This window comes from Prosthecobacter sp. (assembly GCF_044226605.1).
Classification (GTDB): domain Bacteria; phylum Verrucomicrobiota; class Verrucomicrobiia; order Verrucomicrobiales; family Verrucomicrobiaceae; genus Prosthecobacter.
Genome location: NZ_JBGAGS010000008.1, coordinates 57100 through 172442 on the forward strand (window position 1 = coordinate 57100; position 115343 = coordinate 172442).

The window sequence follows — 115343 nt, forward strand, 5'->3', positions numbered from 1 at the left end:
TCGGCCAGAGCTTCCTCGGTCTGGGCATCGGCTGCGCACGCTGCCATGATCACAAGTTTGATCCCATCACCTCCAAGGACTACTATGCCATGCAGGCGTTTGTGGCGGGAGTGGAGTATGGGGATCGTGATCTGCACACGCCGGAAGCCGAGGCTGCGCGGGTGGAGGAGGCCCGGCTCAAAATTCGTCTCTCACAGATCGACAAAGAGCTCGCGCGCTTTGTGCCGCTCGCGAAATCCGGAGCCGAGCGCCCGATGATCAACGCGCGGGAAAACGCCGACCGCTTTGCCCCGGTGAAAACAAAGCGCGTGCGTTTCAACATCAAAGCCTGCACCAACCTTGAGCCCTGCATTGATGAACTCGAAGTCTTCAACACGAGCGGAGAAAACGTGGCGCTCGCCACCGCCGGCACAAAGCGCAAGTCCTCCGGAGACATCGGCGTGGCCGAACGCCATGAGCTGCGGTTCATTCATGACGGCCGCTACGGCAATTCCAGAAGCTGGCTGTCCAACAAGATCGGGGAAGGCTGGGTGGAACTGGAGTTTCCCGAGGAGCAAAACATCGAGCGCGTCGTCTGGAGCCGTGACCGGGAAGGCAAGTTCACCGACCGCCTGACGACGGAATACCAGATCGAAGTGTGCGATGCGAAAGGCGCATGGCACACGGTGGCGGACGCGGGCGACAGGCAGAAGTTTGACCCCAAAAACAAAAAGCAGGCCAGGCCCACGCTCAGCGGACTCAGCGCCGGGGAGGCCGCGCACGCCAGACCGCTGATCCAGGAAAAAGCGCGCACGGAGTCGGCGCTCAAACAAACGGTGAACCTGCAGAAAGTCTTTGCCGGCACCTTCCGCGCACCGGATGACATTCACCTCCTCAATCGCGGCGATCCCGAGCAGCCCAAGGAAGCCGTGGCCCCGGCGGTGCTCAGTTCTCTCGGCACAATCAAACTGCCTGCCGACACGGCCGAACAAGACCGCCGGCGGGCGCTCGCGGAGTGGATCGCCAGTCCAGAAAACCCACTGACCGCGCGCGTGATGGTGAACCGCATCTGGCAGGGCCACTTCGGCACCGGACTTGTGCAGACGCCGAGCGACTTTGGCCACATGGGCATGAAGCCCACGCACCCCGAACTGCTGGACTGGCTGGCCGCGGAATTCATCCGCAGCGGATGGAGTGTGAAGCACCTGCACCGGATGGTGGTGATGTCCGGGACGTATGGGCAGAGGGGGCAGATTGATGATTTGCCGGAAGGCGAGGCCCAAGGTGGCAAGGCAGGTGGGCGCGGAAACGAAGGAGCCTTGGTTGATGCGGATGTGCGTTACTACTGGCGCTTTCCCTCGCGGCGTCTCGAGGCCGAATCGATCCGGGATTCGATGCTGGCGGTGAGCGGTCGTTTGAATCCGCAGATGTACGGGCGCGGCTTCAATTTCTTTGACCAGCGCGGCGGCCTCAGCGGCTTTGATCCGATTGAAACATTCACGCCCGAAAACCAGCGCCGGATGATCTATGCCCACAAAGTGCGCCGTGAACCGGAAACCGTATTCGGAGCGTTCGACTGCCCGGATGCCGGACAGAGCACCGCGCGGCGGATCGAAAGCACCACGCCGATCCAGGCGCTGAACCTCTTCAACAGCCGCTTTACGCTGGAGCAGAGCGAGGCCTTTGCCGAACGCGTCAAGAAGGAAGCGGGAGGCGACGTGCCGGGGCAGATCACCCGCGCCTACCAGATCGCTCTCAGCCGCGCGCCCACGGCGGAAGAACTCGCGGAAACCACGCCGCTTGTGCGCGAGCATGGCCTCGGCGCTCTTTGCCGTGCGCTGTTCAACAGCAATGAGTTTCTGTTTGTGCCGTGAACTCCTGAAAGCATTCAGAGCTCAGCGTGAATGGAAGACCAGAAGCCGCACAAAGGACTGTGCAGAACACCCTGCTGGCGTCCCGCCATGCTTTCTTGCGGGTGCGGCTCTCAAGGCGCATCGCGATTTCCTGACTCGTGCAGTTCCTTCGTCAAAGCTCCGCTCGGATCCGGGGCCACGTAGTCGAAGGAACTGCCGGACTTCATGCCGCTGAAGGTGTTCTCCTGCACCCGCACGTTTACGGGCAGCAGCGGAAATTCCGGGCGCGCATAGATGCCTGCGGCAATGCGTTTGTCGCAATGCTCAAAGCGGTTGCGAATGATGAGAATGTTTTTTGCGCGGCCATAGCCGCCGAGTTCATCGGTTTCACCAAAGGTTTCGACATCGGCCGCCATGAGGGAAACGGGCCAGGCGTAGTAATCGGCGGGCTTGTTGAGGTTGCGGAAGGTGTTGCCGAGAAGGATGTGGCCGTCTCCCTGCAAACGAACGCCACCCGTGTTTTCCCGGCCCTGACCGTCGAAGACATTGTCCTGCACCAGAACACGGCGCGCCGTGCGCAGGCAGAGCACCCCCTGGCTGCCCACAAAGCGGTTTCCGCGCACGACGATGTCGGAGGCTTTCAGGGTGATCAATTCGTTCTCGCCATCGCATTTCTCAAAGGTGTTTCCCTGAATGAGCGAGCCGGTGGGAGCCGCACGTGCACCGCTCCAGCCGATCTGGATGACCTCGTAGCCGTTCTGTCTGTCCACATACGGGCGGCTGGAGAAATGGTTGTTGAGAATGTGCAGGCGCTGCAGGCCCTCCGGTGGCAGTTCGGCAGCACCCAGCATCTGGCCGATATTGTGCAGGTGGGCGAAGGTGCTGTTTGCCACGGTGTTGTCGCTGCCACGCATGGACATGAGCCAGACGTGGTTCCTGGCGCGGTCCTCGGGATTCGGCGATCCGCAATCTTCAATGCGGATGCGGTTGAAAAGGCAGTGGCGGGCCGGCCTGGCTTCGCCGTTTCCTGCGGCGAAGATGGTGGTGCTGTCCCGCGTGACAGTAATACCATGAAATGCCAGACCATGCACCACGAGATGATCCCCATGGAACCGGACGCTGGAGGCGCCGCTGAAAACGACGCCGCCCGGTTTTTCCGGGCACACCAAAATGGGAGCGTCCATGGTGCCGTGCCCTTCAAACACAAAGGAGGCGTCCTTCCACTCTCCCGCGGCCAGCACGAGCTGGTCTCCCGGAGCCAGCGTGCCCGAGAGCCGCCGCACTTCCGCTGCATTGTGCACGAGATGCGCCTTCCCGGGGAAGAGGCCGCAGCGCAGGATGTCGCCACTCTCGATCCTGGCCAGCCGGGGATCAATCGGACGCTGAAGTTCAAGCCGCAGCGAGCTGGTCCATTTTGCCGCGTTGAGAGCTGCTGCGAGTTCTTCATCAAGGGCAGCGCTGAAAGATGGCGCCGGGGCAAGCAGCCATGCTGCGGTGAGCCAGAAACACGTGAATGGTTTCATGATGAGTGGAATGATCAGGGGCGGAGCATGCTCTTCGCTTCAAGCTTGCACATCCATTCATGCTCACCAAAACGCACGGTTTGAGATGGTGACGTCATCCATGTAAAGGGTGTGCTCCTGCGCGGTGCTGCCGTTGGCGGTGATGCCGACTTCGAGCCGGTCGTAAACCGTTTTTGCAGTGGGCAGCGTCTGGCCACGGGCATCAATCACCTTGATGTCGTCCTGCCAGATCTCCATGATGCCGTCGGATTTTTCCGACAGAAACAGGTGCACACGCAGCCGCACCCAGCGCTCGGTGGGAAAGGGACTGCTCCGGCCATGCGGCTGCCGAAAGATGTGGGAGGAGAACCATTTGCCGAGATCCGACGCGATGATGTCTCCCTTCTGCAGATAGACGCGACGCCCGGGCGACTGCCATTTGCGGGTGGTTTCCAGATCCCAGAGAAAGACATGCTCGGAGCCCGCCCCAGCTTTGAGCCAGAACCAGGCCTCGGACCAGACGTGATCGCCTTTGACGAAATGGAGCTGTTCGCGTTCGACATCTGACTTTGAGGTGACGTCATTACGCTTCACGCTGGCGAAGCACTTGACCGACTGCTGTCCCGAGTGCGCCTGCTCACGGGAGATGTCGATGGTGTTCTGCTCAGGAACGAGCTGGCGGCCATGCCAGCGTGAGAGATCCTTGGGGTAAAGGTCGAGAAACGTGGCCGCGCCTTCGAAGTCGTCATGAAACGTGAAAGGCTTTTCATCGCGCACCGGATATTCCGCGAACCAGTCAAGCCTGACAGCAATCAAAACACCAAGCGCGATGAACGCGAGAACAGCCAGAGAGAGAAGCAGACGTTTTATTTTCATGGAAACATTGGGAGCCTTGTGGAGCTTTCAACGGCGGGCAAGCCGCGAATCACTCGCCGCCGCGATGTGTGGAGGCCTGGAGGTGATAAGTTTTTAACTGTTTCTTTTGAAGCAGCGTTAAATTTCGCCGCGTTGTGGAGAGTGCCTGATGAACCCTTTTCATTTTAAGCCGATGCACTTCCCCGCCGAAAACCTCAGCCCAGCCGGCCATGCGTTGCTGGACCGCCGCCGCTTTCTCTCGAGCAGCGCCACGGGCCTCGGCTCCATCGCGCTGACGAATCTCCTGGGCATGGACGGCCTGCTGGCGGCGGACAGACCGTTGATCGATCCCGCGCGGCCCTATGCGCCCAGGCAGCCGCATTTTCCAGCGAAGGCGAAAAACGTGGTGGTGATCTTTTGTGCGGGGGCGGTGAGCCAGCTGGAGACGTGGGATTACAAACCGGAGCTGATCAAGTGGGATGACAAGCCGCTGCCCGGCGGGCCGGCGGTCACGTTTCAAGGGCCTGCGGGAAATCTCGCGCGTCCGCAGTATGCCTTCCGCCAGCGCGGGCAGACGGGCAAGTGGGTGAGCGACATGATCCCGCATCTCGCGGAACTCACGGATGACTTTGCGTTTGTGCACTCGCTGACGAGCAAGTCGAACACGCATGGACCGGCGGAGAATTTTCTCTCCACGGGGTTCAATCTCGACGGCTTCCCTTCCCTGGGCGCCTGGACCACCTACGCGCTCGGCAGCGAGAACCAGGACCTGCCCTCCTACGTGGCCATTCCCGATCCGCGTGGTGTGCCGCAGAATGGCGCGAACAACTGGGGGCCGGGTTTTCTGCCTGCCGCGTTTCAAGGCACCACGATGAGCTCCAAGGCTCCGGTGCGCCACCTCGCCGCGCCAGGCATCTCACCCGCCACGGATCAAGCCGCACGCACCCTGCTGCAGCGCATGAATGCGCGCCATCTGGCGGCGCACCCGGGCGATGGGAAACTCGCGGCACGCATCGCCAGCTACGAGCTCGCCGCGCGCATGCAGCTCAGCGTGCCGGAGATCAGCGACCTGAGCACCGAGCCCGCGCATATTTTGAAACTCTATGGTGCCGACGACACGCAGAATGCGGAGAAGGCCGCGTTTGCAAAGAACTGCATTCTCGCCCGGCGTCTGATCGAAAAAGGAGTGCGCTTCGTGCAGCTTTTCAACGGCGCCTATGCCAGCGGCGGCAAGCTCAACTGGGACGGCCACAATGCACTCAAGGAGCAGTATGATGTGCATGCGCCCATCCTTGACCAGCCTGCGGCGGCGCTGATTCGTGATCTTAAAGCACGCGGCCTGCTGGATGACACGCTGGTCGTCTGGTGCACCGAATTCGGCCGCATGCCCTTCTTCCAAAAAGGTGCGAAAGGCCGCGATCACAATCCGGACGGCTTCACCTGTTGGATGACTGGTGCAGGCGTGAAGCCTGGAGTGAGCTGTGGAGAGACGGATGAACTGGGTCAGAAGGCGGTGAAGGACATCCATCCGCTGTATGATTTTAACGCGACCATTCTGCACCTGCTAGGACTGGATCACGAACGGCTCACCTTTGAGCACAACGGCGTCCAGCGCCGCCTCACGAACGTGGAGGGGCATGTGATCAGGCAGATGGTGGCATAAAAGATTCGATCTCGGCCCGTGCGGGAATCGCAGGCTGGGCGCCGGCTTTCAAAGTTGCGAGTGCGCCGGCCGCGTTTGCAAAACGGATCGCATCCGCTCTGCCTTCGCTGCTTGCCACGGCAAACGCACCCGCGAAGGAGTCCCCGGCGCCCACGGTGTCCACGGGCGTCACTTTTGGAGGTGCGGTCTCCACCACGCCGTGCGCCGTGATGCTCAGCGTGCTCTCCTCTCCGCGGGTGATGAGCAGATGACGGCAGCGGGCTTCCTGCAAATTTTGATTTGGAGTGATCTGCTCCGCTTCGCCTTCATTCACGATCAAGACATCCACCTCAAACCGCGCCGACAGATAGCCGGCGCTCAGGGGCGATGGATTGAGAATGACACGCACCCCGGCTTCGCGCGCTATTTCGGCAGCACGCCGCACCACGGGCAGCGGACACTCAAGCTGCAGCAGCACCGCGTCCGCGCCACGGATCAGCTCAGCCTGGTTTTCAATATCCTTCAGAGTGATGGCGTGGTTCGCCCCCGCGTTTACGATGATCGAATTTTCACCGCGGTCATCGACCGCGATGAAGGCCGATCCAGTGGGCGCAGCGGAACGGATGATGCCCGTGGTGTCGATGCCTTCGCTGTGAAGATATTCCACATAGCGCGTGCCGAAGTCGTCCTGGCCCACGCAGCCGATCATGCACACAGCGCCTCCCGCACGTGCCGCAGCCACGGCCTGGTTTGCGCCTTTGCCGCCGAAGCAGGTGAGCATCCCGCTTGCCGAGAGGGTTTCTCCCGGAGCGGGGATGCGCGGCACACGCAGGGTGTGGTCCACATTGAGCGAGCCGACGACGACGATTTTGGGGCGCTGCACAGGCATCACTTTTTGGCGGGCGGGGGTTCCACGCTGAGCTGCACGATGGCCTCGCGCACACGCGCGGTTTGCTCCGGACTCATCACCAGAAAGCGGTGCCTGCCTTTGCCGTCCTTGCTTTTGCGGAAGAGCGTGGCGGAATCGTTTTCCACCACGACATTCCCTGGTGGTGAAAGCTCAAAGTAGCCGCGCTCTGGCAGCACGGCATACAGCACCGCCGTGGGATCCCATGTGGGGCGGTCGTGCGGTGGTGGATTGTAAAGATAGTAGGCTTCTTTCAGCGGATGGTGCGGCAGGTAGTCGAGATCCTGCTCGATGACCACGTGTGGAAATGCTGCGGCCACGCCGATCTCGTAGCCGCTCCACACCACCGGCGTGGGCCACTCTTTGGCCAGCTTTTGTGCAGCGGGCACATCCAGTTTCACATTGTACTCCAGGTGGCGGGTGTCCCACTGCACCGTCTGAAACGCACCTGCCATGATGCTGAGAAGCTTCACTTTTTTGGCGATCAATTCCTTCCCGCCGGGCGAGTCGAGCAGGCGTGAGAGATTGGTGAAGAAACCCACCTGCGCGATGACCACGCTGCCGTCCGGCTGCCTCGCCAGGATGTCCTTGATGAGGCCCACCGCCTCCGGCGCATCCGCACCGCTCTTGAGATCATGCGGATACCTCTGGCTGCCGTCCGCGTTCTTTTCATCTGCCAGCAGGTTGAACTTTCCCGCCTCTTTCGCCGCGCCATCGCGCACCACGCCGATGGGTGTGTCCGGGTAGCCATAGAGGGTGTTCACGGCATCCACAAAGGCCGCGGCCTGCGGATGGTCCTTGGTCACGGTCACGGCCAGCAGTTCACAGACGCCGCGTTTTTGCAGGTTGTGGATCATCGCCAGCGCCATGAGGTCATCGACATCATTGCCCATGTCGGTGTCGAAGATGAGTTTGACCGGCGCGGCCTGGGACAGGCCGCAGAGCGCGCAGAAGAGGAGGGTAACGAGCTTTTTCATTTCTTGGGTGGTTGAACGGTGGTTTGGACAATGGCCTCCAGGACACGGGCCTGCTGAACGGGTGTCATGGTGAGAAAACGATCACGCCTGCCGCCTTTGCCATCCTTGCCGGGCGGGGTGAAGCGCGTGAAGCCATCAGGTCCCACGCTCACATGCCCGGGGGCGGACAGGCCAAAAAAGCCACGCTCAGGAAACACGGCCTGGAGCACGCTGCTTTCATCCCAGCACGGACGATCATGCGCCGGACCACTGTGGAGCAGGTAGGCCTCCTTCACGATGTGGTGCGGCATGTAGCCGAAATCTTGCGCGATGCTGGCGCGCGGAAACGGCAGCGCCTCGCCGATCTCGTAGCCGCTCCACACCACTTGCACTTCCTCCGGCCATTCCTTCGCCACCGTCTGCATGAAGGCGATGCCATTGATCACATTTGCCTCCAGGTGGTAGTTGGTGCGATTGCAGAAAGCAAACGCGCCCGCCATGATGGAAAGGGTTCTCACCTTCTGCCGGATCAGCGCAGGGCCATCGAGCGGAGAATGCGCATCCGCCTTTGATTTGAGAAGGTTTGCCATGTTCGAGGCGATGCCCACGCTGATGATCGAGACACTGCCGTCAGGCTGCTTGGAAAGCAGTTCGCGCAGCAGGTCCACCGCCTCGCGAGCGGCGTCGTTGCTTTTCAAATCGTGCGGATATTCGGGGGAATCGGCGAGTTTCAAATAACTGCTTGGGCGCTTCTGCGCGGTGGGATCGCGTGTGACGCCGATGGGCAGGTCCGGCCTGCCATAGAAGGTGTTCTGCGCATCCACAAAGCTCGCGGAGAGAGGATTGTCCTTCGATATCGTCACTCCGAGAAACTCGCACGCTCCCCGGTCCGCCAGCGTGTGGCACATGGTCAGCGCCAGCACGTCATCCACATCTCCGGTGATGTCCGTGTCAAAGATGATGCGCGGCTTTTCAGCGAAAGCCGATGCGGCAAGGAGCAGCGAGATAACAATGGATTTCATGCAGTTCATTTTCTTCTCCAGGAGTCCGCGAGCACGGCAGCGACGATCACGAAGCCAGTGACGACGCGCTTGACCGGCTCGGAGGCTCCCACCTGGATCAGGCCGGCCTCCAGCGTGGCGATGATGAGCACGCCCATGAAACTTTTTACCACCGAGCCACGTCCGCCCATCAGGCTGGTGCCGCCGACGACGACTGCGGCGATCGCGCCCAGCTCGAAACCTGTTCCGGCATTTGGATCTGCGGAGCCGAGGCGGGAGCAGTTAAACACCGCTGCCAGCCCTGTCAGCGCTCCAAGCAGCGCATGCGCAAAAATGCGCGGACGATCGACAGGCAGACCGGAGACGAGCGCCGCCTCCCGGTTTGCACCGATGGCGATCAAATGCCGCCCGAGAGCCATCTGCGACAGCATCACCTGCCCTGCCGCCACCACCCCAAGACTGATGACAAACGCAGGCGAGATGACCAGCCCGCCAAAGGGGGCGCCGAGAGATTCAATGTCGGCGCCAATGTACTTCGTCTGCGAATCCGTTGTCAAAAACGCCAGCCCGCGCGCGATCTCCAGCATCCCAAGTGAAACGATGAATGAAGGCAGCCGCAGCTTTACGCTGACTGCGCCCGTGGTGCCGCCGAGAAGAGCGCCGACAGCCACGCAGGCGGTCATCGTCAGAGCCAGGCCCCAATGCATGTCCGCCATCAGCACGCCGGCCACGGCACCGCAAAAGCCCAGCAGCGAACCCACTGAGAGATCAATGCCACCCGTCACCATGACCAGCGTCATGCCCGTGGCCACGAGCGCCAGAGCGGGGATGCGGTTTGCCACCGTGCCCAGAGTGCCCAGGCTGAAGAAGCTTTCCCGCATCAGCCCAAAGAACACAATCATGGCCGCGAGCACGGCGATGAGGATGAAGAAGTCGGTGAAGCGGCGCATGTGGAAACAGAATCACTTCGTGATCACATCCACCGGCGTCTGCTGGTCTGCCGGTGTCGTCTGGTCCTTCAGAACTTTGAGCGCCGCCTCGATGCCAAAAACGGCAAGCTGATCTCCATGCTGGTCGCAGGTGGCCAGCACGCGGCCATCCGCCAGCAGAGGCTTCATTGCGGCGATGTTGTCAAAGCCCACGATCTGCACCTGCCCGGACTTTCCGGCAGACTGCACCGCAGCCGCGGCGCCGAGCGCCATGTTGTCATTCGCACACAGCAGCGCCTTCACATTGGGATTTGCGGCGAGGATGCCTGCGGCGATGCCATTGGCCTTCTCCATTTCCCACTGACCGCTCTGGGACGCGACGATCTTTGCGCCCGCCGCGTTCATGGCATCTTCAAAGCCCGCCTTGCGCTGCTGTCCGTTGAAGGCGGTGGTCACGCCTTCGATGATGGCCACTTCATCGCCCGCTTTGAGTTTTTTCGCGAGCACTTCTCCAACGGCTTTGGCGCCAGCGCGGTTGTCGGGTCCGACAAACGGAATGCTCAGGCCGGCCTGCTTCAGCGTGTCCGCATCCAGCTTGTTGTCGATGTTGATGACCAGCACGCCCGCCGCCTTCGCCCGCTTCAGCACGGTGACCAGCGCCTTCGAGTCCGCCGGTGCGATAACGATGGCCTGCACGCCCTGCGACACCATCTGGTCCACCAGGCCCACCTGCTCGGTCAGGTCGGTTTCATTTTTGATGCCGTTCACGATCAGATCGTAGTCCGCCGCATGCGCTGCCTGGTGCTTCTTCGCGCCTTCGGCCATGGTTTGGAAGAACTCATTCGCCAGAGACTTCATCACCAGCGCCACCTTCGGCCTGCCTGAGCCAGAAGACGCGGGGCCGCCCGCAGGCTTGCAGGAAAGCAGCGCCAGGGAGGCAAGCAGGAGGGGAATGAGGCATTTCATGGCTGGAAAATGTGGTTTTGCGCAAACGATTGTGCAGCAGGAACTCTTTCGGTCAATCTTTCTTCCTTCGTCCGATGGAGGCACGCTCGATCAGCCGCATGGGCAGCGTCATGAGAGCCTTTCGGGAGGTCTTGGCGCCGCGCTTGATCTGCGCGCACAGGCTGTCCACGGCCATCGTGCCCATGTCCTCCACAGGCTGCGCCAGGGTCGTAAGCGGCGGAGAGAGCAGCGCCGCCCAGGGCTGCTCGTCAAACGCGATGAGCGAGAGATCGTCTGGAATCGCCAGGCCCAGCTCGCGCACCGCCTCCAGGGCGCCCAGGGCGAGTTGATTGCTCAGCGCCAGCACCGCGGTGGGTCGCGGCCGCAGTCCGAGCAGATGCAGCGTATGCTCACGCGCGATGACCTGCGAATGCTCGCCGCCAGCCAGGAGCTTTGGCTCAAAGCGCAGGCCGGCTTCGCTCAGTCCCGCGCGGTAACCACGCACGCGCTCGGCGATGACGGAGCTGTCCTCCCTGCCCTGCAGGCAGGCGATTCTTCGGTGTCCCAGTTTTGCCAGCCTCGCCACCGCTTCGCGGGCCGCGGAGAAGTTGTCGGCCACCACGGCGGCTGTTTTCAGCGCGGTGAAAACGCGGTCCACCTGCGTGAGCGGCAGCTTCGAGGCAATGAGCGGCTGCAGGTGCGCGCTGTCCCCGCCCACCGGCGCGAGAATGAGGCCGTCAATGCGGCGGTCCAGCAGCGTGCGGATGCATTCGGCCTCCACTTCGGCGGTCTCCTGGGAATCCGCCAGCAGCACCGTGTAGCCCTGCGCACGTGCGCGGCGCTCCACCGCCCGGGCCAGCGTGGCAAAGAAGGGATTTGAGATGTCCGGAATCACCAGCCCCAGCGTGCGCGTGCTCTGCAGCCGCAGGCTGCGGGCGAGTTCATCCGGCCGCACGCCCATCGCCGCCGCTTCATCCAGGATGTGCTTCTGCGTCTCCTTCGCGATGCGAAACTCATCTCCCCGGCCCGCCATCACACGCGAGACCGTGCTGGCCGAGATGCCGAGATGCTGGGCGAGAGATTTGAGATTCATGCAAAAGCGGGAGCGCTGATTTTTGGCACAAACTGGCGATAAACAGGGATTACCGCAACGTCCCCTTCCGCATGTTCCCTTCACGTCATCTTCTGCTCGCCCTGGCTCTCGCCCTTCAGGCGGCCGCGGCACCGCCCAATGTCATCCTCATCAATTGCGACGACCTGGGCTATGGCGACCTGGGCTGCTACGGGTCAAAGGTCATCGCGACACCGCAGATCGACCGCATGGCGCGCGAGGGCGTTCGGTTCACAAACTTCCACGTGGCCTCCTCCTTCTGCAGCCCTTCGCGCGCAGCGCTTCTCACCGGCCGCCTGCCCGCCCGCTGCGGTGTGCCATACGTGCTCTTCCCCAGCGAACATACTGGCCTGCCACCAGAGGAAATCACGATCGCCGAGGTGCTGAAGCAGGCCGGATACGCCACGGCTTGCGTTGGCAAATGGCATCTCGGCTGGCGCAGGGAATTCCGTCCGCAGCAGCAGGGCTTCGACGAGTTTTTCGGCCTCCTTCACACCAATGACACCGAGGAATGGAGAACAGGCCTTTCCTTTCATCAGCTCAGCATGTTTGAGCCGTCGCAGCTGCGCGACGGCGATCACGTGATCGAGGCGCCCGTGGATCTGGCGATGCTCACGCAGCAGTACACCCGACGCGCGCTCGACTTCATCCGGCGGCAGCATGAGCGCCCCTTCTTTCTCTACCTCGCGCATACCATGCCGCACATCCCCCAGTACGCCTCCCCTGCCTTTGCCGGAAAATCTAAAAACGGCGTTTATGGCGACTGTGTGGAGGAGATCGACTGGAGCACCGGCAGCATTCTCGATCTGCTCCGGGAGCTGCACCTGGACGAGCGCACGCTTGTCATCTTCACCTCAGACAACGGCTCGGGCGTTCACGGCGCCAAGGCCAGAACGGTTGACCGCTTCCCCGGCCACTCTTTCGCCGGCAGCAATGGCGCATTGCGCGGTGGCAAAGGTTCGACCTTTGAAGGCGGCCTCCGCGTCCCCTGCATCGTCTGGTGGCCGAAGACGATCGCCGCCGGTCGCGATGACGACACGCCATGGTCGGCCCTCGATTTCCTCCCGACGTGCGCTCAGCTCGCACACACGTCCTGCCCTGCCGGTGTCACGCTCGACGGCATGGACTCCAGCAGACTGCTGCTCGGACAACCGCCGCCCGCCGAACCACGCACTCTCTTCCACTACTTCGGTGTCCAGCTTCAGGCGGTCACCGAAGGCCCATGGAAGCTCTTCGTGCCGGTCGCAAGTCCGCCTGAAATGCGCGTCCCAAGCCTCTGGTTTGAGCATCAGCCCGGCTTGTTCGAGCGCCAGCACCGTCTGTGGCCCAGCGCCACTCTTTACCATCTCTCAGAGGACATTGGCGAGGCAAAGGACCGCTCCTCAGGGCATCCGGAAATCGTTGCCTCCATGCTGGAAAAGGCCCGTGCGTTTGATGCGGCGTTTCAGAAACAACTCCAGCCTGTGCAGTATCTTCCCGGCCCCAAACCGCCCGCCCCTGGGCAGATACGATCAGCGGCCGATGACATCGACGCATGGCTGAAGCTCACCCGATAAAACCCTGCGGCGGCCAGTGTTTTTTGGCACTGCACCGCCCAGCACGGGGAATACACTGTGGACATGTCAGACCCGCCCTCCAACACCGAAACCCTCGTCCTGCTGCTCACGCAGCACCAGGAGCCGTTGTTTCGCTACATCTTCAGCCTCGTGCCAGGTGAGGCGGATGCGCGGGACATCCTGCAGGAGACGAGCCTGGCGCTGTATCGGAAGTTTGACCAGTACGACCCCGCCCGCCCCTTCCTGCCCTGGGCCTACCGCTTCGCATATCTTCAGGTGCAGAAGCATCGTGAAAAGTCGGCACGCTCACCGCTGCTCTTCAGCGAAGACGTGATCGACCTGCTCTCCAGCGAGCGCAGCCACATCGAACCCCAGCTCGATGAGCGTCTGCGCCTGCTGGATGCCTGCCTGCAAAAGCTCACGCCGCAGGATCAGGAGCTGGTGACCAGCCGCTACGCCCAGCGCCAGAGCGCGGAGGAAATGATGAGCCGCTTTTCCCTGACACGCCGCACTCTGTTTCGCAATCTGGAGCTGCTGCGCCAGCGCCTGCACGAGTGCGTCACACGCCAGCTTCAAACGGAGGGCCTCGCATGAATCTCGAATCCCTCATCCATGCCCGGATCGACGGCGAGATCACCCCCGAGCAGCATGCACAGCTGGAAGATCTGCTGCGCTCGGACTGGCAGGCGCGCCGCCTTTACCTCGAGCTCGTCGATCAGCACGCGCGGCTGCTGCAGCAGCCCGCTGTAAATACAGGCCGCCTGCAGGCAGCCGCGCCCAAGCGCCACTCGCGGAAGTGGTGGCCTTCTCTCACCGCAGCGGCAGCGGCCATCGCCTGTGCCTTCCTCTTCTGGCCGCGACATCCTGCTGAAACCGAAGCGACCTCCACCGGCGTGGCCATGCTCAGCCAGACCCTGGGAGCCAAGTTTGCGGACAGCTCCCTGCGCAGCGGCGATACGCTGAGGCCCGGCAGCATCAGGCTCAGCGAGGGCCTGGCGCAGATCGAGTTCTACAGCGGGGCCACCGCTTTGATCGAAGGCGCCGCCGAACTGGAAATCGTCTCCGCCTGGGAGGCGCGCTGCCTGGGCGGCCGCGTGCGGGTGCATGTGCCGCCTGCGGCCAAAGGCTTTCTCGTGCACGCCCCCGGCATGAAGCTGGAGGACCTAGGCACTGAGTTTGCCCTCAATGTGAAGGAAGGCGCCAGCGCTGTTCACGTTTTTGAGGGCGAGGTCATCGCCCACACGGATGCCCGGACCGCCGCGAGCCTGAAGCAGGGCATGTCCCTTTCCTCGGTCAAATCCGCCAGCATCTCGCCGCAGGATTTCCTCTCCATCAATGAGCTGCATGGCCTCGTGCAAAAACGCGAAACTCAGCGCTACGATGAATGGCAGCAGTGGTCCCTCGCAACGCGCAAGGACGCGCGCCTCATCGCCTACTACACCTTCAAGCACTGGGAGGACGACCGCTGGGATCGTCTCGTGAACAACTTCACCGAACCCCGCCGCCCGAGCCGCTCCGGCGGCGCTGTCGGCGCCAGCTGGACGCAGGGCCGCTGGCAAAAGAAGGAGGCGCTGGAGTTCAAACGGCCGGGCGACCGCGTGCGCCTCAATCTCGACGGCAGCTACAAGGCGCTGACCTTCGCCTGCTGGGTGAAGGTCGATTCCGTGGATAAAAAATACAATTCCCTGCTCCTCACCGACGGCTATGACAATGGCGAACCGCACTGGCAGATTTACGAAGATGGCAGCCTCATGTTCTCCATCATGTATCGTCCGGCGGAAGCTGCGAAGAGCGCCAGGTACAACCAGATGCACTTCAGCAGGCCTGTATTCAAGGCCGACAGCCTCGGCCGCTGGCACCATCTGGCCGTGACCTATGACAACGCCCGCGGTGAGGTCATCCAGTACTTCGATGGCCAGGAAGTGGGCCGCGATATCTCCAATCTCCACCAGCCGGGCCGCGACATCACCTTTGGCCCATGTGAAATCGGCAACTGGGGCCTGCCCACCCAGGGCCACCAATTTCCCATCCGAAACCTCAACGGTGCCATCGACGAATTTGCGATCTACAGCGCCGCATTAACCGCCTCCGAAGTCCGTACCCTTTACGACCACGGCAAACCCGAATGACAACCCGCCCCATCCTTTTCATCTGGCTGCTCGCTGCATCTTCGCTCCATGCTGCGGATGCCGAGGCTCTCTTCGTGCGCCGCGTGTGGCCGCTGTTTCAGGACAAGTGCCTGGCCTGCCACGGCAATGACGAGAGGAAGATCAAAGGCGGGCTCGACATGCGCACGCTGGAGACCACCCTCAAAGGCGGCGAAAGTGAAACGACTTCCATCATTCCCGGCAAGCCGGAGGAAAGCCCGCTCTACCTCGCCTCCACCCGCCAGCACACAGACGACTGGGAACCCATGCCACCCAAGGAGGCGGACAAGCTCTACGCCGAGCAGCTGGGCTGGATCAAAGACTGGATCTCCGCCGGTGCGCCCTGGCCGGATGAGGCCAGGCGCAGCACCATCGCCAAAGCCAACGCTGAGAAATGGAGCGCCGAAGACGGCATCGTGGTGAAAACCACCGGCGCGCTTTCGCCGGAGTGGGCGGGCCGCCGCTACAAGCCGGAAGGTCTGTGGGCGTATCAGCCGGTGAAAAAGCCGGACGTCCCTTCTGGCACACATCCCGTGGACGCGCTGCTGGATGTCAAACACCCCGCACCCGCCGCCGATGCCCGCACCTTCATCCGCCGCGCCAGCTTTGACCTGACGGGTCTTCCTCCAACTCCTGAAGAGACCGCCACCTTCGAAAAAGAGTTCATCCAGGATCAAGCATCCAGCATCCAGCGTCTCGTCAACCGACTGCTCGACTCCCCCCACTACGGCGAGCGGATGGCCCGTCACTGGCTGGACGTGACGCGCTATGCCGACAGCAGCGGCTTTGCCAATGACTACGAGCGCGGCAATGCCTGGCGCTACCGCGACTATGTGGTGCGCAGCTTCAATGCGGACAAGCCGTACGACGAGTTCATCAAAGAGCAGATCGCAGGCGATGAGATGCAGCCCGGCAACCCCGAGCACCTCATTGCCACAGGCTTCCTGCGCATGGGACCTTGGGAGCTCACCGGCATGGAGGTCGCCAAGATCGCCCGCCAGCGCTTCCTCGATGACGTCACCAACAGCGTCGGCGAAACGTTTCTCGCGCACTCGCTGCAATGCGCGCGCTGCCACGATCACAAGTTTGATCCCGTGCCCACGCACGACTACTACTCCATCCAGGCCTGTTTTGGCACCACGCAGCTGGTGGAGCAGCCAGCGCCGTTTCTGCCTTCGGAAAACACCTCGGGTTTTTGGGAAAAAAAATACCTGGAGGCACGGCAGGCCGTACACATGGCCATGCTGGCAAGCCTGGACAACAAAATGCTCGCCAATGCTGTGAAGTGGTATGAAGAAAAGAAGCTCGACCGCGGCGCCTGGGACAAGGCGGTGGCTTCGGCACGCGCCTTCATCGCCGGTGGCGGCAAAATGAAAAAGGGCCGCTCCTTCACCGGCGTGTTTGAAATCGCCCGCGCCGCCTTGCAAAAGCAAAACCTGCCTGAGGACCAGTATCCGCCCAAGCTCGTCGGCTTTGAGCCTGAAGACTACGGCAATGAGCGCGTGGCCCGGAAGGGCCTTGAGCGCCTGAAGTGGGAGCTGGAGCGTTACGAGCCCTTTGCCTTCAGCGTTTACGACGGCCTCACTCCGCAGGTCACCAGCATCAACCAGCCCATCCGCATGCCGCAGTCTCCCATGACGACGGGCGAGCTGGAAAAAACTGCGATCCTCGGTGGCGGCGATCCGTTTTCACCGACTCAGCCAGTGAAGCCCGGCGCACTCTCCGTGCTCGGCAGCGTGGAGTTTCCGGACGCGATCGAGGGCCGGCGCACCGCGCTGGCAAACTGGATCGCCCGCAAAGAAAATCCGCTGACCACCCGCGTCATCGTGAACCGCCTCTGGCTCTGGCATTTCGGACAGGCCCTCGCGGGCAATCCCAACAACTTCGGCAGCACTGGCAAAAAACCCACGCACCCTGCCCTGCTCGACTGGCTGGCGGCCACGCTGGTGGAGAAAAACTGGTCCGTCAAAGAGATGCACCGTCTCATCATGACGAGTGATGCCTATCGCAGAAGCTCAGCGCTCCAGGAAGGTTCAAAGCTCAGCCATGAAGAAGCGGAAAAGTCCTACGCCGTCTTCAAGCCACGCCGCCTCATGGCCGAAGAAATGCGCGATGCCATGCTCAGCATCACCGGCGAGTTGAATCCCGCTCTCGGCGGCATTCCGAACCGCCCCGAGATCAACATCGAAGTCGCCATGCAGCCACGGCAGGTCATGGGAACCTTCGCCGCGGCATGGGTGCCAAATGCCAGGCCTGAGCAGCGCCACCGCCGCAGCCTCTACGCTTTGAAGATTCGCGGCGCGCGCGATCCCTTCATGGAGGTTTTCAATGAGCCAGGCCCCGACTTCTCCTGCGAAGCGCGGGAGGTTTCCACCGTGACACCGCAGGTTTTCAGCCTCTTCAACGGCCAGTCCATCCACGCCCGCGCGCTGGCATTGGCAAGCCGGGTGATGAAGGAGAAGCCGGCGGACGCGATCGCGCGCGTGTTTCTCCTTGTGCATGGCCGCGCTCCCTCCGCTGAAGAGAAGGCCGCGTGCGCCACGCACTGGCAGGCCATGGAAAAGAAACAGGCCGGCCTCACTTTCACCAAATCATCTCCGCCGCTCACCGTGAAGCGCGACGCCGTGGAGGAAAACACGGGCGAGAAATTCAGCTTTCAGGAAACGCTGCCCGGCTATGCCGACTTCGTGCCCGATCTCCAGGCCGCCGATGTGGACGCCCGCACCCGCGCTCTGGCAGACGTCTGCCTCGTGCTGCTGAACTCAAACGAATTTGCCTACCTCTACTGAGCCATGAACACGCCCCTCTTTCCCTGTGCAGGATCACGCGCGCTGCATGCGCCCACGCGGCGTGAGTTCGTCTATGGCATGGGCGCGTCTCTGGGCAGCGTGGCGCTCACCTCCCTGCTCGCAGCCGAATCTCAGGGGCCGCTCGCGCCCAAGGCCCAGCAGGTTCCCGCCAGGGCCAGGAACTGCATCTTCCTCATGATGGAAGGCGGCCCCAGCCACATCGACACCTTTGATCCCAAGCCCGCCCTCGAAAAACTGCACCTCAAAGAATTCATCCGCGAAGGCAGTCAGAAGTCCGCCATGGAAAGCGGCAGGCGCTACTATGTGAAGTCCCCCTTCAAGTTTGCGCAGCACGGCCGGAGCGGCGCCTGGATGAGCGAGCCATGGAAGCACCTCGCGGGCGTGGCGGATGACCTCTGCTTCTTCCGCGGCTGTCAGGTTGATTCGGTGAATCACCCCACCGCCATGTATCAGATGAACTGCGGCAACCGCTTTGGCGGAGATCCGGCCATCGGCGCCTGGGTCACGTATGGTCTGGGCTCGGTGAATCAGGACTTGCCGGGCTTCGTCGTGCTGCCGGAGATCAGCTATCCGCAGGGCGGCAGCGCAAACTGGAGCAATGGCTATCTGCCCGCGCAGTTTCAGGGCACGCCGCTGCGTCCCAAAGGCTCACCGATCCTCGACCTGCAGCCGCCGCAGGGCATCGCGGCAGATCACCAGCGCGCGAATCTTGACCTGCTCGCGCAATTGAATTCGCGGCATGCCGGGGACCACCCCTGGCACGATGAACTCAAGGCCCGCATGCACAATTACGAGCTGGCTTTCCGCATGCAGACGCAGGTGCCGGAAACGCTTGATCTCAGCAAGGAAGACGAAAAAACGAAGGCGATGTATGGCATCGGCACGGATGCGACGGACGCGTTTGGCCGCAAGTGCCTGCTCGCGCGCAAGCTCGTGGAAAAAGGCGTGCGCTTTGTGCAGCTCTACGCCGGCACCTGGGACAGCCACGACTACATCGAGCGTGCTCATGGAAATCTCATCCGCCAGGTGGACCAGCCCATTGCGGCACTGATCAAAGATTTGAAACAGCGCGGCCTGCTGGAGGATACGCTGATCGTCTGGTGCGGAGAATTTGGCCGCACGCCGGACAATGGGGTGCGCGGCGGCACCGCCTACGGGCGCGATCACAATCCGAAAGCGATGACCGTCTGGCTGGCCGGCGGTGGCTGCAATGCCGGGCATACCATCGGCAGCACGGATGACCGCGGCATGGAGGCCGTGGAGGAGGTGCACCATGTGCGCAATCTCCACATCACGCTCCTCCGTCTGCTCGGCCTGGACGACAACAAGCTCACCTTCTACCACGCCGGACGCTTCAAGCAGCTCAGCCAGTTCGGCGGCCAGGTGATCGAGAAATTGATCGCATAGCCCGGTGCGTCTGGCACGTTTAGAGATCATGCTGAAGAAACTCATCATCGTCCTCTGCCTTTCCGCCCTCGTAGCCGTCGCCTGGGTGGCGCTGAAGCCTGCAAAGGCCCGCTCTGCGCAGCTGACTGTCTTCTGCGCCGCCGGCATTAAAAAGCCGATCGAGGAAATCGCCGCCGCCTATCAGAAGGACACCGGCGTGGAGGTGCGCCTGCAGTTTGGCGGCAGCGGCACCTTGCTGAGCCAGCTGAAAATCGCGAAGCAGGGGGATCTCTTCATCGCCGCCGATGACGGCGCGCTGGCAGACGCAAAAAAACTCGAAGTCACACGCGAGGAGTTTTCTCTCGTCGTGCAAAAACCCGTGCTGGCTGTCGCCAAAGGCAATCCCAGACACATCGACGGCCTCGCCGCTCTGAAGTCGCCCGAAATCAAACTCGCGCTCGCCAATCCGGAGGCCGCCAGCATCGGGCGCGTGGTGAAAAAGCTTCTTGGCGCGGACTGGGATGCCCTCGCCGCCAAAGCGGCCGTGATGAAGCCCACCGTCACCGAGATCGCCGCCGACCTTTCTCTCGGTGCTGTCGATGCAGCCATCGTGTGGGATTCCATCATCCCGCAGTTCAAGCTCGATGTCGCTCCGCTGCCGGAGCTCGACAAACACGAGGAGCGCGCCACGGCAGCGGTGCTCTCCTTCAGCCAGCAGCCCGCCGAGGCGCTGCGCTTTGCCCGCTACCTCACCGCACCGGAAAAAGGCGGCGCCATTTTCCAGAAGCAAGGCTTCAAGGCGGTGCCGGGAGACAAATGGGCCGCACGCCCTGATCTCATCATTTACAGCGGCGGAGTGAACCGTCTGGCCATCGAAAAACTGCTGCAGCAGTTCGCCACCCGCGAAGGCATCACCATGACCACCGTCTTCAATGGCTGCGGCATTCTCTGCGCGTCCATGAAGACCATGGAAGACAGCAGCAATCCCAAGTTCCCCGACGTTTATTATGCCTGCGATGTGTGCTTCGTGCCCCCGGTGGCGGAGCAGTTTCCGGAGGCCGTCCTCCTTACCGAGGCGGAGATCGTCATCGCCGTTCCCAAAGGCAATCCGCAGGGGATCCACACGCTCGCAGATCTCGCGCGCCCCGGCCTGCGCGTGGGCCTGTGCAATGCCGAGCAGTCCACCATCGGCTTTCTTACGCGGTCCATCCTGAAGTCCATGAACCTGCTGGAGAGCGTGAGCAAGAATGCCTCCTCCCAGGTGCCAACGGCGGACTTTCTGGTGAATCAAATGCGCACGGGCTCGCTCGATGCCGCCGTGGTTTACGGCATCAATATCAGCAACGACAAGGAGCACTTTGAGGCCATTCCGCTTCCTGCCGACAAATCCAAAGCCGTGCAGCCTTTTGCCGTGCGCAAGGATTCGTCCTATCAGCAGATGGGCCATCGGCTCCTCGCCTTTCTGCGGGAAAACCGCGCCAGCTTTGAAGCCGCCGGGTTCGCCTGGAAAGGCGAGACGGCTCCCATCAAAAGCGCGGACATCGTCCTCCCGGAGTGGCTGAAGCAGAAGTAGGGCGCTGCCTACTCCGCTGCCACGGCCTGCTGCAGCACCTGCTCCAGCCCGCCTGCCATCAGATCGTGCTGCCAGCTCATGAGATGGCTCGCCGGACTGCCGTCGATGACCAGGTCCTCAATGGTCGCGCGTGAACCGAGCAGCGAAGGCTCGATCTCCAGTCCCTGTGCGACCTTTTCACGGTACGCACACAGCTTGTCGATCTGATCCCTCTGCGCATCGCTCAGGCGGCCCTTGGTCTTCTTGGCACGTGCGGGCCAGTCGGCCGGCGCCGAGGCCATGATGGCGGCCACGATGTCGAAAAATTCCTTCTTCCAGCGCGGACGCCAGCCATTCGGCGGGTTCAGCGGCTGCCCGGCTTCGAACTGCTCCGCATAGGCCACCATCTGCTTGTTGGACATGATCTTGAAGCAGGGCGTGTCGCGCTCCTTGGCGATGCCTTCACGCCATTCCCACATGGCTTTCAAAATGGCCAGGCCCTTGGGGTGCAGCCTGCCGCAGCCCTGCACACGCCAGGGATCTTCGCGCGAGACATTGTCGCGCGCGGCCACATCTTCCTGGAGCGAGCGGCAGCTCTGGTGAAACCAGTCCTCACGCCCCTTGGCTTTCAGTTCCGCCACAAACTTGTCCGCGATCGGGAGCAGGTAGCGCACATCATCCACCGCATAGGAGAGCATGTTCGGCGGCAGCGGACGGCGGCTCCAGTCGGCCTTCTGAGAGGCTTTGCACAGGTCCAGGTCAAAGGCGTTCTTCACCAGCGCAGCCAGGCCAAACTGGCGGGCTCCCAGCAGGCGCGCGGCGATCTGCGTGTCCCGGATCACCTTGGGATTCCAGTCATACGTGCGGCGCAGCATGGTCAGGTCATAGTCCGCGCCGTGGAACCACAGTTCATGCGCGTCCAGCAGCTCCAGCAGTGGGGAAACATCCGCAATGGCGAGAGGATCCACCAGCGCGTACCTGCCGGCGCAGTTCACCTGCAGCAGGCAGAGCTTCTCATGGTAGTGGTGCAGGCTGTCCGCCTCGGTGTCCAGGCAGCAGCGCTTGTCGGCGCTGACTTTCAGCCAGGCACGCATCTCATTGACCCAGCGGTCAAGATGCGCGGGGGTGTCGATGAACTCGTAGTCCGCCGCAGGTGCCGCCGGTGTTGATCCTGAATCGCTCATTTCAGGCCCATGAGAAGGATTTCGGCGTTGTTGCTGGTGCGGTTGATGTTGCGGATCAGCATCTCCAGCGCTTCGACCGCAGGAACGGCCGCCAGCTGTTTGCGCACCTGTGTGATGCGGCGGAACTCGTCCGGATGGTACAGCAGGTCATCGCGACGGGTGCCCGATTTGAGCAGGTGCAGCGCAGGGTAAATGCGGCGCTCCGAGATCTCACGGTCCAGCGTGGCCTCCATGTTGCCGGTGCCTTTGAATTCCTCAAAGATCACTTCATCCATGCGGTTCTCTGTTTCGATCAGCGCGGTGGCGATGATCGTCAGGCTGCCGCCTTCCTCCACATTGCGGGCGGAGCCAAAGAACTTGCGCGGCTTTTGCATCGCCTTGACGTCCAGGCCCCCTGAGCCGGTGCGTCCTTTGCCGCCCATCATGGCGTTATGGCCACGGGCCAGCCGGGTAATGCTGTCCAGCAGGATGACCACGTCCTTTTTCAGTTCCACCAGACGGCAGGCGCGCTCACGCACGATGTCGGCCACCTGGCCGTGGCGTTTCGGGCTTTCGTCAAAGGTGGAGCTGTAAATCTCACAGCCCTGCACGGTTTCCTCAAAATCGGTCACTTCTTCCGGACGCTCATCCAGCAGCAGGACGATGAGGGTGATCTCCTTGTGATTTTGCGCGATCGACTTGGCGATGTCCTTGAGGATCACGGTCTTGCCGGAGCGCGGCGGGGCGCAGATGAGGCCACGCTGGCCTTTGCCCAGCGGCGCCACGATGTCCAAAATGCGGGAGCTCACCGCGCAGGGTTTGGCCGTCTCCAAAATGATGCGGTTGGTCGGGAAGGTGGCGGTAAGCTTGTCAAAATCCTGCGGAGTCTCCCATTTCTCGATGGGGGTGCCTTCGACTTCCGTGATCCGGTCAATCGCGAGATATTTGTCCCGGTCTTTCGGTGCCTTGGCCAGGCCGGCGATCCTCTGGCTGGGACGCAGGTTGAATTTACGGACCAGGAACAGCGGCACAAAAACATCCTCCGGGAGAGGCATGAAGCTGTATTTCGGGTAGCGGATCAGGCCGTAGTTGTCCGTGCCGATTTCGAGCACCCCCTCCACCTTCAGGCGGGTTTTGTGCTCGGCCATCCATGAGCAGAGGTCGTAAATCAGCTGGTGCTTGGTGCGGCTCGCATTCAGGCGGTAACCCACCGTCTCCGCGAGCTCCAGGAGCTCGGCCAGGGAGGCGTTCTGCAGATCGTTGATGGAAACTTCCTCCGGGAAGGGCGGCTGCGCGCCGTCGGACTTCTGCGCTTCTCCGGCAGGCTCGGCCCCCTCGGCGGCAGGCTGCGGCTGGACCGAGCCTTCAGGCTGCTGCGAAGATGCCTCCGGGGAAGTGCTGGTGACGGGAGGAAGGTCCGACACTGGGAGGTCGGGAGAGGCCGCAATCGTGGCGGCGGATTCAGTGGATAGGTCGTTCATGCTTGCAAGAGTGGACTTGCCAGCGTCAGCACTTGGGCTTCAAGAGAGGCCAGAGAGCCATCATTCCAAATGACGGCGTCTGCTCTATCAACTTTGGCTTCGATGGGCCATTGGGCATCCAGGAACTTGTGAACGGTCTGTTCGTCGAGCCCCCGGGTTTCCATCATCCGCCTAACCTGCACCGACCGGCTGGAAGCCACCACGATGACAAGGTCTGCTGAAACTGTGCCTCCAATCTCATAGTGGAGGGGGACTTCCGCAAGGAAAAGATTCACCCCCGCCTTTTCGGCATCCCTACGGGCGGCCTCAAGAGCCACAAGCACCTGGGGGTGCAGCAGCCCCTCCAGCTTTTTCCGCATAGCCTCGTCCGGCAGCACCACCTCCCGCAGCCAGGCCCGGTTGACTTCTCCCGGTCCGGCCAGCGCCTTGCTGCCAAAGGCGGCCACCAGCGCAGAAACCGTGGCCGGCATCTTCAAAATCTCCCCCACGGCTTGATCGGCTGAAAAATGCCGCACCTGCGGGGAAAGCTGCTGAATCAGCAGATTCACCAGCGAGCTCTTGCCGCATCCCGCCCCTCCCGTGATTACCCATGATTTCATCTTCGTTTTCGTATGTCCTTGTCTCGTCTTGCCAGGCTCATGCCATCGACCCGTCTCCAAAAGTAGTCACTTCGACTGGCGAGCGCAACCGCCTCAATGGCTGGACGGAAGCGCTGTCTGCTACTTTAAATTAAAGTCACAGGCAAACGACCAGCGCAGCCACTGGGACCCGTCGTCCTCCGCGCAATGTGACCACATTTCTGCGTATTGGTCTAAAACAAATCAGGCAGGATGCGTAGAGCAATCCTGCCTGAAATGGTTCACGTTAGGAAGACCTTTGCGGCCCTGTTATGGGTTAGGTCCGGGCACTGGTGGAAGCAGAGGAGTAGGTCCAGTAGCTGTCGGCGGCGTGTCCGAGGGAGCCTGGCCTGTCGCTGGCTTGATGCGCTGACCCGAAGGGTCGATCAAGTGGGCGGTCACGAAGATCATCAGGTTGCGCTTGTAGTGCTGCTCAGACTCGTTCTTGAACAGACGGCCCACGAAGGGAAGGTCGCCAAGGATCGGCACTTTGTCCTGCACGTCCTGCACGTCTTCGCGGATCAGACCGCCAAGGGCCACTGTCTGGCCATCCCAAACCGAGACGCCCGTGGTGACTTTACGCACCGAGAACACCGGCTGGTTGATGATGTTCGGGGTGATCAGACGCTCAGGCTGGCTGATCGGCACATAACCCGTGGTTCCCACCACCGTGCCGCCCGCGGCACCCAGCTGAATCGGAAGCACCGACTGGCTGGAAGGCGAAAGGATCGGAGAGCCGTAGTTGATGAATCCGTCGAACTCCACCACTTCAGGGGCCAGAGTGAGGTCGATGGTGTTGCCATCAGCACCCACGGTCGGCTCGGCTTCAAGGCGGACACCCGTCTGACGCATTTCGAAGGCCGTCGGGGTCGTCGGTGTGGCAATCTGCTGCTGACCGCCGCCGCCGCCACCACCCACGTTAAGACCGCCACCGCCCTGAGGCAGACGAGGTGGATCGAATTCCGTCGGATAGATGAATTCGCGAGTCACTTCCATCGTGGCACGGGTGCCGCTCTTGGTGGTCACGCTCGGGGCGCTCATCAGATCCACGCCTTTTTTCTGGCTCAGACCACGGATCACGTTCTGGAACTGGGGATCGGTGAAGATGCCAGCGGTGGAGAAGATGCCAGGAGCAACACTTGTCGTGCTGGTGGTGGAACCGGTCGTCAGAAGGTTGTCAATGCTGTTGTTGGTAACAGCGAAGCCACCGCTGCGAAGACCGGAAGTGATCGAGCCTGCGCCGTAGGGGAACGGAGCCGTGGTTCCCGTGGGCACCGGACCGGCAAAGGCCCCGTTCACCGGGATGGCAGGGAAGACCGTGAGGCCGTTCACCACCTGGGCTGGAATGGTGTAAGGAGTGGTGAAAGGATAGTTGCCCGAGCTGAACGGCACGCCGTTGCCAGCGCTGCCGCCGCCAAAGAAGACGTTGTTGCCATTGGTGCCCACGCTGCCAAGGAGCCAGTCAAAGCCGAGCTCTTCGGTGTTCTTCTGCGTCACTTCAACGAACTTGGAAGTGATGACCACCATCTTAGGCGCCAGCTTCGTGATGGACTCCACATAGGCTTCCACCAGGTCCAGGTTCGGCTGGGTGTTTCTCACGACCAGCTGCGAAGTTGCTGCATTGTAGCTGGCGGAAGAACCTTCCGGGAAGAGAATGCCGGCACCTTCAAGAATCTGACGGGCAGTCCTGCGGGCGATCAAACCACCGCCACCACCGCCAGCGCCACCAGCCGGGGCGAAGGGATCTGCTGCGGGAGCAGCACCACCTGCGGGAGGAGCGTCGCCACCCTGGCCGCTGAGGAAGTCCGGCGGCACACGGTAGGTCTTGGTATACTGCTCGCTGGCATTTGCGGAAAGCGGCACCACCAGAACGGCGTGGGCTTCCACCTTGTATTTCATCTGCGCCAGCTCGGTCACATAGCGAAGAGCTTCCGACATGGGCACATCCTTCAGGTCAAGGCTGATGGAGGCGTTGCTAGGAGCATCGCCCGTCTGCAGGATGATGTTCACGCCCTTGACTCCACTGCCTTCGGTGAAGGTGTCGAGGTCACGGCTTTTCACGCGGAGGTACTCGATGGCTTCCTCAATCGTGGCACCCTGGAAGGAAACCGTTGGGAAAATGATCTTGTTCATCTTTTCCGTCAGGTAGGCGCCCGGGCTGCGGCCGACTCCGTACTCAAACTGCACCTGCTGCTGCTTCACGGGAACCTTGTCTTCCCAAGTTTCCGCCACCTGGGCCAGCATTCTGGCGCGCTGATGGTCGTAGGCGGACTTGAAATAAGCGATGCGCTTGCGCTCGGCATTCTCCATGCCACGACGTGCGGCACTGTTGTAAGGGTCCGTGCGAAGAACGTCCTGATAGGTGGAAATCGCCTTGTCGTAGTCGCCGATTTCAACCGCGCTGTTGCCGAGCAGCAGGCCGGCCTGCACCTTGCCCACGTTGGTCACGTGATCAGCGGTGAGCGCTGGCGGCCAGCGGTCCGGATCGTCCAGCTGCTTGGAGAAAGCGATGGCGGCTTTGTGACCGGGAATGTAGGACAGCGCCGCATCCAGCGCCTCACGGGCAGCCGTGTAATTGCCCACCTTGGCACGCTCCTTGGCCACCACCACGCTGCAGTCTGCATACTTGAGCTGCGCCAGCTCAAGCCAGTCACGGGTCAGCGGTGCATTCGGGAGGGATTCAATGGCAGCTTTGTACGAATTGAGTGCGCCATCGTAATCTCCATCGGTGAACAGCTTGTCACCACGATCCATGGCAGTGCGAGAGTCCTCAATGCGGGCATAGCGGCGCGCGATTTCGCGATTGGCCATGCCAGAGGGACTCTGTGCCATCACGGTGGGCGAGGCCGCAGACAAGACGATTAGAGATAAATTGAACGCCAGACGAGAGTGGTGGGTCATAGGGCAAACTGACAGTATTTTGTGGTAAAGAGAGATTACTAACAGAAGAGGGCGAACTTTGGCGAGTTAATTTTTCAACGGGCTGAAAATAGAGTTTCAGCCCTGCTTGATTTCGATGATTTCAGCTGCGGGTTTGCCATCTGCACCCAGGGGAGAAATCGTGGCCTTGTTTTCTTCCAGGGTGCGGATGTAATAGGTCTTGGCGAGGCCGGGAAGGACGAAGGTGCCGCCCTCTTTGATGCCCGAAATAATCTTCCGTTTCTTCCAGCGGAATTCGAATTCCGCCTCGTAGTCCGCCAGGTTCACAGGCGTGCCCTGGATCATGTCAAATTCCTTGTTGGTGGAGAGATCGAGCACTTTCAGGATGAAACCCTTCTGCGGCCCAAGCGTCGGGTGCTGGATCGTGTCCTCGCGGCTGGTCAGGATTTTGAAACGGTTGGTGCCCTTGTCGAAGCCGAATTCTTCGTTCACCTTCGGGAACACGTTGACAGGCTTGCCCGGCACCGTGCGCTGGATCTGGAAGGAACCTTCCGAGCCGTTTTTCAGCAGCACGATGTAGTCATGGCTGATGCGCTTGGTCAGGAACAGCTTGTTCGTGTAAGCCGGGTGGGATTCAGGATCACGCGGGTCGGTCTTGCCGGTAAATTCCTCCAGGTTGAAGAAGCCGTCGTCGTCTTCATCCAGATCTCCCACGTTGGGGGAGTAGATGCCCTTGAGCTGTGCCTCTGGCGGCACCTTGGTCTTGTCTCCGGTGAGGAAGATGTTCGTCATCGGCGGGCGCAGCATCGGCTCTGGCAGCATGAGGTCGAACAGCGTGTTGTCCTTCATGACGATCAGCACCGACTTGTTCAGAGGCACCGGCTTGCCGACGCGCACGGGTGCGATCCACTGGTACTTCTTCTGAATGGTCGCGATGGCGTCCGCCACCTTCGTCTGGTCGGGCGCATTCAGTTCATTCCTGGAGGTCGCCTGTGCCAGCACAAGCCCCTCTTCGAATGATTGGGATTCCAGGATCAAAAAGACCGCCACGCCGATGGCAATGATGGACGAGATGATCAGGATGGTTTTTTCGTAGTTGCCCTTTCGGTTCTGCATGATGCTTTGAGGCTGCGGGATTGGGAGGTAAATGAATCAACGACCGGCTGGAGCCTGGGCCGCAACGCCTTTGGCGGCATCGAGAAATTTCACCAGATCGATCTCCATTCGTACTTTCAGAGGCTCACTGCCAAAAACCTGCCGGGTATCTTCGTAAGCAGGGGCCGGGGGCTTGATGTCATCCGAAGCCACCTCCTCCTTTTTGGTGGTATCCTGCACAGGGGTGCCACTGAGCACGTTTTGGTCCTGCGGGGCAATTTTCACATCTTTGCGCAGCGGCCCGTCCTGCTTCTCGTTTTCGATGCGCAGCAGTCGCAGCGAGGTGAAGTACTTCATGTCCTCAGGATTCGTGAGCCTGCTCACCAGCAGTTGCAGCGGTCCCTGATCCAGCGTCAGGTTCAACACGATCTGCCTCTTTTCCGAGATCGGTGCCGGTCCCTGCACCTGACGGCCAAAGTTGTTGTTGTTGTTGTTCGCTGGCTGCGGCGCAGTGGCCTGCGATTCGATCGGGAGCTTGGAGCGCTGGAACAGATCCACGGACTGCACGCCAGACTTCATGAGCAGCTGCACCAGTTCGTGCAGAGCGTCCAGGTAGCCGGAGAGCTCGGTGGCGGCAGCGGCTGAGACAGGCAGCTTGCCGGTGTATTCCTCAAACCCGAAGGCAAAATCCGCAGGCAGCTGCATCTTCTTCTCAGCCGCCTGGGTGCGCGTTTCAGAAATCTTGGTCTTCAGCTTGGCCTGAAAGTCGATTTCCTTGATCGGCTCCGCCGGCGTCTGCAGGAAAAGCAGCGCAGCGCCGAGCTTGTTCACCTGCGCCGAATACTCGGCCACGACAGCTTGCTTGCTCTTCAGGTTGGCATCCGTCGGGGAGAGGCGCTCTCCCTTGAGAGCGCCGATCTGCTGACCGACGGCCTGGTAGGTCTCACTTGCTTCCGTGTATTCGCTCCAGGAGGCAAACAACAGATAGCCCAGGGCCAGGGAGCCGAGGAGGGTGACGCCAAGAATGGCTGCGAGGGGTTTGTTATCACGTATCCAGTCCATGGTGCTTTATTGAAATTGAATGGGCTTGCGCAGAGGCAGGGTGATGTCGAAACGATAGGCGAAACTCTCGCCGCCCACGCCGCTGTCCACTTTGACGTATTTTTCGCGTTGCTTCTCGAAATCCGGCATTTCGAAGAGCTCCAGCTTGGCCAGTTTGGCGGCAAAATCATACACCACCTTCTGTTCACCTTCCTTGTTGGTGCGGTACAGGCCCCGCAGGTGCAGCTTGTAAACCGGTGCCACCTGGGCGCCGCCCTTGGTGTTGTTGTCCGGAGGACTGACTTTCCTCTCCTCCGCATTGCCCCACAGCGGAGCGGTGATCGGCTTGTCGTCCCTGAGGACTTCCACCGTGGGCAGCCAGATCAGGTCATTGTCATACTGCTGATTGAGCTCGTTGAGCAGCCGGACCCACCAGGAGCGGTCGGTCACCGCCTGCTCCAGCTGCGCACTGCGCACACGCAGCTCCTCCTGCGTCGCATCCAGCTTGCGGATTTCTCCGCTCAGACGCTGCAGCTCGGTAAGCTCCACCTGCATGGTGCCCACGCGCGTGTTGATGGCTTCCTTGGCAGTGCTGAACCAATGTCCAGCGGCACCCAGGGTGCCCAGGATGCAAAGGCCGGCGAGCACCAGGGCGGGCGCGCGGCGGGAGGCATCCCGTGCTGCAGCCAGTGAATCTGGGATCAGCTCGATCTCGCACGGGCAGGAGCCCATGCCACGCAGGGCCAGGCCTGCCAGCTCCCCGAGCGCCGGCGCGTCGATCTGGGCTGCGTCCGCGCTCACGCCACGGTCCAGCTGCACGCCACGCAGGCCATTGAAGACCTCCACGGGCAGCTTCAGTTTTTCCGTGAAAAATTCCGCGACGTATCCGGCCGCCGAACCACCCCCTGCGAGGAACACGCGCTTTGGCGCGCTGCCGCCCTGCTGGCTGCGGTAGAAGGTGATCGTGCGCATGATCTCGGCATGCAGACGGGTCATCGAATTGCGCATGACCTTGGACATGGCGTTCACGCCTTCGTCCGGATGGTCCTCCACGGCACCGCCCAGCGCGATGAAGCCCTGGGAACGCTTCTGATTTTCCGCCTCGGCAAACTGAATGCCAAATTCCTTGGCGATCGCGTTGGTGACGGCTCCGCCGCCCACAAGCAGGTTGCGGGTGAAAAAGCGGTCTCCGTCGATGAATACCAGGTTCGTGGAGCGTGCGCCCATGTCCACCACCAGAGACGGCTCGTCGACGTCAGGATAGCTGTAGCGGAAGGAGTTGTAGAGCGCCAGCGGGCCCACGTCCATGCCCACCACCTTGATCCCGGCGGAGGTCACGCTTTCGTGCATTTCATTCAGCAGCTCGCGTTTCATCGCTGCGAGCACGACTTCGATCTCACCGACGTCCGTTTTGGCCACCACCTCGTAGTCCCAGGAGACTTCATCCAGCTGCCATGGCACGTTCTGGCGTGCTTCGAACTCGACGATTTGGGCGAGCTTGTCCCCCTGCACCGGCGGCAGCTTCACAAAGCGGCTGAACACCGGATGGCCAGGGACACTGCACCAAGTGCTCTGCCCCTTGATCTTCAGCTTCGCGACGATTTCATCGAGACCAGCCTTGAGCTGCGGCATGCGATTGCTGTCCAGCGTCGGGTCGCCGTCCAGGTCAACAATTTCATAACGCTTCAGGATGAGATCTCCTCCTGCTGTCTTGCCGAATACCGCTCCGCCGACACGTTGGGAGCCAAGACTGATAACTGCAATGCTAGTGGGGTCTGCCATGCTGAAAAAGGTGAAAATCGCTGATCAAAAGAAACTTGCTGAAGCCGGGGCGGTCACTCGAGCCCGGGCGGTCACTGGAGCCGAGGCGGTCACTTGACCCGCACTGGCACGTCATAGTCGCCAAACACCGCTGCAAAGGGGGTCTGCATCTTGTTGAGGACCATGTTTGGCATCATCGCAAAGGCGTCCTTGTTTTCTTCCCACCAGGGCTTGCCGGATTTCATGGGGATGCTCGACTTGGTGGCAACGACCTGGCCTTCAGCGATGAATTCCACGCCCCAGCCCTGGATGTCCGAGGAGGCGGTCACAAAATCCTTCTGAAAAATGGACTTCAGGGTGGCGGGGGAGATGTAGGCCAGCGCATGGCAGGGTTCGTCCGCTGGAATGTCCAGCAGTTCCAGGGTGCCCGTCAGCACCTCGCGCTTCGGCGGGCTTTCCTTGGTCATGTGCTGCAGCACCACGTAGAGGTTCATCGTCATGCCGCCATAGGTGCCTTTTCTTCCGCCTGCGGACTCGGGCAGCTTGATGTCAAACTCCACATCGATCTCGATCCAGTTCTTTGGATTCCAGCGCTTCATCTTCACGTTGCTCGCCTGAAGCATGGGGGTCTGCTGCTCCTCCACTTCGACACCTTTGACGCGAACTTTGACACCCGGCAGTTTTTCACCCGTTGCCGGGGCCTGTGCCTGGACGGCACCAGTGACGAGGAGGGAGGCGAGAAGCAAGCTGAGGGATTTCATAATTGGGCTGGTTGTTCCTGTTATTTTAAAGTTTTATCAGCAAAACGCCCCGCGCATCAAGCAGGGATTCTCAGAAATTCGCGAAATTACTTCTCCACCAGTGAAATCCTTTCGAGCGATGGTCGTCGTTTGATGATTCATTGCGAAAGGCTTGCAAGCGGGGAGCGCGGAGTTTGGGACAATCCCACCAGAGTGCAAGCAAAAGACTGCCGGGCTTTTCATGAACATCTCAGGCTTGTGCTTGTCTGGCATTGGAGCCTAAAATGCCCCTTAAACATGATGTCCTCCCGCTCCCGTCTCTCCGCATTGTTTTTTGTTCCTCTGATCTTGGCCGCCTGCGGCCCTTCGGATGAGTCCGTCGTGGAAAAAGCCGCCGCCGATCTGAAAAAAGAAGGCGCGCAAAAAGCACCTCCGCCGGCGGAGTCAAACGGCTCCTCCCCCACCGGTCTGCTGGCCGCCACCGGCCTCGCCGCCAAGGACGAGCGCGCAGAAATCGTCCTCCTCCTGCCAGACACGCGCATCCCCATGCAGGAGTTTCAGCGCAACGGCCTCGCCATGCTCATCGGCAGGCAGGCGGGCTATCAGCTCACCCCTCAGGATGCCGCAGGCAGCAGCGCCCAGCAGATGGAGCAGTTCCGCCAGGCCATCGCCGCCAAGCCCGCCGCCATCTTCATCAGTCCCATCGATCCTCCGGCCATGGCCGCACTCATCGTCGAAGCCCAGACCCATGGCATCACCGTCATCGGCCTGGACAAACGCATGATCAATGAGGGCTGCGCCAGCGTCGTTTACAGCGATCAGCGCCGCGTCGGCCGCATGGCAGCGGACACCGTCATCGAGGCCCTGAAACGCAAGGCCGCCGAAGAAAAGCGCACCGATGTGACCGGCCGCGTCGTGCAGCTCCGCGGCGCTGCGGACAGCTTCGCCGCCAATGAACTTGCCGAAGGATTTACAGAAGGCCTGCACACCCAGCCCGGCGTCATCCTCGTCCACGATGCCCCTGCGGACTGGAGCACCGAGACCGCCTCCAAGCGCACCGCCGAAGCCTTCGCCCTGCAGAAGAATTTCGACGCCATCTTTGCCCACAATGACGCCATCGCCTCCGGTGCTGCCAAAGCGGCTGAAACCGCCGGCCAGCGCGAAAATATTTTCATCCTCGGTGCTGACGGCCTCTCCGGTCAGAAGCGCGGCCTGGAGCTCGTCCGCATCGGCGAGATCGATGCCACGATCGTTCAGCCCGCCCTCGTGGATCTCGCCCTGCAGATCCTCATGAAGCTCCGCACGGACAAGACTTTCAAGCCTCAGCCGTCCTATGAAATCGAGCCTGTGGTCGTTCTCCCCAAGAATGTGGAGCACTCCATCCGTGTAGGTACTTACAATTTGCCCAAATTGTAAGCCTTCACCCCCCTTCCACTCAGCCTCCCATGCCAGCCCTCCCCTCTCCCGCCATGCTGCGTTCGTTTGCCACCACCGCCCTCCTGTTCTTCTCCCTGGCAGACCTCCACGCCCAGGCCCCCGCCGCCCCCCAGCCCAACGACAAAGGCAAGCCGGATGCCAAGGCGCAGTTTGAAACCGAGCAGAAGCTGGTGAAGCTGATTTCCCCCGGAGTGTATGATCTCAACGGCATCCAGATCACCGCCGCCACCCGCGAGATCCGCATCCCCTGCGACGTGCTGCACCAGAAGCTCCCCATCGAGTACGCCCTCTGCCATGAGGCCGGAGAAAAGGTCCACGAGACCATCCTCGAAACCAAGGTGAAACCCATTCAGGTGCAGCTCGCCCTGCTTCTTGCCAACTACCAGCCCGGCACGCTTGGCATCCTCGACAAGCTCGATCCCAAGGAGGAACGCCCCTATCGTGCGGAGGACACCAAGCCCAAAACCCCGGGCGCCAACCGCCTCGCCATCCACATCGAATGGAAAGACGGAGACAAAACGAAAAACGTCCCCCTTTCCGACTTCATCCAGAACGTGGACACGCGCAAAACGCCCCCGGATCTCGACACCTGGATCTTCAATGGCTCGTTCATCGATGAAACCGGCTTCGCCGCCGAGCAGACCGGCTCCATCATCTCCACCTACGTGGACCGCAGCGCCATCATCAACTCCACCGCCAAGGGCAACCACCGCGACGACCTCTGGATCAGCATGCCCGCCAACATTCCCGCCGAGGAGACCAAGGTCACCATGATCATCACTCCGGGGAAAGAGTGAGGCAGTGTTTGTGGCGCAGGGATCGGCACCTCAAAAATCAGCAATCCCTGGGCTCACCTTTTGATTGAGCGGTTTGGACAGCCCTCTTTCCGAGTGTTCCGTGGGCCGTCCATTCCGGTTTTTCAGGTTCATGCGCCCCCGAAGATTGGGAGCCCTCGGCAACGGTCTCCTGGTCAAAAAGCGCCCACCACCCCCACCCCATGGTCAAGAATCGTCCGGCCTCCAAGACGTCCCCCTTGCCCGTTGACGCGGACCTCTTTCCATATCCAGTTCTCTGCATCATGAAAATCCCAGCCCTTCTCCTCACCCTCGCGCTCGGCACCACCGCCGCCTTCCCGCAGGCCGCCACCCAGGCCTCGCGCAATGAATCCCTCAAGCAGGAGGTCCGCCTCAGCGTCGAGCGCGGTCTCAATTTCCTCCGCACCAAGCAGAACCCCACCACCGGCCAGTGGGGCGAAGCCGAGCCGGTGGCCATGACCGCCCTCGGTATCATCGGCTTCATGCTCGACCCCAACCGCAAGGCTGGAGACCCTGTGCCCGCCGAAGTCGAAAAGGCCACCAAATACCTCGTGAGCCTGGCCCGCCCAGACGGCGGCATCTTCACCAAGGGCCGCGGCAACTACAACACCGCCATCGCCCTCACCGCCCTCCTCCTCAACAACAAGCCCGAGAACGAGGAGGTCATGCTCAAGGCCCGCCGCTACCTCGTCCACTGCCAGGTGGACCTCGATGAAAAAGGCAAGCAGGACAATCCCCTCGATGGCGGCGTCGGCTATGGCGACGAAAAAGGCATGCACGCCGACATGTCCAACCTCACCTTTGCCCTCGAAGCCCTCTACTACTCCCAGTCCCTCCTCGCCGACAAAGGAGACGCCGCCAAGAACGAGCCCCAGCTCAACTACAGCGCCGCCATCGACTTCATCCAGCGCTGCCAGAACCGCCCTGAGAGCAACAAGTCCGCCTGGGTCAGCAAGGACCCCGACGACGCCGGCGGCTTCATCTACAACCCCTCCGAAACCCGCGGCGCCAAAGTCACCAACCCCGACGGCAGCGTCGCCCTTCGCAGCTACGGCAGCATCAGCTACGCCGGCCTCCTCAGCTTCGTCTATGCCGGCGTGGACAAAGACGACCCGCGTGTGAAAGCCGTCATCGAATGGCTGCAAAATCACTACAACCCCGATGAAAACCCCGGCCTCGGCGCCGCCGGCCTTTACTACTACTACCAGACCATGAGCAAGGCGCTCAGCATCGCCAAGATCGACTTCATCAAGACCAAGGACGGCAAGCTCATCGACTGGCGCGCCGACATCTCCGCCAAGCTCCTCGGCCTGCAAAAAGGCGACGGCTCCTGGTCCAACACCGAAGGCCGCTGGATGGAAAGCGACCCCGTCCTCACCACCAGCTACATCCTCATGGCCCTCGGCCGCATCCACCAGACCCTGTAAAAAGTTGCCCCGTTGCGCCGCAACGGGTGCAGTGCTTTCCAAACGCCGCGCTGCCCCCAGCGCGGCGTTTTTTTGTGCCCTTCCGCCAGCATGCCCGCCAGCAAATTCAATCTTCCCCAACGAATAACAAAACCTCGTAGAAGCACTCTCGACATCTCGCCGCCCTTTCCGTTATCCTACTCGGCATGCCGCTTCGCATCCGCAGCTTCTGCCTGTTTCTCGCACTCGCCCTGCTTGCCCTAGCTCTGCAAGGACAGGACCCCTTCGCTCCCCAATGGCCGGCTGCTGCCAGTGATGCACGAAAGATCGACCGGATCATCATCCCTCACCTTCAGTTCAAAGGAGCCACCCTTGAGCAGGCGGTTGATCTTCTCCGCGCCAAAAGCCGCGAGTTTGACAAATCGCCCTCTCCAGCCGGCCAAAAAGGCTTCAAAATCATCCTTCGCCAAGGCAAGACTCCAAACCATTCATCCATCAGCCTGGAATTTAAAGATGAGCGGCTATCCGAAATCCTCCGTTACGTCACCGAGCTTTCCGGCACCCACTACAGAGTCGAGGGAGACACCATTCTCATAGTCCCCATCTCGGAGAAGTTCGACGAGATTGATCCCACCCTCCACACCCGCACGTTCAAAGTGCCGCCGGATTTCCACTCCAATCCTGCCCTGGCGGCGGCTCCTCCTAGCACCGGTTCAGATCCATTCGCCCCGTCGTCTCCGGCACCAGCGCCTTTAGCAGATCCTTTCGCACCTCCTGCTCCCGAGGCCTCGCCATCTCCAGTGCCCGCCAAATCTGCCCCCGCCTCGCCAGCAAAACCATTGCCCACCCGAACCCAGCAAGTTCTCGAAGACATGGGCATCCCCTTCCCCGAGGGAGCCAGCGCCAGCTTAAATCCGCTCACCAATCTCCTCACCGTCACCAACACATCGCGAAATCTCGACCTCATCGAGGCCTGGGTGGACTACGAAAAGCAGCAGGCGCCCGCCACCGTCGCATTCACCCTCACCATCATCGAAGGTCCTGGAGATCGGATCCGCCAGGCCAATGCCGCAGCCACAAAATCCGCCGATGCCTCCCAAGAACTGGCCAGACTGCTCGAATCAGCCAGGCAGCCCGGCTCGACCGTTCGCGTCACCGGCGAAGCCTTTCTCGAAACCAAATCCGGTGCGAGAGCCTCGGTGGAAGTCGTGCGCAGCAACAAACTTCCCGCCCTCAGCAGACCCGACGTTAAAAGCGCCCCTCAGCCCCCTATGGCTGAACCCCAGATCGGCCTGCGCCTGGAACTCGAACCCACGGTAAGCAACGACAAAAGAAGTCTGACCGTCGACCCATCCCTCTGGTTCGCAGCCATTCCCACTTCACCGTCCCCTCCCACGGCGGGCGAGTCTCCCGCCGTAAGTCATTCACCGCCGCCATCGGCCGCAACAACTTTGGCCTCTTTCTCATCCACCAGTGTCAGCCTCAAAGCAGGCGGCACCAAGCTCATCGCCGTCACCAAATCCGTCAGTGCGCCGCAGGAAAATGCAGACATCCTCTGCGCCGCTTTTCTCACCGCCACCCTGCGTCACGTCATTCCTTTACCGGAACCTGCTCCCACAGCCTCCGCCTCTTCCTCCATCCCGTCAGGCATGATCTTCACCTCCTTCCCGGTGCCAGAAGGCTTGCTTGACGAATTACCGGACCCCGCAACACCTGAAGACACTCTGCAGACTTCGCTGGCCCAGATGGGCCTCACCACCATTCCAGGCTCATCGTTCGATCATCGCGAGGGCATCCTGCGCATAGTCAACACACCGGACAACGTCGCTCTCATCAAAACGCAAATCACTCATTGGCTCAACTGCACACCAAAATTCGTCTCGTTCACCCTTCACACTCTGGAGGCTCCGGCCCCCTTCCTCCGTGATCTCGCGCAGCGGTCCCTCGCCATGGCGGATGATGCCGCCATGCTCGCTGCCATCGAGGCCGCGGTCGCCCGCGGAGAGGCCCGGTTCATCAGTTCCAGCTTCTTGAACGGCAAGTCCGGTTTTCGCACTTCTTTCCACTCCGCCCGTGAGCACTCCCGTTTGGATGAAATCAAGATCGATGCCCGCGGAAATTCCATCCCCCATTTCACCACACGGCTCGTCGGTTCCATCATTGAAATCGAACCCGCCATCGGTGCAGACAGCCGCACGGTGGATCTTTCATTGAGTCACGAGCTTCATACCAACGCACCGCTGGCACACCGCCACGAGCTTCGGCTTCCATCCTCTCCTCAGCCCTTGGATGTGCCCGTCGTCGATTTCAGCACCCAAAAAATCTCCACCTCACTTTGTCTCACCAAAGGCAGCACCAAGCTCATCTCGCTCAATGCTCCAGCGGGCGTTAACAATCCCGGCATCCTCTGGGCCACATTCCTGAAGTGCGATCTGAACCACACCTTCAAAGCCACAAAAAAAATCGCCCAGGTCCAGCCGCCAAAAGCACCCTCTTCCCCGCAGCATGAAAAAATGATCGTTCGGCGTTTTGGTGCCGAAGAGAGATGTCCGGAGCTGTTGAACCATCCGGGCTTTCAGACCTCATATTTTCTTCCGAAACCACCTCCCCGGTCAAACAACGGTCTGGTGGTGCATGGTTACCGCCAGCCCACTTCCGAAACACTTCGGGCATCCTTTGTGTCAGCCGGCGTGGAGTTTCCCCAGGGAGCCTACGTGCGACTTCTGGATGACTCCGTTAGTTTCATCGTTCGCAACACCCCGGAAAACATCGCCAAAATTCAAGCCACTTTCCAAAGGCCTGCCGTACCCACCACCGCCGCTTTCACCTTCCACATCATCCAGGCTCCCGGTCCCTTGCTGCGTCGAATCACCGCTCAAGCAGCCACCACAAGCGATCACAGTGCCGTGCTCGCAGAACTCCTTGCTGCCGTAAAATCAGGCACTGCCAAGGCGCTCGATATCGCCCGTATCGAGACTCAATCCGGCTTCCGTGCCACGTATCGAGTCGGGGCGGAACGCCCCTCGCCTCCGAATGACAAAAGCACTCCAAAAGGCACACCAGCCCCCCGCACCATCGGCCTCAACCTCGAACTCGACCCCACCATCGGCGCCGACAGCGTCACCGTTGACCTCACCCTCGATCCCGAATTCCACACCGCCCCACCCTTGGAGCACCGCGAACACATCATCGACACCCAGGGCCGCCGCCTCGAATTCCCCCGCACCGATTATTTCACCTCGAAGCTCACCACCGGCATCTCCATTCCAGACGGCACCGCCCGCCTCCTCTCCCTCTACAAACCCACCGGCAGGCCCGAGTTCGAAGCAGAAGACATCCTCCAGGCCATCTTCATCACCTGCGACCTCCTCCGCGCAGAGCCTTAAACCCATCGCAGACCCCCGCAGGGCGGGATCATCTCGCCCCCCGCCTCAGCCATTCAACCAGAATACCACATAATACCATTAAATAAAATTACCACTCCACCAGCGCAAACCACCTGAAGTACGACTGACACTCCTGTCTGTCGATCAGCGCTCCCTCCCTCCACAAACAAACCTTTCGCCCACAGCATCCAGCATCACTCACCAAACTCCGTATAATGCCTCCTTCGCGGCGGCTCCGTCACCATCGCCTTCTGTTTCCAAAACGTCGCCTGGGTCGCATCCTTCTCGCATCCCACCCCTTCCAGGTAGCACTGGGAAAGATTTTTCATCGCCTCCACCACGCCTTCCTCTGCCGCGGCCTTGATCGCCGCAAATCCCGTCTTCCTCTCCTTCGTCGTCTGCCCATGGTTGAGGAGCACCATGCCCGCCAGATTCTTCGCCGGCGGAAACTGCGCCACCACTCGCGAGAGCGAGTCATACACCTCCTGCCACAGCGCCGGATCATGCTCCGCCTTCCGCCACAGCAGATGCGCCGCCAGGTAGGCCTCCAGCGGATGTTTGGAGCGGCTCATGAAGGCCAGCACCAGAGCCCCCGCCTTCTCAATGTCCTGAGGCACCCCCTTCCCCTGAAACAGCGCCTCCGCATAATAGAACCGCGCATCGCGCCGCTTTCCCGCTTCAAACGCCTTCTGATACATCGCCACGCTGCGCGCCGGATTTCGCTCGTAGCCGTAGCCCGCCGCCAGCAGATGCCCCTCCAGCAGCATCGCAGACACACACCCGCGCTCCGCCAGCTGATGCACCGGCTCCGTCCACGCCACATCCAGCCACTTTCCCTGCATGAAAAGCTGCCGCGCCATGCGGTCGCACAGCTTGTCCGCAAACGGCTGCCAGAAGTTCTCCCCGGGAAATTCATACACCGCGTTCATCACCACGCTCAGCGCCGGCTTGAAATCCTCCGTCGCCTCCAGCCCGCGCATCTGCTCCAAGATCTCCAGCCGCGACTCCTCCACCTGCTCCTCCTTGGTAAAGGCCGGCTTCAGTTCATGCAGTGACGCCACGTTCACAAACTGCTCCTTCCCCGGCAGCAGCTCGCTTGCCTCGATCTTGTCGCTCGCTCCCGTGATGCGCCACCGGTCCTCACCATCGCGCTGCACCGTGCACACCAGCACGCCCTTCCCACGGGCGATTCGTTCTCCCCGCTGCACCTCAAACTGAAACGGCTGCGTCACATGGATGAGGTCAAACGTCTCCACCTCCGCCGACGCTCCCGCCGCCACGCTGATGCGCCTCAGCGGCCACCGCGCGCGCATCTCCTCCTCCATTTTCAGCAGCACCTCCATCGGCGGATGGTCCAGCATGAAAAACTTCCCCTGCCCCGCTGCCACCTGCTCCAGCAGCGTCGCCACAGACACCTCATTCCATGACCTCACATACGCCACCACGCGGTCCATCGCCTCCTGCTTCGCCGAGAGCTTCGCCTCCGCCCGCTTGTCTCCCGCCCCGCGCGCCTTCTCATACGCCGCCAGCGCCTTCTTCACATCTGCCTGCGTGCCATTGCCATGTTCGTAGCGTTCTCCCAGCGGCATCCACGCACTCTTCTCCCCCATCTCCGCCGCCATCTGCAGCTGCTTGAAAGCAGCCTCCGTATATCGCGCCGGATTTTCAGGATCATCCACCACGCTCACAAAATCAGCCAGCGCCGCGCGTCTTCCGCCCGCCACCGCCTGCTGCAGCAAAACGACCACCTCCTCCCCGTAGCTCCCCGAATTCCGCAGCGCGAGCGCCAGCCGGTGCATCGCCGCCAGGTTCCCCCGCTCCGCCAGCGGCATCAGCACCTGCGCCGCCAGCTCCGGCGCTCCCAGCCGCAGCAGATCTTCGCACGCCAGCACCTTCTCCTCCGGCGTGAGCTTCGGCATCGCCTGCTCCGTTTTCACCACCGCTTTGCCTTCAGAAATCCGGTCCAGATGATGCGGCCAGTACACGATCGCTGCGATCATCGCGCCACAAAAGAGCAGCCCTGACATGAGCAAAACAGACGCACCCTCCTCTTCACGCTGCGGCTCCGTCTCCACAGCCGCAGCCGTCACCACGGCTGGCGGCGCATCACTCTCTGGCGCTGGAGTGGCTGGAGCAGATCTCTCCGTCAAAGTCACCACCGGTAAAATCACCTCCCCCAGTCGCTCTCCACCTCGCGGCTTCAGCGTGATCGGCTTCAGCAGATAACCCCGCTTGCTGGTTCGCGGCAACGCCACTGTCGCCGTCGCCATCGCCGCGCTCTCTCCTTCTCCGCCGCTTCTTATCTCAGCTCCTGGCACCGCTTCCATCACCATGGCCTTCTCCTCCACCGGCGCCTCCTCTTCACCCTCCACCAGATCCACATCAAACACGTCCCCGCCAATGCCAAACTTGAACGGCACATTCACCTCCAGCTCGCTCGAGATCACGTCATTCACCGAGAACAGCGCCGCCGCAAACACACCGATGATCTGAAACGTCCGCTCTCCCGTCCGGTACAGCACGCAATGCTTTGGCATGATGCCCACGCCTTCAAACCGCACGTCGCACTCCGCGCCGCTGCCCAGCGTCAGAGATCCCAGCATCGGGCATGAAATTCGGTGCTCACCATCCGGGGTGCGCAATGTCAGAACCGTGAGGGCCATCGCTTCAGTATGCTAAACAACGCTTTAGCGTCGAGTCGGCATTCCACGAAAAAAACCTCACACATCCTTACTTTCCAGCACCCAGTTCCTGGTAGTAGCGCTTCACCAGATCACGGAATTCCGCCGGCACCGGATCGCGGTCCACTGGTGCCAGATTTTTGCCCGCGTCCTTCTTCGAGAGCTCCTCCACCACCCGGTCCCGCAGCTCGATCAGCGGCTGCGTGATGCGCGTGTTCAAGTGCGCCACCTGAGGCGCATCATTGCTGCGTTTGAGTTCGATGCGCAGCGACCGCGCGCGATCCAGCACCTTCGCCGCATCATTCCGCAGTTCCGGATTGTTGAGAAGCTCCTCCACATTGCGCAGCCGGTCGCTCCACTGGTCGTAGCCGTTGCCTGTAAACACTCCCGTGTCAGGCTGCTCCTTGCTGTCTTCAAAAAACAGCGCTTCAGGCACCGCGCCGCCATTGATCTGCGGACGCCTGCGGTCGTTGTCAGAATCACGATCGCCCGTGCGGCCCCTTCCCATGTCGGTATCTGCGGTTTGCTGCGCATCACCGCCGCCCTGTCCAGTCCCGGCATTGCGCCCCTGCTGCCCCCGCCTTTGCCCGTCGGCCGGCTTGCCGCCGTTTTCCGCAGTCTGAGCTTCACCCTGACCCTGGCCCTGACCCTGGCCCTGCCCCGGCTGCATGCCCTTCCCCTGGCCTTGTCCTTGGCCCGGCTGCTGCCCTTCCTCGCCCGGTTGCTGGCCTGGTTGCTTTCCCTGTCCCTGCTGAGCTGAAGCCTGCTGCGGCATGCCCTGTCCCTGCCCCTGTCCAGGTTGCTGCCCTTCCTTGCCTTCACCCTGCCCGGGTTGCTGGCCTTCCTTCCCCTGGCCCTGTCCCGGCTGCATGCCTTCGGCAGATGCCTGCTGCTGCCCCTTGCCCTGGCCTTGCTGGCCCTCGGCACCCGGCTGCTGTCCGTCCTTGCCTTGCTGCCCAGGCTGCTGGCCTTGGCCCGGCTTCTGCCCCTGGCCGTTCTCCGCTGTCTGCGCATCCTTGGCGTTACCTTGGCCGTCTTTCCCCTCCTGTCCTTGCCCGGGCTTGTCACCCTTGCCGGCCATCTTGGGATCTTGCGCTTCGCCCGGGCCATCCTTGCCCTCCTCACCGGCCTTCTGGCCTTGTCCTGGCTTGTCGCCTTTCTCTCCATTTTGCCCCTTTTCAGCCGTTCTGGCATCTTGCGGCTGGCCCTGGCCATCCTTGCCTTTCCGCCCTTCGCCGGCCTGCTGCTTCTCGGCTTCCTGTGAATTCTCCGCACCTGCCATCTTCTGGCCGTCCTGTCCCTTCTGCCCTTTTTCACCCTTCTGGCCATCTGCCGCAGCTTCCTGCTCCTGCGCTTCCTTGATCAGCTTGTCCAGTTCGTTCTTCGCCACGCGCAGCGCCTCGCTCTCGCTGCCCAGCACGCTCTCGGCAGCTTTCTCGGCGTCCTTCTTCAGCTCCTCCACCGCGTTCGCCGCCTTGCGCTCGGCATCCTTCGCCTCCGCCTGCGAGCCATACCTCAGCTGGTCGCGTGCCTCCTGCAGATTCTCCTCCAGTCCGCTCGTCTGCGCCTTGCGCACGGCATCGTACAGCTTCCGGTGCAGCAGCGGCTCGCTCTGCTCGGCCTGCTCGCTCAGCTGGCGCATGTCGTTCAGCAGTTTTTGCACGTTCTTCTGCTGCTCGCCCATCTGCCGGCTCTGCGCCGCGCTCTGCATGTTCTTCTCGATGTCAGACCCGGCCTCCTTCTGATTCTCCAGCGCCTCGCTGATCTTCTTCTCGTTCTCAACCGCATCCCTCGCCTGCTGGCGGATCTGCTTCACCTCATCCGCAAACTTTTTCGAGGTCTTCTGCCGGAAATCCTCCTGCATCTTTTCCAGCTCACGCTGCGCGCGTGTGGCGGAGTTCGCAGCATCCGCCAGCTTTTCATCCTTCAGCTGCTCCGCCGCCTCACGCACTTTCTCACGCGTCTGCTCCAGCTGCTCCTTGGCCTCCGCCATGTTCTGCGCGTTCTCGGGCTTCTCCATGCGGTCCACCAGTTCGTCCGCATCGCGCAGCAGCTGTTCCTGCTCGGCCTGCAGGCGCTTAAGCTGGTTGTCCAGCTCCTGCTTTTCCTCCTCCGTCTTGGCCTGCGCCATCTGGTTTTGCAGTTCCTTGATCTTCTCCGCCAGCGCCTCCTGCCGGCGTGCCAGTTCCTTCAGCCGGTTCAGCACCTGCAGGTTCTCCTGCTGCTCGGCCGTTTTTTCTTCGGCCGCCGCCTTCTCCTCTTCGTAGCGCTGCTCCTTCTGCTTCAGTTCCAGATCCATGATCTGGTTCTTGTTTGCCTGCTGCCCCGCTCCCGGTGGTGGCGGGCTGTTCTGCCGCATCACCTGGTGCTCCCGGCTTTGGGCGCGGTGCAGCCACTCCAGCGCCGTCTGCTCAAACGTCAGCGCCTGGTTCAGCGGCGAGCGTTTCTTCTCCTCAGACGCCTGCTTCAGCGGCACCTGCGCATCCTTCAGGCTCTTCCACGCTTCCGTCAACGACTGCTTCACCTCCGCATCCTCCGTCTTCTCCATTCCCTCTTTCACCTTCTCCATCGCGATCCCTGTGGACTGATGCACCACGTCGATGTCCGGGGTCGCAGCCTCGATCACGCGCCCCGCATTCGTGTCACGGATGATCTTCCACGTCGCGTTCACCAGTTGCTTCACCAGATCCACCAGCTCATCGCTCTGCGCCTTCGGCTGCCCCGGCTCGCCCGGCGGTGCCTCCATCTCTCGGAAGATGTCTTCAAAATGCCGCACATCGGCAAAGAACATCTCGCTCATGTTCCGCCGCACCTCACCTTTCGGCCCCGTGTCCTCCGCCCACACGTAGTAGCTCACCAGCTGCCGCGGCTCCGCATGCTCCTGCTCCAGGGCCAGCTCCGCCTTCACCGCTTCTTTCTTCAGCGGCGCAGTCACTCCATGCTTGAAGAGGATTTCCTTGCTGTTGCCATTGATGCTGAAGACCGCGCCCGATTTCGTCACCCCCAGGTCATCCGAAACCTTCGCCTCCACCGGCAGCTGCTGAATGCTCGACACCTGCAAATCGCGCTTCGGAAACACCATTTCGATCTTTGCCAGCTGATTCGACTGCACCGTCACCGTGAACCACGGCGGATTCTTGTTCCCGCGCTCCGCCTCATCCACCAGATGCAGCCGATACTTCTGCGTCTTCTCCGCCATGATGACCCCTTCAAGCACCGTGGCATCTTCCGCCGTGGGAGTCAGCGTCACCACGCTTTTGTCTTCGCCAAAAAGCTCCGCGGCAGTCAGATGCGGCACAAAAGGCGAGACCGCCCTGCCACTTGCGGCGCCCTCTTCACCACCGGCCATCAGCGGCTTGTTCACCTTGATCTTCCACACCACCTTCGAGCCTTCCAGCGCCGTGACCTTCTGCGTGTTCTTCGTCTCCTTCGCGGGCAGCTTCGTGTACTCCGGCGGCGTCACCAGCACGTCGCTGCGCACCAGCTTCGGAAAATCAAAAACCGAGATCGTGTGTGTGTCCGATTTCTGGCCCCCGAACTCCACGTGGTATTTGGTGTCACGTTCCACTTTGTTGATCATCCCGCCGTACACCTGCGCATCCACCGTCAGCTTCATCGGCATTTTCTCCCGCACCTTGCCGTCCGCCTCGCTCACCACCAGCACGGCATCCGCCGGCACCGGTCCGTTGAACCTCGCCTCCACAATCAGGTGCGTGCCGCGCTCCAGCTCCGTGTCACCCGGCGTCAGCGTTGCCTTGAATTCCGTCGGCTTCTCCGGCTCATCCTTCTGCTTTTCGACCACCGTGGTTTTGCGCGGCCACGTCTGCACCCGCAGCGCCACATCCGTCACCAAAAACGCGATCACCGCCATCCAGGCCGTGGCCAGCGCCCGCATGTACGGCTTGTGAGCCACCGTCACCGGCCAGTTCTGCGTGGCCGCACGCGCCAGCGCATGGTCGATCAGCCTCTCATGCATGAAACCGTTCGGCACCTCCGCCTCACGCTCATGCTCGATCGCCGTCAGCAGCAGCGCATCGAGCGAGGGATGCTTCGTTTCAATGACCCGCGCAATGTCATGATCGCTCCAGATGTTCCGCCGTCCCTTCAGCCACGCGATCAGCCCCAGCGCCAGCAGCACCAGCATCGACCACCGGTCCACCTTCTTGGAAACAGGCAGCCCGTTCAGCGCCGCCAGCAGAAAGCTTCCCCGCACCAAAATGCCGATGGCAAACACAGCCGCCAGATGTCTCAGCAGCCGCGCGCGTCTCAGCGCCTCGCGGACTTCAGCAATGCGGGCTTCGAGGATGTTGCGTGCGATCATAATGAGATGGTATTACGTCGGTTGGAGGGTCGTCTGTCTTGCGCGGCCTGCAATCCACGTTTCCAGCACAAGAACGGCCAAAAGAACCAAAAGCACATACCACCACGTCTGCTGCCGCTGCTCCGTGTCCGTGGAGGTGAGGCGCTGGTCCGTGGTTTCGCCGCTACCTGCGCTGTCCTCGCCGCTGGCCAGCTTGATCCCATATTCCGCCAGCTTTCGCGGCGCCAGCGGCAGGACTCGCCCCTCGTCCGGCGGCAGATTCACGGCCACCGTCCGCGTGTGCGAGCCGCCTTCGATCTTGTAAAGCCCCACCTCGGCGGCGGTAAAACTCTCGCCCGCCTTGAGGCTGTGCGTTTTGTTTGCAGGATCCGTGACTGTGTGCGCCGCAGTTGCATCCAGCGGCAGCGCATCCCCCACCAGCAGCGTTGCCGCAGGGTCATGGCTGAACCCCGCCGCCGCCAGCCAGCCATACAGCAGCGGCACAAACTTCGTGCTGAGCGCAAACTGGCTGTCTCCCGGATGCCAGCCCGAGGCCAGGACAATGAGCGTCCCCTTGCCGATCCGTGCGCTGAGGATCGCCGGCTGCCCGTTGTCAAACTTCGCCAGCGTTTCCAGGTTGTCGTTCGTGTCCTTGATCTCGATCTGCCTGTACCTCCAAAAGCGCAGCTTTGTAAAATCGCGCAGCTTTGGATCTCCAAACGGCTTGAGCAGCGGGTGCTCGGTTTTTACATCCGCCAGCATTCGATAGTCCTCGTTTTCGGCCCCGTCTTTGACGGCGATGCCCGGAATCCCGGTGAGTGTTTGGAGCAGAGGCGCATCGGCTGCGGAGGTGGCGACTTCGATCAAAAACCCGCCAGCCTTCACAAACTCGCGCAGTCCCGCGTGCATCCCCGCCGCCGGAGTGCTGCCGGAGATCACCACCAGATCGGGACTTTGCGCAGGCATTTCTTTGCCCGCCGTCAGCACAGGTGCCAGCGTCGCCGTTGGCTGCAGCGCACGCGCCAGATAGTACAGCGGCGCCGCCGCCTCATCCCGCGTCGCCTCATCGCCCAGGAAATGGATGCGCACCGCGCGCGGCTGTGGCGGCGCGATGTAGAGGCGGTTGTCAAAATCGTACTTGTCCCCGCTCAGCGTCAGCAGCGTGGCTTGGGTGGAATTCGGCGGCGCTGTGAGAATGCGCGAAGCCCCGGCTGGCATCTGCGCCCGGATGACATCGCTCGCCGGTCCCTTTTCCCACGCCAGCGTGAAGTCCCTCAGGGCGGTGTCGCGTGTGCTGCTCAGCCGCAGGCGCACTCCTGCATCCGCCTTCCCCTCCTCATCCCGCGCTGCCAGCGCCATCGAAAAATTGTCATTCGTCACCGGCTCCAGCCGCTGCACTTTCAGCGTCAGTTCCGCCGGCCACGCGATCGTGCGCAGGGCATCCAGCCGCGTCCCCTCCTGCAGATCGGAGATCAGGTGAATGCGCTTCTTCAATGCCGCCGTGCTCGCATCAAAGGACGGCACTGCGGCGATCAGCGCGCGGCCCAGCTGCGTGGCGCCCCACCCCGGCGCCAGTTCCGCCAGCCGTGCTTTCACCGCCGCACTCCGATTCGCCGGCGTATTACGATCCTCCTCAAACGTCCACACCGGCGTCAGCCCGCCATCAAACACCGCCAGCGCCATGCGATCCGTGATCTTCGCATCTTTAAACAGCCTCTCCACCTCATCCACCCCGCGCTTCCACAGGTCATCCCGCCGCATCGAAGCACTGCGGTCCAGCAGAATCAGCGTCGCCTGATTCCCCGACTTGGACGTCGTACTTTCGCTTTGCATGAAGGGCCTCGCAAACATCAGCGCCAGCAGGATCAGCGCCAGGCAGCGCAGCGCCAGCAGCAGCCAGTTCTCCAGCCGCCTCTTGCTCACCGGCACAGGCGTGCTCGCGTCCAGAAACATCAGCGTGCTAAACTCCACCCTGTCCTGCGGCGGCCTGCGCCTCAGGTGCAAAAGAATCGGCGCGATGATCGCCGCAGCGCCAGCAAGATAGATGGGAAAGAGCCAGGACATGCAGAATAGATAATCAAAATATCACAGTGAACTCAGGCGAAAATCGTCCTCGATCATTGAGCGACGCAAACAGAAGGCGCTGACGATTCATCAAAGATGTGTTGGCATGGTTTGAAATGTCATGGGTGATTGCGATGCAGTAGAATCGAGAACGAGTTCGAGTGAGTGGTGAGTAGGACTATGCGGCCACCCTCGCCGCCGCAGACTTGGAAGCCTTCTTCCTCTGCCGCGCAGAAAGGAAATCAAACAGCACCTCCTCCAGCGGCTGATCCGTCGGGCAGAAATGATACTCCACATTGTGCCGCTCCGCCGCCGCCACGATCGTCTCCCGATGCGCCTGCAGCCGCTTCAAATAGTTCTCCCGCACCAGCTGCGGATCAACAAATCGCTCCGCCCCCGTCTCCGCATCCCGGAAGTGCGCCGATTTTTCAAACGTAAAGTCAATCTCCGCGCGGTCCATCAGGTGAAACAGCACCAAATCGTGGCCCATCGCGCTCAGCAGCGCCAGCTGCTTCTCCAGATGCTCCACCGGCGCCAGCAGATCCGTGATCAGGCAGATCATCCCTCGCTTGCGCAGCAGATCCGCCAGCTGTCCCACCGACACAGCCAGCGATGTCCCTGCCGCCTTCGCCGGCCGCTCCAGCTCGGTAACAATCCGCCGCAGATGCCCCGGCCGGTTCCGCGGTGGCAGATGCTCCTCAATGCCATCCGCAAAGGTCGTCAGCCCCGCTGCATCCCCCTGCTTCATCAGAAACGAAGCCAGCGTCGCCGCCAGCGTCGCCGCATAATCCGCCTTCGTATAGCCCGTCGATCCAAACGTCATCGACTTGCTGTGATCGATCACCATCTGACAGCGCAGATTGGTCTCATCCTCAAACTTCTTGATGTACGTCCGGTCACTCCTCGCCAGCACCTTCCAGTCAATGTACCGCGGATCATCCCCCTGCACATACGCCCGGTACTCGCTGAACTCGACCGAGAACCCATGATACGGACTCCGGTGCATCCCCTTCCAAAGCCCCTCCACCACCACCTTCGCCCTCAGCTCAAGCGACTTGATGCGCATCAGCGCGGCAGGATCAAGGAACGATGTCTGCGAACCGCGGGGTGTTGATTGGACAGAGTTCACAGCAATTTTGAAAAGTAATTTACACAGTACGACTTAAAAACCCGTCGCTACATGCGAACGAGAACTGAGAATTTTTGAACCAACAGCCAAGCAAAGATGCCAAAACCGATCAAACCCAAGATCGACACTTGTTTTGAAGCAGCACCCATCGCGACTGCACAAAGAGTCACCGAGAAAAAATCGCCTCGGCATCGGTACCACGGATGAACCCAGGCAGACCTTGCCACATCTCCCAACCAGTTGAAGGTGGCCAGTCCCAAGCAAACCTTTGCCAGCCAATTGGGAACAGATGGGAGCTTCCGGCACATATTCATTTCGGTGTTTTTGTTTATGACTTCACACTCTCAATCAGCTTCCCAATCACCTTCTCCACCGTGACTCCCTCGGCCTCCGCCTTGTAATTCACCAAAATACGATGCCTGAAAACCGGCAGCGCCATCGCGCGAATATCCTCCACCGTCACATGCGTGCGGTTATGCAGCAGCACCCGCGTCTTCGCCCCCAGCACCAGGTTCTGGCTCGCACGCGTCCCCGCGCCCCAGCTCACCCACTGGTTCACAAAATCCGGCACGCCCTCGCGCCCCGGCCGTGACGCCGCAGACAAGCGCACCGCATACCGCGCCACATCTTCCGCGATCGGCACCTTCCGCACCACCTGCTGAAACGCCAGCAGCTCCTCCCCGCTGAACAGCCGCTGCACCGGCTCGCCCTTGCCTGCCGTCGTCTTTGTCACCACCGCCACCTCATCATCTTCACTGAGGTAGTCGATCACAATGTTCAGCATAAAGCGGTCCAGCTGCGCCTCCGGCAGCGGATACGTCCCCTCCTGCTCGATCGGATTCTGCGTCGCCAGCACAAAGAACGGCTCTGGCAGATGCATCGTCTTCCCGTTCACCGTCACCTGATGCTCCTGCATCGCCTCCAGCAGCGCCGCCTGCGTCTTCGGCGGCGTGCGGTTGATTTCATCCGCCAGGATCATGTTCGCAAACACCGGCCCCTGGCTGAACACCAGCTTCCGCCCCTCCGGACTGTCCTCCAAAATCTCCGTCCCCGTGATATCGGACGGCATCAAATCCGGCGTGAACTGAATCCGCTGAAAGCTCAGGTGGCACACATCCGCCACCGTTTTGATGAGAAGCGTCTTCGCCAGCCCCGGCGCCCCCGTGATCAAACAATGCCCCCCGCTCAGCAGCGCGATCAGCATTTCATCGATCACATGCTTCTGCCCCACGATCACCTTCCCCACCTCCGCAAAAATCCGCTGCCGCGCCGTGGAGAGCAGTTCGACGATCTGACGTTCAGTGAGAGAAGAGGCGGAAGTCGGCGGAAGGTCGGGAGGGGCGCTCATGAGAAAAAGGTTTCTATCAAACAGCGCCCACGATGCCAAGTTTTCATCCACCCCGCAGGAAGCGAAGATTGATCCCCGCCCCACGCGCCAGCATCCCCGGACCACGACGCTTTAGCGCCGTCCTCGACCGCCTCTCCCCCTGGCATCCCCTACCGTCCGCCAGCGCACGGCTCCGGCTAAATTTACAATTCTCAGTTTTCAGTTCCCAGTTTGCAATGCATCCCACCTTGCCATTCAGCGCAGCCCTCACTTCGACCACGCAGGCTCCGGCTCCCATTCCTTCTTCCCCGCACCCACGCCCACCAGCTCCTCTTCCTCCACCTCCTCCGTCTGCTCCAGCAGCGGCGCAAACCTCTCCGAGCGAAAACCCAGCTCCTGCTTCACGCTCGAGTGCGGATCATCCGGATTGTTCAGCTCCTTCAGCAGCAGCAGGATGTCAAACTCCGCCCCCGCCAGCTTGATCTCAGCATCGTCATTCACCACAAACTGCGGATTCGACCGCCCTGCGCGGATCGCCCGCACCGTGTAGATCTCATCCTTCTTCGGCAGGGACTTGTACAAATCAAAGACCCACGGGTCGAATTGATCATCAATGCAGACAACTTGCTGGCCGGTTTTAAACATGGCGGTGAAAAAGAAAGCGAAACGAGAACGAAAACGGAAAAGGCAGGGACTACGGTTGTACAAAATAGATGCCGTGCTCGCCGGCCATTTCGACAATGCGTCCCATATCAGGCCCGCCCGTTTTCGCAAACTCCGCCTCACACCGCTCGAAAAACGTTTCAAACCCCGACGGCACCGTCGTGATCAGCATTTTCAGCGGCGTGCTTCCCGCATTGCGAAACGCATGCACCACGCCCTTCGGCATAAACACCGCCGTCCCCGGCGCCACCGCCTTCCACTGCCCGTCCTGGAAAAACTCCACGCTCCCCTCGATCACATAAAAATTCTCATCCTCCCGCGTGTGATAATGCGGCGGCGGCCCGCCCCCCGGATGCGTCGTCTCTATCCACTGCGTAAACCTCCCGCCCGACTGCGCCCCCGTCACCACAAACTCCACCGCATCACCAAACACATTCATCCCCCTGCCCTCCCCAGGCTGGGTGATCACCGGCACCGCATCATTTTCAAAACTCATAGGCCGCCGATCCTAGCGCACCGCCCGGAAGTCGCAACTTTGCCGCGCCGCTGACGTTCAAGAGCCGCAATCATCGCTCCACACCATGAACCGCCGCTCAGTCCTCGCACTCGCCCTCGCACTCCTGGCCCTCACCTCTTTCGGCCACGCCCAGCTCCAGCTCCCCGAAGGCGTCTCCAAGCTCGAACTCACCGTCGATGGCACCGCCCGCACCGGTTTCCTCTACGTCCCCTCCACCGCCAAAGACACCCCCGCCCCCGTCGTCTTCGTCTGGCACGGCCACGGCGGCACCGCGCTCAGCGCAGGCCGCAGCTTTGCCATGTTCAAACACATGCCCGAGGCCATCTCCGTTTATCTCCAGGGCCTCAATACCGCCGGCCAGCTCACCGACCCCGAAGGCAAAAAATCCGGCTGGCAGCACGGCGCAGGCGCAGAAGGCGACCGCGACCTCAAGCTCTTCGATGCCGCACTCGCCCACCTCAAGGAACACTACAAGGTCGATACCAGGCGCATCTTCTCCACCGGCCACTCCAATGGCGGCGGCTTCACCTACCTCCTCTGGCAGACGCGTCCGGACATCCTCTGCGCCGTCGCACCCTCCGCCGCGGCCTCCATCCGCCTTCGCGACACCCCCTTCAAGCCCAAGCCCTGCATGCACCTCGCCGGCACCGCAGATCCTCTCGTCAAATACGAATGGCAGCAGCTCGCCATCGCCAAAGTCAAAGAGATCAACCAGTGCGAACCCGAAGGCAAATCCTGGGCTCCGAACTGCACCCTCTATCCCTCCAAAGTCAGCGCCCCGCTCGTCACCTTCATCCTCGAAGGCGGCACCCACAAATTCCCCGAAGAAGCCCCCGCCCTCATCGCCAGATTCTTCAAAGAACAATCCGCCGCCGTGAAGTAAAAAGCACGACAGACACTCCAGTCTGTCGATCAGCGCTCCGCAAAAAAAACAGCCTCCGCCCTCCTCTGCCGCCCCGCCTTCACCCAAAGATGGCACAGACTGAAGTCATGTTCTCGCGGCTTCATCAATACCACAAAATACCACACTAAAATATCCAGTTCCCGGTATTCAATCCCCAGCCCGCCCTCACTTCCCCAGCACCTTCTCCCACTCCCCCTCCTTAAACCCCACCAAAAACACCCTCCTCCCCGCATCCACCACAAACGGCCGCTTCACCAGGTTCCCATTCCCCGCCAGCAGCCCCAGTGCCTCACCCTCGCTCATCCCAGGCAGAGTGTCCTTCAGCCCCAGACTCCGGTAGTCCATCCCCGACACATTAAAAAGCCGCCGCACCTCCCCGCCACAAGCCTCCAGCGCCCCCTTCAGCTCCGCCACGCTCGGCGGCGTCTCCCGGATCGCCAGCTCCTCAAACGCCACCCCGTGTCCCTTCAGCCACTTCATCGCATTCTTGCACGTCGAGCATCCGGAGTAGGCATAAACTTTGAGCATAAAATAAAAGGGAAAAAGGTTCTCAGATCAGTCCCCCCACAAAAGCCCCGCCACCACCAAAACCAAACAAAAAACCACTCTCACATCACACCACATCCAGCCCCATCGCATTCCGGCTTCTTCGTATTGTAGTACCGGCTTTAGCCGGTCCGGAAGCTCCCAGATATCCGCACAGCCCCTTACTCCCGGCGCCAGCAACCGCAAACCACCGTCAACAACGTTCAGCCACCGTCAACTCTCCACCGCCTTCATCCACTCCCCAAACTCCTCCGGCACCTTCGCCTCAAACGCCATCGGCTGGTCATGAATCGGGTGGTTAAATGAAAGCTTCCACGCGTGCAGCATCAGCCGCGGCACCCGCACCCGCTGCTTGTTCGGCTGCGCATAAATGGGGTCCCCTAAAATCGCGCACTGCAGCGCCTCCCGCATGTGCACCCTTATCTGGTGCGTCCGCCCCGTCAGCAGCCGGCACTGGATCAGCGCGCACCCGTCCACCACCGCCAGCCGCTTCCACTCCGTCACCGCCTCCTTGCCCGCACCATCCAGCAATATGCTCATCCGCTTCCGGTCCACCGGATGCCGCCCAATAAAATTCTGGATCCGCCCGTTCTCCTCCTTCGGAACCCCGTTCACCACCGCCAGATAGATCTTCGTCAGCCGCCTCTCCGAAAACGCCTCCGTCAGCCGCCGGTGCGCCACATCATTCTTCGCCACCACCATGCAGCCGCTCGTGTCCTTGTCCAGCCGGTGCACGATCCCCGGCCTCATCTCCCCGCCGATCCCGCTCAGGTCCTCAATGTGGTGCAGCAGCGCATTCACCAGCGTCCCGTCGGGGTTTCCCTCCGCCGGGTGCACCACCAGCCCGGACGCCTTGTCCAGCACCACGATGTCCTTGTCCTCATACAAAATCGTCAAAGGAATGTTCTGGGCCTTGATCTCCACCTCCGCTACATCCGGCACCGTCAGCCTCACCACATCCCCGTTTTTCAGCGCCACCCCCGCCTTCACCGCCTTCCCGTTCAGCGTCGCATGCCCCTCCTTGATCAAATCCTGCAGCCGCGACCGCGACATCTCCGGCAAACGCCTCGTCAGGTGTTTGTCGAAACGATCCCCAATATCCAGTGTTTCAGTAATGCTCCATTCCACCCCACAAACTCAACATTCGAATTAATAAGGCAAACTGTAATTTCTGGCATATCGAATGCGTCCCGTGTAATCACATAGCCATCTTTCCTTGATCCTCGCCCCTCCAGAACAGTCGTTCCTGAGCACCTGCCCGGTGTGCCAGCGGCAGATCGATGTCACCTCGCTGGAGCCCTTCACCAAGCTGAAGTGTCCCTTCTGCGGCCAGATGGTCCGCGTCCGCCGCCGGTTCGATCAGTTCATGATCGTCCGCCAGATCGGCGAAGGCGGCATGAGCCGCGTGTTCGAAGCCGAAGACGAAACCCTCGGCCGCCGCGTCGCCCTCAAAATCCTCAACCGCCAGTACTCTCGCGACTCCATCCGCCTCGAGCAGTTCCGCCGCGAGGCCCACATCACGGCCAATGTGACGCACCCCAACGTCATCAAGCTCTACTCCGTCGGCTATGACCAGGGCTACTTCTACATCGCCATGGAGCTCGTCGGCGGCGGCTCTCTCGAGCAGCGCATCCGCCGGGAGGGCCACCTCAAGGAAGCCGAAGCCCTCCGCATCGGCCGCGAAGTCGCCGAAGGCCTCCGCGCCGCCCAGCAGCTCACCCTCATCCACCGCGACGTCAAGCCCGCCAACATCCTCTTCACCGAGACCGGCACCGCCAAAGTCGTGGACTTCGGCCTCGCCCTCTTCGTCGATCGCGGCGGCGATCAATCCGGCGAGATCTGGGCCACCCCCTACTACGTCGCTCCGGAAAAAGTCATCGAAAACAAAGAAGACTACCGCAGCGACATCTTCTCCCTCGGCGCCACTTTGTACCACGCCATGACCGGCAGTCCGCCCCACAAGGCAGACACCTCCGCCATCGAAGACCTCCGCCGCATCAAGTCCAAGCGCGTCACCCTCGGCGAGTCCGGCCTCCGCTTCTCCCCCCGCACCGAGCACGTCATCAATGGCATGCTCTCCTTTTCCCCTGAGGACCGTTTTGCCAACTACTCCGAAGTCGTGGAGGAAATGCGCCTGGCCGAGGGACTGCTGGATCGCGGCGGCATCCGCCGCCGCCTCTTCTCACGCCGCGCACGCCTCATCGGCTCCATCGCCGCCGCCATCGTGGTAGCTTATGCCATGGGCTGGCTCCTGCGTGAAGGCGGAGAGCGCCGCAATGTCCGCGCCATCCAGCTCGCCACCGCCAATGAAAGCGATCTCAACGGCAGCGGCGTCACGCTCACAGCCGAAAAGAAAGACAAGAAGACCGTCACCACCCGCTTCACCGAAGCCCGGCAGTTGATGCTCAAAGAGTTTCGATTTGCCGATGCCAGACACGATTTCCTCAAGCTCGTCGCATCCAAAGACCTCCTCCAGCCCACCGAAAACTGGGCACGCTTCAATGCCGCCCTCTGCTCCATCATCCTGAAGGAAAGAGAGGAAGCCGGGCAGCAGTTCGCCCATCTCGCCACCACCCCGGACCTCAACGGCCTCGCCCCCTTCTTCACCCGGCTCAAAGCCCGCATGGCAGACGGCTTCGGCCTCGGCATCCCCACCGCCTCACTCGGTTATAACGACACCGACGAAGAAGTCCTCGGCTACCTCGTCCACGGCCTCGCCGAGTGGCACCATGGAGATGCGATCCGCGGTGGCGAGCACCTGCTCGAATTCCAGCGCGGCCTCGAAAAAATCCGCTCCACCACCGCCACCACCCCAGCCTCCCCCCTCGGCTGGCTCCTCCTCTACACCCCCCTCATCCAGCGCTACGCCCCGGACGTCCCCCTCGTCCGCGCCGCCCTTCAGCAGCAAAAATACAGCAGCATCACCGAGCTCCGCGCCGCCCTCGCAGACCGCCAGCAGAAACGCCGCGAAATCAAAACCAAAGGCCCCTTCCTCGACACCATCAAAGCCTTTGAAACCGGCCTCCAGCGCGAGATCTCACGCATGACCCTCGAGGCCCAGCACCAGCAGATGGAGGAAGACCAGAAGCACCGTCAGGCAGACCTCGAGCTCCTCGGCGAAGTCAGCACCATCGTCCCCTCCCTCGTTCAGGGCTACGACTACTCTCGCGCCATCGAAATGCTCACCAGCACCCATCTCGAGACCGCAGACGTTCGCAACGCCCTCGACGGCCGCCTCTACCTCTACACCCAGTCCCGCGACTTCATCCGCCAGATCACCACAGACCTCGCCACCAAAGGCGGCTGGACCGGCACCATCACCCGCCGGGAAGGCGGCCAGCTCACCGGCCGCATCACCACCAATCCCCAGGGCACCACCATCACCATCACCATCACCCTCGATCGCGGCACCCTCACCCTCCCCTTCGAAAGCCTCACCCCCGAGACCCTCGTCGAGATCGCCCAGTCCCTCATCGCCCAGGTCACCGACTCCACCGACTACTACCGCCGTCTCGAGTCCACCGCCGCCTTCGCCCGCCTCAACGGCCTCACCCAGCTCTCCACCACCATCGCAGCCCAGCTAAGGGAAGAAAACGCCTCCTTTAACATGCGCTGGATGAAAGTCATGGCCGCCGGCATCTAAAGTACGACGGACACTCCTGTCTGTCGATCAGCGCCCCCGCCCACTCCTCGGCCCCCAAATACCCCTGGCCATTCGCAGCGCTAAACCCCAGCGCCCACCAGCAGCCCCGGCAAAACGCCCCGCCGCACCAGAGCGCCCTCTCACCACCCCACGCCCCCAAAAAGCGCGCCAGCGTCCACGGGACCGAAGCGCAGCGAAGGTAGACAGCCGCAGGCTGCCCGAAGGGTCAGCGCAGCGAGTCAATGCGGCGTCTTCAGCGCCGCTCTCGAACGTCCCCGCCCCTCTCCCAATCCCTTCCACCCCCGCTCCTCCCAGCCCCTCCACCTCAGACATCCGCGTCAGTCCATGTGATCCGCGGTGAAACCACAGAAGAACCACCCCCACCCATTCATGCATACGTCGGAGCCCACCCCCCTCCCATAAAGGCCAACAGCCTCCCTTCCGTGAGCCCAAAAGTGCCACGTATCCCCCATCTCTCCCCACCTCACCGCTCCTCAATCACCACCCTTCGCACCACCCGCGTCGGTCCCTCATTCACATACTCCACCCGCACCGGCAGTCCCGCCCGCATCCGCGTTTGCACCTGGGCAGGCGTCAAAATCACACCCCGGGGAGTCGCATACACCACTTGCGGCCCATACGTATACGTCACCGGCCCCGTCGTCTCCCTCACCACAAACCGCGTCCCCGGCTCGTACACATCCACGATCCCATTCGCCGACACGATCTGCGTATTCGGCGCCACCGCACTTCCCGCCGGAGCCACCACCGTCACGCCACCCGGCACCGGTGCCGGCACCACCACCGGCACATCCGGCACCTGCGCATTCGCCCCTTCAGGCCCCAGCACAAGGCTCAAACACTCCAATGCCACCAGCCCACACGCCGCCATCCAGGAAAAAGAGAAGAGAAAAGGTTTTGTTTTCATACCCTCCACTTCGCCCCCCGCTCCCTCCTCGACCGTCAGGGACATCCCTGAACCATCGCAAGTCATACCGTAGACAGTTCAAAACGAGTCTGTTTTCAATGAGGACACAAGGATAGAAACCGCAGAGCAGACGCAGACGCGCCAGCGTCCTGGAACCGTAGCACAGCGAAGATAGACAACCGAAGGTTGCCCGGAGGGTGAGCGGAGCGAATCAATGCTCCAGTCCTCTGGAGCTTTGCGCGGACCACGAGACTTCCGAAAGCGCCGCAGGTCCGGCGCATTGACTCGCTCTGCTCGCAAAAGGGGGTCAGGGTGCAAATAATTGACAAAATATCCCTGCGCTCCCCTTTCCGCAGCGAAATCAAACTTCCACCTCTGATTTTACCAATCACTCAACACCCCAACCTCAGCGCACTCACCCCGCCATTTCCCATCCCAGATCCATCGCTCTGCCTTCTCCTCATCTCTTCGGAGCAAAAACTTCAGCTCCTCGGCCTCTGCACCTCAGCCCCTCTGCGGCAAAAATCGAACGTCTCATCATCCCCTCGTGGCATCTCCTCTTCCTCGCATTCATAGAGACTCAGAACCGGCATTTGCCTCTCACCCTCGGTTCCAGCAGCACAAACAGCGCCCCGGTTTTGTGTTCCGGGGCGCTGCTCAATCACAGAGAGCAATAAGGCGTTCAGATCTCAGCCGTTCGGGTCCGCTGATCGTTCGTGTCCGCGGATCGAATCAGGCGGCATCCAATCACTTCTTGCTGGCATCGTCCTTCTTGTGATCGAAGTCCCGATCACGGGGAGAGCGATCTTCATTGTCCTTCTTCACCTGCCCGGGCGCATTCCCCCTGCCTCGGGGCGGGTTGGTGTCACCACGGCCGGGCGTATCGCCGCTGGAGCCTGGTGGGGTGGTCGTCGTGGAACTTCCGCTCTTCGCGCCCGCGCTGCTGTTTCCCGAACCAGAAGCCGTTCCGCTCCCGCTGCCGCCGGTGGCCGTCGCAGTGCCTCCAGTGCCCGCTCCGCCGGTCGCTGTGCCGCCTGTGGTCGCACCGCCCGTGGCAGAGCCACCTGTCGTCGCACCACCGGTGGTGTTCGAGTTGATCGTCGCATGCGGCATGATCTTGGCCTTGCCGTCCAGGGAGATGCTGCTGCCCGTGGTGGCACCGCCCGTGGCGTTACCACCCGTGGTGGCGCCGCCGGTCGTGCTTGAGGTGGCCGAGCCGCCCGTGCCAGTGCTGGTTGCGCTGCCGCTCCCGCCAGTGCCCGAAGCTTTCGCACTGCCAGTGGCCGTGCCGCTGCCAGAGGTCGCTGGGGGAGTGGGAGACGTCGTTTGCGCATGCAGGGAGACGCCAAGAATCGCTGCTGCGATCGTAGTGAGTAGAGGTTGGTTTTTCATAGCATGGAAAGATTCGGCCTCTCTCAAAAATCTGAATGTCGGGAATGTGGTGGAGGCACCCGTAAGGCGCACTTCATTGCAGCCCAGCGCAAAACGTCAAACTCCCCTCCCTCTGCCCATTCCGCCTCCACTCGTCCTCGCCTCCATTCCCTTTTCACATGGCAAAAAATGCACCAAAACTCCAAATGGGGTCAGGGTGCAAATATTTGACAAACATTTCATGACACTTCCTCCAGCAAAATCAAACGTCCCCGCCGTTGCTCCCCAACAGCACCCTCTGCCTCTCCGCCTCACTGCGGCAAAATCGCCCTCCCCACCAATTTCATTTCTCCAGCGCACGCCCCATACGCACGCCAACCAAGAACCACCGCCAAGCCCGCCCCAAAACAACCGCAAACAACCCACCATCCTCTCATTTTCCCCGCTCCTCCCGCCACTTCCTCACCGCCTCCGCAATCTCCTCCGGCGTCGCAGGTTCCACCTGCTCGAATTCACCACGCCGCCTGCCCTTTTTTCGCTGCCCCTCAATCACCTCATACAGCTTCGCGAGCCGCCCCAGCGCCTTCACCCTCACCGACATCAGCGACGCCCGCTTTTTCTCATCTGCCAGCGCCCTCTCGTCGAAGGTCTGTTCCACCGTCTGCCACAGGGCCAGCCCCACCCTCTCCTTCACCTCCAAAACACTCGTCTCCTTCCCGCCATCGGCAGGAAAAGGAAAACCCCTCAAGGTGCGGAAAGGCGAGTGGTAGGAGCTGGTAGTCATGACTCACCCGATTGGGTCGCCATTCCTGCATTCAACTCCTTTTTTTCAAATCTCTCGCCGCAAAGCAAACTCCCGCTGCTGCCGGCATCACATCAAAAAGATGTCCGCCTCAGGATAGGTCGCAGCAGAAAGCGCCGCCCAGAGCGGATCACCGATCACGATGACCGCAGTCATTACCCCGAAGGCCGGCAGCTGATGGCTCAGCGGCAGATAGCGCACGCCGGATGAATCATCCTCCATTTCCTTTTGATTCCTGCGCGCCACGTAGGCATAGCCTTCCTGGTTCAGATGCCGTGCCAGTGCCACCACCTTCTCATCTGGCACCGTCGCGGCACCCACCGTGCCCGGCGCAATGATAAGAAAGTTCCGATAAGTTGATGTCTGTTCAGGCTCAGCGCTTGCATCAGCTCTCGCAGCGAAAACCTGCAGAGCTTCTTTCATGGGAAGAGAGGGAATCATGGCTAGGGAAGTTCGAGTGATTATCAAACAGCCGCTTGTGACCGCACGGCATCACGCACTCATCGCACCTTCAGCCTCTCCTGGCCGTGTCCAAACCTCTCCGTCCTCCTCATCATTCCTTCAACCACCGCCAGCACAATCCACTCCTGAAACTTCAAACTTGGAACCTTAAACTTGAAATCCTGTCCCCTCGGCTCTCTGCCCCCGGCCAAACAACCGGGAACAGAGAACAACGATCAGAGAAACAGAAACACGAACAGTTACTTGATCTCCTGGGCCCAGAAAATGTGCCAGTCATCCAGGTTGTTCAGATCCACCGCACCCGGATTCACACCACCGTCATCCGCGATGCCGTCCGCATCCAGAATCGTCTTCCGCGTCGCATCGTCATGGATGTACCCCATGATCGACTGGTTGTGCTTGTAGATGTTGCCCTTCGTCAGGTTCACCCCTGGCTGCGCCTTCACCCAGCTCTCGAGCTGCGGATAGCTTGGCTTCGTCGCGATGAACGTCTTGAACGTCTCGATGTTGATGCCCAGGGCATCCAGCGTCATCTGGTCATAGCCGCAGCCGATGCCCGGATAATCCGAATGCAGCTTGCCCGCCGCCGCCAGAGACGCTTTCTGCCACAGGCGCGGAAGATGAAGAACACCAAGGGGACCGGCAATGCCGGAGCTGATAAGAGGAACGATCTGACTCATGGATAGAATATGGGGTGGATTTAATTCAATGACACTCGCTGCAGCGAGCGAGCCCCCAATTTAGGAGCCCTCCCGCAGAAGCATCAACAACAAACGCACCCGCATTCCCATCTCCACCATCAATTTTGTTCCCAAATCCGCTGGCCCCATCGCATATGCCCCTCTCCCGCTCCAGCGCGCGCTATTCCGCTGTATCCCGGTCCAATCCTCTCCAGCCACAAGACCGCCAATCTCCCCTCCGAGATCGTAAATCATAAATCCACCCGCGTTCTCCCCTTTCGGCCATCCATTCTCTGCTCCATAGAACACCCCCCCTTCATGAACAACCTCCGTCACCTCGCCCTCCTGGCGTTGCTCGCTCTGCCCTGCACCGCCGCTGACGAAAAACCAGCGAAAGCCAAAGCACCCAAGTCCGCGCCCGCCCCCGTCAAATCCCCGCTCGAACTCCATCGCTGGTCCGGCACTCTCAACGTCCCCGACCCAGTCGCTGTCACTGTCGATCCCCAGGGCCGCATCTACGTCTCCGCCACCACCCGCCGCAAAGTCGCCGACCTCGACATCCGCGAGCACACCCAGTGGATCCCCGACGATGTCGCCCTTACCAGCGTCGAAGAGAAAGAGGCCTTCCTCAAACGCGAGCTTGCTCCCGGCAAAACACGCCTCCCTCGCGGCGGCCTCGCCGACCACAACAAAGACGGCTCCATCGACTGGAAGGACCTCACCGTGCATAGCGAGCGCATCTACCAGCTCCGCGACACCGACCACGACGGCACCGCCGACAAGATGACCGTCTTCGCCGAAGGCTTCAACAGCGTCGTCACCGGCATCGCCGCAGGCATCGCCTACCACGACGGCTGGGTCTATGTCACCGTCGCCCCCAACCTCGTCCGCCTTCGCGACACCAATGACGACGGCGTCGCCGACGAGCGCGAGATCGTCGCCCACGGCTTCGGCATGCACATCGCCTACGCCGGCCACGACATGCACGGCCCCCGCATCGGCCCCGACGGACGCATCTACTGGAGCATCGGCGACAAAGGCGTGAACGTCACCAGCAAGGAAGGCAACCACTTCTATTACCCCCACGAAGGCTGCGTCATGCGTTGCGAGCCCGACGGCACCCGCTTCGAGGTCTTCGCTCACGGCCTCCGCAACGTTCAGGAAATCGCCTTCGACAACTACGGCAACATGTTCGGCGTGGACAACGACGCCGACATGCCCGGCGAGCGCGAACGCTTCGTCTACATCACCGAGCGCAGCGACTCCGGCTGGCGTTGCAGTCATCAATATCAAAAAGCCGACAGCCGCTGGATGCGCGACGGCATCTGGCAGCCCGCCCATCCCGGCCAGCCCCTCTTCATCACGCCCCCGCTCGCCAACTACTCCAACGGCCCCGCTGGATTCATCCACGAACCCGGCACAGCCCTCGGTGCCTCGCTGCGCAATTACTTCATTCTCGACCAGTTCCCCTCCGGCCAGATGACCGCTTTCGAGATTGTCCCCTCTGGCAGCACCTTCGCCATGAAAAACGAGCGTCTCGTGCACTCCGGCCTCATGGGCATCGGCCTCGCCCTCGCCCCCACCGGCGAACTCATCATCGCCGACTGGGACGGCGGCTATCCCCTCGATGAGAAAGGCTCCATCTGGTTCGCCGATGATCCCACCGGCAAGAACAGCACCGAACGCCAGGAAACCAACAAACTCCTCAACTCCGAAAACCTCGACGCCACCCACCTCTCCCACCCCGACCAGCGCGTCCGCCTCCAAGCCCAGTTCACCCTTGTCAAAAAAGGTGATTACACAGCACTGCAAAAAATAGCACATGATAAAAAGGCCCACCAACTCGCCCGCATCCACGCCATCTGGGGCCTCGGCCAGGGCCTCCGATATGGAAAAGTCGATACCGCAACTCTTTTGCCTTTGATTGCGGAATCCGACACAGAACTCATCACTCAAACCATCAAAGTTCTCGGCGACATCAAGACCTCCGGCACCCCGCTCGTCCCGCTGCTCTCCCATCCCTCCATCCGCGTCCGCTTCCAAGCCGCCATCGCCCTCGGCAAGCTTGAAGAGCCGTCCGCCGTGAAAGCCCTACTCTCCATGGCCGCCAAGGAAAGCGCCGATCCCTACATGCGCCACGCCATCGTCACCGGCCTCGCCGGCTGCGCCGATGAAGCCGCACTTGCCTCCCATCTCAAAGACCCACAGGCCCTCTGCTGCATGCTCGCACTGGCACGCCAGCGTTCACCGCGCGTCGCCGGTTTCCTGGGCCAGCCTCTGCTCGCGGACGAAGCCGAGCGCGCCATCCACGACGACGTCGGCATTCCCACAGCGCTGCCCGCCCTCACCCAGCGTGCCACCAGCCGCGGCCTCAATGCCTGCCTTCGCCTCGGCGTGGCAGAGCCCGTGATTGCCGCCGCTTTGAAGGCCACCCCGCTGCAGGCCGAAGCCCTCGACGTGCTGCTCACCTTCACCCATCCTCCGCGACTTGATCGCATCGACGGCATGGCGCACGAAGTCGCACCACGTGACGAAAAAGCCTTCGCCGCCCTCGTGCAGCCGCATCTCGATGCCCTGCTGGCCATCCAGGATGGCGCGCTCAAAGCCAAGGCCGTTGAGCTGCTGACACAGCTCCAACTTAAAGTCCAGGCACCCGTGCTGCAGCAGATCGTGGCAGACACCACCGCACGCAGCACCCTGCGCGCCGAAGCACTGAAGCTCATGGCCTCCCAGCACGCCTCCACTCCCGAGTTTGCCACCACCCTTGATCTCTCACTCGAAAAAGCCTCGCCGGCGGAGCTACGTCGCGAAGCCCTCCGGCAGCTCTTCGCCCATCAGCCCGACCGCGCCGTCACCCAGGCCGCCGCCGTGCTTGATGAAAAAAGCGATACCACCACCCAGCAGCTTGCCCTCTCCCTCCTCGCCACCTCCAAAGACGACACCATCATTGGCAAGTGGCTTGACCTCCTCGCTCAAAACAAAGCCCCCGCTGCCATCCAGCTCGACATCCTTGAAGCCGCCGCGACCCGGGAAAGCTTGAAGCCCAAACTCGCCGCCATCCAGCTCAATAACGCCGAACTCCTTGAAGGCGGCGACGCCGTCAGGGGTCGTGACATCGCCACCAACAGCATTGCCGCCAACTGCCTCGCCTGCCACACCATCGAGGCCAAGGACGGCAGCCAGGTCGGCCCCAATCTCAAAACCATCGGTGGCACCAAAGACCGCGCCTACATCCTCGAGTCGCTGCTTAATCCCACCGCCAAAGTCGCTCCCGGCTACGGCCTCGTCACTCTCACCACCAAGGACGGCAAAACCATCGCCGCCGTTTTGGAGAAAGAAGACGCAAAACAGGTCACTTTGCGTCTCCCCGATGGAAAAAAACAGATCTTCCTTCGCGACCAGATCGCCTCGCTTCCTCCGCCCATCTCCGTCATGCCCCCCATGCTCGGCATCCTCACCAAGCCCCAGATCCGCGACGTCGTCGCCTATCTCTCCAGTCTGAAAAAGACCAGCAGCAAGAAGAAGCCTGAGGCCGGCCAGCACTGAAGCCCCCCTTGGCGGCGGCACACGATCAAAAAACTCCAGTCCGGCTCCACGGTTTTCTATTGCTCTGGCTGCGGCGTCCATGGCAGCATCTGGCAATGATGAAATACCTAGACCCGCTGCGCTTTTTCCTGTTCGCCTCCTTGTGTTTCACCGCAGCCCTGCCGCTTTCGGCGCAGGACAAGGCCAAGCCCGCCCCGAGTGCCGAGGGCGAGTGGTCGCTGCGTGTGTACCGTTATCCAGCCTCGGAGCTTCTCGGTGGTTTTGTTTCGAGCGAGCAGGGGCAGCTCACCGCACCCGCGATGCCGCCTGCCAATGCGAACGAAGAAGAGGTCGCCAAGTTCATACGGCGATCCCATTTTGTCCTGGATCAGCATTTGAAAATCGCGGGCGTGACGCTGCCGCCCGGATCTCTAGCGGTGTTTGATCCCAAGAACAAGACCCTTGCCCTGCGCAGCACCGGACTCACCCACGAGCGCGTGGCCGCCCTGGCTGCCGAGGCGGAACGCATGATGCCCAAGCTGATTAGCATCAATGTGCAGATCCTCGAGGCCGAAGCAGCGACCGTGAACGAAGCTGTCAAGCAGGTGAAAGCGCAGGCGGACCACGCAGCCGCATGGTCTGCGCTCGATGCGCTCGTCTCTCAAAAAAAGGCCAGCTATGTCGGAGACCTGCGCATGGAAACCAAGAGCGGCACCCGCTCGTCGCTGGTGCGCGGCGAAGGACGCACTTATGTCACCGAAATGATTGTGGATGAGGAACGCCGTTCCGGCATTGCCATGGAGGAGCGCGAAGCAGGCACACGCCTGGAATTGGAGCCCACCATCGGCGCAGACGGAGAAACGATCGACCTGACCTACTCACTGGAGCACCACTACCGCCCGCCGCAGGAGCACTGGGACAAAATCAGCGCCGCAGGAGAGAAGCTCGTCGAATCGCCCAACATCGATTTTCACAACGCCCACGTGGTCACCGGCATCACCCTTCTCAGCGGCATGACCAAGCTGCTCGGCATCTGGAAGCCCGAAGATCTCGCGGAGCCGGAGCGCGCCAGCCATCTGCAGGCCGCCTTTCTGAAGGCCCACATCGCCTCGCTGCTGCCCGCACTCGACACACGCGTGGAGCAGCTGCTGCGCACCCATGGGGAGAGGATCGAGAAAACGCCGTCCGCTCCACCACCCGAACCACCGGGTGCCACCAAAGGCATCATCACTCGCAGCTTTCACATCACCGACGCTCTGCTGACCATGGGAGACTCGGGGGGCGCGGCTGCTGCCAGCGATCCTTTCGCAGCAGCCGGCGCTGCACCAGCCGCACCGATGGCGAACGAAGCGCGCCTGACCATGCGCATCACCGCTGTGGAGATCTTGAAGTCCAAGGGCATCCCCTTCCCCGAGGGCTCCTCCGCCAACTTCAAACCCAGCACCGGCGAGCTCCTCGTGCGCAACACACCCGAAAACATGAAGCTGGTGGAGGACTATATTTCCTCCCTGAAACAATACGCGCCACGCAATCTCGCAACGACCCTGCACATCATCGAGGCAGACGCCGCGACCATCCGCCGTCTCGCCGCCAGCACCGCTGCCACCACGGACCACACGGCCGCATGGCAGGAGGTCGAGCAGGGCGTGGCGCAAAACAAAATCCGCCTCCTGCGCTCGACCTTCCTGGAGTCCAAATCCGGCAATCGCAGCTCTTTCGAATCCGGCCGTGAACTCATCTACGTCACCGAGACCTCCAGCGACGCCCAGGAGCGCTCCGCCCGCCCGGCCGTTCACAACGACGACAAGGAAGCCAAGACCACGCAGAATAACATCAGCAACATCCACGTCACCAATGGGAGATCCCCGCGCTTTACCTCCGCTGCCGAAATGCGCCGGGTGGGCTTGCGTTTTGAAATGGAGGGAACGGTGGGTTATTCCGAGCCGGACGCCGTGGAACTCACGACCAACATTTGTTATGACTATGCCAGTCCTGTGATCAGCGACAACGCTGGACAGCCTGATGCCAAAACGATTCGTCCATTGAATCACAGCATTCAGGTCCATCAGGCCCAGTGCACCGTCGGCACCACGCTCGCCTCCGGCACCCATCGTCTGCTCAGCATCTGGAAGCCTGAAGGCACCCCTGAATTCGACAAAGCCGATGTTCTCCAAGCAGCATTCCTTAGCATTGACATTGTCCCGGTGGAACGCTCTAAGAAACCGTGAGGGTCACATCGCGCCCGGGGGCGCTTCGGGTGGGGTCGCGGCCACAAGTTCTGCCGCAGGCGGGCCGAAGCCTTTGCCGAGACGGCCGCTGTAGAGATCGATGGCCCGTTTGGCGATGATGTCGATCACAGCGGGCTGCAGGGTGCGGGCGGCGACGTTTGAGACGGCCATGCCGGCCCACATGATGGGAGATTTGAAGCGCAGGACCTGCCAGTAGGGCAGCAGGCGCTTGTACCATTTGTTGGCGGTCTGCATGCGCTCGTGCGTGGCGATCTTGTGAGTCATCTCCCAGGTTTTGAGGGCGGTGCTGGCGCTTACGTCCACAAGACGGCCAATGGAACGCGTTTGCAGGAAGTCCGCCACGTCCATGGCGGCCAGATGGACGGCGCGGGAAAACTGGCTGAGGCCCGGGGCCAGCAGGGCCTCCGCCTTGCCAGGGTGGTAGATGGCGGCGATCTCGCGCACCAGCCTTGGCACCTCATCCACCAGCGGCGGCAGCCACTCCGGGTTGAGGTTTTTCTGCCAGCGGAGGCGGTTTTTGCAGGCTTCCACGGCGGATTGGGCTTTCTCATCGGCCACACCGCACTCGGGATAGACGTAGCTGGCCAGGGCGTGCTTTGCTGCGCGCAGGTCGGCGGCAAAGCGGAGCACCTTCCAGATCACGATCGATGCAGCGCCGACGAGCACTCCGGCGAAAAAAGTCATGATGTGGCCCCAGGGCATGTGCCTACCGGAGAGCACTGCGGGCGGGGTGTCAAGATGACGAAAGTGGCGAGACAGCCCGCTTGCGGTGGCGAAATGACACGCCATAGGTGCGGCCCTGACCATGTCCTCCACCTCCATTTTCGAACTCTTCTCCCTTCAAGGCAAAACCGCGGTCGTCATCGGCGGCACGGGCGAACTCTGCGGCGCGATCGCCGAAGGCTATGCCTCCGCAGGCGCGGAGGTCGTGCTCGTGGGACGTGATCAATCCAAGGCGGACAAGCGCCTGGAAACCATCCAAGCCGCAGGTGGAAAAGCCTATTTCCTCTCCGCAGACGCGAGCCGCAAAGCCGACCTGCAGATCCTGCTGGACCAGGTGCTGGAGCGTTCCGGTGGCTGCGATATTCTTATCAACGGAGCCGGCGTGAATTCTGCGACGCCGTTTCTCGACATCCCGGAGGAAGAATACGACCGGATCATGAACATCAACACCAAGGGGGTGTTCCTGGCCTGCCAGGTGTTCGGCAAATACTTTGTGGAGAACAAGGTGCCGGCCTCGATCATCAATCTCGGCTCCATGTCCGGACTGCTGCCGCTGAGCCGTGTGTTCACCTACTCCATGTCCAAGGGAGCGGTGCATAATCTGAGCAAGAATCTGGCCCGTGAGTGGGCGCCGCTGGGCATTCGCGTAAACACGCTGGTTCCAGGCTTCTTCCCTGCGGAGCAGAACAAGAAAGTGCTGACACCAGATCGCGTGGCAAAAATCATGGGCCACACGCCGATGAACCGTTTTGGCGAGGCGAAGGAGCTGGTGGCTGCGGCGCTGCTGCTGGCGGGTGCGGGAAGTTCGTTCATCACCGGCCATGAGATGGTGGTGGATGGCGGGTATTCTTCGCAGACGATTTGACGAGAGAAGGACGTTCCTAAACACACTAATGCTTCAAGGGAGGGTTTGCTTCGTCCGAATAAAAGGCGAAAGCAGCATCTCCGCAGAAGTCGCGCAAAATCACATATCGCTTGGGCTCTCCGTCTTCAATTTTCAAGGTGAAGCCTTGAATGAGCAGTGGAACCACCGGACCATTGGGGGTGACGATTGCGTCGCCTCGGGCATCAAAACTCTCCAAGGTCAGGCCTTCGAAAGACTGCCCCTGAAGTAGGTTGACCCAACGTTTCCGCCGCCAACCCGGGCCTGAAACGAGCATGCTCAGCTCGGTGATCGGTTGCTCCGTTTTTTCATCGAATGGGGGACTCCTCCAGGCTTTGATTTTTATGCCACGATGCACGAACGGTTCATCCAGTGTCAGCGTCGTGCCCTGGATCTCATTCTCTGACGAAACACAGCCTGCCAAAAACAAGGACACAATGGCGGAGAATGACAAAGCCAGCATGCTCGAAGAATTCATGACAGCATGCTGTGATCCTTTTCCCCTGACGTCAATACGGCGGGCCTCCCTGGTGTTTGCTCTCGTGGCTTTATAGATGAGGTGCACCGCCCACAATTAAGTTACACCTCCGTGCAGAGCATAGGACGTAGCAGAGTGCTGCGGAATGAATTCCGCGCTCCACTTCAGCATTCGGCGTCGTGGCCGATAGAACGTTCGAAACGCATTCGTACTGCCAGTGGTAAGACCTCTAACCACATGACTTTTTCATCCATCAAACCGCAGCGCAGCCTTGTTGAAGAGGTGTGCGCGCGCATTGCTTCTGAAATTCGAGACGAGGGCGGCAGCAGCGATGGCTGGCTGCCGCCGGAGCGGGATCTGGCGCTGAAGCTGGGGGTGAGCCGGCCGGTGGTGCGGGAGGCGACGAAGAGGCTGGAGATGCAGGGGCTGCTGGAGGTGAAGCATGGGGTGGGCACGAAGGTGGTGGACAAGCTGCACAAGCCTCTCAATGGCTCGCTGGCACTGCTGATTCCGGACGATGCGGAGAGGCTGCGGCAGCTGGTGCAGGTGCGGTTCATGCTGGAGCCGGAAAATGCGCGGCTGGCGGCGGAAAACGCCACGACAGCTCAGATTCGCAAGCTGCGCGCAGCGCTCAAGGAACTGGAGACGACGACGGATTTTGAAACGGCGGTGGAGGCGGACATGGCGTTTCATCGCGAGCTGGCGGCGGCTTCAGGGAATCAGATTGCCACGCTGCTGCTGCATTCGCTTTCCGAACTGCTGCAGGCGAGCCTCAAGCATGGATACAGCCGGACTTCGACTGCGAACGCAGTGCGGCAGCACGCCGCAGTGCTAAGCGCGATTGAAAAACGTGACCCAAACGCCGCAGCGAAGGCGATGCGGGAACATCTGCTCACCGCCGAAACTGATCTGGCCCTGCCGAAAGCCAAGAAAGCCGCATGAAGACACTTCCTTATTTTTGTTTGCTCCTGGTGAGCAGCAGCGCCTTCTCCGCCGAGACAGGTGCTGCGAAACTGTTCCATGAGCAGGTGGCACCGATCCTGGTGAAGAACTGCGTGGAATGCCACAACGACGTGACGACCAAGGGCGGCCTGAACATGGGCACGCTGGTGGATGTGCTCAAGGGTGGCGAGGGCGGCCCGGCCCTGGTGCCGGGCAAGGCGGCGGAGTCGGCGCTGTATACGATGATCGTGCCGGAGTCCGCCGGCGAAAAGCCGGAGATGCCGAAGAAGAAGCCCGCGCTCACCATGGCTGAAGCGGATCTCATCAAACAATGGATCGACCTGGGAGCAGCGTGGCCGCAGGAGCTTGTGCTGAGAGAAAAACCGAAGGGCGATGTGACGCACTGGTCTCTGCTGCCGCTGAAGACGTCCAGGCTGAATTCGATCGATGCATTTCTTGCTGAAAAGCTGAAGGAGAAAAACCTCGCGATGAATCCGGCGGCGGATGCCCGCACCTTCATCCGCCGGGCGAGCTTTGATCTGACAGGACTGCCGCCGACTCCGGAGGAAGCGGCTGCTTTTGAGAAGGAGTTTGGCAGTGATCCAAACGCCGCGGTGAAAAAACTGATCGAGCGCCTCCTGGCATCACCGCGCTACGGCGAGCGCTGGGCGCGGCACTGGCTGGATGTGGTGCGCTTTGCGGAAAGCCATGGTTTCGAAATGAACCGCGCGCGTCCGAATGCATGGCCTTACCGCGACTACGTGATCCGTGCATTCAATGATGACAAGCCCTACGACCAGTTTGTGCGCGAGCAGATCGCGGGAGATCAGCTCGGTGCTGATGCAGGCACGGGATTTCTGGTGGCGGGTGCCTGGGATCAGGTGAAGGGCGCGGACCCGGTGCTGCGGGCGAACCAGCGCGCCGATGAGATGCATGATCTCGTGAGCACCACCGGCAGCACTTTCCTCGGGCTCACGATCGGCTGCGCACGCTGCCATGATCACAAATTTGATCCTGTATTGCAGACGGACTACTATCGAGTGCGTGCCATCTTTGAAGGAGTGCAGCATGCAGAGCGTGAAATGCGCCCGGCGGACGCCGAGAAGCGGCTCAAGGAGGCGGAGGGACTGCGGGCGGAGATCGCGGCCGTGGATGCAGCACTCGCACAATACCAGCCGCGGGCGCAGCTGAACCGGCGTGTGCTGGTGGATGATGACCTGCCACCGCCGACGAAGCCGGAGGCGATCGGCTGCGTGCAGATCGAGCAGCCAGCCAACGGCAAGCCGATTGATTATTCTCCGGGAACGGAACCAGGCCAGGCGGGAGATGCGGGAGATGCGACGCGTCTGCCCAACCTCGGCGAGAGCTACCGCTACTGGAAGGCGGAGAAGGATGCGGAGGCGCAGGATTTCTTTTCGTGGAATCCGCGAGTCGCAGGCAAGCAGCGCGTGTGGCTCTCCTGGGCGGCGTGGACGACGCATGCGAAGGATGCGCGCTATGTGCTGGACCTGGATGGAGATGCGAACACGAAGGGCGACCAGCAGGAGATCGCCAGCGTGGATCAAAGCAAGTTTGCGGATGAAAGCGGCGCCATCCCCGGACAGAAGCGCTGGAGCGGCTTCAAGTACGCGGGCACGCATGTGATGACGAAGGACTCCATCCTCCTTCTGCGCAGCGGCAAGCTCGGCGGGCCCACGGTGGCGGATGCGGTGCTGTTTGAAGAAACAGACGGCGGACAACCTGGTGCGCAGCCCCACCTGCGCGCGCCGGTCTCGCATCTGGCCAATCAGGAGAGCTTTAATGCGGTGAAGGCAAAGCATGTGCGCTTCACCATCCGCGCAACCACGGGTGCGCAGCCGTGCATCGATGAACTTGAAATCTTCTCCACAAGCAAGCCGCCACGCAATGTGGCGCTGGCGCGGAATGGCGCGAAAGTGACGGCTTCCGACGTGTTTAACGACGGCGGGAATGCGCTTCACCAGATCGCGCATGCGAACGACGGGCTGTATGGCAATGCGAAGAGCTGGATTTCCAAAAACGCGGGCAAGGGCTGGCTGCAGATCGATTTTCCACGTGAGGAACGGATCAGCAGCGTGGTGTGGAGCCGGGACCGCGGCGACGGCAAAAAAGGCCGCGCGTATGAGGACCGTCTCAGCACGGACTATGTGATTGAGACATCGCTGGATGGCAAAACCTGGGAGGCGGTGGCGTCCTCCGCCGACCGGCTGGGTGTGGAATACCGCGACCGGATCCGTGACATTCCGACTTTGAGCGGTGTCTCCGCCGACAATGCCGCCGAAGTGAAGCGGCACAGCGAGCAGAAGGCGCTGCTGCAACGCCGGCTGAAAGAACTGACGGGTTTTCCGATGGCATATCTGGGCAAGTTTGAGCAGCCGGGGCCGACCTTCCGCCTGCAGCGCGGCGATCCTATGACGCCGCAGGAAGAAATCGCGCCGGGTGCGCTGACTCAGATAGGCGCGAAGCTGGACCTGCCCAAGGACACGCCGGAGGCGGAACGGCGCGTGGCTTTGGCGAAGTGGCTGAGCGAGCCGCAAAATCCGCTGACCGCAAGAGTGATGGTGAACCGCCTCTGGCATTATCATTTCGGCACGGGCATCGTCGATACGCCGAGCGATCTCGGCTACAATGGGGGCAAGCCGTCCCACCCGGAACTGCTCGACTGGATGGCCGCGCAGTTCATGCACCATGGATGGAGCCTGAAGGAGATGCACCGCATGATCATGAACTCAGCGGCCTACCGGCAGTCGAGCGCTGCGAACGATGCCGGGATGAAGGCAGACTCTGGAGCGCGGCTGCTGTGGCGCTTCCCCACGCGCCGGCTGGAAGCCGAACCGCTGCGAGACACGATCCTGGCCGTGAGCGGCGTGCTGGATCTGACCATGGGCGGGCCGGGCTTCGATCTCTTTGTGGCAAATGACAACTACGTGAAGGTGTATGAGTCGAAGCAGGAGTTTGGTCCTGACACCTTCCGGCGCATGATCTACCAGAGCAAACCGCGCGTGGAACTTGACGACACCTTTGGCGCATTTGATGTGCCGGATGCCGGGCAGATAGCCCCGCGCCGCACCTCCAGCACGACGCCGCTGCAGGCGCTGAATTTTCTGAACAGCCGCTTTGCCCTGCAGCAGAGCGAGCTGCTGGCAGCAAGGCTGGTGAAGGAGGCAGGCAAAGAAGCGGATGCGCAGGTGCGGCGCGCCTTTCAGCTGGCCTACCAGCGCGATCCGCGAGCGGAGGAACTCACTGCCGCGATGGATCTTATTTCACAACACGGCCTGCCCATGTTTTGCCGTGCGCTGCTCAACACGAGCGAGTTCATGACCCTCTACTGATCTGATTCACCGTTATGCAAAGCCATCTTCTCTCACGTCGGAACTTCCTGGGTCAAAGCGTCAGCGGTCTCGGCAGCATCGCACTGACTTCATTGCTCGCACAAAAGGGTCTGCTGGCGAATGAACCCATCCGCCCGCGGATCGATCCCGCGCATCCTTATGCGCCCCGCCCGCCGCACTTTGAGCCGCGTGCGAAAAACGTGCTCGTCATTTTCTGCTCCGGGGCGATGAGCCACGTGGACACGTTTGATTACAAGCCGGAGCTGGTGAAACGGCACGGCATGCCGCTGCCGGGCGCGGCGGATTTGATCACCTTCCAAGGAGCGCAGGGAAATCTGGTGAAGCCGATCTGGGAGTTCAAGCCACGCGGACAGAGCGGGAAGATGATCAGCGAGCTGGTGCCAAACATTGCCGAGTTTGCGGATGACATGTGCTTCATCCATTCGATGACGGCGAAGTCCAACACGCATGGTCCGGCGGAGAATCAGATGAGCACGGGGTTCATTCTCGACGGCTTCCCGGGCATCGGCTCATGGGTGACGTATGCGCTGGGGTCGGAGTGCTCTGACATGCCGGCGTTTGTGGCGATCCCTGATCCGCGTGGTGTGCCGCAGATCGGGCAGCGGCATTGGAACTCCGCATTTCTGCCGGCGGCGTTTCAGGGCACGGCCTTCAATGCGAGCAAGCCGATTCCGAATCTGATGCGCCCCGCGAGTGTGAGCGAGGCGGCCGACCGTGACACGCGCGCGTTTGTGAATCTGCTCAACCAACGGCAGGCGCAGGAGCACCCGGCGGACAGCGATTTGGCGGCACGCATTTCCTCTTATGAACTGGCGGCGCGCATGCAGATCGCGGCTTCGGAGGTGGGAAACCTGGCGGGCGAAAGCAAGGCAACGCTGGACCTGTATGGTGTGAACGACAGCAACGAGACGAAGGCCGGCTTTGCGAAAAACTGCCTGCTGGCGCGGCGACTGATCGAGCGCGGGGTGCGGTTTGTGCAGCTTTTCAACGGTTCCTACGCCATGGGCGAGGGCGTGGGGAACTGGGACGGGCACAAGACGATCGAGAAGCAGTATTCGGTGCACGGCCCCATCGTGGACCAGCCGGTGGCGGGGCTGCTGAAAGATCTGAAAGCCCGTGGGCTGCTGCAGGACACGCTGGTGGCCTTTGTAACGGAGTTTGGCCGCATGCCCACCTTTCAGAAGGGGGCGAACGGTCGTGACCATAACCCGAAAGGCTTCACCGTCTGGCTGGCCGGGGCCGGGGTAAAAAAGGGCTTCAGCTACGGGGCCACGGACGATTTTGGCTACAAGGCGGCCGAAAATGTGAGCACGATTTACGACCTGCATGCGACGATTTTGCACCTGCTGGGGATCGACCACGAGCGCCTGAGTTACTATAATAACGGCATCGAAAGGCGGCTCACGGACGTGCATGGGCACGTGATCAAGGGGGTGCTGGCGTGACCCCGAGCGTGAAAGAGGGGGAAAAACCGTTTGATTTCCTTCTCAAAGTCTCCACCATGCGCCTCCCCAAAACCTGACCCCATCCCCGTACCCGCACCATGGCAGTTGTCATCCGTCTCCGTCAAGAAGGCCAAAAAGGCCGTCCAGTCTTCCGTATCGTTGCGGCTGACCAGCGCTTCCCCAAGGAAGGCCGTTTCCTCGAAATCCTCGGCACCTACGACCCTCAGCAGGGCGTGAAGAAGGCCATCGTGAAGATGGACCGCGTCAATGCCTGGATCTCCCAGGGCGCGAAGCCGACTGACACGGTGAAGAGCCTGATCAAGCACGCCGCTGCCGCAGTCTCGGCCTAAAGAGTCATGGACGCGCCGGAAGCCCTCCGCGAGTTCCTTTCCTATGTGGTGGCGAATTTGATCGACCACCCGCAGCAGGCGACGATTGCCATTGGAACCAACGTCAATGGCGCCGTCGCCTACCGTGTGCAGCTTGCACCGGAAGATGTGCGCCATGTCATTGGCAAAAACGGCATGACCATCAGCGCCATACGCTCGCTGCTGAACACAGCCGCAGCGAAGCATGGCATTAAAATTTCCCTCAAGGTAGGCTCCGCACGCGAAGAAGATGCGGAGGCTGGAACGGGAGCAGCAGAGCCTCAGTCTGAGGCCTGATGCCGCAGGCCGTGCCCGAGGCACGTGCGCCCCTTATCAAGCCAGCCGGCTGCCAGCCCACCAACCGAGAGCAGCAGCGGTGATGCCGAGCACGACAGTGCCCAGGGCATTGAACAACGCGAGCCAGGAATGCTGATTCAGCAGCAGGAGCCAGGAGTCGTTGGCAAAGGTGGAAAAGGTGGTGTACCCCCCAAGCACACCCGTGGCGGCAAACAACCAGGGGCCGCTGCCTTTGTCCTTCATGGCTGGCAGGGCAAAAAGAAAGCCGATGGTGAAGCTGCCGAGGATGTTTGCGGCGAAGACTCCCCAGGGAAAATAGCTCCTGGGCAGCAGTCGTGCCATGCCGATAACGGTGGCATAGCGCAGCACCGAACCGATGCCTCCGCCAAAAAAGACCAGCACAACATTCTTCATGCGCGACTAACGGCGCAGCCTCGCCGCCGTGTCAATCTCTCACTCGGCTCATATCACCGCAGCCGCCTCCTCCCCTCGTCTGGAGCCACCCAGGGTCTGCGGTGCAATGCGTGCGCGCCAGATGTAGCGCTGAAAGAGAACTTTGACGGAGGCAGTGAGCGGCACGGCCAGAATGGCACCGAGAAGGCCGCCCAGCAGCAGGCCCCACACAAACACGGACACAATGACCGTCATGGGGTGCAGTCCCACGGCCTCCCCCACAATGCGAGGCGTGATGAAGAGCGCATCAATCTGCTGCACCAAAGCGAAGACACCGGTGACCACCAGCGGCATCACCCACCACGGGTCTGCCGTGACTAATGCGCTCCCTCCCTGCACCGAGGCAATGATCACCGCGGGGATCCAGCACATGGCGATGCCGACGTATGGAATGATCCCCGCCACACACAGCGCGAGCCCGATCATCAGCCCAAAATCCAGCCCTACGATCATGAGACCGATGCCGGTGGCGATGCCATTGATGACACTGACAAAAAGCTGGCCGCGGAAAAACGCGACGAGGTAGCTGTTGATCTCGTTGAGGCAGCTCACGACCTCGTCTTTGAAGGCAGAGGCTCGCAGCGGCAGGTAGTCCGACCATTGCTGCTGTATCTTGGCGCTCTCGATGAGGAAATAGTAGAGGTAGAGCGGCACAATGATGAAGGAGAGCATGAAGCCGAACACGCCGAGGAAACCGCCCACGCTCTTGGTGAGGAAGCTCCAGATGATCCCGGGCGCCTTGGGCAGGTTGGTCTTCACCCAGTCGCCGCGGAGCAGGGTCTGAATGTCAAAATCACTGTCGGTCACAGCGCCGTCCCTGGTCTTGGCCGCCACGGTGGCAGGTGCTGAAACGTCAGACGCAGGGGGGGTGGTCGTGGCATTCCCGGCCGCTGTCGCAGAGGCCTGAGCAACCGGTGGTGGAGTGGCGTTTCCGGCGCTGTCCTTTGCCGCCCCAGCAGAAGAGGACTGAGCATCTGCACTTGGGGCAGTGGTGGCATTTCCTGCGGTGTCCGTGGCGGGCAGCAGCTTGATGTTCCACTCCTTCTCAATCTTTGTCGTGAAATCGACCACCGCCTTCTGTGCCTTGGAATAATAGACTGGCACACGCTCGGCCAGGTGCCGCGTGGGATCTCCCAGTTTCACCACGATCCACCACCCCAGCCCGCCGATCGCCAAAGAAAACAATGCAAAGGCCAGCAGCACCGAGCGCTGGCGGTTCAGCCCGCGCCGCTCCAGCCAGTCCACCCCCGGTTCCAGAAGGTAGGCCAGCACTCCGGCCACGGCAAACGGCACCAAAATGGGCTGCAGAAAAGCCAGGACCTGCGTTGCCTGATTGATCAACCAGATGGCCAGCACGCCGATGACGGTGATCGACAAGGCGGTGATGGCGGTCCAAAGCACCTGACGCTGAAAAGCAGTGGGAAGATTCTTCATTGAGAGAATGGCGCGCACCCTAGCAGGGTGCCGTAGATTGGGTACTCCAAAGATGGCCGCAAATTGGACAGCGCTCTCTCGCGGGGTATCATCGCACCTCATGTCACGCCCACAGCCCAAGCCCGTCGATCCTGCCGAACTCCCGAAACTGGCGCAGGCCACCATGCTGGCGGCGAAATTTCCCATGCTGGCGACTGTGGACGGGGATCAACCGCGGCTGCGCCCCGTCTCGCCAGTGAGGACGGATGGCTTCACGGTTTATGTGGCCAATCTGCGCCGCTATAACAAGACGCATGAGCTTGCGGCCAATTCCAAAGCGGAACTGTGCTACAAGGATGAGCAGGACAATCAGGTGCGCATCACCGCCAGGGCGGAAGTTCTCACGGAGCGCCCGCTGCTGGAGGAAATCTGGGCGTCGAATCCCCTGCTCCGGGCCTACCTGGGGAGCATCGACAATCCCGAACTGATCATTTACCGCTTTGTGCCAGTCCAGGTGCGCTACATGCAAGAGTGGGCTTTGGAGTATTTTGACGTGCCATTTTCGGCACATTCCTAAAGTTGGCTTCACTCTTGGCCTGAGCCATGCGTTACGACCGAGGATGTCTCCTCGTTCGAATGACTGTGAATAAACTTCACCATTGTGAATAAGTTCTTGCCAGTCATTCGACGTTCTGACACTCTTCAACAATTACCGTGATTCATTCAAATAATCACATTTCGGGTTCGGTAAGCTTGGCTCTGCCTGGGGCCAAAGAGAAGCTGACCCCGCTTTATTCAACGCAGGCAACCAACACACCCACTAAACCATCATGGACCGTGACGACCACCCAGCATCGGTAATCTCTCCCGCCATTTCTGCCTCCCGCGCCTCTGATCCTGGTCCTGTCTCTGTGAATTCCCCGTCTTCTTCCAGTTCCCGCCGCCGCCGCCCCGCATCCCCCACCGCCACCAAGACCTTCGTTCTTGACACCAACGTCCTCCTTCACGATCCCGCCTGCATCCACCGCTTTGCCGAGCACCACATCTGCATCCCCGTCGATGTGCTCAGCGAACTGGACCGCTTTAAAAATGAGATGACGGAGCGCGGCTCCAACGCGCGCGAAGTGCACCGGGCACTGATGAAGATTTTTACCAACAAGGGTGCTTCAGTGACAAGTGGTGTGCCGACGGATGGCGGAGGCAGCATCCGCGTGGCCGTGTATGATCCGGAAGAGGCCCGCAAGCACGCCAGCGTGCAGAGCTTTCAACGGATTTTTCATGACCTGGACAAAGCGGACCATCGCATCCTGGCCTGCACCCTGTGGCTGAGCGAGCAGGTGTCTCCTCCGGTGATCCTCGTCAGCAAGGACCTCAACATGCAGCTGAAGGCGCGTGCCGTGGGCATTGAATGCGAGGACTACCTGCACGACAAAGTGGAGCCGCGTGAGGTGGCGAATTTTGACATCGCGCGGGTGGAGATCAGCCAGCATGAGCTGCAGCGCTTTGCCAGCAGCGGCCGGCTGGCCCTGCCAGAGACGCGCACCGCCGGCATGGTGGTCAACGACTACGCGCTGCTCTGCGCTGGAGACAAGGCCACGATGCCAGCGAAACTGAGCACGAATGGTGAATTTGTACGCCTGCTCCACACGCCGGAATCCATCAAGGTGGGCCAGGGCCGCGCCATCAAGCCGATGAACCTCGGCCAGGCCTGCTTCCTGGATGCTCTGCTGGATCCAGACATCAGCCTCGTGACCTGCTATGGCCAGGCTGGCACCGGCAAGACCTTGCTGGCTGTGGCTGCGGCGCTGCAGCAGGTCTTTAACCGCACCTACCACGGGCTGACCGTGAGCCGTCCCATCGTCGCCATGGGGCAGACGGTCGGCTTCCTGCCGGGATCTCTGCAGGAAAAAATGCGCCCCTGGCTGCAGCCGGTGTATGACGCGCTGGATCTCCTCATGCGCCCCATGGAAGGCGTGCAGCAGGGACCATCTCGCAAAAAGAACCGCTTCATGCCGGAGCCGCAGCAGCAGATTGCCGCACCGGCGGCGCCGTATGATCCGCTCATCCAGCAGGGTGTCATCGAAGTGGAGGCGCTGTGCTACATCCGCGGCCGCAGCATTCCAGACCGCTTTTTCGTGCTGGACGAGGCGCAGCAGCTCACGCCGCTGGAGGCCAAGACGATCGTCACGCGCATGTCCCGTGGGTCCAAGCTCGTGCTCGTGGGAGACCCGGCGCAGATCGACAATCCCTACGTGGACAGTCGCAGCAACGGCCTCGTTTACACGCGGCAGCGCATGCGTGGCCAGACCTTTGCGGCGCACGTTCCCCTGGTGAAAGGGGAGCGCAGCGCGCTGGCGGAAGCCGCGGCCCGCCTGCTGTAACTGGATTTTGCTGGAGAAAATCCCCTCCTGGAAATTCATCTGCAAAATGATGAAATGGAAATGACGCGTTTTCGTTTAACTCGAATGCGCAGAAATTGGACATCCAGTTTCCCGCTCCTGTGCGAAAACCAAAGCAACCCAAATCGTTGATCCAATATGAAAATTATCACCTCCCTCCTCGCCATCCTGGCTCTGTCCGCCGTCACCACCTTCGCCGCTGAAGGCGACAAGAAACCCGAAGGCGACAAGGGCAAGCCCAAGATGACCCCGGAAGAAATGTTCACGAAGAAGGACGCTGACAAAGACGGCAAAGTCTCCAAGGAAGAATTCCTCAAGGGTTCCAAGGACGCCGCCAAGTCCGAAGCCGCCTTCACCAACAAGGACAAGGACAAGGACGGCTTCCTTTCCAAGGAAGAGTTCACCGCTGCTCCCAAGAAAAAGAAGGACGCCTGATCCACGCTCTGACTTGATCTGAAAAGTCACCACGCCGCACCCGCCACGCGCGAGTGCGGCGTTTTTTATGCCCCAAAAAAATCGCTGATAATTTATCGAAACGAAATCAGCGCTTTTTCGTTTAACACGGCCACGCGCGGATTTGGGCCTCCCAAAAATCACGCCGTCATCAATCCACAACACAACATCGACCCACATGAAAGTCATTACCTCCCTCCTTGCCATTCTGGCTCTCTCCGCCGTCACCTCCTTCGCAGCTGATGGGGACGCACCAAAGAAGGCTGAAGGCGAAAAGGGCAAGCCCAAGTTCAGCCCTGAAGAAATGTTCGCCAAGCTGGACACCGACAAAGACGGCAAGATCTCCAAGGCAGAATTCATGGCCTCCCCTGGCGCCAAGAAGGACGAAACCAAGGCTGCCGAGCGCTTCGGCAAAATGGACAAGAACAGCGACGGCTCCATCACCAAGGACGAAATGACCCCGAAGAAAAAGAAGGACGCCTGAGCCGTCTGATTCTTTGACTTCCACCAGTCACCCAAAACCGCACCCGCCGCGCGCGAGTGCGGTTTTTTTGTGCCATCGTTTTGCCGGAACGTCGAAGGAGGCAGCGCCTGTACCACGTATTGCTGTCTTCTCCATTTCGAATGCTCCGCCCTGCGCTCACCACACTCCTGCTCTTCACCGCCGCCAGTCATGCGGCGGTGGATTACGCCACCCAGATCAAGCCGCTGCTGCAGCAGCACTGCGTGAAATGCCACGGCGCCAGCACACAGAAGTCCCAGTTGAAGCTGGACACTGCAGCCGCAGCACGTGCAGGCGGCAAGCGCGGCTCCGCCCTGCCCGAGCTTCTGGTGCAGGTCATTTCAGGAGCGCATGGCGATATCCCGCAGATGCCCTACAAGCGCGGGCCGCTGGACTCAGCCCAGATCGCGCTCATCAAGCAGTGGGTGGCGGAGGGCGCTGTCGCTCCGGCGGACGAAAAGCCCAGCGATGACCGCCACTGGGCCTACATCGCACCGGTGAAGGCAGCGCTGCCACAATACGACACCACCCACCCCATCGACGCCTTCATCCACGCCCGCCTCGCCAAAGAAGGCCTCACTCCCTCTCCACCCGCTTCTCCCTCCACCCTCGTCCGCCGCATCCACCTCGACATCACAGGTCTGCCACCCACGCCCGCTGAAGTTGACGCCCTCGTTAAAGAATACCTCTCCAGTTCGTCGGTCATGAGCCGCCGTTGGTCATTGAAAAAGCTCGCTAACCACCTCCTCACCTCCAAACACTATGGCGAGCGCTGGGGCCGCTGGTGGCTGGATCAGGCACGCTACGGCGACAGCAATGGCTACAGCATCGATGCCCCGCGCAGCATGTGGCCCTATCGCGACTACGTCATCAACTCCCTGAACCAGGACAAACCCTTCGACCAGTTTACGCTCGAACAACTTGCCGGAGACATGCTGGCCAAGCCCTCGCGCGAACAGCTCATCGCGACCGGTTTTCATCGTAACACCCAGATCAATCAGGAGGGTGGCATCGACAAAGAGCAGTTCCGGATCGAGAGCATTTTTGACCGCGTGGCCACCACCGGCACCGTCTGGCTCGGCCTTACGATCGGCTGCGCGCAATGCCACGACCACAAGTTTGACGCGATCAGCCAGCGCGAGTACTACCAGCTCTTCGCTTTCCTCAACAACCAGGATGAACCCACCATGCCGGTGCCAGATCCCGGCCAGGACCTCGACAAGCTGAAGGCCGAGCACACACAGGTGCTCAAACAGATTGATGCCCACATCAAGACCCGCCTCGACGTGCTGCTTGAATGGGAAAAGACGCTCGGCGAGAAGTCCAAAAAACTGCTGGATGCCGAAGCTGCGAAATCGCTCGCCAAACCAGCGGCCAAACGCGGAGCTGCTGACCAGCGCATCCTCTTCAAGGCGATGACCGGAACGTCCGACCCCGTTTTCAATCCGCTCTACGACCGCCACCTTGAGCTCGACAACATTTTCAAGAACGGCACCACGACACTGGTGATGAAGGAGCTGCCGCAGCCGCGCAAGACGACGCTCTTCATCAAGGGCGATTTCACCCGCCCTTCCGATGAAGTCACACCGGGGGTGCTCTCCGTCCTGCCGCCGCTGCCCGCGGGAGCCAAGGCGGACCGCCTGGCTCTGGCCCACTGGATCATTGATTCAAAAAATCCCCTCACTGCCCGTGTCATTGTGAACCGCGTGTGGCAGCAGTATTTCGGCCGCGGCCTGGTGGAGACGGAAAACGACTTTGGGACCATGGGCCGACTGCCCAGCCATCCCGAACTTCTCGACTGGCTGGCGGTGGATTTCGTGGAGCACCACTGGAGCCTCAAGCACCTGCACGAGCTCATCGTCAGCAGCGCGACCTATCAGCAATCATCCTTCATCCGCCCGGAAGCCGCGGCCATTGATGCCAACAATTACCTCCTATGGCGCCAGAACCGCCTGCGGCTGGACGCGGAAGTGGTGCGCGATGTGTGCCTGGCCGCCAGCGGCCTGCTTTCTCCCAAGATGGGTGGCGCGCCGGTCTATCCTCCCATTCCTGAAGGCGTCATGTCTCTGGGCCAGGTCAAGCGTGGCTGGCCGCTGAGCAAAGGCAGCGACCGCTACCGCCGCGGCATCTACACCTTCATCTTCCGCGCCACCCCGCCGCCGGCGCTCAGTGTGTTTGATGCACCGGATGGCTTCAGCACCTGCACCCGCCGCATTCGCAGCAACACACCACTGCAGGCCCTGACCCTGCTCAATGACAGCGCCTATGTCGAATTCGCCCAGGCCCTGTCCTCACGCCTGATCAAAGAAGCCAAAACCGACGACACACGCATCTCCCACGCCTTCCAGCTTTGTCTCTCGCGCCCGCCCGTTGAAAAAGAACGCGCCGCACTCCTGCGCCTCCTCAGCTCCGAACGCAATGCAGGCGCCGCAGAACCGCAGGCCTGGCAGGCCGTCGCACGAGTGATGCTCAATCTGGACGAGACCATCACGCGGGAGTGATGGCACCCCGCCGCTGCCGCTGCGCTTCCTCAACCTCATCCAGCAGTGAGCTTGAGGACTTCATCCATCCGGCGCACTTTTCGTGGAACTGGGCAAGCCGGTCACGATTTCCCTCCAAAGCCGTCCCCGCACGAAGCGCCCCGCTCGCCATCTGCCACGAAGCCAGGCATTCGATGTATTCGAGCCGCTGCCCGGCTGGCACGAGAATGGGCAGGCAGCCTTTCTCAATCACGGGCACATTGGCCACCAACCGGGCGAGGCGGCCATTTCCATCCGCATAGGGGTGGATGCGCACCAAGGTGGCATGAGACCATGCATACGCATCCAATGCAGGGACGGAGGGATCATCGCGCCGCATGGCGAAGCCCTTGAACCATTCACGCATCAGAGCTGGGACCTGCTCCGGCGCAGCATAGGTGTCATTGATGACGGTTCTGCCCTCCTGTTTGGCTAGCGTGGAATTGGGTTCGACCTTCCACGCGCCCACAGGCTTCAGATACTCCACCTCCACACTCGTCTGGATGGCGGCGTGCAGTGCATGCAGGTCAGGGTCCGTCAGCGGGCGGGAGTCTGCGATCAGGCGATAGAGCAACTCGATGGCGCGGCTGTGCCCAAGGACTTCATTGTGATGGGCGAGCGGCTTGCCGGCGATGGTCAGGCCATACTGCAGCAGATCAAGTGTTTCTGCCTCAGTAAGCGCGTTACCCTTCAGCGCAGTGGAGGAATGGGTCCACCGCACACGCAGCTTCTGCATGAAAACCTCCCGTAAGTCGGGATCGAGGGTTCGCAGAGAAGGGATGTAGCGCTCCAGCACCCTCTGAAACTACATGAACCACGACGAGCGGCCAAGAGAGAACTGGCCATGCCTCCGGCAGAAAACCACCACCACGCCGACTTTGATGCGCCGGTTTGCGCGTTGAGCCCCGAACAGGGTACAGGCAAATCTTCCTATGAAAACGCAAGCCTCACTCCGCACACAATGGCTCAGCCTTCTGTCCTTGGGCCTCCTGACGCTGACGGCTGCCGCCCAGCAGTCCCCTGCCCCGCAGGTCTCTCTCGAACGGAAACGTCTCGATCTGCAGGAGAAAAAACTCGCGCTGCAAAAGCAGATCTATGATCTCGATCAGCAGCAACTCACCTTGGAACGCAAGATTTTGGAGGTGGCCACCGCCCGCAAGGCTTTGCAGGTGGAGGAAACGGCCACTTCACTTACCATGAAGCTCGAAGGAGATGTCCTCTTTGACTTCGACAAAGCCGTCGTCCGGCCCGACGCAGAAAAGCTGCTCGATACCGTGGCAACGGTGCTCGGCGAATTTCCTGAAGGTCACGTGACCGTCGAAGGATATACCGACGCCAAAGGCAGCGACAAAGTGAATCTGGACATGTCCCAGCGCCGCGCGGACGCCGTGAAAAACTGGCTGGTAAAAAAGAAAAGCATCCCGGAAAAAATGATCACCACGCAGGGCTTCGGCAAGACCAAGCCGGTGGCTCCCAACACCTATCCCGACGGCAGCGACAACCCGGAAGGCCGCGCGCAAAACCGCCGCGTGCAGATCACGGTGAAGAAATAAAATAAACAGCGCCGCCTCAAATGCCTTCCCAGGCGCGCTCGCCCACAGGATCACGCCCTTCATCATATTCGATGTGATCGATCAGGGTTTCGATGGGTTTGCCAACGAGACCGCTGTCCTGGATGCGCTGTGGCAGCACGGCTGAACGCTCGTCGCGCCAGCCAAGCTTGGCGATGAAGCGGTTCCACACGTGGCATTCCTCATCCGTGCGGATGGCGCCACTGGCGTGCACCAGGATCAGAATTTCGTCATCGGTGCCGCCATCCCGCACGTGCTGACGCACCGTCTCATAGGGAACCCCCAGAAAGCGGCAGCAGCGCCCGTCCAGCGTATAAAACTGGGAGTCTCCCAGCTGTGCGTGATAATCCTCCGGCAGCTTTCCCGCGGCGTGCAGACGGATCTTGTCGAGCATGCGGCCAAAATAAATGAGGCGGCCAACCTTGGCGTAGCAACTGCGGAGTCCTGGAACGTGGGGCATGCGGTATCTTCAACATGGTCCCTCATTTGACAAGCCTCTGCAGGCATGACACGCAGAGTCCGCCAAGCAGGTCAAGGAGGCGGCAGTGGGACGTCATTCACTCGCGGAGCCGCAGGCTGGGGTTGCCCCACGCCCGATGCCTGCGCCGAAGGCGGCGGCAGAATGGGGTTCGGCGGCAATCCCGTGGCAGCAGGGACCAAAGGGACATGGGTATTCACGTTGATACGCTGCTGCATGGCAGGATTTGCGCCCGGGGCCTGCTGTGTGGGGATCACCGCACGCTGCACGGTTTCAGCAGGAGGTGCGGCCGGATCCGCAATGCCCACCCAGCCGACCTGGTCTCCCTTTTGAAGCTGAATGCGGGTCTTGTCCATGGTTGCGCCAGGTTTCACCGCACGCACTTTGATCCCCATCTCGTTCTCCGAACCAATGCGCGCCTCCATGACCTGTGAAGTGATGCGGTCCACCAGCACTGCCACGATGCCACCATCGATCTCATAGGTCCCTGAAAGGCTTAGATTATCGGCAAAATTAGGTCCGGTTGGAGCATCCGGAGACGGCAGGTCTTTCGTGGTGAAAATAGAGCGCTCCCAGAGGGCGGCGAAGTGCTCCAGCTTGGGAAACGGCACCGGGTTTTCATCCTTGTTCCCGGGATCCTGCGCAGGCAGAAACTGGGTGATCATCACCAGGCAAAGAACAGCGGGAAGGTAGGAGAATGGCTTCATGGCTAGTTCACTTTGCTGACCTTGGGAGTTGATTTTTCACGATAGAACTGGGTGAACTCGACCTCGGCATTGATGCTCTTGTTCGAGCCGCTGGGATTGATCTGCATTCTGGTGATGCCCAGGAAGCTCTGCGGCTTCTGCAGCGCATGCAGCCAGGCATAAAACGATTTCTCCGGCACGCCTGCCAGTGTGATCTTGACCGCCGCCTTGTCAAAATAACCAAGGCTCTCCTCCACTGGCAGACCATCCGGACCCAGCACACGCACTTCATCGAGGAATTCTTTGCCGCCAATGCTGAGACCGATCTTGTCGGCCTCACCGGCGATCATTTCCAGCAGCTTGGAAGAGGCCTCCTGGCGGCTGGTGAAGTTCGGGCAGTGCTCCTCCAGCCAGCCATGCTTGGCAGCCCAGTCCGCCCCTTGGGAGATGGCCAGATTCATTTCAGCGAGGCGGTCACGCAGGGAGTCATTCTCGTTGCGGATGGCCATATAGTTTCTGAAGGCATAGGTCAGCCCTCCCCCGCCCACGATGGCGAAGAATAGAAAGGCGAAGATGCCCAGCAGGACTTTCTCGCTCTTCTTCATTCGCCCTTCCCTCCCTTCAGCTCAAAGGTGGCACTGTCATCGCTGGCAATGACCGGTGGGGGTCCCTCTAGCGCCAGAGGTGCGAGCGCTTCGATGGACTTCAAGGCCTGAGTGTACTCGATGGCCAGAGAGAACTTCGGCATGCGGCCACGGATGCTCACGTAGTCAGGCGTCCATTCCCAATGAGTGATCGAGGCTTCCTTGGAAGATTCCGGCTCCATGAAATGCAGCAGCATCTGCTGCGGCCACGTTCCTGGGTCCACCGCAGGAGCCGCTTCATTCCATGCTTTTTTGTGATCCATCACGCGTGAAGCACGTGGTGTGAGGCCGGCCACTTTTTCACGCAGCAGGTTGCGCTCCTGCATGGCCAGGGAGGTCATGGTGGCCACCAGAGCGATCGCGGCGGCGATCACCGTTCCTGTCACCAGGGCGATGAGTCTTGTCTTTGAGCGGCTCGTCTGGCTCTTCCTTTCCGCAGTCAGGTCCTGCGGCATCAGCAGGCTCGAACCGCGCTCCGGCATCGTCGGCACCGGCATGTCGCAGCGGTACGCGGCCAAACCCGTCACACGCTGGATCTGCGCCGTGTCCCCCTCATCAATCCAGAGCACGATGCTTTCCAGACGACCGAGCACGCCCTGGAAGCCGAGCTGCAGGCAGATGTTGTTCAGCTCCGCCAGCGCGTTCCCATCCAGTCTGCTGGCAGACAATGGCGTGCAGTAGATCAATTGCGTGCCGCTGGTGATGGCGACAACCAGGCGCCCGAGTTCGCGGAAGATTGTCAGGCTGTTCTGCACCAGCGGATAGCACAGCGCGTGCAGCGTCACTTCATCCGGCAGCCTGGCGGTGTTCGTCAGCGGCACCGGCATGTCTTTGAGTGCGAGGATGCGGGTGAGATAGGCGCCTTCCTTCCCCTGCATGTTGCGCACCTGCACGCCGGCCTCGTCATCCTCGGTCTTGATGCCCATGCGCTCCAGATGCAGCAGCGCCATGCTCCGCAGATGCTCGGGCTGCCCCTTCAACCACGCAGGCAGGGCCCAGAAGTGAACGGCGGGAAGCGCCAGCACACGGCGCTGTGCGTCTTTGCCAAACGCAGCGCCAGTGCTGCTTTGCTCGCTTTGCAGGAAGCAGGCGGCGCCCTCCGCACCCGCCCAGCTTTGCCAGACTTGTGCGCCAGGGAGCAGCAGCTCGCAGGGTGGTTTACGTGTTTTTGCCATGGGCGGGGATCTCACCGCGCCAGACGGCCCTGCCGTCCTGCGTGATGAGGATGAGTTTGCGTTGAAGCGGTCCGAGAGAGCCTGTGCTCTCGATGCGGCGGATGGGACCGGCGAATTGAATCCATTGCGTGAGCTGTGCGACGGTTTGCGGCTGGAACACACCCAGCAGCTGAGCCACCTGCGGAACGCTGCTGAGCCGCACATCGTCCTGGGTGTGCTGCGCGCCATCGCGGCCGGCACGCAGACGCAGCAGAGGCTGAAGACGCTCCATGGGCACGTCTGCCAGCAGCGCAATGAGCTCGGGCCGTGCATCATTCACATCCACGCGCCCGTCTCCAAAGACCGTGAACCACTCGCGCCAGTCCGGCCGCTCGATGTTGACGACGTCCATGCCGCGCACATGCAGCATCTCCTCGACCTCCTTGAAGGGGCGGTTGAAGGGCATGCCATCAAAACCCATTTTCAGGTATTCGCGTTTCTCCGCACCATTGAGGCTGACGTTTTCATCCGCATCGGCCCAGTCCTTGAGTGCGGCGCACAAGGCGGAGACAAACTCTTCCTTGAAGCCCCAGCTGGTGAAAAGCCGGCGCAGCAGCACCTTGTCCCCGCTTTGCAGCAGGTGGTTCACGTTCAGCCGCGCTTCTTCGGCCGCGAGTTTCACCTGATAGCCGCCGCCCCCGTCCGAGGTGAAATGCAGCAGCGGATCGTCCTCGCGCATGGCGGGATGCCGCGCCACCTCGATGCCCATTTCCGCATAGCGCTTGGCAAAAATCCGCCCTCGCATGAGGCGGGTGTACTGGGAGTCCGCCTGCAGGGCCTTCGCTCCTGCGAACATGACCATGCCGAGGATCGCGATCATCCAGAACACCACGATGAGTGCGGAGCCGCGCTCCATTGAAAGGCGACGTCTGCGGCATGACGAAAGCATGACGAAGCCCCTGCGCGGGGCGCAGACTTTCAGACGGACATCTCTGTCCGCCGTCAGGTCCTGGGTCATGGAGGGTTCGTTCATCATCGGGTCATCGTCATTGCGGTCCTGGGACCGCCTGCGGCACGCTGGCTTCCGCCAGATCATTCGCGATCCAAAACGTGTACTCGTGCTCCCGCGGGTCGGCCGTGAAGGCAAACTTCAGCTTCATGAACAGCGGCGGCCGCGGCCTCTTTTTGGGGTCCCAGCTGGCAAACCAGCGCTTCTCTTCCGGTTCATAAAACTGCCATTGCATCTGCTTGAGTCCTTCCAGAATCGGCAGCTCGGAGATCGTCTCATATTCGGACACCGTGCGCGACTTGGGCTTCAGCTTGAGATGGCGCACCACCAGGCTGAGGTCCTTGCTTTCGCGATTGCGCACGACGCCGAACTCCACGCCATCGGCCAGCTGCAGATGGCGCTCCCACGCAAAGGGCATGCGCCCGCCTGCGATGAACAAATTTCCGGAAGCCCCGCGCGCCACTTTTTCCACATCGGCCGTGAGCTGGATGCCGGGCTCCATTGTCTCCATGTAGTCTCGCCATTGGGAGACAAAGTTGCTGATGCGCGTTTCCGCCACGCGTGCGTTGCTCATGGATTTGCCGATCTGCATCGTGCCGCTGGCAACGCCATAACTGGCGCTCAGGATGAAACCAATGAGAGCCAGGGCCATGACGACCTCGATCAGCGAAAACGCGGATTCAGATCGGGCTGCGCGGTGAATATACATAGGTTTCCATGCTGCGTTTCATGCGCCGCGTGCGCCCGTCATTGATCCATGCCTCGGCGCGGATGCGAAACATGTGGTCGAGCTCGACCTTGTCTTTGGTGATGAGTTTGACCTTTTCGATGGTGGCACTCGCATCGATGTGGTCGGCGGTGGGATTGAAGGAAATGCTCGCGGCTTTGAACTCGGGCTGGTGCGCCACCTCCGCGAGCACGGACTCCAGCACCCGCAGCACCTGGGCCTCCTGCCGTGCGGACGTCGAGGCCTTGGCGATCTCTTCCACCGCGCGCGTCATGCTCACGGCCACCAACGAGAACAGCGCAAGCGCTAGGATGATTTCGAACAAGGCGAAACCCCGGAAGTTGGAGGATGGACGCGTGTGTTTCATCCTTTGACCTGAATGGATTTGCGCCTGGCACAGGCCGTGAGCGGATCGAAGCCCAGCTCAATCTGCCCCGCCGGCCCGCTGATGCGGACTTCGATGGGTTCACAGATGCCGCTGGGATTGAACTCCCACGCCTCCCCGCGCCTGGGTTTGCGAAACACGCTTTCACCAAAACGGCGCACCAGCAGCATGCCGCCGAATTCATCGCCCGCGCCAAAGGAGCCGCTGGTCAGTTCCATACGCACCATCTGCTGGGTATTGAGAGCTTGCAGCAGGTTTTGACGCGCCGTGGTTTCAATCGTAGCCGCTGCGCGGCGCAGCTTGTCCTCCGCCAGCACACCCGAGATGCTGGGAATGGCGATGGCGATGATCAGCAAGGTCAGCGACATCGCCACGATGATTTCCAGCAGCGTGAAGCCCGCAGCACGGCAACGACCCGCACCACGCCGGGCCTTCGGCGTGGTTTGCGATGTCATTGCGATGGACATGCCGTGCGTCATTCGGGTTTCGTCATGCGTCTTTCTCACTTCTCCCAGTTGCCGATGTCATCCTCATTGTCGGCGATGCCGTCCGGGCCGGAGGAATAGACATCAAAGCCGGTCTTGTCCTTGAGGCCGGGGCGGCGGTAGTGGTAGGCATTGCCCCAGGGATCGATGGGGAGCTTCGTGAGCTTTTTGCTCCAGCTTTGCGGCACAGGGCGGCTTGCGGGTTTTTCCACGAGGGCGGAGAGGCCCTGCTCCGTGGTGGGGAGGAACATGTTGTCCACTTCATAGGCGCGCAGCGCCGAGGAGATGCTGCTGATGTTTCCCTTCGTGGTGGTTTTCTTGCCGCCTTCCAGCACACCGCTGAAATTGACGATGGCCGCGCCCACAAGGAGCGCCACGATGGCGAGCACAAGGATCATCTCGACGAGCGTGAAGCCGGACGTCGCGAGGCGGTGTTTGGTTTGCGTATGTTTCATGGGGTGGGTGGATGCTTGCTATTTGTTGATGCTGGAAATGGTCTGGAAAATGGTGGTCATCATGAGGTAGGCCATGAGGCCGACCATGGCGGCCATGAGGCAGACGATCATGGGCTGGATGAGCGCGGCGAGGGTGTCGATCTTCTTGCTGAGCTCGCGGTCAAAGCGCTCGGCGGCACGTGCAAGCGCGGCGGGCATGTCTCCCGTTTGCTCGCCCACGTTCACCATGTCGATGAGCAGCGGCGGGAACTGCTCGCTCCGGTCCAGCGCCCGCGAGAGAGCCACACCCTCCCCCACATTGCGCATCACGCTTTCAAAGTTTTGCTGCAGGTAAGGATTGTCGATGGCCTGGTGCGTGAGCTGCATGGCCTGCACCATGGTTAGGCCGTTGCCCAGGAGGTTGGCCATGGTCTCCAGAAACTGGACGTAGAACCGCGCGCGGAAGATGCCGCCAAAGAGCGGCAGACGCAGTTTGAAATGCGCCCATGGAATGGCGGACTCAGGGCGCGAGACCCAGGCCTTGCCGAGAATGTAGGCCACGATGCCGCCCAGAATGATCATCCACCAGGTGGCCTTGAAGGTGTCGCTGATTTTCAGGATGATCTGCGCGGCCAGAGGCAGGGAGCCGCCGGTGGAATCCAGCATCTCCGTGAGCTTCGGAATGAGATAGACCACAAACAGCAGCGTCACAGAAACCGCCGCCACAATGAGAAACGCCGGATACATCAGCGCGGAGAGCACCTTGGACTTCAGCGCCTGGAGGGAGCGCATGTACTGCGCCTGACGCTTCAAGATGATGCCCAGAGAACCGCTGGCCTCCCCTGCGGAGACAAGCGCGCAGAAAAGTCTGCCAAAGCTCGGACTCGTCGCCGCGATCGCTTTGGAAAAGGCCATGCCATCGCGCACCTTGCCTCGCAGGACGGTGGCGAGAGTTTTGATGCCGGAGAGTTCACGCCGGCGCTCCATGGTGGCCAGCGCGGGCTCCAGTTGAATGCCCGCGCCGACGAGGTCGGCGAGCTCTTCGATGAACAACACGACTTGCGGGAGCTTGAGCTTGATGGGCGCACCGGTGATCAATTCGTCAGCCACCGCCGCCTTCCTGGCTTTAGCCGCAGGGCCTGCCGAGGCTTTGGCATCTCCAGCAGCTTCCAGCTTGATCGGCTGGATCTTCTTTTTTCCCAGCAATGCAAACGCTTCGCTGCGATCAGACGCAGCCAGCTCCCCGGTGATGACACCGGAAGGTCCATGGGCGCTGTAAACGAAAGTGGGCATGAGATCAGGCGGCTAGGCGTGTGGGCGGCAGAAGAGTGGTCGTCTGGGGATTGTGATTGCGGTCGCTGGCAGCTGTCACGCTCAGCACTTCCTCGATGGTCGTGTCACCACTGAGCACTTTTTGAAATCCATAGCCCCGCATCGGGATGTACCCGTCCTTGATCGCCTGCTTGTGAAACTCCGCAGGGTGCGCACGGCTGTTGATGAGATGCTGCAGCGCAGGCGTGACGAGGCAGACTTCGTAGATGGACAAACGGCCCTGGAAGCCGCTGCCACGGCAGGATTCACAGCCCACGGCGCGCATGATCTTGCCCGGAAGGTGAGATGGGAAGCCGACCGACCTGAGGTAGCTCTCCTCCACCTGCGTCGGCGTCTTGCACTGCGGGCACAGCTTGCGCACCAGCCGCTGCGCAAAGAACGCCCGCACTGCGCTCGACACCAGGAACGGCTCCACTCCCATGTCGATCAGTCGCGTGATGCCGCCCAGTGCATCATTCGTATGCAGCGTGCTCAGCACCAGATGTCCTGTCAGCGCCGCACGCACCGCGATCTCCGTCGTTTCCAGGTCGCGCATTTCGCCGATCATCACCACATTCGGATCTCCACGCAAAATGCTGCGCAGTCCCGTCGCAAACGTCAGACCGATCTCAGGCTTCACCGCGATCTGCACCACCCCTGGCATCTTGTATTCGACGGGATCTTCGATCGTCACGATGCGCCGATGTGTCTGATTCAGCTCCGTCAGGAAGGCATACAACGAAGTCGATTTTCCGCTCCCCGTTGGTCCCGTGATCAGGATGATCCCGTTCGGCAGCTTCAGCAGTTCATCCACCAGCGGACGGATGTTGTCCGTCAGACCGAGGCGGTTCACCGTCACCTGCTGCTGTGCCAGCAGGCGCAGGCTGATGCTCTCCCCTTCCACCGAAGGAATCGTCGCCACGCGCACGTCGATGGCCAGCCCGTCGAGTTCCAGATTGATGCGTCCATCCTGTGGCAGACGCTTCTCCGCGATGTCCAGCCGCGCCATGATCTTCAGACGCGCGATCACCGAGGCCTGCAATGACTTGATGTTCTCCGGCACCGCCAGCTCTTCCAGCCGTCCGTCGATGCGGTAGCGAATGCGCAGCCGGTCCTGCTGCGGCTCCACATGGATGTCCGTCGCCCGCTGCTCCAGGCCACGGCGGATGATCTGATTCACGAAGCGCACCACCGATGCCTCTTCGTCCTCCGGTTCATCCAGCACGGTCACCTCATCACGCAAATCTTCCGCGCCCCAGTCAGCGCGCCCACGCAGGATTTTTTCAAACGTGTCCGCACCCAGGCCATAGAGCTTCTGCAGCCCCTCCACAATGCGCGTGCGCTGCCCCACGTGCCAAACCACTGGCATGGACAAGCTCGCCGCAACACGCTGGTGCGCGACGAGGCTCAAAGGATCAAAGGTGGCGATGTGCAGCGTCCGCTCCGACTCCCCGCCCTCGTCTCCCTTCGTTTCCTCCGTAAAGACAGGCAGCAGCCGGTGCCTCAGCGCGATCTCCGCTGGAAGCAGGCGCCGCAGCCCCTGCTCCGCCTGCTCTTCCTCCTCCTTGGGTTCCCACCACGGCAGGCTCAGCGTCTTTGCCAGCGCCGTCAGAAAGTCACGCTCCCGCACCCCTTCACAATCCAGCACCGCGTCCACAAACGACGTCTGATTGAAGCACGCCTCCTCCACAGCCTGCCGCACAGCAGGCATCTCGGCACAACCCGAGTCTTTGAGGATTTGTTCGATGAGTGGAAGCATGAGAACTGAGACGCCTAAATGCGGCCTTATAATAGCGTATATTTATGGTTTTTCATAGAAATGGCAAGTTTTTAATACATCTAAACCATTCAGACCGCCTAGAATTCAGCCATCCGCCCCTCCCCTCATGCGCCACCCCTCAGGGCTGCATGAACCTGATGGCGACCAGCGCGACCAGAAAAAACAGGCCGGTCTGCCGAGCGACGCGCAGGCACTTTTTGTTCTTCCAGCAGGCCATCGGCACCATCACCAGGACCGCGCCAACGACAGGAAAACCGACGATCATCAGGTAAAACAAAAAACTGTCGCTTGGAGAACCCGTGGAAATTTCATAAATTCCACCTGGCAGCACGACGACCATCATCGCGATCCAAAAACCGAGGATCACGCATTCAGTCAAATGCGCCAGACTACGGAGCCACAGCTTCATGCCACAGCCTACTTCGCAGCGCCCTGTGACGCAAGAACCTGCGCCACCATCGCATCCAGCGCCCCGTTCTTGATCGCAATCACGCCCTTCGGATCAATCAAATACAGCGTCGGAAAATTCCGCAGGTTATACAGCGAGGTGTTCGGCCCGCTGCTGGTGTTGTCGAGCACGTTGCGGAAGCTGACCTGGTAGTCGGTGAGCGCTTTTTTCGCTTCCGTTTCGATGTCCGTATTCACGCCGATGACGACGCCGCCCTTGTCTTTGATTTGCGCAGCGGCCTGGTTCATCAGCGGCAGCGTGCCGTGGCAGGCATGGCACCAGCCGCCCCAGAAGATGACGATGACGTATTTGCCGCGGTAGTCGCTCAGCTTGAAGTTCACTCCGTCCGCATCCTTGCCCTCGATCTCCGGCGCTTCACAGCCCACCTGCAGATTCGTCATTTCAAACAGCATCTTCGCCACGAAGTCGGACAGCTTGAAACCCTGGATCGTCACATCAAAGTAATCCGCCGTGAGCTGACCGAAGCACTCGAGCGCCTTGACCTTGGAAGCCTTCGCCGACTCCCGATCCGCCGAGGCATCGAAGTTTTTGAAATGGATCGCCCCCAGCGCATACAGCGCGGCCGCCTTCTCCTCACGGTTCTTGTTTTTCTCAATGACCGCCTTCAGCACCGGCTCCGCCGGCAGCCCCTGGAATTCGAGCTGCTTGACAGATTCAGCGATTCCCGCACGATCAGCGAAGGTTGTGCCCAGCATTTTCAGCGCCTCCTGTCCCTCCGGGAAACCGGCGGCGCCCATGACCAGCCAGTTTACGCCTTTGACCACATCCGGCTTGTCCAGGTTTGCCTGCACCAGGGCCATCATCTTGGTGGCATAGGGTCCTGCACTGGGAATGCTGGCCCGAAATTTGTTTTTCTCCTCTTCGGTGGTGGCGGCGATCAGCTTCTGCGTGTTGGCACGCACGGAGTTTTCGTATTCATCAATGATCGCGCGGATTTCCGTGGCAAGCGGCGAGGCCGGAGCCTGGGCCAAAAGGGAAACGGCAGAGAGAAGCAGGAGAAGGATGGATCTCATGGCAAATCAAAAGGTGGTGCGGCGGGAACGCCCCCCGAGCAAACACAGCCCGGCGGCCAGGCAAAGCAGCAGGCTGCGCGGCTCAGGCACGACGGCGAATGACTCATAAACATTGTCATACACCAGGACCGGGACACCATAATCATCCGTGTGCTCCGTGAGGGTGAAGGTCCTGGGTGCGAGACCCGTATCTGGCGCTTCCACTCGATAAACCGTGCCGTCCGTCAGCCCGGTGAGGGTGATGTTGTAACCGCCGGCGCTGTTGCTGAAGCCGCTGGCCACGAGAATGCCGGTGGTGTCGTTGTAAACATTGACCGTCTCTCCAGCAAGCCCTTCCCCCGGAGTGTAGAAGGCATCGGCGAGCACGGTGTCCTGGTAGATGGAACCCGTCAGAATGGCGTCCGAAATGTAGTGGACACCATCAAATCGGAACTGCGAGGCCAGATGTTCGGTGATGACATAGGGCCCGATGGCGGTTGTGTTGGAACCCGGAATAGCGATGCTTTGAAAGCCGATGCCGATTTCTTTCATGGCAGAATTCAGCAGCAGATCGCGGTGGCCGGCCGGATTTTGAATGCCATTGCCGTAGCCTGCCGTCGAGCCATTGCCATCTCCCCAGTCGATCACGAACGCACCGTGCGCATGCAAAGCAGAGTCAGCCGAGGCAAAAAGGTTTTCGCCAACGTTCAACCAGTTGGCCCCATAGCCGCCATTTTGAATGCGCTGGTCAAGGGTCAATCCATCCAGACCATGGGCCTGCTGGTCCGAGGTCACCATCAAATTGGAGTAGCTGGTGGCGGAGACGTTCAAGGCGCTGTTCCATGCCAGCGGCGGGGCGGCGGTAAGGCTGGAAAACTGAGAAGCGAGGGCCGAGGCGCTGGTGCCAAAGTAGTTCAGCGCATACGCGATGCTGGGGTCATTGGATTTCGTCCCCGCCCAGACTCCAGGCGATGAAAAATTGACCAGATTGGCCAGCTCCCCCTGCGGATCTGTGCGGAACCGATTGGTCAGTTCGAGCAGATACTGCTGGTCCGCAGTCGGGTCATTGCCAAGCGCCGTGCCGCAAAAAAGTCCGAATCCACTCAACAGAAGCAGCCTCCTGCGCCAGAAAGACTGGCGTTTTTTAGAGGATGCTGGGACGGAATCATTCACTTCCCTTAACTTATGGTAATTATATTAACCTGCCAAGCCTGAAGCAGAAGAAATGTCACTTTGCCGCACAAAGTTTTACTTGCGACCGCTCACTTTGGCCCACAAAGTGATTGCATGAGCACGACTGAAGCCGCTTTGGAAAATCTGCGCATCATCCGTTCACTGATGGAAAAAGCGCACATTTACCGTGCTGTATCCGCACCTGCTGCGTTCACGGGCGGCGTGCTTGCACTTGTGGCTTCCGGCTGGCCGGTCTGGCATGCCCTGCGCAACAACGGTGATGCGGTGATGTGCGACCACTGCTTTCTCATCACTTGGCTTCTCATACTCGGCATCGCCTCTGCCTTGAATACTTTTCTTCTTTTCAAGGAGGCTCGCCGCCGCAGCCAGCCTTTCGTCTCCGCGGGCATGCGCATGGCGCTGCGGGCCTTTGTACCGCCGATGCTCGTGGGTGGCAGCATCGGCATCGGGTTGATCGTGTTCCTGCAAAATCTGACGCTGGCCACGCTCATCTGGGCGCTTTGCTATGGTCTCGCCCTGCTCAGCACGGCCAGCTTTTCTCCCCGTTCGCTCATCCGCCTCGGCTGGGCGTTTGTGCTCACTGGGCTGGTGATCTTCTTCGCGTGGGCGGCCTACAGCGACGTACGCCTGCTTTCGAACGATCTCGGCCCGGCTTCGCTCGTCATGGGTCTCACCTTCGGCCTGCTGCATGTCGTTTATGGCCTGGCCGTGTTTTTCAGCAGCCAACCTCCGGAGGAACAGCCGAAATGATCGACTTCGATCAAATCGACAAGCTCATCCACGAAAAGGGCCGCCTCTCCATCATGACGCTGCTCTCCACGCGGGGTGAGTGGGCCTTTCAAGATCTCAAGGCGGAGCTGAGCATGAGCGACGGCAATCTCATCTCCCATCTCCGCACGCTTGGCACGGCGGGCTACATCAAGGAAAACCGCGACGAAACCGGCACGCGGCCACGCACCAGCTACGAACTCACCGATGCGGGACGGAAGGCCTTCAAAGACTACGTCGAAGTGCTCGGCGAGATCGTCAAAGCCGCGCAGCAGACCTGACCCCGTCCCTCATTTTACCCATTCGCTTTGTCCCACAAAGTTAAAGCCAACAACATCACCATGAACATCATCCTCGCTCAACATCACGGCATGTGCTTCGGCGTCCGCGACGCCCTGCGCAGCACCCACGCGGCCGCCCAGCGCGCCCCGCTCACCATCCTCGGCCAGCTCGTGCACAATCCGCTGGTGGACCGACACCTGGCCACGCTTGGCGCGCAGCGTGGCGATCTCGATGATCTAAACAGCAGCGCCACGCAGCAGGTCGCCATCACCGCGCACGGTGCGTCGGACCAGCATCGCCGTGCGTGGCAGGATGCAGGCCACACAGTCATCGACACCACCTGCCCCCTCGTCAGAAAGGCACACCAGGCGCTGGCCATGCTGGTGAACGATGGCTACCAGCCCGTGGTCATCGGCCAGAGCCAGCATGTCGAAGTGCGCGGCCTCATTGGCGACTTTCCCGCGGCCGTCGTGGTGCTGGAAGAGGCGGACCTGGATCGAATCCCGGCGCATCCACGGCTGGGCATCGTCTCCCAGACCACTCAGCCGGTGGAGGCCGTCCTGCGTCTGGTCGATGCCATCAAACGCCGCCACCGCAGTTCTGAGGTGCGTTTCATCGACACGGTCTGCCATCCCACCAAACAACGCCAGACCGCGATGGATGATCTGCTGCGTGAGTGCGACCACATCGTCGTCATTGGCGGACGCAACAGCAACAACACGCGCCAGCTTGCCCAAAAAGCGCTCGCTTGCGGCCGGCGCACCCTGCAGATCGAGCGACCCGACGAACTCGATCCGGGCTGGTTCCGCGAGGCCCGCAATGTGGGCGTCACGGCAGGTACTTCCACGCTGGATGAGACGGTGGACGCCGTCATGCAGCGCCTTCGGCAGATCGCCGCCGAAATGCGCAGCAGCCCTGTGCACGAGTTCCTCCGCTCCATGCTTCACGCCGCCTAACCCCAAAACTGAACACCATGAACACTCTGCATTGGATCAACCACTTCGAGACCAACACCCGGCTCAACCACGCGCTGTCCCTGCCGGACACAGCCTGCACGCTTCCGGAACCGGAGCGCCGTGCGATCGCGCGCTCCATCGCCATCTTCCAGCTGGGAGAAAGCGGTGGCGGCACGCGCTTGCGGCGCTACACCCGCAGCATCGCCTCACTGGAATGCCTCAAAGGGTATCAACGCGCCGTCGATCTCTTTGTGGCCGAAGAGCAGAGCCACGCCGCCCTGCTGGCGCGGCTGGTCACGCATCTGCACGGCACTCTGCTGCAGAAGCAGTGGACCAATTCAATCTTCCGCTGGATGCGCGATCTGGTGAACCTGGAGTTCAACATTCAGGTGCTCCTCACAGCGGAGCTGATCGCTGAAGTTTACTTCGGTCTGCTCGCGCTTCGTTGCAGCGATCCCGTGGTTCAAACCGTGGCCAAAAAAATTCTGCGCGATGAGATGGGGCACCTTTCCTTTCAGCGCGACTTTCTCTTTGAACGGCTCAGGACGTTCACGCCAGCCGTGCAGCGGCTCTGGCGCTGGCAGTTTCAGTTCATCCACAGCGCCACTGCCTGGGTCGTCGCATGGGATCACCGCGAATGCCTGCGCAGCCTAAACGTCACCCCTGCCGACTTCCGCTCACGCGCTGCGCGCTGCTGGGAGAGCTTTCAGTCCCGGCTGGAAAGGCGGCTGTCTGCTGAGGCAGCCCTCACGTCCCCATCAGGCAGAGCCCTGTCACGCCCGGCATGACGCCTGAGAACAGGGACACCCTGTTTCGCACCGCAAAAAGCAGTCCATGAGCGCGGCAACGAGGTGCAGTGCGATAAACCGGACGGTGCGAGGGGTTCCCCCCCTCCTCGCACCATCCCCCCCCAAATCCTCCTCGCGCCATGACCTCTCTGCTTCCCAAACTCGACTCCTCCCGCCGGTCGCTGTCGGAACACGATCTGGGCTGTCTCCATGCCCACATGGAAAAGCCTGGCATGAATCCCTCCACCGTGCGCATGGCCCTTGTACTGCTGGCCACGCTGACGGTGATTCTGGCGGCCGCCATTTCAGTGGCAGAACTGTGAGGAGCTTCTGCGACGGCGCAGCGAGAAGAAGGCAAGGGCAGCAAGCAGCAGCATGGCGCGTGACGGCTCCGGCACGACGGTGACAATGCTCACCACGAGTGCCCCCCCAGTGCTGCCATCAAGCAAGTCGCTGACGTTCCAGCCAAGATTGTAGCTGCTGAGATCGGGCAGGGAGAGATTGCCGCCGGCGCTCCAGCCATTGAGCGTGAGCAAACCGGTCCAATCCATCAGCGTCCAGCTTTGATCGGTGGTAGGCGTCCAGTCAGCTCCATGATTGACCACAAACATGCTGTCTGCATCCAGGCTGAGAGCACCCGTGACGGAAAGGCGGTCTCCTGTTTCATTCGCTGTCGTGCTGCCCTGAATGGTCAGCGCCACGGCAGTGGATGGCGTGGCGTGGTTGAAGGTCAGCCCGCTGGCAAACGAAAGCGTGCCCTCAGAGACACCACCGGAATCGCCCGGACTGAGCAGGCCCAGCGTGATGGTGGCGGCTCCCTGGACCACGCCCGTGCCGGAGAGCACGGCACCAGCACCGTTAATGCTGGTCGCCCCGGACCCGGATTTGCCCACGCCTGCTGCGCCCACCTGCAGATTGCCACCACTCACCGTGGTGCTGCCGGTGTAAGTGTTCGCCGCAGTGAAAACAAGCGTGCCCGCTCCCGCCTTCGTCACGCCGCCACCCGTGCCGGAGATCACCCCTGAGTACGTGGTGCTGCTATTGTCTCCACCGGTTGTCAGCGTGGCTGCACCGAGAGTCACATTTCCCCCTGCGGCACCGCCGCCGGAGAGCGAGCCGACCGTTGTGTTGAAGCCTGTGATGTCGAGGGTCACTCCTGCCGTGTTTGCCAGAGTGACGGCAGAGCCGCTGCCAAACGCCGAGGTGGATCCCGCCTTGAGAGTGCCGCCGTTCACGGTGGTGGCGCCGGTGTAAGTATTCGCTCCGCTGAGCGTCAGCGTGCCGCTGCCCTGCTTGGTCAGCCCACCGTCGGTGGCAGTGTCGCCACCAATCGTGGAATGCAGCAGCGATTTGGCGATGGCGATGTTAAATCCATTGCTGTCGATCACCGCGCCGCCGTTGCGCACATTCACGGTGGTCAACGAAGTGGCCAGTGTCGCGGCGGTGCCCGTGGCTTTGAAAGTGCCGCCGTTAAAATTGAAAATGGAAGCACCCACAGTGCCTCCTGTGATGATGCGGTTGGTCATCAGCGTGCCGCCATCCAGATTGAAGGTGCCGGAGCTGGCGGTGTTGCCGGCCAGGTTGGAGCCGAGCAAAAACTGCGCGGTGGTCGTGCCCGTGGTGAAGATCCCGGTTCCGGAAAGCGTCAGCACGCTGGCACCGCTGTTGTCCGCATCAGCATACCCGGCCCCAATTCGTACCACCGTGCTGGTTCCTTCCACATCCACCGTGCCACCGGAGACGTTGAGAAAGCCGCTGGCAGTGGCAGCACTGCGGCCCAGCGCCAGACCGGCCGAGCCGGAACCCACCGTCAGCGTCCCCGCCGTGACATTGACCGTGGCGCTGGAGCCTTCACCAATGCGGAAGGTGGTGGAGGCTCCTGAGAGATACTCGGTGCCGGAAAAATTGGTGACACTGTTGCCAGAGAATGCCGTCTGGCCGAGCGGCACGGCGGCGGAAGTCCCCAAAGTGCCCGTCACATTAAAGATGCCTGCACTCACGGTCAGGCCGGCCAGATTGGAGTAAGCTCCGGAACGAACCAAAGACCCCGAAAGCGTGGCCAGGCTGCCGGCGATCGTCAGGGTTGGCAGATCGGTGAAAGTACCCGCCATGTTGAGCACACTGGTGCCGCTGGAGGAAACGGCGCCGGTGGCGGTGAATGTGCCGGCGAGGTTCAATGTTCCGATGGAGACTGAGATGGTGCCGGCGTTGGTGCTCGCACCGCTGAGGGTCAGCACACCGCCTCCGGTCTTGGCCAGGCTTCCCAGACCGCTCAGAGCTCCGGAATAAGCAGTGTCCTGTTGATTGCCCCCGACCGTGAGCGTCACCGCCGCTGCGCTGGCATTGCTCAGCACCAGGTTCTGGCCGCCTTTGAGTCCACCGAGCGTCGCCGCCGTAAGAGAGCCAAACGACAGGCTTCCTCCGTAGCTGCCGTAGTCGAGAGTGCTGCTGGCCAGCGCCGTTGCGGCACCCAGAATGACGCTGCCACCAGAGATCCGCGTGTCTCCCGTGATGGTGTTTGCCCCGCTGACAGTGAGGTTGCCCGTGCCCTGTTTTTCAAAAGCACCTGTGCCATTCATCACGTTGGTAAAGGTGAGGTCATTGCTGCGGTTGATGATGACCGTTCCGTTATTGGAAAGTATGTTCCCGGTGAGCAGCGAACCCGTGGTCCCGCCATTGCCGATCTGCAGCGTGGCCCCCGGCGCAATGTAGTGAGTGAGCGATGTGCTCCCGCCGAGGGCGCTGCCGGCGCCAAAAGTAAAGGTGCCATTGGTCACGGATCCCGCGGCGTTGTTTGAAAGCGTCACAGAGACGTTGGGATTGATCGCCACCACCGTCCAGGTCGTTGATGTCGTCGTGAGCGTCGTCGCTTCCGTGACCGCCTGGCCCAGGAAAATGTTGGAAGTATCGCTCATCGTCAGCACCGGGCTGCCGCTGGTGTCGGTGGCTGTCCTGGTGAAGCTGGACACTGCGTCCCCCATCACCACGAGGGTGCCTTCATTGACAAAGGAGACCCCGGTGTTGGTGTTGGCTGCGGTGAAAAGGACCGTGCCAAGTCCGTTCTTTGAGATCGTCGTGGTGCGCCCGGCGAAGTCCACGATTCCGGCATCAATCTGCAGCGAACCGGCCGTGTTGTTCTGATGGATGATGAGGTCGCGCGCGCCATATCCGGCCAGCAATCCGGCGGAGATGGTGGAAGTGTTGGCTCCCACATTCGGCGTGACGAGAATGCCCCCGGTCACAATATCGCGCACCACACCGGTGCCGGGTGCCACAGTGGCCGCGGAGTTGTTGTTGAAGCGCAGCGAGCCCGGATTGGCGCTGAGCGTGCCGCCGGTGCCCACGTCCAGCACCGCATTGACCGTGCTGTAACTGGTGCTGTAGGAGGCGGTGGGCAGACCGATGAGCTGGCCGCCGGAAACCGTCGCCCAGGTATTCCCATTGACCGTGGCAAAGTTGGAGGCGCTGATGCCCGTGGACAGAACCGTGACCCCGGAGCCAATGGAGAAATCCACGGCGTTGTTGGGGTCAGTGCTGTAGCCGCGCGAAACAAAGCCCACATCCACCACCAGCGTACCACCATTGCCACCCGCGACGAAGTTCAGGTGGGACATGCCCTTGTTGAGGTAGATGCCGGCCGTGTTGTAGTTGGAGACATTGGTGTAAAGGCCGCCGCTCAGGATCTGCGAGTTGGCGGTGCCGTCCTTCCCCTGAATGATGAAGGTCTGGCTGAAGGCGCCCAGCGTGCTGAAGCTGCCTCCGCCAGGACTGAAGAGGCTGCCCGCAGGAAGGATGTTGCTGACCGGTGCACCAGCGGCACTGAAGTCCAGTTTCAGCGTTCCGTTTTCAAAGGTGGTGTCTCCTGTGTAAGTGTTCGCGCCGGAGAGCACCAGCGTTCCCGCACCATTCTTGGTCAGGCCGCCATCGCCACTGATGACGCCCGAGACTGTGATGGTATTACCACTGCCATTGCTGTTAATAAACGCGACCTGCCCGGCCGCGATGGTGATGGCGCGCGTTCCCAGATCCACAGTCGCGCCCCCCGCCTGCAGCGTGGCATTGCCAGTGAAGTTCAGCGCACCCGTGCCAAGCGCACCGCCCGAGGTGATGTTGAGCGTGCCTTCTCCGAGATAGGTGCCCCCGGTGTATGTATTGCCAGCGTTGGTCAGATAAAGAACGCCACCGCCCCCCTTGGTCAGGCTTGAGCCGCCGTTGTCAGCGATGAGGGATGCGATTTTCAATCCCTGCGTGCTGGTTGCCAGCGTGGAGATATAAGCCCACAAATCCTTGCCGCCGGCCGCCTGGATCTGCCCGCCGGTGATGGCGCCTCCTCCCAGGGCCGCGCTGGTGACCAAAATGCCTCCGGATTCAAGGGTGGACGTGCCGCCCAGGGTCACCGTCATAGCGCCTGAGGTATTGAAGCGCAGGCTCTGGGTGTTTCCACTCACGCTCAACGAGTTCGTCAGAGTGGTGTTCACACCGCTGCTCCAGAGGTTGGTTCCATAGTCGGGCGCGGAGATCACTCCGGCGGCGGCTTTGACAAAATCCGTCATTGATGTGGCCGTCACCGTCGTGCCGCTGACAGCGCCGATCAGGATGGCGCTCGTGCCTGTGCCAGTGACGCTGCTGCCCGTGGGAGCGTTGACAAAGCTCGTGTTCGTTCCCACCAAAATCCGCACCACACCTCCGGTGGAGCGCGAGTACACTGAACCGGCCGCTCCGGTAAATGAGAAGGTGCCGGCATTCGTGGCAGACGAAGTGCCAAGCTGGCTGCTGCCCGCATTCACGTTCAGCGCCGCAAAGCTCTGGCTGTTCACCGGCCCGGTGGCGCCCGCATTCAAAGTGAAGATGCCGCTGCCGCCCAAGGCAAGGTTGGCAGCGGGATTGATGCGATTCGCCACGCCAGTGCCGCTGGTCACGCCTAGATTCAGCGTGCCTGCCGTGACTACCACTCCGGATGTGTTCGTCAATGTGCTGCCGGACTGGATCAGATTCAAGACCCCACCCATGACGATCGTGGCGCCCGAGTAGGTGCTGGCACCATTCAGATTCAGGACGCCAAGCGTGTTCAGCACAGCCCCGCCTGCCTTGGTCAGGCTGTAGCCATTGCCGCCGTCCCCAATGCCGCCGTTGATCGTGAAGATCGCGCTGTTGATGACATCGGTGGTGACCACACGACTGCCCCCCAGCGTCACATTTCCACCTGCCAGCGTGATCGCCGTGGTGCCGCCCGTGGAGAAATCGCCGTTCCAAAAATACGCGGAGTTGTTCAGCGTCGCCGCGGTCCCGCTGGACGTGGAGGTGGTGTCCAAAACGCCTCCCGTGATCGTGAGCGGTCCTGTGCCCGTGGCATTGGTCACGCCCAGGATCAGCCTTCCATTGTTGAGGGTCACGCCGCCGCTGAAGGTGTTGGTGTTCGTCAGGCTGACAGTGCCGGTGCCTGCAACGACGGCAATGGACCTGGCTCCTCCCGTCTCGCTGATCACGCCCGAGAGAGTTGTCATGCCGGTGCTGGCGTTGGAAAGGACGAGGTCATGTCCCAGCGACACCGTCCCGCTGAAAATCGTGGAAAGCGTGCCCAGTGGCCCGGTGCCCATGGTCAGCGTGTTGCCGCTGCTGCCGGAGACCACCACAATTGGATTGGCAAAGGTGGGGCTGGCAGCGCCACTGCCCATGAGACTGGCGCTGAGGGATCCGCTGGTGTTCCCGAGTGTGATCGTGCCTGCCGCCGTGCCAAAGGCGGTGGAACTGCCGCCATACAGAGTTCCATTTTTGACGACCACTCCGCCCGTGAAGGTGCTGGCTCCGGAAAGAGACAGCGTGCCAGCGCCATCTTTGACAATGCTCGTGGCCGTGGTGCCATTGGAAATGACGCCACTCATGGAAAGCATGCCCGCACCAACGGTCACCGTGCGGCTGGTGCCAGCCGTGGTGCCGAGGCTAATGGCTCCACTGCCCAAAGTCAGGTTGTTCGTACCGGTGAAGGTGAAGCTGCTATTCCACGTCTGCTTGTAGCTGCTGGTGGTGATGGCGGCGCCACTGGTGTTGTCGAAGGTGCCGCCATTGATGACAAAGGTGTTGGTGGAGGCTCCAAGCGCAGTGGCGCTGTTGACGTTCACCGTTCCGGCATTCAGCGTGAAGCTGGTCGTGGCGCTGCCAAAAGAGTTGGCACCGGAGAGCGTCAGGGTTCCCGCGCCCGTCTTGGTGAGATTAAAATTGCCCGAAATGAGGGAAGAGATGCTGAGCGTGGCACCGCTGTTGACCACATCGAAGTTGCCGCTCGCTCCCAAGGCCATGTTCAGCACGCCCGTGCCAGTGCCCGCGTTGCCGCCGATGGCAAGAGTGTTGCTCACGGCGTTTGTCCCCAGAAGAATCAAGTCACCCGTGGCACCGCCTTGCGCAATGGCCTCGGTGCTGCCACCACCGCCACTGAGGACGAGGTTTCGATTTGTGGCTGCGGTGGAGTTGAGCGTAAGCGCGGAGGAGACATTGGTGTTCCAGATGAGATCTCCCCAGGTGTTCGTGGTCGTCGAGGTGGTGAGTTGGGCAGGCAGCACGATGGACGTGTTAAACAACGCCTCGGACGTCGTGACAGGGATGGCATCTCCAGACCAGTTGACGGCGGTGTCAAAAGTCGTGCCAGTGCCTGTCGTGCCCCCGTCATAGATAACCGTGGCGGCATCCGCTGATGATGCAGTCAGAAAGGCAATGATGAGACTGAAAAAAGAAAGCGCGGTGTGGCAGATCGCTGCGTCAAGACGCATGGGGTGCTTCATGTTTTTGGGGGCTTGGGGGAGCGCCTCCATTGCTTAGCATGGCATGTGCCCAATAAGTGCCAGCCACCGACAACGCCTCAAAAAGGGTCTGTTAAGGCACAAAAAGAGAGTTGAGCCGCTGCCGAGATCCGCAGCCACCTGCCATCTGTTTTGCTCCAAGATCGCGTCTTAGAAAAGCTGCCATGGAGGCCGCCACAAGCACCCCTTCCATGAACCTGATGTGAGGACGGCGGAAGCGAAGTCACGCCCGCCACGCCGCCGCATCCACTCCAGGATACAGCCGCTCCAGCAGCGCCACCATGCAGTCGCCCGTGAGCTGACGGGCCTGGCGTGAAAGCGTCGCGGGCTGCGTGTCTTTTTGCACGCCAGCCTTCCAAAGAAGATCAATGGCGTCTGAGTGCAGATCGGTCACGGCATCCACGGCTTCGCGCCAGAGCTGGGGCTGCTCGCTTTCCTTCCATTCGCCACGTCCACGGCCAAAGTGGCAGATGGCCAGATAGGTGAGGAAGGAGAGCTTCACCTGCTCGCGGAAATGCTCACGCGACCAGCGCAGCCGCTGGTCACTGCCACGCACAAGGTTGTAGCTGCGGATCAACGCGTAGGCACCGATGCCCGAGGCGATCCCGCCAAGAAGCGCGCCGCCGCCAAAAGTCATGCCGCCGAGTTTGAGATCAGCGATGAGACCGCCCATGGCTCCGCCAGCAAAGCTGCCGAGCACACCCCAGATGTTTTCAGAAACGGCCTGCGGCATATGAAAATGCTCACGCGCCACCTGGCTGAGCTCGTGGCCCGCCTGACCTTTCAAGCCATGAGCCTCGATGAGATTGTTCGTGGTCCGCTCGATGCGATCCGCAAGCTGCGTGGCCAGTTTCTGCCGCGCTTCATTGTATTCACGGTTCAAGTCATCGCGCTGCCAGCCCACACGCTCCAGCAGCGTTTCCGAGCGCACCTCCACGCCGTCAAACAAGGCGGCGGTAAGCTGCTCGGAAATCAGGCGTACGGAGGCCTGGAAGACACCCACATTGCGCTGCGCCCAGGCACGTTTGATCTGCTGAAAGGTCGGGATCTTTGAGCCCTGCATCAGCGGTGCCAGCGAATCCATGAGGATGTCCTCCTGCACCCAGCAGCGGGCAAAGGCATCCAGCGTCAGCACTTCACGGACAATCTCAAACTGCTGCAGATGCGTGCGCCATGACTCCAGCTCCGTGGCCTCGAGCAAAGAGCTGCCGGGCAGCCCGGTTTGATTCAGAAGCACCACCACGGGCTTCTCCACCCAGCTGAGAATCTCCATCTCGGGGCCGATGTAGCTGGCGGCCTCGGGCGGCTCGGCGGCATTGACGAGGTAGAGCACCACGTCCGCTTCATCGCGCACGTTTTTCAGCGCCTGCTGGCTGCACCACAGAGGACGGTCGGTGATGCGGTCCCACGTCTGGGAAAGAAACCACAGGATGGGGCTGCGCTCGCGCTTCAGGCGCTTCATCAGCCGCGCGCTGTCGCCAAAGCCCGGCGTATCCCACAGGCGCAGCATGAAGCCGCCCGTTTCGAGCAGGTTGTGCGACTCATTGAACAGCGTGACATGCGGCGCATCCCGCACTTCCCCCACATCGCTGCGCAGCAGGGTGCGGGCCAGCGTCGTCTTGCCGGCATTCGTGTGCGAAATGAGGCTCAGCGTCACGACATCCGAGGCATCGCGCACGTTCAGCTCCCCCGCCTGTTTGTCAGGCGTGCTGGTGGATTTGTTTCTGGAGAAAAGTGCGGGCACTAGGGAGGGAAACTTCATGAACATTACGATGCCAGGGGCTTTGCGCGTGCGGATTCTTTACGCACGGCCACAATCACGTCAGAGGCGATCCCCTCAACCATCTCTGACCAAAGCTGCTCACGGCCGGCGATCTTTTCCGGCGACCAGCGGCCTGCGAGGCTCGTGCCGTCCAGCAGCACGACGAGCTCCGGATCGGCATGCTTGGTCAGCAGACGCTGGCGCACGTCGGAAACAAGGCGGCGCTGCACCTCCGCCTCAGGCGTGGTGGCCATGTTGAAGAGCATGACCAGATTGGCACACACAGGCTGCCAGGCGGCGGCAAATTCATCCTCCTCCCCTGCGGGGATGCGCACATACTCCGCACGCGCCATGCCACCAAAGCGCTCCCGCACTCCACGATCCCACACCTCACGGTGAGCAGGCGTGGGCTCGATGGCATGCACCAGCACCTGGATGCGCTCGCTCCCGCCCTCCACGGCACGCAGCAGCGTCCGCAGGTAATTGCCCCACTGCAACGCACGCGCCGGCCTCGCCATCGTGCGGCAGCAGCGTGCCGCCCCGATGCCTGCCAGCAGAAGACGCGGCACTACGACCAGCACCATCAGCGTTCCAGCATACAAATCAATCCACGGCAGAGCGGGCGCAGGCGTCTCCACCTTGCCCCCTGTGCGATGCATGCCATCGATCTGGTCCGTGGGCACGGGTAAACGCAGCACCCTGGAAGCCGGTGTGAACAAGGCCTCAAAGAACGCCTTTGCGCCATTCTCGCTGAGCAGCGTGCTTTCCCACACGGCACGGTACTCGCGCGACCACCCGCGTGCATACAGGGCCACGGCACCGCCGATGGCCAGCAATGCTGCCGCCACGTGCAGCCACATGCGCAGCCGCATTTGCAGCCGCTTCCAGGCGAGAGGCCACGCCAGCTCTTCAAAGCGCTTCTGCACCGTTTCAGCGACGCCGCTGGTTACTTCCTTGGAGGCTTTGCCCATCCGCGAAATGCCATGCGCGAGGAACTCAGCCACCCAGCCTCCGCGCCCGGCCACGGCGTTGGCCGGGATCAGCTCGCACAGCAGTCCCAGAACGATCACCACCGCATTCCACGCCAGCAGCCCCACCAGCGGCAGAGCCAGCAGATTGAACTCCGCCTCCTGCCCCAGGTCGGTCACCCAATAGCCTGTGACCAGCGCCAGGATCCAGCCGGCCAGCGCCCAGGACCAGCGCCCGTGCGGCACACACAGAAGGTCAAGCACGCGGATCAAATCCCCGCGCCAGCCCACCGCCTCGCGCTCCAGCCACTCCGCCCGCTTGTCCAGAAAGGACTCGGAGCGCTCGTCCAGCATGTCCCCGGCGATCTCTTCGGAGCCCAGCCCGGCGCGCGTGTGCGCCGTGGCCTCACGCCGACGCTCCGCGTTGACGAGAACGCCATCGGCATCGCCTTCTTCGAGTGCGCGCCATTTCAGCACGCGCTGCCAGTCATTCCAATCCATTCCAAGGGGGGTGTTTGCGGGAAACTAAACGCAGCTTCCAGCAGATTCCAACGACTCCGTGCATTTTCCCGACAGGGATCTTTCATAGAAGCGGCTTGTGTGGCATCCTCCGCGCATGGTTTACCATCGACTTTTCCTGGCCCGGTGTGTGTTTGGCGTCATGGCCCTGCTGCAGGTCTCCATAAGCTGGCTGCCAGCATCCTCTCTCGCTCCGACCAGCGAGCAGGAGGACGTCCAAGCCGCCCTGGGCATCTGCACGGGGAGGATCACGGGGCTGGAAAGCTTCCGGCACCCGCTGCGGGGTGGCATTTTCACCCGGGTAAAAATCTCTGTGCTGGAGTCGATCAAGGGGCGCTTTCCGGCCTCGATCACCCTCGTTCAGCGCGGCGGCACACTGGATGGAGAGAGCGAGTCCACCGGTCTGGCGGGAGCGTTTGCCGTGGGTGATGAGCGGTTGTTTTACGTGACGAAGCGGGCCGATGGATCGCTGGAGCTGCTGCGCGGATTTGCCGGAGCTGAAAGTGTCAGCACCGCGCTGCCGGGACGCGGATTTGCGAATCTGCTCAAATTGCGCCGGGTGCGTCAGCTGGCTGCAGCGGCGGGTACAGCGCAGACGGCGCCGGTCTCAGGTGGTGACTTCAGCAGCCAGACGGGCGTGCAACAGGCAAACTCCGGCACGCCCTCCAGTGCGGTCGGTCTCCTGGTGGACGGCAACAACATCCCCGCACGCCTCCTCGCTCCGGACCGGGGAGAGCAGATCGGCTATCTGGTGGACGTGCAGGCCCTGCCATCCGGCATCTCCCAGGTGCAGGCGCTCAATGCGGTGACCCAGGCGCTCGCGGCATGGAGCGCCGTCACGGGGCTGAGCTTCCGCTTTGACGGACTGCAAAATTTCGGCCAGTCCGCCGCGGCGGTCAGCATTGATGATGAACGCCTCCGCATACAGCTGCATGATTTGTATGGAGAAATCTCCGGCACCACAACGCTGGGCGTGGGCGGCCGTGCCACGACAAATGTGAGCAATGATTTCACCGCCACCGGCGGTGGTGGCGGGCAGGTCAGCGGCCTGGAATTTCACAAGACGACGCGAGGCTACGTGGTGCTGAAACACACCGCCACTTCCATGCAGACCTTGAGCACCTTTGCAGAGGTGCTCTGCCATGAGGTGGGCCACTCCCTGGGCATGGCGCACTCCAGCGAAAACTCGGCGGAGACGGACACCACTCTGAAACAAGCCGTCATGTTTTTCCAGGCGCATGCCGACGGCCGCGGCGCCACTCTCGGCAGCTACGACGGGCCGGTGATTCAGAAAGTGCATCCGCCGACGGACACGCCGCCATATTCGTATGACCGCATCATGTCCATGGTCACCGCCCCGTCAGCCATCACCACGGTCGCAGGCATCAATGAGCTTCAGCTTTTCGGCTGCGATCTGCAGACGGCCTCGGCATCGCTGACACTTGTGACCACGGGTCCTGTATCTGGCGGCGGCGGCACGCTGAGCTTCACAGGCAGCACCGTCAAAGTGACGCAGGGAGGCTACTACAGCGATGGCAGTGTCGATCCTGCCAGCACCTCTTTCTATGTGCTCAAATGGGTGCGCTTTTCCGACGGTGTCAATGCCTCCCCCTGGACGCGTGTCCGCATCACTTCCATCTATGGAGACTCCAAACCTTCTGGCGCGGCCGACGGACTTCCGGACAGCTGGATGACCACCTACTTTGGCTCAACCACTCCCAGCGCCGCCAATCTCAGCCGGGCCACGGATGACAAGGACAAGGACGGCCTGAGCAATCTCACGGAATTTCTGCTGGGCACCAGTCCTGTGGATGCCAACTCGCGGCTGAAGACCACAGCCCTGGACGGCGCGTCATTGCAATGGTCCGCCACTCCCTACCTGCTCTACTACATCGAATCCTCCACCGATTTCACCACATGGACACGCTTTGGCAATCCCGTCGTGCCGACCACCACCACGGGCCTGTCCAGCGGCACCTTTAATCCCGCATCACCCGCTCGGAAATACTACCGCGTTCACTTTGCGCCCTGAGGCGGTTCGACTTCCAGCTTTCCGGCGGACATGCGCAAGTGCAGGGCGCCCAGCGCCGCGGCTTCACCCCTGGAGTGGGTGACGTGAAGAACGGTCAGTGAATGCTCGGCCTGCACGCGCTGGAGCAGCGCAACGGCTTCGGCACGCATGCTTTCATCCAGCGCGGACAGGGGCTCGTCCAGCAGCAGCAGCCTGGGCTGCGCGGCCAGTGCACGGGCCAGCGCCACGCGCTGCTTTTCACCACCGGAAAGCATGTCCGGCAAGCGGTCCAGCAGCGGCAAAATGCCAAACTGTTCGGCGAGGCGGGTCACGCATTTCTCCACTTCCGCAGGCTGCATGCCGCGCAGCCTGGGCGCGAAGCCAATCTGCCCGCGCACCCGCAGCCCAGGAAAGAGCGCCAGATCCTGCGGCACGTAGCCGATGCCACGTTCGCGCGGCTCCAATGCAGTGACGTCTTTGCCGTCCAGCAGCACACGCCCCGAGGTGGGCTTTCGCAGGCCGCAGATGATCTCCAGCAGCGAAGTCTTGCCGCAGCCGGTCGCGCCCATCAGCATCGCATAGGTGCCGGAGGGAATGGCCACGCTCACGTTCTCCAGGATCGTGCGGCCAGGGACTTTCCAGGTGAGTTGTTCGAGCTGGATCATACTTTTTCCCCCGTTGCACGCACTGCCACCAGCACCAGCACGGCCAGCAGCACCATGAACAAACTCACCGCCACGGCGGCATCGAGATTTCCCACGCTGAGTTCCAGCCAGACCGTGGTGGGCAGCACCTCCGTCTTCATGCGCGTGGCCCCGGCAAAGACAAGGATCGGCCCAAACTCTCCCAGACTGCGCGCCCAGGCCACGCAAAACGCACCCACCATGCCACGCCGCGCCGCCGGCAGCGCCACATGCCACAGCGCCTGAAACCGCGTGCAGCCCAGCGTCAGCGCCACCTCCTCAGGCCGGGGCGAAAGATGCTGAAACGTGCCGCGCATCGTGCGAATCGCGAACGCCGCCGCCACCACAAACTGCGCCAGCACCACGCCGCTGACCTGGTAGGTGAAGGGAATCGCCATCTCAATGACCTTGCCAATCTTCGTCTGAAAAAAGATCAGCAGGCACAACCCCACCACCAGCGGCGGCAGGATGATGGGAATGTCCAGCGCCGCATCCAGCCACGATTTGCCGCGAAACTCCAGCCGCGTCATCAGATACCCGACCGGCACCGCCACAAGCAGCGCAAAACCCGCTGCCACGGAACACGTCAGCAGACTCAAAAACGTCGCATGCCGGATGTTGGGCGACTTCAGCACCTGCAGCCAGGAATCCGGCGTGCTGTACATCGCCGTGGCTCCGAGCAGAAGCCCCCAGAAGACGAGATACCCCGCTGTGATCAACGCCAGAGCCAGCCAGCAGAGATTGGAGCGGTTCAGGGACATGCGAGTTTACCAGTCCACGTCCTGCCCAATCTTCTCATCAAGCCACTTGCGCAGCTTGTCGAGGCCTTCGCCGGTTTCGGCGGATACGGGATGGATCTTGATGCGCTTGAAGCGCTCCTTGAGGTTGGCGAGGTGCTCCTGGCTTTCCGGCAGGTCCACCTTGTTGGCGATGATGCACCAGGGGCGCTTGCTCAGTTCCTTGGAATACAGCGAGACCTCCTTGCGCACGATTTCCAGATCGGAAACCGGGTCGCGGCCTTCGGTGCCGGCCGTGTCCACGACGAACAGCAGCACGCGGCAGCGCATGATGTGGCGCAGGAAGTCATGGCCGAGGCCGATGTTTTCGTGCGCGCCTTCGATGAGGCCGGGAATGTCTGCCAGACTGCCGCGGCGGTTGGGGCCAAACTCGATCACGCCCACCATCGGCTGCAGCGTGGTGAAGGGGTAGTTGGCGATCTTCGGCTTGGCGGCGCTAAGCTTGGAAAGCAGGGTGGACTTGCCCGCGTTCGGCACGCCGACGAATCCGGCATCCGCAATGCTGCGGAGTTCAAAGTGGAACTCTCCTTCCTCTCCGGGAGTGCCTGGGGTGAACTCACGTGGGGCCTGATGGGTGGACGTTTTGAAATGCACATTCCCCTTCCCTCCCTTGCCGCCTTTGCAAAGCACGTAGCGGGAATTGCTCTCAGTCAGGTCGGCCACGGGCTCGTAACGGGTCACGAGTTCATTCGTCTCGTTGTCATATTCATGAATGACGCGGCTGACGAGCGTCCCGGGCGGCACTTTGTAAATGGCATCCTTGCCGCTGCGCCCGGTGCACTGCGTGGCGCCGCCCTTCGCCCCGTCTTCGGCAAAGAGGCGGTTGTTGAAGACGTAGTTGCGCAGGCTGTCCGTGCTGGGATCCACCAGCAGGATGAGGCTGCCACCGTTTCCGCCGTCGCCGCCGTCAGGGCCGCCTTTGGGACGAAATTTTCCGCGGTGAAAGTGCGTGCTGCCATCGCCGCCTTTTCCGGCGCGCGCTTGGACTTTGATTTGATCGACAAACATGGGTTGTTCAGTTAGCCGGGGTTGGGCCTTGGAGCAAGGGCCAGCTTCTGCGGGCTGCAGGCTACTGCCCGGCGGCCTCCTTGGTCTCAGAGGGGTAGAACAACTGCATCGCCCGCCGGATCTGCGGGCTTTTCAAGCTGGCCGCATAGATGGCGTCCGAGGTTTTGCGGTGTTTGGCGTACAGATGGTAGGCTCCAAGGGCTTCAAAGCCGGCATTGAGCGCTCCTTCCATCGGCAGGTAGCTGCGGCCATCGACTTCGAGGTTTTCGACCATGCCCCACGGCGGGAAGTAGCTGGCCTTCTCCATGCGTTCCAGCAGTTCATACGTTTCGGACGTCTCCGAATGCAGGGCGCCGGACATCAGGATGTAGTGCGGGTGGATAAGCTTCTGGTCCGGCAGATCGACGCCGCCGACGTAGTAGCCGTTGCCCGCCTCGTTTTCCCCGGCGGAGAGGCCGTAGATGCCATTGCGCGCGGCGTGGGACTGGGGCCAGCGTTTGGGGATGTAGGCGCGCTGCGCCCCCAGCATGGCGCGGCGCACGCTGAGCCAGCGCACGCCATCGTGGGCGTCGGGCACATCGCTGTCGAAGTCGGGATAAAACAAGCTTTGCAGTTCGGTGATGAATCCGGTGCCCTGCCAGGCCTTGCCCGGGGCGCGCATGGGCGGCGGACGATGCTCCGGACGTGCGATGCCCTCCATGAGCGTAACCAGCGCTGTTTCTCCGCCCCAGTCCAGCCAGCCATGAGGGAGCAGCGTGCTCGCATCATCGGCCAGGCCGTGGGAGAGCTGCCCGTCCGGCAGGTGCAGGTGTTCGAAATCGATGGCCTGCATCTGCTCCACCAGCTCCCCGGCGACGAGGGGCACATCCAGCATGATGGCGGCCAGAAGCATGGACTGCGCATAGATGGCCGTGTCCACGGTGCTGTACTCCGTGCCCGGGTGGATGCAGTATTTGTTCTCGTGCTTGTGCACAAAATGCGGCAGCAGGCCGCGCCCGGTTTTGAGTTTCTTCATGGCCTCATGCGTGCGGGCCAGCACCCAGCGCGCGTAGTCCGGGCTCACAATGCCCAGATCTTCCTGCGAAGCCGCCGCGGAGGCGAGGACGTACATGCCCGTGGCGGAAACGGATTCAAAGGCGCCTTCCTCGATGTGGGCACGGTCACGAACAAAGCCGGTGTCGATGGAATAACTGCGGGCGATCTTCGCATACGAAGCGAGGAAGGTGTAAACGTCCCAGGGCATCTGCGGCATTTCAATGCCAAGGAACAGCCCGGAGACCTTGACCTCGGCCCCGGGTTCCGCCGTCCAGATGATGGTCTTGCCGTCCTTTACCGCCTCCGGAGCCACGGCATGCACAGACATCTGGTACTGCGGGTCCGAAAGCTCAATGATCTGCGACCAGCGCTCCTCATTGGCAGGCGATTTGATTTCCAGCTTGATCTTCCCGCGTCCGGCGGCCTCGATCATCACCGCAGTCACCCGCGGCTGATACCTCGGAGCGATGGGTGCGGGATAGGCCTGCGTGAAATTCATCACGCGGTTCGCATTGCGCGCCTGCCCTGCCAGGCTGTGCCACATGCCGGCCCAGGCCTCCGGCTGCTGGCCGAGATGCACCACGACTTCATCCGTCAGCCACTCCATCTCATGCTCCGCCGGCCCGTGGAAGCCAAAGTCCGTGCCGATGTGGGTGTAGGCGG

90 protein-coding genes (2 of these 90 only partly in view) are annotated in these 115343 nt (G+C 61.3%); 34 read left to right on the forward strand and 56 right to left on the reverse strand.

The features are described from left to right. Window positions 1-1853, forward strand: partial view of a PSD1 and planctomycete cytochrome C domain-containing protein gene (locus tag ACILSO_RS12310; RefSeq protein ID WP_395737710.1) — the 3' portion only. The gene continues 937 nt to the left of window position 1, outside the view; 1853 of the gene's 2790 nt are visible here — the last part of the coding sequence; its start codon lies off the left edge, out of view; its stop codon occupies window positions 1851-1853. A 110-nt stretch (window positions 1854-1963) separates the two neighbouring features. On the opposite strand, the gene ACILSO_RS12315 is transcribed toward ACILSO_RS12310, so the two are convergent. Further along, on the reverse strand, window positions 1964-3355 hold the full coding sequence (locus ACILSO_RS12315; RefSeq protein WP_395737711.1) for a polysaccharide lyase 6 family protein: 1392 nt from the start codon (window positions 3353-3355) through the stop codon (window positions 1964-1966). Between the two features lie 63 nt (window positions 3356-3418). Beyond that, a complete protein-coding gene (locus ACILSO_RS12320) occupies window positions 3419-4210 on the reverse strand; it encodes a heparin lyase I family protein (RefSeq protein ID WP_395737712.1) in 792 nt (263 codons plus the stop codon). 172 nt (window positions 4211-4382) lie between these two features. On the opposite strand from ACILSO_RS12320, the gene ACILSO_RS12325 reads away from it, so the two are divergent. Beyond that, entirely contained in the window at window positions 4383-5852 is a 1470-nt protein-coding gene (locus ACILSO_RS12325; protein ID WP_395737935.1) for a DUF1501 domain-containing protein, read from the forward strand. Here the strand turns inward: ACILSO_RS12325 and ACILSO_RS12330 are convergent. From ACILSO_RS12330 to ACILSO_RS12355, 6 genes are read right to left on the reverse strand one after another with little or no spacing between them, the layout of a single operon-like run. Continuing rightward, window positions 5833-6714, reverse strand: a complete 882-nt coding sequence (locus tag ACILSO_RS12330) for a ribokinase (RefSeq protein ID WP_395737713.1) — start codon at window positions 6712-6714, stop codon at window positions 5833-5835. The genes ACILSO_RS12325 and ACILSO_RS12330 overlap by 20 nt on opposite strands. Before the next feature lie 5 nt (window positions 6715-6719). After that, the gene (locus tag ACILSO_RS12335; RefSeq protein ID WP_395737714.1) at window positions 6720-7715 is read right to left on the reverse strand and encodes a nucleoside hydrolase; all 996 of its coding nucleotides are present in this window, start codon (window positions 7713-7715) and stop codon (window positions 6720-6722) included. Further along, window positions 7712-8716 carry a nucleoside hydrolase gene (locus ACILSO_RS12340; RefSeq protein ID WP_395737715.1) on the reverse strand — a complete coding sequence of 335 codons (1005 nt, stop codon included), beginning with the start codon at window positions 8714-8716 and terminating at the stop codon, window positions 7712-7714. The genes ACILSO_RS12335 and ACILSO_RS12340 overlap by 4 nt, the downstream gene beginning before the upstream one ends. A gap of 5 nt (window positions 8717-8721) precedes the next feature. After that, window positions 8722-9645: an ABC transporter permease gene (locus ACILSO_RS12345; RefSeq protein WP_395737716.1), complete on the reverse strand. Its 924-nt coding sequence runs from the start codon at window positions 9643-9645 to the stop codon at window positions 8722-8724. Between the two features lie 12 nt (window positions 9646-9657). Continuing rightward, the gene (locus ACILSO_RS12350; protein ID WP_395737717.1) at window positions 9658-10590 is read right to left on the reverse strand and encodes a sugar ABC transporter substrate-binding protein; all 933 of its coding nucleotides are present in this window, start codon (window positions 10588-10590) and stop codon (window positions 9658-9660) included. Window positions 10591-10642: 52 nt separating this feature from the next. Then, window positions 10643-11662: a LacI family DNA-binding transcriptional regulator gene (locus ACILSO_RS12355; protein WP_395737718.1), complete on the reverse strand. Its 1020-nt coding sequence runs from the start codon at window positions 11660-11662 to the stop codon at window positions 10643-10645. 71 nt (window positions 11663-11733) lie between these two features. Here ACILSO_RS12355 and ACILSO_RS12360 point away from each other — a divergent pair, with 71 nt between their 5' ends. The 6 genes from ACILSO_RS12360 (at window position 11734) to modA (ending at window position 21152) form a co-directional block, all read left to right on the forward strand. Then, a complete protein-coding gene (locus tag ACILSO_RS12360; RefSeq protein ID WP_395737719.1) occupies window positions 11734-13236 on the forward strand; it encodes a sulfatase in 1503 nt (500 codons plus the stop codon). A gap of 63 nt (window positions 13237-13299) precedes the next feature. Then, window positions 13300-13830 carry a sigma-70 family RNA polymerase sigma factor gene (locus ACILSO_RS12365; protein WP_395737720.1) on the forward strand — a complete coding sequence of 177 codons (531 nt, stop codon included), beginning with the start codon at window positions 13300-13302 and terminating at the stop codon, window positions 13828-13830. Then, on the forward strand, window positions 13827-15365 hold the full coding sequence (locus ACILSO_RS12370) for a LamG-like jellyroll fold domain-containing protein (RefSeq protein ID WP_395737721.1): 1539 nt from the start codon (window positions 13827-13829) through the stop codon (window positions 15363-15365). Before ACILSO_RS12365 ends, ACILSO_RS12370 begins: the two co-directional genes overlap by 4 nt. Next, window positions 15362-18172, forward strand: coding sequence for a PSD1 and planctomycete cytochrome C domain-containing protein (locus ACILSO_RS12375; protein WP_395737722.1), 2811 nt, complete (start codon window positions 15362-15364; stop codon window positions 18170-18172). Before ACILSO_RS12370 ends, ACILSO_RS12375 begins: the two co-directional genes overlap by 4 nt. Before the next feature lie 3 nt (window positions 18173-18175). After that, window positions 18176-19600 carry a DUF1501 domain-containing protein gene (locus ACILSO_RS12380; RefSeq protein WP_395737723.1) on the forward strand — a complete coding sequence of 475 codons (1425 nt, stop codon included), beginning with the start codon at window positions 18176-18178 and terminating at the stop codon, window positions 19598-19600. A gap of 28 nt (window positions 19601-19628) precedes the next feature. Further along, window positions 19629-21152, forward strand: a complete 1524-nt coding sequence (gene modA, locus ACILSO_RS12385; RefSeq protein WP_395737724.1) for a molybdate ABC transporter substrate-binding protein — start codon at window positions 19629-19631, stop codon at window positions 21150-21152. Between the two features lie 8 nt (window positions 21153-21160). Here modA and ACILSO_RS12390 read toward each other — a convergent pair whose 3' ends face one another. The 8 genes from ACILSO_RS12390 to ACILSO_RS12425 form a co-directional block, all read right to left on the reverse strand. After that, on the reverse strand, window positions 21161-22315 hold the full coding sequence (locus ACILSO_RS12390; protein ID WP_395737725.1) for a ribonuclease D: 1155 nt from the start codon (window positions 22313-22315) through the stop codon (window positions 21161-21163). After that, entirely contained in the window at window positions 22312-23775 is a 1464-nt protein-coding gene (gene rho, locus ACILSO_RS12395) for a transcription termination factor Rho (RefSeq protein ID WP_395737726.1), read from the reverse strand. The genes ACILSO_RS12390 and rho overlap by 4 nt, the downstream gene beginning before the upstream one ends. Beyond that, the gene (gene coaE, locus ACILSO_RS12400; protein WP_395737727.1) at window positions 23772-24374 is read right to left on the reverse strand and encodes a dephospho-CoA kinase; all 603 of its coding nucleotides are present in this window, start codon (window positions 24372-24374) and stop codon (window positions 23772-23774) included. The genes rho and coaE overlap by 4 nt, the downstream gene beginning before the upstream one ends. A 288-nt stretch (window positions 24375-24662) precedes the next feature. Next, window positions 24663-27293 (reverse strand): Amuc_1098 family type IV pilus outer membrane protein, encoded by a 2631-nt coding sequence (locus ACILSO_RS12405; protein WP_395737728.1) that lies wholly within the window; start codon window positions 27291-27293, stop codon window positions 24663-24665. A 96-nt stretch (window positions 27294-27389) separates the two neighbouring features. Next, window positions 27390-28388 (reverse strand): Amuc_1099 family pilus-like system protein, encoded by a 999-nt coding sequence (locus ACILSO_RS12410; RefSeq protein WP_395737729.1) that lies wholly within the window; start codon window positions 28386-28388, stop codon window positions 27390-27392. Window positions 28389-28424: 36 nt separating this feature from the next. Further along, complete coding sequence (locus ACILSO_RS12415) at window positions 28425-29429, reverse strand: Amuc_1100 family pilus-like protein (protein ID WP_395737730.1); 1005 nt, start codon at window positions 29427-29429, stop codon at window positions 28425-28427. A 6-nt stretch (window positions 29430-29435) separates the two neighbouring features. After that, a complete protein-coding gene (locus tag ACILSO_RS12420) occupies window positions 29436-31190 on the reverse strand; it encodes an Amuc_1101 family PilM-like pilus complex protein (protein WP_395737731.1) in 1755 nt (584 codons plus the stop codon). 89 nt (window positions 31191-31279) lie between these two features. Then, complete coding sequence (locus ACILSO_RS12425; RefSeq protein WP_395737732.1) at window positions 31280-31930, reverse strand: Amuc_1102 family pilus-like protein; 651 nt, start codon at window positions 31928-31930, stop codon at window positions 31280-31282. Window positions 31931-32206: 276 nt separating this feature from the next. Here ACILSO_RS12425 and ACILSO_RS12430 point away from each other — a divergent pair, with 276 nt between their 5' ends. The 4 genes from ACILSO_RS12430 (at window position 32207) to ACILSO_RS12445 (ending at window position 38953) form a co-directional block, all read left to right on the forward strand. Continuing rightward, window positions 32207-33325 (forward strand): sugar ABC transporter substrate-binding protein, encoded by a 1119-nt coding sequence (locus tag ACILSO_RS12430; protein ID WP_395737733.1) that lies wholly within the window; start codon window positions 32207-32209, stop codon window positions 33323-33325. A 29-nt stretch (window positions 33326-33354) separates the two neighbouring features. Then, window positions 33355-34143, forward strand: coding sequence for a YdjY domain-containing protein (locus ACILSO_RS12435; protein WP_395737734.1), 789 nt, complete (start codon window positions 33355-33357; stop codon window positions 34141-34143). A 281-nt stretch (window positions 34144-34424) separates the two neighbouring features. After that, on the forward strand, window positions 34425-35588 hold the full coding sequence (locus ACILSO_RS12440; protein WP_395737735.1) for a prenyltransferase/squalene oxidase repeat-containing protein: 1164 nt from the start codon (window positions 34425-34427) through the stop codon (window positions 35586-35588). 185 nt (window positions 35589-35773) lie between these two features. Further along, window positions 35774-38953, forward strand: coding sequence for a hypothetical protein (locus ACILSO_RS12445; protein ID WP_395737736.1), 3180 nt, complete (start codon window positions 35774-35776; stop codon window positions 38951-38953). Between the two features lie 194 nt (window positions 38954-39147). On the opposite strand, the gene ACILSO_RS12450 is transcribed toward ACILSO_RS12445, so the two are convergent. From ACILSO_RS12450 to ACILSO_RS12480, 7 genes are all read right to left on the reverse strand, one after another. Continuing rightward, complete coding sequence (locus tag ACILSO_RS12450) at window positions 39148-41616, reverse strand: hypothetical protein (RefSeq protein WP_395737737.1); 2469 nt, start codon at window positions 41614-41616, stop codon at window positions 39148-39150. A gap of 67 nt (window positions 41617-41683) precedes the next feature. Next, window positions 41684-45955, reverse strand: a complete 4272-nt coding sequence (locus tag ACILSO_RS12455) for a hypothetical protein (RefSeq protein WP_395737738.1) — start codon at window positions 45953-45955, stop codon at window positions 41684-41686. 12 nt (window positions 45956-45967) lie between these two features. After that, window positions 45968-47998 (reverse strand): BatA domain-containing protein, encoded by a 2031-nt coding sequence (locus tag ACILSO_RS12460; RefSeq protein WP_395737739.1) that lies wholly within the window; start codon window positions 47996-47998, stop codon window positions 45968-45970. Between the two features lie 178 nt (window positions 47999-48176). Continuing rightward, window positions 48177-49064: a DUF58 domain-containing protein gene (locus tag ACILSO_RS12465; RefSeq protein ID WP_395737740.1), complete on the reverse strand. Its 888-nt coding sequence runs from the start codon at window positions 49062-49064 to the stop codon at window positions 48177-48179. 391 nt (window positions 49065-49455) lie between these two features. Continuing rightward, window positions 49456-50475 carry an AAA family ATPase gene (locus ACILSO_RS12470; RefSeq protein WP_395737741.1) on the reverse strand — a complete coding sequence of 340 codons (1020 nt, stop codon included), beginning with the start codon at window positions 50473-50475 and terminating at the stop codon, window positions 49456-49458. Between the two features lie 246 nt (window positions 50476-50721). After that, window positions 50722-51099 (reverse strand): hypothetical protein, encoded by a 378-nt coding sequence (locus ACILSO_RS12475; protein ID WP_395737742.1) that lies wholly within the window; start codon window positions 51097-51099, stop codon window positions 50722-50724. A gap of 49 nt (window positions 51100-51148) precedes the next feature. Next, window positions 51149-51613 (reverse strand): cupin domain-containing protein, encoded by a 465-nt coding sequence (locus ACILSO_RS12480; RefSeq protein ID WP_395737743.1) that lies wholly within the window; start codon window positions 51611-51613, stop codon window positions 51149-51151. 85 nt (window positions 51614-51698) lie between these two features. Between ACILSO_RS12480 and ACILSO_RS12485 the strand changes: the two genes are divergently transcribed. Beyond that, window positions 51699-52517, forward strand: a complete 819-nt coding sequence (locus tag ACILSO_RS12485) for an alpha/beta hydrolase family esterase (protein ID WP_395737744.1) — start codon at window positions 51699-51701, stop codon at window positions 52515-52517. A 186-nt stretch (window positions 52518-52703) separates the two neighbouring features. On the opposite strand, the gene ACILSO_RS12490 is transcribed toward ACILSO_RS12485, so the two are convergent. Both ACILSO_RS12490 and ACILSO_RS12495 read right to left on the reverse strand, forming a co-directional pair. Then, window positions 52704-53066 carry an arsenate reductase family protein gene (locus tag ACILSO_RS12490; protein WP_395737745.1) on the reverse strand — a complete coding sequence of 121 codons (363 nt, stop codon included), beginning with the start codon at window positions 53064-53066 and terminating at the stop codon, window positions 52704-52706. 231 nt (window positions 53067-53297) lie between these two features. After that, window positions 53298-54212, reverse strand: a complete 915-nt coding sequence (locus ACILSO_RS12495; RefSeq protein ID WP_395737746.1) for an RluA family pseudouridine synthase — start codon at window positions 54210-54212, stop codon at window positions 53298-53300. Between the two features lie 88 nt (window positions 54213-54300). Here ACILSO_RS12495 and ACILSO_RS12500 point away from each other — a divergent pair, with 88 nt between their 5' ends. Next, window positions 54301-56727 carry a serine/threonine-protein kinase gene (locus ACILSO_RS12500; protein WP_395737747.1) on the forward strand — a complete coding sequence of 809 codons (2427 nt, stop codon included), beginning with the start codon at window positions 54301-54303 and terminating at the stop codon, window positions 56725-56727. Between the two features lie 484 nt (window positions 56728-57211). Here the strand turns inward: ACILSO_RS12500 and ACILSO_RS12505 are convergent, their stop codons facing one another. The 5 genes from ACILSO_RS12505 to ACILSO_RS12525 all read right to left on the reverse strand — a co-directional run bounded on the left by ACILSO_RS12505 (window position 57212) and on the right by ACILSO_RS12525 (window position 60970). After that, a complete protein-coding gene (locus ACILSO_RS12505; RefSeq protein WP_395737748.1) occupies window positions 57212-57655 on the reverse strand; it encodes a hypothetical protein in 444 nt (147 codons plus the stop codon). A 747-nt stretch (window positions 57656-58402) separates the two neighbouring features. Then, entirely contained in the window at window positions 58403-59047 is a 645-nt protein-coding gene (locus tag ACILSO_RS12510; RefSeq protein ID WP_395737749.1) for a hypothetical protein, read from the reverse strand. Between the two features lie 412 nt (window positions 59048-59459). Next, complete coding sequence (locus ACILSO_RS12515) at window positions 59460-59810, reverse strand: hypothetical protein (protein WP_395737750.1); 351 nt, start codon at window positions 59808-59810, stop codon at window positions 59460-59462. An 87-nt stretch (window positions 59811-59897) separates the two neighbouring features. Beyond that, window positions 59898-60269: a hypothetical protein gene (locus ACILSO_RS12520; protein ID WP_395737751.1), complete on the reverse strand. Its 372-nt coding sequence runs from the start codon at window positions 60267-60269 to the stop codon at window positions 59898-59900. A gap of 260 nt (window positions 60270-60529) precedes the next feature. Then, window positions 60530-60970: a DUF5069 domain-containing protein gene (locus ACILSO_RS12525; RefSeq protein ID WP_395737752.1), complete on the reverse strand. Its 441-nt coding sequence runs from the start codon at window positions 60968-60970 to the stop codon at window positions 60530-60532. A gap of 318 nt (window positions 60971-61288) precedes the next feature. Here ACILSO_RS12525 and ACILSO_RS12530 point away from each other — a divergent pair, with 318 nt between their 5' ends. Together ACILSO_RS12530 and ACILSO_RS12535 are read left to right on the forward strand one after the other, a co-directional pair. Then, window positions 61289-64516 (forward strand): PVC-type heme-binding CxxCH protein, encoded by a 3228-nt coding sequence (locus tag ACILSO_RS12530; protein ID WP_395737753.1) that lies wholly within the window; start codon window positions 61289-61291, stop codon window positions 64514-64516. A gap of 95 nt (window positions 64517-64611) precedes the next feature. Beyond that, window positions 64612-66723: a hypothetical protein gene (locus ACILSO_RS12535; RefSeq protein WP_395737754.1), complete on the forward strand. Its 2112-nt coding sequence runs from the start codon at window positions 64612-64614 to the stop codon at window positions 66721-66723. A gap of 3 nt (window positions 66724-66726) precedes the next feature. Here ACILSO_RS12535 and ACILSO_RS12540 read toward each other — a convergent pair whose 3' ends face one another. After that, window positions 66727-67428 carry a hypothetical protein gene (locus tag ACILSO_RS12540; protein ID WP_395737755.1) on the reverse strand — a complete coding sequence of 234 codons (702 nt, stop codon included), beginning with the start codon at window positions 67426-67428 and terminating at the stop codon, window positions 66727-66729. A 121-nt stretch (window positions 67429-67549) separates the two neighbouring features. Here ACILSO_RS12540 and ACILSO_RS12545 point away from each other — a divergent pair, with 121 nt between their 5' ends. Then, window positions 67550-68332, forward strand: coding sequence for an SDR family oxidoreductase (locus tag ACILSO_RS12545; protein WP_395737756.1), 783 nt, complete (start codon window positions 67550-67552; stop codon window positions 68330-68332). A 25-nt stretch (window positions 68333-68357) separates the two neighbouring features. On the opposite strand, the gene ACILSO_RS12550 is transcribed toward ACILSO_RS12545, so the two are convergent. Further along, the gene (locus ACILSO_RS12550) at window positions 68358-68828 is read right to left on the reverse strand and encodes a hypothetical protein (protein WP_395737757.1); all 471 of its coding nucleotides are present in this window, start codon (window positions 68826-68828) and stop codon (window positions 68358-68360) included. Between the two features lie 237 nt (window positions 68829-69065). Here ACILSO_RS12550 and ACILSO_RS12555 point away from each other — a divergent pair, with 237 nt between their 5' ends. The 5 genes from ACILSO_RS12555 (at window position 69066) to ACILSO_RS12575 (ending at window position 75251) form a co-directional block, all read left to right on the forward strand. Beyond that, window positions 69066-69770 carry a FadR/GntR family transcriptional regulator gene (locus ACILSO_RS12555; RefSeq protein WP_395737758.1) on the forward strand — a complete coding sequence of 235 codons (705 nt, stop codon included), beginning with the start codon at window positions 69066-69068 and terminating at the stop codon, window positions 69768-69770. After that, complete coding sequence (locus ACILSO_RS12560; RefSeq protein WP_395737759.1) at window positions 69767-73120, forward strand: DUF1553 domain-containing protein; 3354 nt, start codon at window positions 69767-69769, stop codon at window positions 73118-73120. Before ACILSO_RS12555 ends, ACILSO_RS12560 begins: the two co-directional genes overlap by 4 nt. Before the next feature lie 14 nt (window positions 73121-73134). Continuing rightward, complete coding sequence (locus ACILSO_RS12565; protein ID WP_395737760.1) at window positions 73135-74586, forward strand: DUF1501 domain-containing protein; 1452 nt, start codon at window positions 73135-73137, stop codon at window positions 74584-74586. Window positions 74587-74684: 98 nt separating this feature from the next. After that, window positions 74685-74936 (forward strand): 30S ribosomal protein S16, encoded by a 252-nt coding sequence (gene rpsP, locus ACILSO_RS12570; protein ID WP_395737761.1) that lies wholly within the window; start codon window positions 74685-74687, stop codon window positions 74934-74936. A 6-nt stretch (window positions 74937-74942) separates the two neighbouring features. Beyond that, window positions 74943-75251, forward strand: a complete 309-nt coding sequence (locus ACILSO_RS12575; protein ID WP_395737762.1) for a KH domain-containing protein — start codon at window positions 74943-74945, stop codon at window positions 75249-75251. Window positions 75252-75287: 36 nt separating this feature from the next. Here the strand turns inward: ACILSO_RS12575 and crcB are convergent, their stop codons facing one another. Together crcB and ACILSO_RS12585 are read right to left on the reverse strand one after the other, a co-directional pair. Then, entirely contained in the window at window positions 75288-75665 is a 378-nt protein-coding gene (gene crcB, locus ACILSO_RS12580) for a fluoride efflux transporter CrcB (protein WP_395737763.1), read from the reverse strand. A gap of 48 nt (window positions 75666-75713) precedes the next feature. Beyond that, window positions 75714-77138, reverse strand: a complete 1425-nt coding sequence (locus ACILSO_RS12585) for an AI-2E family transporter (protein WP_395737764.1) — start codon at window positions 77136-77138, stop codon at window positions 75714-75716. Window positions 77139-77238: 100 nt separating this feature from the next. On the opposite strand from ACILSO_RS12585, the gene ACILSO_RS12590 reads away from it, so the two are divergent. The 5 genes from ACILSO_RS12590 (at window position 77239) to ACILSO_RS12610 (ending at window position 82972) form a co-directional block, all read left to right on the forward strand. Then, window positions 77239-77694: a pyridoxamine 5'-phosphate oxidase family protein gene (locus tag ACILSO_RS12590; protein WP_395737765.1), complete on the forward strand. Its 456-nt coding sequence runs from the start codon at window positions 77239-77241 to the stop codon at window positions 77692-77694. 253 nt (window positions 77695-77947) lie between these two features. Next, window positions 77948-79498, forward strand: coding sequence for a PhoH family protein (locus ACILSO_RS12595; RefSeq protein WP_395737766.1), 1551 nt, complete (start codon window positions 77948-77950; stop codon window positions 79496-79498). 156 nt (window positions 79499-79654) lie between these two features. Further along, entirely contained in the window at window positions 79655-79951 is a 297-nt protein-coding gene (locus ACILSO_RS12600; protein WP_395737767.1) for an EF-hand domain-containing protein, read from the forward strand. 196 nt (window positions 79952-80147) lie between these two features. Then, window positions 80148-80453, forward strand: coding sequence for an EF-hand domain-containing protein (locus ACILSO_RS12605; RefSeq protein WP_395737768.1), 306 nt, complete (start codon window positions 80148-80150; stop codon window positions 80451-80453). A 140-nt stretch (window positions 80454-80593) separates the two neighbouring features. Continuing rightward, complete coding sequence (locus ACILSO_RS12610; protein WP_395737769.1) at window positions 80594-82972, forward strand: DUF1549 and DUF1553 domain-containing protein; 2379 nt, start codon at window positions 80594-80596, stop codon at window positions 82970-82972. Here the strand turns inward: ACILSO_RS12610 and ACILSO_RS12615 are convergent. Then, a complete protein-coding gene (locus ACILSO_RS12615; RefSeq protein ID WP_395737770.1) occupies window positions 82959-83726 on the reverse strand; it encodes a Fic family protein in 768 nt (255 codons plus the stop codon). The genes ACILSO_RS12610 and ACILSO_RS12615 overlap by 14 nt on opposite strands. A 196-nt stretch (window positions 83727-83922) precedes the next feature. Between ACILSO_RS12615 and ACILSO_RS12620 the strand changes: the two genes are divergently transcribed. Beyond that, entirely contained in the window at window positions 83923-84543 is a 621-nt protein-coding gene (locus ACILSO_RS12620) for an OmpA family protein (RefSeq protein ID WP_395737771.1), read from the forward strand. A 16-nt stretch (window positions 84544-84559) separates the two neighbouring features. Here ACILSO_RS12620 and ACILSO_RS12625 read toward each other — a convergent pair whose 3' ends face one another. The 14 genes from ACILSO_RS12625 to ACILSO_RS12690 all read right to left on the reverse strand — a co-directional run bounded on the left by ACILSO_RS12625 (window position 84560) and on the right by ACILSO_RS12690 (window position 96288). Next, window positions 84560-85021: a DUF5069 domain-containing protein gene (locus tag ACILSO_RS12625; protein WP_395737772.1), complete on the reverse strand. Its 462-nt coding sequence runs from the start codon at window positions 85019-85021 to the stop codon at window positions 84560-84562. Window positions 85022-85092: 71 nt separating this feature from the next. Further along, window positions 85093-85746, reverse strand: coding sequence for a hypothetical protein (locus ACILSO_RS12630; protein WP_395737773.1), 654 nt, complete (start codon window positions 85744-85746; stop codon window positions 85093-85095). A gap of 2 nt (window positions 85747-85748) precedes the next feature. Next, entirely contained in the window at window positions 85749-86330 is a 582-nt protein-coding gene (locus ACILSO_RS12635) for a hypothetical protein (protein ID WP_395737774.1), read from the reverse strand. Beyond that, a complete protein-coding gene (locus tag ACILSO_RS12640; protein WP_395737775.1) occupies window positions 86327-87544 on the reverse strand; it encodes a hypothetical protein in 1218 nt (405 codons plus the stop codon). Before ACILSO_RS12640 ends, ACILSO_RS12635 begins: the two co-directional genes overlap by 4 nt. After that, on the reverse strand, window positions 87528-88541 hold the full coding sequence (locus tag ACILSO_RS12645; RefSeq protein ID WP_395737776.1) for a general secretion pathway protein GspK: 1014 nt from the start codon (window positions 88539-88541) through the stop codon (window positions 87528-87530). The genes ACILSO_RS12640 and ACILSO_RS12645 overlap by 17 nt, the downstream gene beginning before the upstream one ends. A 28-nt stretch (window positions 88542-88569) precedes the next feature. Further along, window positions 88570-89241: a type II secretion system protein gene (locus ACILSO_RS12650; protein WP_395737777.1), complete on the reverse strand. Its 672-nt coding sequence runs from the start codon at window positions 89239-89241 to the stop codon at window positions 88570-88572. Continuing rightward, window positions 89213-89626 carry a type II secretion system protein J gene (locus tag ACILSO_RS12655; protein WP_395737778.1) on the reverse strand — a complete coding sequence of 138 codons (414 nt, stop codon included), beginning with the start codon at window positions 89624-89626 and terminating at the stop codon, window positions 89213-89215. Before ACILSO_RS12655 ends, ACILSO_RS12650 begins: the two co-directional genes overlap by 29 nt. After that, on the reverse strand, window positions 89623-90111 hold the full coding sequence (locus ACILSO_RS12660) for a prepilin-type N-terminal cleavage/methylation domain-containing protein (protein WP_395737779.1): 489 nt from the start codon (window positions 90109-90111) through the stop codon (window positions 89623-89625). The genes ACILSO_RS12655 and ACILSO_RS12660 overlap by 4 nt, the downstream gene beginning before the upstream one ends. A 35-nt stretch (window positions 90112-90146) precedes the next feature. After that, window positions 90147-90584: a type II secretion system major pseudopilin GspG gene (gene gspG, locus ACILSO_RS12665; RefSeq protein ID WP_395737780.1), complete on the reverse strand. Its 438-nt coding sequence runs from the start codon at window positions 90582-90584 to the stop codon at window positions 90147-90149. An 18-nt stretch (window positions 90585-90602) separates the two neighbouring features. Then, window positions 90603-91856 carry a type II secretion system F family protein gene (locus ACILSO_RS12670; RefSeq protein WP_395737781.1) on the reverse strand — a complete coding sequence of 418 codons (1254 nt, stop codon included), beginning with the start codon at window positions 91854-91856 and terminating at the stop codon, window positions 90603-90605. A gap of 4 nt (window positions 91857-91860) precedes the next feature. Beyond that, entirely contained in the window at window positions 91861-93633 is a 1773-nt protein-coding gene (locus ACILSO_RS12675) for a GspE/PulE family protein (RefSeq protein WP_395737782.1), read from the reverse strand. Window positions 93634-93772: 139 nt separating this feature from the next. Further along, a complete protein-coding gene (locus tag ACILSO_RS12680) occupies window positions 93773-94063 on the reverse strand; it encodes a hypothetical protein (RefSeq protein WP_395737783.1) in 291 nt (96 codons plus the stop codon). A gap of 8 nt (window positions 94064-94071) precedes the next feature. Then, window positions 94072-95136 (reverse strand): peroxiredoxin family protein, encoded by a 1065-nt coding sequence (locus tag ACILSO_RS12685; protein ID WP_395737784.1) that lies wholly within the window; start codon window positions 95134-95136, stop codon window positions 94072-94074. A gap of 6 nt (window positions 95137-95142) precedes the next feature. Then, the gene (locus tag ACILSO_RS12690; protein WP_395737785.1) at window positions 95143-96288 is read right to left on the reverse strand and encodes a CAP domain-containing protein; all 1146 of its coding nucleotides are present in this window, start codon (window positions 96286-96288) and stop codon (window positions 95143-95145) included. A 114-nt stretch (window positions 96289-96402) separates the two neighbouring features. On the opposite strand from ACILSO_RS12690, the gene ACILSO_RS12695 reads away from it, so the two are divergent. The 5 genes from ACILSO_RS12695 (at window position 96403) to ACILSO_RS12715 (ending at window position 99426) form a co-directional block, all read left to right on the forward strand. After that, window positions 96403-97059, forward strand: a complete 657-nt coding sequence (locus tag ACILSO_RS12695; RefSeq protein ID WP_395737786.1) for a hypothetical protein — start codon at window positions 96403-96405, stop codon at window positions 97057-97059. Further along, window positions 97056-97358: a transcriptional regulator gene (locus ACILSO_RS12700; RefSeq protein ID WP_395737787.1), complete on the forward strand. Its 303-nt coding sequence runs from the start codon at window positions 97056-97058 to the stop codon at window positions 97356-97358. Before ACILSO_RS12695 ends, ACILSO_RS12700 begins: the two co-directional genes overlap by 4 nt. A 60-nt stretch (window positions 97359-97418) precedes the next feature. Continuing rightward, window positions 97419-98315: a 4-hydroxy-3-methylbut-2-enyl diphosphate reductase gene (ispH, locus tag ACILSO_RS12705; RefSeq protein WP_395737788.1), complete on the forward strand. Its 897-nt coding sequence runs from the start codon at window positions 97419-97421 to the stop codon at window positions 98313-98315. Between the two features lie 17 nt (window positions 98316-98332). After that, window positions 98333-99103, forward strand: a complete 771-nt coding sequence (locus ACILSO_RS12710) for a hypothetical protein (RefSeq protein WP_395737789.1) — start codon at window positions 98333-98335, stop codon at window positions 99101-99103. A 140-nt stretch (window positions 99104-99243) separates the two neighbouring features. Then, the gene (locus tag ACILSO_RS12715; RefSeq protein ID WP_395737790.1) at window positions 99244-99426 is read left to right on the forward strand and encodes a hypothetical protein; all 183 of its coding nucleotides are present in this window, start codon (window positions 99244-99246) and stop codon (window positions 99424-99426) included. On the opposite strand, the gene ACILSO_RS12720 is transcribed toward ACILSO_RS12715, so the two are convergent. The 3 genes from ACILSO_RS12720 to ACILSO_RS12730 form a co-directional block, all read right to left on the reverse strand. Then, window positions 99409-105867: an autotransporter-associated beta strand repeat-containing protein gene (locus tag ACILSO_RS12720; RefSeq protein WP_395737791.1), complete on the reverse strand. Its 6459-nt coding sequence runs from the start codon at window positions 105865-105867 to the stop codon at window positions 99409-99411. The two genes, ACILSO_RS12715 and ACILSO_RS12720, sit on opposite strands and share 18 nt — an antisense overlap. A 253-nt stretch (window positions 105868-106120) precedes the next feature. Beyond that, window positions 106121-107659, reverse strand: a complete 1539-nt coding sequence (locus ACILSO_RS12725; protein ID WP_395737792.1) for a GTPase domain-containing protein — start codon at window positions 107657-107659, stop codon at window positions 106121-106123. Between the two features lie 5 nt (window positions 107660-107664). Further along, entirely contained in the window at window positions 107665-109128 is a 1464-nt protein-coding gene (locus ACILSO_RS12730; RefSeq protein WP_395737793.1) for a DUF2868 domain-containing protein, read from the reverse strand. Between the two features lie 115 nt (window positions 109129-109243). On the opposite strand from ACILSO_RS12730, the gene ACILSO_RS12735 reads away from it, so the two are divergent. Then, window positions 109244-111178, forward strand: coding sequence for a matrixin family metalloprotease (locus tag ACILSO_RS12735; protein WP_395737794.1), 1935 nt, complete (start codon window positions 109244-109246; stop codon window positions 111176-111178). Here the strand turns inward: ACILSO_RS12735 and ACILSO_RS12740 are convergent. The 4 genes from ACILSO_RS12740 to ACILSO_RS12755 form a co-directional block, all read right to left on the reverse strand. Then, window positions 111163-111822, reverse strand: coding sequence for an ATP-binding cassette domain-containing protein (locus ACILSO_RS12740; protein WP_395737795.1), 660 nt, complete (start codon window positions 111820-111822; stop codon window positions 111163-111165). The genes ACILSO_RS12735 and ACILSO_RS12740 overlap by 16 nt on opposite strands. Beyond that, window positions 111819-112601, reverse strand: a complete 783-nt coding sequence (locus tag ACILSO_RS12745) for an ABC transporter permease (RefSeq protein WP_395737796.1) — start codon at window positions 112599-112601, stop codon at window positions 111819-111821. Before ACILSO_RS12745 ends, ACILSO_RS12740 begins: the two co-directional genes overlap by 4 nt. A 6-nt stretch (window positions 112602-112607) precedes the next feature. Beyond that, entirely contained in the window at window positions 112608-113645 is a 1038-nt protein-coding gene (gene obgE, locus ACILSO_RS12750; protein ID WP_395737797.1) for a GTPase ObgE, read from the reverse strand. Between the two features lie 61 nt (window positions 113646-113706). Further along, on the reverse strand, window positions 113707-115343 hold the 3' portion of the coding sequence (locus tag ACILSO_RS12755; RefSeq protein ID WP_395737798.1) for a hypothetical protein. 163 nt of this gene lie beyond the right edge of the window; the window shows 1637 of its 1800 coding nt (coding positions 164-1800); its start codon lies beyond the right edge, outside the window — the gene reads right to left on this strand; its stop codon occupies window positions 113707-113709.

Coding starts and splice junctions, on each gene's coding strand:
- ACILSO_RS12315 (WP_395737711.1), bottom strand. CDS start 3,355: ATGAAACCATTCACGTGTTTCTGGCTCACCGCAGCATGGCTGCTTGCC.
- ACILSO_RS12320 (WP_395737712.1), bottom strand. CDS start 4,210: ATGAAAATAAAACGTCTGCTTCTCTCTCTGGCTGTTCTCGCGTTCATC.
- ACILSO_RS12325 (WP_395737935.1), top strand. CDS start 4,383: ATGCACTTCCCCGCCGAAAACCTCAGCCCAGCCGGCCATGCGTTGCTG.
- ACILSO_RS12335 (WP_395737714.1), bottom strand. CDS start 7,715: ATGAAAAAGCTCGTTACCCTCCTCTTCTGCGCGCTCTGCGGCCTGTCC.
- ACILSO_RS12340 (WP_395737715.1), bottom strand. CDS start 8,716: ATGAAATCCATTGTTATCTCGCTGCTCCTTGCCGCATCGGCTTTCGCT.
- ACILSO_RS12345 (WP_395737716.1), bottom strand. CDS start 9,645: ATGCGCCGCTTCACCGACTTCTTCATCCTCATCGCCGTGCTCGCGGCC.
- ACILSO_RS12350 (WP_395737717.1), bottom strand. CDS start 10,590: ATGAAATGCCTCATTCCCCTCCTGCTTGCCTCCCTGGCGCTGCTTTCC.
- ACILSO_RS12355 (WP_395737718.1), bottom strand. CDS start 11,662: ATGAATCTCAAATCTCTCGCCCAGCATCTCGGCATCTCGGCCAGCACG.
- ACILSO_RS12360 (WP_395737719.1), top strand. CDS start 11,734: ATGTTCCCTTCACGTCATCTTCTGCTCGCCCTGGCTCTCGCCCTTCAG.
- ACILSO_RS12365 (WP_395737720.1), top strand. CDS start 13,300: ATGTCAGACCCGCCCTCCAACACCGAAACCCTCGTCCTGCTGCTCACG.
- ACILSO_RS12370 (WP_395737721.1), top strand. CDS start 13,827: ATGAATCTCGAATCCCTCATCCATGCCCGGATCGACGGCGAGATCACC.
- ACILSO_RS12375 (WP_395737722.1), top strand. CDS start 15,362: ATGACAACCCGCCCCATCCTTTTCATCTGGCTGCTCGCTGCATCTTCG.
- ACILSO_RS12380 (WP_395737723.1), top strand. CDS start 18,176: ATGAACACGCCCCTCTTTCCCTGTGCAGGATCACGCGCGCTGCATGCG.
- modA (WP_395737724.1), top strand. CDS start 19,629: ATGCTGAAGAAACTCATCATCGTCCTCTGCCTTTCCGCCCTCGTAGCC.
- ACILSO_RS12390 (WP_395737725.1), bottom strand. CDS start 22,315: ATGAGCGATTCAGGATCAACACCGGCGGCACCTGCGGCGGACTACGAG.
- rho (WP_395737726.1), bottom strand. CDS start 23,775: ATGAACGACCTATCCACTGAATCCGCCGCCACGATTGCGGCCTCTCCC.
- coaE (WP_395737727.1), bottom strand. CDS start 24,374: ATGAAATCATGGGTAATCACGGGAGGGGCGGGATGCGGCAAGAGCTCG.
- ACILSO_RS12405 (WP_395737728.1), bottom strand. CDS start 27,293: ATGACCCACCACTCTCGTCTGGCGTTCAATTTATCTCTAATCGTCTTG.
- ACILSO_RS12410 (WP_395737729.1), bottom strand. CDS start 28,388: ATGCAGAACCGAAAGGGCAACTACGAAAAAACCATCCTGATCATCTCG.
- ACILSO_RS12415 (WP_395737730.1), bottom strand. CDS start 29,429: ATGGACTGGATACGTGATAACAAACCCCTCGCAGCCATTCTTGGCGTC.
- ACILSO_RS12420 (WP_395737731.1), bottom strand. CDS start 31,190: ATGGCAGACCCCACTAGCATTGCAGTTATCAGTCTTGGCTCCCAACGT.
- ACILSO_RS12425 (WP_395737732.1), bottom strand. CDS start 31,930: ATGAAATCCCTCAGCTTGCTTCTCGCCTCCCTCCTCGTCACTGGTGCC.
- ACILSO_RS12430 (WP_395737733.1), top strand. CDS start 32,207: ATGATGTCCTCCCGCTCCCGTCTCTCCGCATTGTTTTTTGTTCCTCTG.
- ACILSO_RS12435 (WP_395737734.1), top strand. CDS start 33,355: ATGCCAGCCCTCCCCTCTCCCGCCATGCTGCGTTCGTTTGCCACCACC.
- ACILSO_RS12440 (WP_395737735.1), top strand. CDS start 34,425: ATGAAAATCCCAGCCCTTCTCCTCACCCTCGCGCTCGGCACCACCGCC.
- ACILSO_RS12445 (WP_395737736.1), top strand. CDS start 35,774: ATGCCGCTTCGCATCCGCAGCTTCTGCCTGTTTCTCGCACTCGCCCTG.
- ACILSO_RS12450 (WP_395737737.1), bottom strand. CDS start 41,616: ATGGCCCTCACGGTTCTGACATTGCGCACCCCGGATGGTGAGCACCGA.
- ACILSO_RS12455 (WP_395737738.1), bottom strand. CDS start 45,955: ATGATCGCACGCAACATCCTCGAAGCCCGCATTGCTGAAGTCCGCGAG.
- ACILSO_RS12460 (WP_395737739.1), bottom strand. CDS start 47,998: ATGTCCTGGCTCTTTCCCATCTATCTTGCTGGCGCTGCGGCGATCATC.
- ACILSO_RS12465 (WP_395737740.1), bottom strand. CDS start 49,064: ATGCGCATCAAGTCGCTTGAGCTGAGGGCGAAGGTGGTGGTGGAGGGG.
- ACILSO_RS12470 (WP_395737741.1), bottom strand. CDS start 50,475: ATGAGCGCCCCTCCCGACCTTCCGCCGACTTCCGCCTCTTCTCTCACT.
- ACILSO_RS12475 (WP_395737742.1), bottom strand. CDS start 51,099: ATGTTTAAAACCGGCCAGCAAGTTGTCTGCATTGATGATCAATTCGAC.
- ACILSO_RS12480 (WP_395737743.1), bottom strand. CDS start 51,613: ATGAGTTTTGAAAATGATGCGGTGCCGGTGATCACCCAGCCTGGGGAG.
- ACILSO_RS12485 (WP_395737744.1), top strand. CDS start 51,699: ATGAACCGCCGCTCAGTCCTCGCACTCGCCCTCGCACTCCTGGCCCTC.
- ACILSO_RS12490 (WP_395737745.1), bottom strand. CDS start 53,066: ATGCTCAAAGTTTATGCCTACTCCGGATGCTCGACGTGCAAGAATGCG.
- ACILSO_RS12505 (WP_395737748.1), bottom strand. CDS start 57,655: ATGAAAACAAAACCTTTTCTCTTCTCTTTTTCCTGGATGGCGGCGTGT.
- ACILSO_RS12510 (WP_395737749.1), bottom strand. CDS start 59,047: ATGAAAAACCAACCTCTACTCACTACGATCGCAGCAGCGATTCTTGGC.
- ACILSO_RS12515 (WP_395737750.1), bottom strand. CDS start 59,810: ATGACTACCAGCTCCTACCACTCGCCTTTCCGCACCTTGAGGGGTTTT.
- ACILSO_RS12520 (WP_395737751.1), bottom strand. CDS start 60,269: ATGATTCCCTCTCTTCCCATGAAAGAAGCTCTGCAGGTTTTCGCTGCG.
- ACILSO_RS12525 (WP_395737752.1), bottom strand. CDS start 60,970: ATGAGTCAGATCGTTCCTCTTATCAGCTCCGGCATTGCCGGTCCCCTT.
- ACILSO_RS12530 (WP_395737753.1), top strand. CDS start 61,289: ATGAACAACCTCCGTCACCTCGCCCTCCTGGCGTTGCTCGCTCTGCCC.
- ACILSO_RS12535 (WP_395737754.1), top strand. CDS start 64,612: ATGATGAAATACCTAGACCCGCTGCGCTTTTTCCTGTTCGCCTCCTTG.
- ACILSO_RS12540 (WP_395737755.1), bottom strand. CDS start 67,428: ATGACTTTTTTCGCCGGAGTGCTCGTCGGCGCTGCATCGATCGTGATC.
- ACILSO_RS12545 (WP_395737756.1), top strand. CDS start 67,550: ATGTCCTCCACCTCCATTTTCGAACTCTTCTCCCTTCAAGGCAAAACC.
- ACILSO_RS12550 (WP_395737757.1), bottom strand. CDS start 68,828: ATGAATTCTTCGAGCATGCTGGCTTTGTCATTCTCCGCCATTGTGTCC.
- ACILSO_RS12555 (WP_395737758.1), top strand. CDS start 69,066: ATGACTTTTTCATCCATCAAACCGCAGCGCAGCCTTGTTGAAGAGGTG.
- ACILSO_RS12560 (WP_395737759.1), top strand. CDS start 69,767: ATGAAGACACTTCCTTATTTTTGTTTGCTCCTGGTGAGCAGCAGCGCC.
- ACILSO_RS12565 (WP_395737760.1), top strand. CDS start 73,135: ATGCAAAGCCATCTTCTCTCACGTCGGAACTTCCTGGGTCAAAGCGTC.
- rpsP (WP_395737761.1), top strand. CDS start 74,685: ATGGCAGTTGTCATCCGTCTCCGTCAAGAAGGCCAAAAAGGCCGTCCA.
- ACILSO_RS12575 (WP_395737762.1), top strand. CDS start 74,943: ATGGACGCGCCGGAAGCCCTCCGCGAGTTCCTTTCCTATGTGGTGGCG.
- crcB (WP_395737763.1), bottom strand. CDS start 75,665: ATGAAGAATGTTGTGCTGGTCTTTTTTGGCGGAGGCATCGGTTCGGTG.
- ACILSO_RS12585 (WP_395737764.1), bottom strand. CDS start 77,138: ATGAAGAATCTTCCCACTGCTTTTCAGCGTCAGGTGCTTTGGACCGCC.
- ACILSO_RS12590 (WP_395737765.1), top strand. CDS start 77,239: ATGTCACGCCCACAGCCCAAGCCCGTCGATCCTGCCGAACTCCCGAAA.
- ACILSO_RS12595 (WP_395737766.1), top strand. CDS start 77,948: ATGGACCGTGACGACCACCCAGCATCGGTAATCTCTCCCGCCATTTCT.
- ACILSO_RS12600 (WP_395737767.1), top strand. CDS start 79,655: ATGAAAATTATCACCTCCCTCCTCGCCATCCTGGCTCTGTCCGCCGTC.
- ACILSO_RS12605 (WP_395737768.1), top strand. CDS start 80,148: ATGAAAGTCATTACCTCCCTCCTTGCCATTCTGGCTCTCTCCGCCGTC.
- ACILSO_RS12610 (WP_395737769.1), top strand. CDS start 80,594: ATGCTCCGCCCTGCGCTCACCACACTCCTGCTCTTCACCGCCGCCAGT.
- ACILSO_RS12615 (WP_395737770.1), bottom strand. CDS start 83,726: ATGCAGAAGCTGCGTGTGCGGTGGACCCATTCCTCCACTGCGCTGAAG.
- ACILSO_RS12620 (WP_395737771.1), top strand. CDS start 83,923: ATGAAAACGCAAGCCTCACTCCGCACACAATGGCTCAGCCTTCTGTCC.
- ACILSO_RS12625 (WP_395737772.1), bottom strand. CDS start 85,021: ATGCCCCACGTTCCAGGACTCCGCAGTTGCTACGCCAAGGTTGGCCGC.
- ACILSO_RS12630 (WP_395737773.1), bottom strand. CDS start 85,746: ATGAAGCCATTCTCCTACCTTCCCGCTGTTCTTTGCCTGGTGATGATC.
- ACILSO_RS12635 (WP_395737774.1), bottom strand. CDS start 86,330: ATGAAGAAGAGCGAGAAAGTCCTGCTGGGCATCTTCGCCTTTCTATTC.
- ACILSO_RS12640 (WP_395737775.1), bottom strand. CDS start 87,544: ATGGCAAAAACACGTAAACCACCCTGCGAGCTGCTGCTCCCTGGCGCA.
- ACILSO_RS12645 (WP_395737776.1), bottom strand. CDS start 88,541: ATGACCCAGGACCTGACGGCGGACAGAGATGTCCGTCTGAAAGTCTGC.
- ACILSO_RS12650 (WP_395737777.1), bottom strand. CDS start 89,241: ATGTATATTCACCGCGCAGCCCGATCTGAATCCGCGTTTTCGCTGATC.
- ACILSO_RS12655 (WP_395737778.1), bottom strand. CDS start 89,626: ATGAAACACACGCGTCCATCCTCCAACTTCCGGGGTTTCGCCTTGTTC.
- ACILSO_RS12660 (WP_395737779.1), bottom strand. CDS start 90,111: ATGTCCATCGCAATGACATCGCAAACCACGCCGAAGGCCCGGCGTGGT.
- gspG (WP_395737780.1), bottom strand. CDS start 90,584: ATGAAACATACGCAAACCAAACACCGCCTCGCGACGTCCGGCTTCACG.
- ACILSO_RS12670 (WP_395737781.1), bottom strand. CDS start 91,856: ATGCCCACTTTCGTTTACAGCGCCCATGGACCTTCCGGTGTCATCACC.
- ACILSO_RS12675 (WP_395737782.1), bottom strand. CDS start 93,633: ATGCTTCCACTCATCGAACAAATCCTCAAAGACTCGGGTTGTGCCGAG.
- ACILSO_RS12680 (WP_395737783.1), bottom strand. CDS start 94,063: ATGAAGCTGTGGCTCCGTAGTCTGGCGCATTTGACTGAATGCGTGATC.
- ACILSO_RS12685 (WP_395737784.1), bottom strand. CDS start 95,136: ATGAGATCCATCCTTCTCCTGCTTCTCTCTGCCGTTTCCCTTTTGGCC.
- ACILSO_RS12695 (WP_395737786.1), top strand. CDS start 96,403: ATGAGCACGACTGAAGCCGCTTTGGAAAATCTGCGCATCATCCGTTCA.
- ACILSO_RS12700 (WP_395737787.1), top strand. CDS start 97,056: ATGATCGACTTCGATCAAATCGACAAGCTCATCCACGAAAAGGGCCGC.
- ispH (WP_395737788.1), top strand. CDS start 97,419: ATGAACATCATCCTCGCTCAACATCACGGCATGTGCTTCGGCGTCCGC.
- ACILSO_RS12710 (WP_395737789.1), top strand. CDS start 98,333: ATGAACACTCTGCATTGGATCAACCACTTCGAGACCAACACCCGGCTC.
- ACILSO_RS12715 (WP_395737790.1), top strand. CDS start 99,244: ATGACCTCTCTGCTTCCCAAACTCGACTCCTCCCGCCGGTCGCTGTCG.
- ACILSO_RS12720 (WP_395737791.1), bottom strand. CDS start 105,867: ATGCGTCTTGACGCAGCGATCTGCCACACCGCGCTTTCTTTTTTCAGT.
- ACILSO_RS12725 (WP_395737792.1), bottom strand. CDS start 107,659: ATGAAGTTTCCCTCCCTAGTGCCCGCACTTTTCTCCAGAAACAAATCC.
- ACILSO_RS12730 (WP_395737793.1), bottom strand. CDS start 109,128: ATGGATTGGAATGACTGGCAGCGCGTGCTGAAATGGCGCGCACTCGAA.
- ACILSO_RS12735 (WP_395737794.1), top strand. CDS start 109,244: ATGGTTTACCATCGACTTTTCCTGGCCCGGTGTGTGTTTGGCGTCATG.
- ACILSO_RS12740 (WP_395737795.1), bottom strand. CDS start 111,822: ATGATCCAGCTCGAACAACTCACCTGGAAAGTCCCTGGCCGCACGATC.
- ACILSO_RS12745 (WP_395737796.1), bottom strand. CDS start 112,601: ATGTCCCTGAACCGCTCCAATCTCTGCTGGCTGGCTCTGGCGTTGATC.
- obgE (WP_395737797.1), bottom strand. CDS start 113,645: ATGTTTGTCGATCAAATCAAAGTCCAAGCGCGCGCCGGAAAAGGCGGC.